A 111,611-nucleotide genomic window follows, 5' to 3' on the forward strand; every position below is an offset into this window, starting at 1 on the left:
GGATCTTGCGCCCAGGAGCCCTGTCGTGTGTATAGTAAGCGGTACTCGGCTTTGTGCCGAGGGTGCATCAGCCCGACCCCCCGGGGCTGATACACGACGACCCTCGCCTCCTCCCCCCCTGGCGGGGGTCGTCCCTTTTGCCGGGTTCCTCGCACCGAGCGGCAGTCTGTTTTCGAAATCCGCGGCCGTCGGTTTGCGCACAGATCCAACTTTGTCCACAGATCGCGGTTTGCCGCTGGCGCCCCGGGGACGCCGCCGGGCACCGTGAGCGGGTGACTGCGACAACTGGTGTCACCGGCGTTCTGACGCTGTTGGCCACCCCTACGTTGCGCGACGAAGTGGACCGCGTCGGCGCCGCAGTCGGCGTGCGGGTGGTCCATGCGCGCGACGGCGCGCCGATGAGCCGCAAAGCGTGGTCGGCCGCCGCGGCGGTCGTGCTTGACGCGGCGGCGGCGCGGCGTTGCGTGCAAAGTGCACTGCCGCGGCGCCTCCACGTCGTCATCCTGACCGACAGCGAACCGACCCCGGAGACCTGGGCGGCTGCGGTCCAGGTCGGCGCCCAGCACGTCCTGACGCTGCCCGGGCACGAGGACGAGCTGGTCTGCGAGCTCGCCGACGCCGGCGAATCGGTACGCGGCGGTCAGGCTCACGGCCGGGTTGTCGCGGTCATTGGTGGCTGCGGCGGTGCCGGTGCCTCGCTGTTCGCCGTCGCGTTGGCCTACACCGCCGCCGAGCCGCTGCTGCTCGATCTCGATCCGTGGAGCGGAGGCATCGATCTGCTGCTCGGCGGTGAGAACACCGCCGGGTTGCGCTGGCCGGACGTGACGTTGCAGGGCGGGCGGCTGAATTGGGCGGCGGTACGCGAAGCGCTGCCGCGACACCGGGGGATCAGCATGCTCTCGGGCACCCGGCGCGACCACGACGTGGAGGCCAGGGCGGTCAACGCCGTCATCGACGCCGGTCGGCGCGGTGGTGCGACCGTCGTGTGCGACCTGCCCCGGCGGCTGACCGACGCCGCCCAAACCGCACTGGATTCCGCCGATCTCGTCGTCGTCGTCAGCCCCTGCGACGTCCGGGCGTGTGCGGCGACCGCGACGATCGCTCCGGTACTCGCCGGCATCAATCCCAACATCGGACTGGTGGTGCGGGGTCCGTCGCCGGGCGGGCTGCGGGCCGGCGAGATCGCCGACATCGCCGGCGTGCCCCTGCTGGCGTCGATGCGCGCCCAGCCGCGGCTTGCCGCGGAACTCGAGCACGGCGGCCTGCCGCTGCGTGCGCGATCTGCGCTGGCGACGGCGTCGCGTCGAGTTCTTGCGGTGCTACCGGCGGCCGACGGCGAAGCCCGGGCGGCATGACCGGTTCGCTGATCGACCGGGTGCGCGAGCGGCTGGCCGCAGAATCGGCTCCGCTGCGGCCCACTGCGGTGGCCGACGCGATCCGCGCCGAGTCCGGCGGCGTGCTCGGCGACACCGAGGTGCTGAGCAACCTTCGGATGTTGCAGACGGAGTTGACCGGTGCCGGAATCCTCGAGCCGCTGTTGTGCGCCGACGGCACTACCGACGTGTTGGTCACCGCGCCGGACGCGGTCTGGGTGGACGACGGCAACGGATTGCGGCGCAGTGCGGTCCGGTTCGCCGACGACGCGGAGGTGCGACGTCTGGCGCAACGGCTGGCGTTGGCCGCCGGCCGCCGGCTCGATGACGCGCAACCGTGGGTGGACGGCCAACTGACCGGAGTGGGCGCCGCGAGCATTGCGGTGCGGCTGCACGCCGTGTTGCCGCCGATCGCTGACGGAGGCACCTGCCTGTCGTTGCGAGTGTTGCGCCCCGCCACGCAGGATCTGGCGGCGCTGACCGCCGCGGGCGCCATCGCGCCGCAAGCCGCTGCACTGCTCGGTGAAGTCATTGCCGCCCGGCTGGCGTTTCTGGTGACCGGCGGCACCGGAGCCGGTAAGACCACGCTGTTGGCGGCGATGCTCGGCGCGGTGTCGGACCGTGAGCGCATCGTGTGCGTCGAAGATGCCGCCGAGCTGGCGCCCGCGCACCCGCACCTGGTCAAGCTGGTCGCGCGGTGCGCCAACATCGAAGGCGTCGGCGAGGTGACGCTGCGTCAGCTGGTCCGGCAGGCGCTGCGCATGCGTCCAGACCGCATCGTGGTCGGAGAGGTCAGAGGCGCCGAGGTGGTCGATCTGCTGGCTGCGCTCAACACCGGCCATGACGGCGGCGCCGGCACCGTGCATGCCAACAGCCCGGGCGAGGTGCCGGCCCGCTTGGAAGCATTGGGCGCGCTCGGTGGCCTGGACCGCGGAGCGCTGCACAGCCAACTCGCCGCGGCAGTCCAGGTACTGGTCCATGTGGCTCGCGGTGGTGCCGCAGGCCGCCGGCTCAGCGAAATCGCGGTGCTGCGCCGAACCGATGGGCAGGTTCGCGCGGTCACCGTCTGGCACGTGGATCGCGGGTTCACCGACGCGGCCACCGACCTGCGTCGGCTGCTGCAGAGCAGGACAGCGAGGTGACCGGCCCCGTACTCGCCGCGCTGGGATTGTCGCTGGCGGTCTCAGTAACGCCGTCGTCGCCGCGGCGGCGGCTCGCGCCGGGGCGTGCACGCTCACGCAAGTCGCAGACGGTGGTCGCATGGTCGGGGGTGTGTGCCGCGGCTGCCGTCGCCTTGGTGCTGGCGCCGACTACGGTTCTCGCCGCCGCGGTGTTGGCCGCGACGCTGGGCCTGCGCTACCGGCGTCGCCGCCGCAGCCGCGTCGGCCTGCGGGAGAGTCGGGCATTGGACACCGCGATCGATGTGTTGGTCGGCGAGCTGCGGGTCGGTGCCCACCCGGTTCGCGCGTTCGCCGTCGCGGCCGACGAAACCGGCGGGGCGGTCGCGGCGTGCTGCCGCTCGGTAGCGGCGCGCGCCCGGCTGGGCGCCGACGTGGTGGCCGGCCTGCGCAGCGTGGCGGCGGACTCGGCACTCCCTGCGCAGTGGGAGCGGATAGCGGCCTGTTGGCAGCTGGCCACTGATCACGGCCTGGCCATGTCCACCCTGATGCGCGCCGCTCAACGTGACATCGCCGAGCGGCAGCGGTTCTCGGCGCAAGTCACCGCGGCGATGGCCGGTGCTCGCGCCACCTCGACCATCCTGGCCGGCTTGCCGCTGCTTTCGGTGCTGCTCGGCCAGCTGATCGGAGCGCAGCCGGTGAAGTTCTTGTTGGGCGGCCATGCGGGTGGCTGGCTGCTGGTGGTCGGAGTGACGCTGGCGTGTGCCGGCCTGCTGTGGTCAGACCACATCACCGATCGGGTGACGCGATGATGACGGCGACGATCCTGTTGGCGGCGGCGTTGCTGTGTGGTGTCGCGCCGTCGACGGTCCGGGCCCGGGCCGGGACGACGGGCTGCACCCGCCGCGGTGCGCGGCTGTCGCCGCGCCGAACCGACCCGTTGGCGGTCGCATCGAGTTTGGATGTGCTGGCGGTGTGTCTGGTCTCGGGCATGGCGGTCTCCACCGCCGCGGCGATCACCGCGCCGTCCGCGCCGCCGGCGCTGGGCCGGGTGTTGCGGCGCGCCGCCGATCTGCTCACGCTGGGCGCCGACCCGGCCGTTGCATGGTCGGCGCCGCCAGACATGCCGGCCGCATCGATCGGCACACAGACCGACGCGCTGTTGCGATTGGCGCGGCGGTCGGCATCCTCTGGTGCGGCGCTCGCCGAGAGCGTGTCGGACCTGGCCGCCCAGTGCCGCCAGGAGGCTGCGCACACCGCGACCGCCGCCGCCGAGCGCGCAGCGGTGCTGATCGCCGGCCCGCTCGGAATGTGCTTCCTGCCGGCATTCGTATGTCTGGGCATCGTCCCGGTGGTAGCCGGACTGGCCGGTGACGTCCTGCAGTCGGGCCTGCTGTGAGCTCCAACAGCCGCATCGCGGGCGAACGAGAAGGGGAAGATGAGGGGAGTCAACATGTTTCGGCGACTACAAGTGCGGTTGACCCTATTGGCGACCGACGACTCAGGTATGTCCACCGTGGAGTACGCCATCGGGACGATCGCAGCGGCGGCGTTCGGTGCGATCCTGTACACCGTCGTCACCGGCGATTCCATCGTCGCGGCGCTCACCAACATCATCGGGCGGGCCTTGAATACCAAGGTGTAGTCAGTCGTGTCCGCTCAACTGCCGGCGCCAGCACCGTCGAGGCGGCGCTGGCGCTCGCCACGCTGGTCGCGGTGCTGGTGCTTTGCGTCGCCGGTATCACCGCGGCGTCGATGCAGGTGCGCTGCGTGGACGCGGCTCGGGAGGCTGCCCGGCTCGCCGCGCGCGGCGACGAGCGCTCGGCCGTCGATGTCGCGCGGCATCTCGCGCCCGGCGGAGCGGTGGTGCAGGTGCGTCGCGACGGCGAGTTCATCGTCGCGACGGTCTCCGCCCGCTCACGCCTGCTACCGGCGCTGGGCATCGGCGCCACCGGCGTCTCGGCAGTGGAGCAGCGATGAGCGCGGCTCGGCCACCGTCGCCGCCGCCGCGATGGTCGCGGTGCTGCTGAGTATTGCGTGCGGGGGCGCCTACCTGGGTTCGGCCGTGGTGGCGCGGCATCGTGCCCAGGCCGCGGCGGATCTGGCCGCCCTGGCCGGCGCCGCGCGGCTACCCGCCGGCGCGGACACCGCGTGCGGGCGGGCGAGGGCGGTGGCCCACGAGTTGCGGATCAGCGACATCGACTGCACAGTGCACGGCCTGGACGTCGTCGTCACGGTCGAGCTTGCCGTCCCGCTCGGCGGATGGAGCAGGGCCCGGGCCGCCGCCCGCGCCGGCCCGGACTAGCCGGTGTCGGTCGTGGACAGGCCTGCTTCGGCGAGCTCCGCATCGGTGGGTAGCCGCAGCAAGATGAGCCCGGCGAAGGCCTTCTCATCGAGCTCGACCTGGGTGCAGGTGACGTGGACCGGCACCCATGTGTCGCCGTAGCCGGGCATCCGCAGCACCATGGTCGCGGCGCCGTCAGCGAATTCGGCGGTCATCGCCGCCAACTTTGGCTCGTCGGCGGGATGTACCCGCGGCGCATTTCGCGCACTGCGCCGCCAGTCGTAGAACGGGCACGGCTCGTCGAGCCATTTGAGTAGCGTCCAGTTGTTGAGATCGACCAGCGCCCGGTGTACTCCCGGCTGAGCCAGTCCACGCAGAATCCGTTGTGCCAGCCGGTCGGGCGGATCCACCGGGGCGGCCGGGTCGGCGCGCCAATTCATGCCGCGCCCGATCAAGTGGTCGCGGCCGTCCGGTCCGGGCTCTAGTGCGCTGCGCGCGACGAAACTCACCCTGATCGGGTTGCCCTGCCAGTCGGTGCCGTCCCAGGTGGACCAAAGCGTCTGGTTGGGTTCGGCTTTGATGGCGAGCGCGAGCACCTTGCTTTCGTTGTGTTTGATGCTGCGCGATGGCCAGTTCTCGGCAAACGCGCGGCCTTCCGTTTCCTCGACGTCGGGGTTTTTGCCGCTGTTGAGCAGCGACTCACGCGTGTCGACGGCCACGCCGGTGGTCAGGTCCCACTTCATCGGACCGGGCAGCGGCCGCTCGGGCGGCTCGACGGTGGCCGGTCCACTCCAGACATGCACGCCATGCATCCGGCCGTCCGACATCAACACCGGCTCGGTCCGGATTACCCTGTCGCTCTTGGGTGTAATGCTGACCAGGCTTTGGCCGGTCTTCATCGACTCGCCGATCGCCGACCGGATAGCGGCAAGATGGGGATTGCGTCGCAGAAACGCAGTGACCGGGACGAGATTGCGCTGCTGACGGCCGAGCGCCACCACGGCCGGCTCTTTGCCCAGCGTCTCCACCAGCAGCCAATCGTGGGCCATGACCACACTTTACCGACGAGTAACGACGCGTTAGCTCGTTTTGGCATCGCCGGCGTAGTCCTGACTTGACTTCTGTCAAAACGCATGTGCGCTCGCCGTGTTGGTCAATAACTTGCACGCGAGTGAGCAGCCGGGTTATTTTGCTGCTGCGCCCCTTGGGCATGAGAACGGCTCGCGTAGTCCGGCCGTTCGTTGCGCCGTTCGTCACGATTCGGCACGCCCGCCTTCTTCAGCAGCGAGGAAGTGCTTTCGCGCCACGATGTGTGGTGGTCGACCGTCGAGGGGTCGGTCGTCAGCCATGCCTCAGGATGAACCGTTAGCCACCTCAGCAAGCACCAAGCGCAACACCCGCACAGCTCCCGCCTTGTCCAGCGGTTGGTTACCGCTGCCGCATTTCGGCGACTGCACGCACGACGGGCATCCCCGCGTGCATTCGCACGCTTCGATAGCCGCGGCGGTGGCGCCCAGCCACGCGCTGGCCTGGCGGAATCCACGCTCGGCGAACCCGGCCCCGCCGGGGTAGCCGTCGTAGACGAATACGCTGGGCAGCCGGTCGGACTCGGGGCCCACCGCGGTCGACAGACCGCCGATGTCGCCGCGATCGCAGCTGGCCACCAGCGGCAGCAACCCGATCGCCGCGTGCTCAGCGGCATGCAGCGATCCGGGGAGCTGTAACGCGTCGATCCCGTTGCGATCCAACGCGTCCGGTGTGATCGTGTACATCGCGGCAGTAGTGCTCAAGGCTTGCGTCGGCATTTCCAGTTCGACGAAATCGATTACCTCCCCGGACAGTCGGCGCCGCAAATACCCGACGACCCGACTGGTGACCGTGACCGGGACCAGCCCCAGCGTGACCGGACCGAAGGCCGTCCGTTCGCCTGTCCCCGTGACGGCGATGTCGGTGAGTTCCCGTGCGAATGTGGTGTATCCGGGATCGGCGGCATGGACGAATGCCAGGCCCTCCTCGAAGTCGAGCGAATCGACCACATACGTCTCGCCTTGGTGGAGGTATACCGCTCCGGGGTGTACCGAGGCGGGGGCCTGGCCGACACCCGCGGTGCCCAGCAACCGCCCGGTTTCGGCCTCGACGATCACGATCTGGCCGCCCGTCGGCCCGCGGATGTCCACAGCCGGATGCGGGTCGACGCCGGGCGCCGGATAGTACTTGCCCGACCGCCGTCGCAGCAGCCCGTCATCGGCCAGCTTGCCGGCGAGCGCCTCGGCGCCCAACGCCCGGATCTCGGCATCTTCGAGTGGCAACTCGGTTGCCGCACAGAGTAGTTGAGGCCCAAGAAGGTAGGGGTTGGCCGGATCGATCACGACACGCTCGATCGGCTTGTCCAAGAGCGCCGCGGGGTGGTGGACCAGATAGGTGTCCAGTGGATCGTCGCGGGCGACCAGCACGATCAGCGCGCCCTGACCGCGTCGTCCGGACCTGCCGGCCTGCTGCCAAAACGAGGTGACCGTCCCGGGAAAGCCGGCCAGCACAACAGCGTCCAGCCCGGCGATATCCACGCCCAGCTCCAGTGCATTGGTGGTGGCCAGGCCGCGCAGTTGCCCGTCGGCCAGCGCGTGCTCCAGTGCGCTACGGTCCTCGGGCAGATAACCCGCGCGGTAGGATGCCACCTTCTCGGCCAGTTCGGGAGCGATGTCATCTAGCCGTACGCGGGCGGCCATCGCCGTCAATTCCGCGCCGCGACGTGACCGGACAAAGGTCAGGGTGCGAGCCCCTTCAGCGATCAGATCGGCCATCAATCGCGCCGCTTCCGCGCCGGCGGACCGCCGCACCGGGGCGCCGTTCTCGCCGACGAGATCGGCGCGCAGGGCCGGCTCCCACAACGCCACCGTGCGTGCGCCCTGCGGCGAGCCGTCTTCGGTGACTTCGGCCACCGGCCGGCCGATGAGCTCAGCGGCCGTCGTGCCGGGCGATGCCGTCGTCGCGCTGGCGAAAATCACGGTCGGTGCGCCCGAATAGCGGTCGCACAGCCGCAATAGCCGGCGCAGCACCATCGCCACATTCGAACCGAAAACGCCCCGGTAGTAATGACATTCATCGACCACCAAATAGCGAAGGCGACGCAGAAACACCGCCCACCGGGCATGGTTGCGCAGCATCGCCAGGTGCACCATATCCGGATTGGAGAACAACCATCGAGAACGCTCCCGCGCAAAGCGCCGCACCTCGACCGGGCTGTCGCCGTCATAGGCGGTGGGCGCGACGTCGTGCAGCTGCGGGATGGCCGCGGTGAGGGCATGCGCGGTGCGCAACTGGTCGTGGCCTAGCGCTTTGGTTGGCGACAGGTACAGCACCCGGGCACGTCGGTCGGTTGCCAGCGCATTGAGAATCGGAAGTTGATAGGCCAGTGATTTTCCCGACGCGGTGCCGGTGCTGACCACAACGTGGCGACCGGCGTGGGCCAACTCGGCGGCCTCGAATTGATGCGACCACGGCGCGCTGATGCCGCGGTCGGTGAACGCGCGCACCACTTCCGGTTCGGCCCATTGCGGCCAGGCATACGGCCGGCCTTCGCGCGGCGGCAGTTCGGCGACATGCCGCAGCGGGTTCTCGCCCGGCTCGGCGCCGGCCACCGCAACGGCAAGCAATTCACTGCCGAATGTCACCACTGCGCACCTCTTCAAGCCGGTTTCCCTCTGAATTGTTCACCGACTTGTTGCTCAATTGATCACCGGAGGCTGTCGCGGACGCGACGAACGTGATTGACTAATGCACGGTCGCAGCTTCTGTGTTCGTGTCAAACTTTCGCAGGATCGACGTTGCGGCCGCGGTTCCTGCGAGGTTTTAGCTCGGGTGAAGTTCCGGCAACTCCGCGAGGTATGGCGGTCACAGCGGGCCCGGGGCGCCGGAAGGCGGTGCACCGCACCCGAGTAGTAAAGGAAAGATCGAGAAATGCCACAGGGAACTGTGAAGTGGTTCAACGCGGAGAAGGGGTTTGGCTTCATCGCACCCGAGGACGGTTCGGCCGACGTGTTTGTCCACTACACGGAGATTCAGGGTTCGGGCTTCCGCACCCTTGAGGAGAACCAGCGAGTCGAGTTCGAGGTTGGCCAGAGCCCCAAGGGTCCCCAGGCCACCGGCGTCCGCTCCATCTGAGCAACTCCTGACCAAACCCCCCGCGCTCGCCCTCCAACGGGCCGGCCGGGGGGTTTCGGTTGTCTAGGGGGGCGGCGCCCGACCATGACGCGAGCGCCACGCTCGTCGTATGCAGGACGGACATTGCACGGCGTGACCTACTGTCGGTGACGTGAGCCAGCTGTCCTTCTTTTCCGCTGAGTCGGTGCCGCCCGCGGTCACCGATCTCACTGGGATGTTGGCAGCGCCTGGACAGATAGTGAGCGTCGGCGGCGGCGCCCGGCTGTCGGTGGTCGTCGATGACCTCTGGCGCGCCGAGGCGCTGGCCCAGATGATCGACGACGCCGGCTTGGCATCGCAGCTCACCCGGACCGAGGAGGACACCCCGCTGGTGCGCACGGCGGTGGACGCACGCCTGCGTGCGATCGCTGCGGAGTGGACCCGCGGCGCGGTCAAAACGGTGCCTCCGCTGTGGCTGCCCGGACCGCGGGAGCTGCGGGCCTGGACGCTGGCGGCGGGCAGCCCGGAGGCCGATCGTTATCTGCTGGGACTCGACCCGCATGCCCCGGACACACATTCGCCGCTGGCGTCGGCGTTGATGCGGGTCGGGATCGCGCCCACCTTGATCGGTACGCGAGGCAATCGCCCGGCTCTGCGGATCAGCGGCCGACGCCGGCTATCGCGCCTGGTAGAAAATGTGGGAGAACCCCCCGATGCTGTCGAGGCCAAGGGAAGCTGGCCGCGGGTTTAGCGGCGATCGGGAGGGCTATTTACGGGGGGTCAGTTTGCGTCGGCTCGTTCCGGGTGTCACATTGTCAGTTGTCCACAGGCTCGGGGGAGACCGGCGACGATGCCGGTACCGGCCGATTTATGGGGCGGAACCGGCTCGGGAGCGGAAAAGGCCCAGGGCCAAAAAGAGAGTGAGTGTAAGCGCAGTTGGCTAACGGCGACAGCGGCACCCCGTTAAACAGGGGAAATGGCAGCGCGCGGCGACTCGTTATCGTCGAGTCGCCGACCAAGGCGCGCAAATTGGCCGGCTACCTGGGCTCCAACTACGTCGTTGAATCGTCGCGAGGGCACATCCGCGACCTGCCGCGCAATGCCGCCGACGTCCCCGCGAAATACAAATCGGAGCCGTGGGCCCGGCTCGGGGTCAACGTCGACGCTGACTTCGAACCGCTCTACATCATCAGTCCCGAGAAGAAGAGCACGGTCAGCGAGCTCAAGGGCCTGCTCAAGGACGTCGACGAACTCTATCTGGCCACTGATGGTGACCGTGAAGGCGAAGCCATCGCCTGGCATCTGCTGGAGACTCTGAAACCCAACATCCCGGTCAAGCGGATGGTTTTCCACGAGATCACCGAACCGGCGATCCGTGCCGCCGCCGAACACCCCCGCGACCTGGACATCGATCTGGTCGACGCCCAGGAGACCCGGCGCATCCTGGACCGGCTGTACGGGTATGAAGTCAGCCCGGTGTTGTGGAAGAAGGTCGCGCCCAAACTGTCCGCGGGCCGGGTGCAGTCGGTGGCCACCCGCATCATCGTGGCGCGCGAACGCGAGCGGATGGCGTTTCGCAGCGCCGCCTACTGGGACGTGGTCGCCGAACTGGACGCCAGCGTCTCCGACCCCAAAGCCTCTCCGCCCACCTTCACCGCCCGGCTGACCAGTGTCGACGGCCTGCGGGTGGCCGCCGGCCGGGACTTCGACTCGCTGGGCGCCGTACGGAAGCCCGAAGAAGTCATAGTGCTCGACGAAGCCCGTGCCGGTGTGCTGGCCGACGGGTTGCGCGGCTCGCAGCTGTCCGTGGCGTCGGTGGAGGAAAAGCCCTACACCCGCAAGCCGTACCCACCGTTCATGACGTCGACGCTGCAGCAGGAGGCTGGGCGCAAGCTGCGGTTCTCCTCGGAACGCACGATGCGCATCGCGCAGCGACTCTACGAGAACGGCTACATCACCTATATGCGCACCGACTCCACGACGCTGTCGGAGTCGGCCATCAACGCCGCCCGCACTCAGGCGCGCCAGCTCTACGGCGAGGAGTACGTCTATCCCTCACCGCGCCAGTACACCCGCAAGGTGAAAAACGCCCAGGAAGCCCACGAGGCGATCCGGCCGGCCGGTGAGACGTTCGCGACGCCGGACGCGGTGCGTCGTGAACTCGACGGCGACGAATTCCGGCTCTACGAGCTGATCTGGCAGCGCACGGTCGCCTCGCAGATGGCCGACGCCCGCGGCACCACGCTGAGCCTGCGGATCGCGGGTGCGTCCGGTGAGCAGCAGGTGGTGTTCTCGGCCAGCGGACGCACGCTGACGTTCCCGGGCTTCCTCAAGGCCTATGTCGAAACCGTCGACGAGCTGGCCGGCGGTGAGGCCGACGACGCCGAGCGCCGGCTGCCGCAGCTGAGCGAGGGGCAACGGGTAGACGCCACCGAGCTGACCCCCGATGGCCACGCCACCAACCCGCCGGCCCGCTACACCGAGGCGTCACTGGTCAAGGCGCTCGAAGAGCTGGGTATCGGCCGTCCGTCGACGTACTCCTCGATCATCAAAACCATCCAGGACCGCGGCTACGTGTACAAGAAGGGCAGCGCCCTGGTGCCGTCGTGGGTGGCGTTCGCCGTGATCGGTTTGTTGGAACAGCATTTCGGCCGGCTGGTCGATTACGGTTTCACCGCGGCGATGGAAGACGAGCTCGACGCGATTGCATCCGGCAACGAGAGCCGCACCACCTGGCTCAGCCACTTCTACTTCGGTGGTGACCACGGTGTGCCCGACTCGGTGGCCCGCTCTGGCGGCCTGAAAAAGCTTGTCGGTGTCAACTTGGAGGGCATCGATGCCCGAGAAGTCAACTCCATCAAGGTGTTCGATGATGCACAGGGACGCCCCATCTATGTGCGCGTCGGCAAGAACGGGCCCTACCTCGAGCGCATGGTGGCCGGTGACGACGGCGAACTCGCTCCGCAGCGGGCCAACCTCAACGACACCCTCACGCCCGACGAGTTGACTCTCGACGTGGCCGAGGAGCTTTTCGCCACACCGCAAGAGGGCCGGCCACTTGGGATGGATCCGCAGACCGGTCACGAGATCGTCGCCAAAGACGGTCGCTACGGCCCCTACGTCACCGAGATTCTGCCCCCACCACCGGACGACGACGACGGCGCGCCGGCCAAGAAGGGCAAAAAGCCCACCGGTCCCAAGCCCCGCACCGGTTCGCTGCTGCGGAGCATGAGTTTGCAGACCGTCACGCTCGACGATGCGCTGAAGCTGCTGTCGCTGCCCCGGGTAGTCGGTGTGGATCCCCAATCCGGTGAGGAGATCACCGCGCAGAACGGACGCTATGGTCCATATCTGAAGCGCGGCACCGATTCTCGCTCGCTGGCTACCGAGGACCAGATCTTCGAGATCACGCTCGACGAAGCGCTGAAGATCTACGCCGAGCCCAAGCGCCGCGGCCGCCAAGGCGCTGCCGCGCCGCCGCTGCGTGAGCTGGGCACCGATCCGGCGTCCGGCAAGCCGATGGTCATCAAGGACGGCCGGTTCGGGCCGTACGTCACCGACGGCGAGACCAACGCGAGTCTGCGCAAAGGCGACGACGTGTTGTCGATCACCGACGACCGTGCCGCCGAACTGCTGGCCGACCGGCGAGCGCGCGGCCCGGTCAAGCGGACCACCAAGCGAGGTGCCCGCAAGGCGCCGGCAAAGAAAACCGCCAAGCGCGGCTAGCTGCCGACCTCGGTCAATCGCCGAGTGGCCAGTTAGCACACATGATTTCGAAAAACACGTATATTAAGTGGCCACTCGGCGACCGTTACAGGGAAACCTCTTCGGGCGCAGCCAGATTCAACGGCCGGGCCAGCTGAGTAGGCGCGGAGCGGCCGCGCAGCGAGACAACTTCGCCAACGTCCCAGCACAGCGCTTCCGCGTCGAGGGCGCCGCTGACCGCGATTGCCGAGGCCAGCACGTGGCCTTCCTCGAGCTTGGCCAACTCGGTCAACCGCGCGGCCTCGTTGACCGGGTCGCCGATCACCGTGTATTCGAACCTCGCCTGCGCGCCGATATGGCCGGCGATGGCACGGCCGGCAGAGACGCCGATGCCGAACTCCAAAGTGCCCAGCACCGGCAGGAGTTCGTCGTGCAGCTCACGCGCGGCCGCCAGCGCGCCACCCGACGCGTCCGGGTGTTCGATGGGCGCGCCGAAGATCGCCAGTGCGGCGTCGCCCTGGAACTTGTTGACGAAACCGCCGTGCCGGCCCACGGTGTCGACTACCACCCGGAAGAACTCGTTGAGCAGGCTGACCACCTCGGCGGGCGGTCGCGTTGCCGCAAGCTGAGTCGAGCCAACCATGTCCACGAACAACACTGCGACATCGCGCTCCTGGCCGCCTAGTTCGGTGCCGCGCTCCAGCGCGCGCCGTGCCACGTCTTCGCCCACATAGCGGCCGAACAGGTCACGCAGTCGTTGCCGTTCAGCCAGGTCGCGCACCATGTCGTTGAAGCCGGCCTGCAGCAGGCCCAGCTCGCTGGCGTCGTAGATCTGCATGTGCGCGTTGTAGTTACCGCGCTGCACCTCGCCGAGCGCCCAGCGCAGCTGACGTAGCGGATCGGCGATCGACATGGCGACCAGCAGCGTGCCGAATAACCCGATCCCGAGCGCCGCCAACGCCAGCAACAGGATCGGGTTGAACAACTTCTCCGGCGGCGCGTGCAGGAACGACGCCTTGTCGGCCACCACCGCCAGCACGATCGCCAGTAGCGGCACCGCGGTGGATAGTGTCCAGGCCAGCATCTGTCGCCCGATGACACCCGATGCCCGGATGTTTTCCGGCAGCCCGCCGCGCAGTGCGGCGACCGCCACCGGTCGCAGTACCCGCTCGGACTGCAGGTAGCCGATGATCGCGGTGGCCGCGGCGCCCAGAGCCACGGCGACCCCCACCACCGGTGCCAGGTGACTGGTTTCGCGCCAGCTGGCGATGATGAAGACCGTGCCGCCGATCGACCAGTAGCCCAGGGTGATCAGCGTGCGGTAGAACGGCATCCGCAGCGCCCGGCTGCGGGCTACCTCGGTGGCAGCGGGGTCGGTGTCGGCGAGCAGGCCGTCGCGGCGCTGCCAACGAAACACCGGCACCAGCAGCCGGAAGCTCAGCATTGACCCGCACCCGAACAACACCACCAGCGCCGCCGCGAACGACGCGAGGTTGACGCCCGGCAGGTCCTGCAGTTGGATGCGGTCTTCGGGCGGCAATCCGTAGCGCAGGAAGCCGAACACGAGCAAGGCGCCAATGATGTCGGCCTGCAGAACGCTCAACAAGAACACCGGCCACGGGGTGCGCACCACCCACTGGAGGAATCCACTGATCCGCCCAGGCAGTGCGGTCGCGGTGCTCACCAGCCCACCGTATCGGTCGGTGGGGACCAAAAAATAGCGAAAAACGCCGGTCTGCGGCCGCCGGCAGGATCACTGTGTCAGCACTGACCACTACTGTTGCCCCTGATGTCCGGTGTGTTTGCGCGGCTGGTGGGCCAAGAGTCGGTGGAAGCGGAACTGGTCGCCGCTGCGCTGGCCGCCCGCGGTGATTCGGCTCACAGCGCCACTTTTGAAGGAGCGATGACACACGCCTGGCTGATCACTGGTCCACCCGGTTCTGGTCGCTCGGTCGCCGCGTTGTGTTTCGCGGCGGCGTTGCAGTGCACCGCTGCGGAGTTGCCTGGCTGCGGGCAGTGCCGTGCGTGCACGACGACGATGGCAGGGACCCACGCCGACGTGCGCCGGGTCATCCCCGAAGGGTTGTCCATCGGTGTGGACGACATGCGGGCCATCGTGCAGGTTGCCTCGCGGCGGCCCAGCACCGGGCGCTGGCAGATCGTGTTGATCGAGGACGCCGACCGGCTCACCGAAGGCGCAGCCAACGCCCTGCTCAAGGTTGTCGAGGAACCACCGCCGTCGACGGTGTTCGTGTTGTGCGCACCCTCGGTGGACCCCGAGGACATCGCGGTCACGCTGCGGTCGCGCTGCCGGCATATTGCGCTGGTGACTCCGTCGGCGGCCGCGATCGCCCAGGTGCTCGTCGACAGCGACGGGCTGGCGGCCGACACGGCGGACTGGGCGGCGTCGGTCAGCGGCGGACACGTCGGCCGGGCGCGGCGATTGGCCATCGACCCCGACGCGCGTGAGCGCCGGCAGCGGGCGCTGAGTTTGGCCCGCGACGCGGCCACGCCGTCGCGGGCTTACGCCGCCGCGGAGGAACTGGTGGCCGCGGCCGAGGCCGAAGCAAAGGTGCTGACCGCCGAACGCGACGAGGCTGAAACTGAAGAACTTCGAACCGCGCTGGGCGCCGGCGGCACCGGCAAAGGGACCGCTGGTGCGCTGCGTGGAGCGACTGGCGCGATCAAAGACCTTGAGCGACGGCAGAAGTCGCGGCAGACGCGGGCGTCGCGGGATGCGCTGGACCGGGCGCTGATCGACCTGGCGACCTACTTCCGCGATGCGCTGTTGGTGGCCGCCGGGGCCGGCGAGGTGCGGGCCAACCATCCGGACATGGCCGAGCGGGTAAGCGCGATGGCCGCCCACGCCCCGCCCCAGCAGCTGCTGCGCTGCATCGAAGCGGTGCTGGAGTGTCGCGAAGCGCTCGCGATCAACGTCAAGCCCAAATTCGCCGTCGACGCCATGGTCGCGACCATCGGCCAGGCCCTGCGCTGACTTGGGCAGGCCAGCCGGCCTGCCGTAGACTCGTGCCGCCCGGCAGGGCACGCCACCTTAGCTCAGTCGGCAGAGCGGCTCACTCGTAATGAGCAGGTCAGGAGTTCGATTCTCCTAGGTGGCTCCGCTTTTTCGATGGCGAGCGTGCGTGTCCCCGGCCGACACGCCGCGGTAATCCGCGGGATCGCGCACGCTCGTCAGACCGGCACCACATACCCCACCGGCCCGGCCGCGATGCACACCGCAAGGGCGGCGGTGTCGGCCCGCACCGCGATCGCATTGCCGGCGCCGGGCAGCCGTACGTAGACGCGGTTGAGCCCGGGACGCACCGGAACCTTGACGTGCGACCCCTCCGAGAGCGACATCGTCATCGAGCCGTCGCTGTTGGCCAGGTAGTTGATCTCGGCGGTCCAGTCCGCCGGCAGCAGCGGGCCGTCGAGCGGAAGCGTCACCGGGTGGTCGGGCTGCACGAAGTACCCGCACTGCGGCGCCGGGCCCGGCGCGATCGTGCGGATCCAGGCCACCCGCGCGTCGACCATTCGCCCTGAGCTATCCAATGCTCGCAGTTGTCTTGTGGCCGTGGCGAATTCCGGTCGATCCAACAGCAGCGCGAACATGTGGCTGGCCAGGTTTTCCGGCCAGGCCACCCGTTGCAGCACCAGCGGGTCGACTTCCTGGTCCAGTAGCGGCGCAGCCGACGAAGCATGGGCGGCGGCCAAACCCCGGCGCGCGTTTTGCAGGTAGGGCTGTGCGGGGTTTTCCCGCCACGAGGTCAGAAACGTCGCGGTCGAATACCAGCTGCTGGCAACGAACAGCACGGCCAACCCCGTCGTCACCAGGGCGCGGGGTGCCGAGGCGTCCAGCCACCGCGATGACGTGCGGTTGGGCGCGCAGAACCCGACCGCGGCCAGCAGCGCCAGCACGACGACCAGGTCGGGGAAATACCGCAACGTCTGAGCCAGCTCCAACGCCGTGAACCGCGACGAGCGCATGAGATAGATCGGCACCTGGCAGGCCACGACGTATCCGGCCGCGGTCAGCCACACCGGTGCGATGTGGCGTTTGCGGAGCAGCGTGATCGCCAGCACCGCGGCCAGCACCAACCAGCCCAGTATCCGCACAGTCGGCGGCGGAACGGCCCACGGCGAGGCCGGCGCCCAGCGGTCCCAGGCCCACGGCCCGCCGGCCAGCCCCGGCACGATGCCGTGCGACACCGAGCGACGTAACAAGTCCCACGTCATCGCCAGGTCGGTGCTCCACCGCTGCTGGTCCACCACGATCAGGTAAACCACGATCCAGGCGGCGGTCAGCGCGAACGACGCGGACCACAACCGAAGGCCGGCGCGCCACACCGTGCTCAGCGCGCCTCGATCACCCTGCACGTGGCCCAGCAGCGCAGTGACCGCGAACGCGACGAACGGGATCACCGCGGCCTTCTCGAAAAACAACAGGCCGCCGAGGTAAACCAGCGCACCGGTCACCGTGTAGCGCTGGTTGCCGGTGCGGACCAGCAAGATCGCGTCGCCGCACACCCAGGCCAGCGCGGCCAGCATCGGCAGCGAATTCAGCGCCGCGGCCCACCAGGCGAAACCCGGCACGCCCAGCGGTGTGAACAGCGCGAACGTCAGCGGGATCAGCAGCACCGGCCGCCACCCCAGAATCACGCGCAGGGCCCGCAACAACGCCAGCGACGCCAGCAGTTGCAACACCACCAGGCTGATCGCAGGGCCGGTCCAGTTCAGCGGCGCCAGCCTGGTGATGGCCCCGGCCACCAGATAGGCGGCGGGCATGACGTGGCCGTCGTGGTCGTCGAACAGGTACACCACCGACAGCAGGTTGTGGGTGCCGGCCCGGCCGACCAGGATCAGGTCGTCCCAATAGAAGTAGCCGCGAAACGCCAGCACACTCCGTATCACCAGTTGCACCGCGACCAGCGCGACGGCGACCGCGGCGACCCCGGAAGCCCGTCGGTATGGTGGGCCGGTGCACGCACTGGTCACCGGGGCAGCCGGTTTCATCGGGTCGACGCTAGTCGACCGTTTGATCGCCGATCAGCACACAGTGGTGGGCCTGGACAACTTCGCCAGCGGTCGCGCGACCAACCTCGAGCATCTGGCCGATACGCCCGAGTTCGTCTTCGTCGAGGCGGATATCGTCACCGCGGACCTGCACGCGATTCTCGAGGAGCACCGGCCGGAGGTGGTGTTTCACCTGGCCGCCCAGATCGATGTGCGGCACTCGGTGGCCGACCCGCAGTTCGACACCGAAGTCAATGTCGTCGGCACGGTCCGGCTGGCCGAGGCGGCACGCTGTGCAGGGGTGCGCAAGGTTGTGCATACCTCGTCGGGCGGCTCCATTTACGGCATTCCACCGACGTATCCGACCGCTGAGACGGTACCGACCGATCCGGCGTCACCGTATGCCGCGGGCAAGGTGGCCGGAGAGATCTACCTCAACACGTTCCGGCACCTCTACGGCCTGGAGTGTTCGCATATCGCGCCGGCCAATGTCTATGGCCCGCGCCAGGATCCGCACGGCGAGGCCGGTGTGGTGGCGATCTTCGCGCAGGCGCTGCTGGCGGGTAAGCCCACCAAGGTATTCGGTGACGGCAGCAACACCCGTGACTACGTGTACGTCGACGACGTTGTGGAGGCGTTCGTCAGGGCCGCCGGCCCCGCAGGCGGTGGACAGCGGTTCAACATCGGCACCGGCGTGGAAACCTCCGACCGCCAACTACATTCAGCGGTGGCGGCCGCCGTCGGCGCACCCGACGATCCAGAGTTTCATCCACCTCGGCTGGGTGACCTTAAGCGGTCGTGTCTCGATATCGGTTTGGCGAAGCGCGTTTTCGACTGGCACCCGCAGGTTCAGTTGAACGACGGTGTGCGCCGCACCGTGGAGTACTTTCGGCGGATGCACACCGGCTAGCGCTGGTCGGGTAGCTGTGCGCTCTCCAGTGCGATGGCGCGAGCCAGTCGGGTGTAGCGCAGTTCGAGATCCTTGAACCGCAGGTATGCGCTCAGCGTCGTGAAAACGAACGCGATGATCAACCCGTACAGCATCAGGTCGGCACCGCGGGCCACCCCCAGCCAGTGCGCCACCACCGTGGTGTCGTTCGGCCGCAAAATCGCGTAGCCGGCGGCGAAGACGAACAGTACGTAGCCCACCTTGACCCAGGCCCGCGACTGCGCGCTGCGCCGGGAGCGCAACAGATAGAGCAGCAAGGCAATGATCGAAAAGATCAGCAGCATCTGGATCCAGTTCACCGCGGCGTCCTTCCTCGCAGAAATCCGTCGAAGATGATGTTCACGCCGTTCAGCAGCGGCTGCCCCTTGGACTTGGAGTAGTCGGTGTAGAGCACCTCGACCGGCTCTTCGGTTACCCGCCAATGGTTTTCGCTGATCAACATGACGAACTCGGTGGCGTGACTCATTCCGCTCATCGTGATGTCCAGGCCGTCGGCAACGGTCTTGTTGAACACTCGAAGACCGTTGTTCGTGTCGGTCAGGCCCAGACGCCGGCCGCGTGGACTCAGCCACACGGCGGTGCGCAGCACAATGCGCTTGAGCAACGGTGGCCGGCTGACCCCTGTCCCGAACCGGGTTCCGATCACAATGTCGACGTCGCCGCGGCCCAGTCTCTCGACCATCGTCACCACGTCTTTGATGCGATGCTGACCGTCGCCGTCGAATGTCACGAAGACCTGCGCGCCGGCTTGGCCGCGGGCGTACTCGACACCGGTCTGGATGGCTGCGCCCTGGCCCAGGTTCACCGGGTGGCGTACCAGGTGAGCGCCGGCCCGCAACGCCTTTTCACCCGTGCCGTCGTGGCTGCCGTCGTCCACGCAGACGACGTGATCGAAGACCGAGCGGACATCGGCGACGACCTCGCCGATGACGGTGGCTTCGTTGAAGGCGGGAACGACGATCCACACATCGGGATAACCCATTTCGAGTCCACAAGTTACCGCAGATCACCCGGCGGGACGCGCTAGCGCGGCCAGATGCACCCCGATGCCCACCAGCGGCCCGCACATCAGGCCCACGATGGTGCGGGTCTCCAGCGGCAGCGGCAACAACAGCAACAACGTCGCCGCCAGCGTCGCGCCCACCCAACCCAGCGCATACGCGCGATGCAGCGCCGCCGCGACGGCGGCCGCGCCGGTCAGCGTCAGCAGGGCGATCGCCACCGCCGCGGCCGTCAACCACGCCAGCAGCGCACTGCCGGCGTCGTAATCGGGTCCGAACGCCGCCCGCAGGATCCACGGGCCGACCAGACCCGCGGCCAGCACGCCGATTGCGCCGATTCCACCGATCAGCAGCGCCGGCGCGATCAGCGCCCGCAGCCGCTGGGCGCGCTCATCGACGAAATGCGCGATCAGGTTGCCCTGCATCGCGTTGAGCGGCACCAGCAGCGGCGCCCGGGTCAGCGTGACCGCCAGGATCACCACGCCACCCGCTGCACCCAGCTCGGTGGAGGTGGCCTTGAGTAACACCGGAAAACCCATCACCAGAATCGCGCTGGCGCCGGCCGCGGTGATCGAGTGGGCGGCACCGCGCAGAAATGTCGCAGCGCCCCCGCGGGTCAGCAGCCGGGCCGCGGCCCGCGTCGTCGGCGAGACAATCAGCATGATCAGCCACGCCCCCGCGCCCGCGACCGTGGCCCACAAATATCCCACCAGACCCCAGCTGACCACGAAGGTCGCCACTGCGACCGCCACCCGAATCACCGCATCGGTCACCATCAGCGCCCCGTATTGGGTCCAGCGGTCAGCGCCGGCGAGCGTGCCCAGCAGCGTGGCATGCAGGCAGAACCCGGCCAGCCCGACACTGAGCAGCCCCACCGAAAGCCAGCGGGCGTCGACGAACACCTGTGAGCTCCACAGCGGTGAACTGCCGGCGATCGCCGCCGCCGCGACCACCCCGACCAGCGCCGCCACCCGAAGTGGATGGGTGTCGGTGCCCCGCGGCATGGCGATGGGACCGGCATAGCGGGCGGAGCGCACCTCGCGGGTAGCTTCCTGGAGCAGACCATTGGCGGCCCCGCTGACCAGCCCGAACGCACCCCAGAACACGGCGAACACCGAGAAGCCGGCCGGAGCCAGGTCGCGGGCGGCCAGGTAGATCACCGCGTAACCGCACAGGGCGGTCAGTGCAGTCGCGGCGCCGACCCGGGCGACGCTGCTGCGTGCGATCGGCCCGGTGGCCGCTGCGGTGCCGCCGACCTCGGTCACAACGACGACAGTCGTCGGGGGCGGACCTCCGGTGAGAGCACGGTTCGAAAATACCTACGGCCGATCACGCGCTGGTCATCAGTTCGCAACCCTGAGCTGACAGACTGAAGACAAAAGGAGTGTTCCTTTGCCGCGGTGTCACCATCACGTCGTTCGCCAACCGACGACCTGAGCCGCGGACCACTGCTGCTGACCGGAGTTCTCATTGCACGTCTCCGCGCTCGAATGGATCGTCACCCTCGGCGTGACGATGGCCGTGCTGTTGTTCGACGTCGTGGTGATCGCCCGCCGACCCCATGAACCGACGACGCGCGAATGCGCGATCGCGTTATCGATCTATATCGGGCTGGCGGCAATCTTTGGGGCCTGGGTGTGGTGGGCTCACGGCGGAGAGCGCGGGCTGGAGTTTTTTGCCGGATGGCTCACCGAGTACAGCCTCTCGATCGACAATCTGTTCATTTTCATGGTCATCATGGCGAGCTTCAACGTGCCCAAGATGTACCAGCAAGAAGCCCTGTTCGTCGGAATCGTGATTGCGCTGCTCTTTCGTGGCGTCTTCATTGCGCTTGGCGCAGTTGCCATTCAGCAATTCTCATGGGTGTTTTATCTGTTCGGCGCTTTCCTGGTGTACACCGGCTTCAAGCTGGCTCGCGGCCTCGACAACGACGGCGATGCGGACAATGCCGTTGTTCGCTTTGCCCGCAGTCACTTGCAGACCACCGACAGCTGGGATGGCCTCAAGCTCTATGTCAAGGACGGCTCGACGCGTTTGATGACCCCGATGTTTCTGGTGATCCTGGCGCTGGGTACCACCGACCTGATCTTCGCCGTCGACTCCATCCCCGCCATCTACGGGCTGACCCGCCAGCCTTATTTAGTGTTGGCCGCCAACATTTTTGCGTTGATGGGCCTGCGACAGTTGTACTTCCTGCTCGGTGGTCTGTTGGAACGGCTGGTCTACCTGTCGCGGGGACTTTCCGCCATTTTGCTGTTCATCGGGGTGAAGCTGGTGTGGCATGCGTTGCGGAAAAACGAGGTGCCGTTCATCAACGGTGGTGAACATGTCAATCTGCCGGCGATCCCGGCCTTACTCAGCCTGGCGGTCATCGTCTTCACGCTCGTCATCACCGCGGTGGCCAGCCTCTACAAGACCCGTGTCGTCGGTGTAGCTAGTAATCCCAGCGGGTAGTCCAACCTTCGCCGCTATTCAGCTCGCCGTCGAGCGGCTCGACTGACGCTCAGTACTGTTTGACGACGGCGCGCGGCGCGGTTCGCCACATCCGATCCCCGTTCGACTGTTGGCGCGGCGGCTCCAGCAGTAGCACGGCCCGGCCGTCGAGCAGCACTGGGCGTACCCAGTCACCCAACTCGATGACCTCACCTGATTCGGGTTGGCGGTGCATGCCGTCGCGGGCGAGATCGATGGGGGCAAGCGATTGCACCGCTTCGATGGTGGCTTGGTGTGGTAACTCTTCGATTCCGGGCAAGGTGATGAACAACCCGTCGTTGCCGGACAGGTGCAGACCAACCGCCGCCAGCGCGCCGAGCACTCCGTCCCGGGTCCCGCCGTGGCCAGATAAGTGCACGCCGGTGGCGGCGGCGAGATCGCGAGCTTGGCTGGGGCGCAACACCTCTCGTTTGGCTCGTTGTCCGAATTCCACCAGCTGCGATGCCGTGTCGGTGAGCTCGCCAGGAATGGCCACTGCCAGCCCTGGGTCGGCGTCGGGTGGGCAGACCCGTTCCAGGAACTGTGCGGCGAGTTCGATGATTTCGGTTCGCACCGCGTCCGGATCGCCGTCGGGGCTGCGCCACGCCAGACAGGCGCTGGAATTGTGCGAGGTGTAGGGGATCCGGTCATCCACAAGCAGCTGGTGCCGGGTCGCGCCCGCCGGAGTGCCGAGCCCCGCCGATGCCAGGTCGCGCAGCAGCGCCCGGGCCCGGCGACCTGTGCCCGGACTCCAGTCGTTGTCGGTGTCGTCGATGCCGACGAGTAGATCCACACCGGCCAGCGCGGCAGCGGTCGTCACGGGTTGACCACCAAGCTGGTGACGTCGCGAACCCACCGGGCGCGATCGAGCTGGCCGCCGGTGAGCTTCAGGGTGCCGCGTTTGGTGACGTTCAAGATGACTTCTCCGGTGAGCTCGGCGGCGGTCAGTGTCTGGGCCGGGTCGCGCCCTTCGACGCGCACGATGGTGACGTCGGCGGCGCGAGCCGCCTGCAGAATTGACCGCACGGCGGGGCCTGTCTGGGTCTGCGCGCCGCGTGACTGCGGCGTGGTGATCTCGACCTGCGGGAGGCCGTTCAACTGCGGCAGCGTGAAGCGGGCGAGAATTCGGCTTTGTTCTTGTACGACGAGCGCATCGTCGTTTGCGGACCTGCCGCATGCACCGAGCCCGGTACCTAAGACCACCGCCGTCAGGGCCGCCGCGGACAGCCGCGCGGTGAAGGACCGCATGTCCCCACCCTATGAGGGGCGATATGGCGTATTCAAGGACTGTATTCCAGGTAGTATCCGCACGTGCGGTTGTATGCGGGTGCCGGTTCGGCCTCTCGTGCGCTGATCGGTGTGGTAGGGCAATCCGCTCACAGCCTGGTACTGGCCCGAGAGGTCGCTTTTCCTCTGCTTGCCGTCGCTCTGATCGTTGCCTACCGCGACGTCCGGGTTCCGCTCGGACTGCCCGGGCACCGCGGACTGGTCTGGCTGACCCTGCTGGTCATGGTCGCCTTGGTGACCAGCAGCCGTGAGACGGTCATCGCGGTCGGGGCGGCTTCGACGTTGGCGACGTCGGTCATGGATGCACCGGGGGGCCCCTGGCATGGCGGACGGTATGTCGCCGCCGCGGTCCTGTTGTACGTCGTGGCCACTGTGCCCGCAGTGCGTCGACAGCGGTGGTTACTGGCGCTAAGCGCAGCCCCGATCCACCTGGTTGCGCTGGCGGGTTCGGTCTTCGCACTGCTTGGTCGCGGGCAAGTATTCGCCTTCGGCACGGTCGGGATGGCCGAGCGAGTGGCGTTTCATCTGATTTTCGGGCTGATTGCCGGGGTGCTGGCGTTGGCCATGGTGTTTGGCATGGAGATGGCGGGCGGGATCCGTCGGAAGGAGTAAGTGTCGTGACGTTGCGAGTTGTTCCCGAGGGGCTGGCCGCGACAAGTGCTGCGGTTGAGGCGATCACCGCACAGCTGGCGGCTGCGCACGCGGGCGCGGGCCCGGTGGTCTCGATGGTGGTACCCCCGGCAGCTGATCCGGTGTCGCTGCAGGCCGCGGCGGTTTTCAGTGCGCAGGGCAGCCAACATACCGCGGCAGCGGCCAAAGGTGTCGAGGTGTTGGGCCGTGCCGGGACGGGTGTGGGCCTGGCCGGTACCAACTACACGGTCGGTGACGCCGCGGCGGCCTCGACGTATCTCGGTGCGGGCAGCTGAGGATGACCGCGCCGGTGTGGATGGCATTACCGCCCGAGGTGCATTCGACGCTGCTGAGTAGCGGTCCCGGGCCGGGGCCGCTACTGGCGGCGGCGGGCACCTGGACGGCGTTGAGCACCGAATATCAGACCGCGGCAACGGAGTTGACGGCGGTACTGACCGGTGCGCAGGCGGTGTGGGAAGGTCCGACTGCCGAGCAGTACGTGGCCGCGCATATGCCGTATCTGGCGTGGTTGGGCTTGGCGAGCACGCTGAGTGCCGAGGCTGCCGCCCAGCACGAGACGGTTGCGGGCGCCTACACGGCGGCGTTGGCGGCGATGCCGACGCTGCCGGAACTGGCCGCCAACCATGCCATTCACGGGGTGTTGGTGGCGACGAATTTCTTTGGGATCAACACGATTCCGATTGCGCTCAACGAGGCCGACTACGCGCGCATGTGGACTCAGGCGGCCACTACGATGAGCACCTATCAGGCCACCACCCAAGCGGCCCAAGGCTCCAAGGGCGCTGGTAGCGGTGCCGGGGCGGGAAGCGGTGCTGGCGCTGGCGCGGGCAGCGGTGCCGGCGCGGGTAGTGGTGCTGGCGCCGGTAGTGGTGCCGGGGCGGGTAGTGGTGCTGGCGCCGGTAGTGGTGCCGGGGCGGGTAGTGGTGCTGGCGCGGGTAGTGGTGCTGGCGCGGGCAGCGGTGCCGGGAGCGGCGCAGGAGCCGGCGGCGGGGGAGGCGGCGGTGGCGGCGGTGGCGGCGGCGGTGGCGGCGGCACCGGGTCGTTTCAACTGCCCACGCCTGGCGAGATTTGGCAGATGCTCTTCGGCCCGGACGGGGAGCAAATCCCCGGCCAGGGGCAGCCCAACTGGACCCCGATGCAGTATTTGCAGAACATCGGCAACTTTTTCAACGGCAACCTGAAAGCTATTCAGTACCTTCTGGATCCGACGAATTGGGCCAGACCGGATTTCATTAGCTACTTCATCGCGTGGCAGGTCTACCGGATCGTCAACTGGACACTGCGCACGTTGCGGTTCCTGATCCAGGAACTGCCGCTGTTGGTGTCGGTGGGTATGAGCATGGCGATCACTAACCTGGGCTCGGTGGGAAGTCTGGTCGGGCTCGGGGCCCTGGCCGGCCTGGCGCAGGCCCCGGTATCCGCCGCCGCGCCGCTGCCGCAACCGGCAGCGTTGGCTCTGCCCTCGCCGGCGGCGGTGCCCATGACCGGGGCGCCGTCCGCAGCGGTTCCGACGAGCTCGGTGGCGCCGGCGACTCCGACGGCAACGGCGCCGGCCGCGGCTACCGTCGCGGCGTCGCCCGCGGCTCCGCCCGTCCCCCCCATCCCGGTGACGGGTGCGGAGGGTTTCGGTTACATGGTGGGTCTGGCCGGTCTCAAGCGTGAAGCCACGCTGTCCAGTCAGTCCAAGGCCAAGGAGCCGGCAGCCCAGGGCGCCGCGGCTGTGGCAGCCGCGACAGCGGTCCGCGGGCAGCAGGAGCGGGCGCGCCGACGGCGCGGGTCGGTCATCGACCGCGGGCACCGCTACGAATACCTCGACGCGGACGACAGTGCCGCTGAGCCTGGCACACCGCTGACGGATCGGCCAGTGCCTTCCGATCGAAGTAGCGGACCACTCGGGTTCACCGGAACCCTGCCGAAGTCGGGCGCGCAGGCAGCGGGGCTGGCCACGTTGACCGGTGACGAATTCGGTGGTGGTCCCAGTGTGCCGATGCTGCCGGAAAGCTGGGGCGAGGACCTCGGAGGGGAGACACCCTGGAACAACTAAGCGATGTGTCGGTCATCGATAGTCGAAGAAAGGAAAGACGATGAGTTTGTTGGATGCCCATATTCCGCAGTTGGTGGCGTCGCAGTCGGCGTTTGGGGCTAAGGCGGGGTTGATGCGGTCCACGATTGGGCAGGCTGAGCAGGAGGCTTTGTCGGCGCAGGCGTTTCATGTCGGGGAGTCTTCGGCGGCGTTTCAGGCTTCGCATGCCCGGTTTGTGGAGGTGGCGGCCAAGGTGAATGCGTTGTTGGATATCGCCCAGGCCAATTTGGGTGATGCCGCGGGCACGTATGTGGCGGCTGATGCGGCTGCGGCCAGTGGTTATAGCGGGTTCTGAGGCGAAGGGGTAACGCAATGTCGCAGATTATGTACAACTACCCGGCGATGTTGGCGCATGCCGGGGATATGGCTTCCTATGCGGCGACCATGCAGGGGTTGGGTGCCGATATCTCCAGTGAGCAGGCCGCGTTGTCGGGTGCTTGGCAAGGTGATACCGGGATGACCTATCAGGCGTGGCAGGCGCAGTGGAATCAGGCGATGGAAGAGTTGGTGCGGGCCTATCACGCAATGGCGGGCACCCATGAGACCAACACCATGGCCATGCTGGCCCGCGACCAAGCCGAAGCCGCCAAATGGGGCGGCTAGATATCGAGACTGAGGCCAGGTAATCGAGCCTGCGCCCAGCGCGGGTTCGACGCGCCTGGACTCACCCTGCGCGCAGTCTCGGCGCCACCAGCGCAGTCTCGAAGCCGCCAAATGGGGCCACTAGTGCCCGCTGGCCTTGAACCGCTCGATCGAGCGCTGCACCTCAGCTTCAGCCTCGCCGCGCCCAACCCAGTCGGCCGTCTTGACGAACTTGCCCGGCTCTAGCGCCTTGTACTGCGAGAAGAAGTGCTTGATGGCGTCTAACTCGAAGGCGGGGACGTCGTCGATGTCGTTGATCTGATCCCACCGATGGTCCTTCGCGGGGACACACAGCACTTTGTCGTCGCCGCCGGCTTCGTCGGTCATCCGGAACATCCCCACCGGCCGGGCCTCCACCAATACACCGGGAAACAGCGGCTCGGGTAGCAAGACCATCGCGTCGAGCGGGTCGCCGTCCTCGCCGAGGGTGTCGTCGATGAAGCCGTAGTCAGTCGGGTACGCCATCGAGGTGTAGAGGTAGCGGTCCAGCCGAATCCGACCCGTCTCGTGATCGACCTCGTACTTGTTTCGCTGGCCCTTCGGGATCTCGATAATCACGTCGAATTGCACCGGCTTGGCTCCTTCGTGGGGTCAACTGGTCGTCGGCTGACGTCGGAGTAACCCTAATGCAGCGCGCCCAGACCCGATCGGGCCCGGTCGGTCTGTGAGCGGTTGGGCAGAATAGGACCGGAAGAGTCAGGAGAGTCATGCGTCCCACACAGTGGCGGCGATCCACCCACCTGATCGTGGGGGCGGCCGTGTTGGCGGTAGTTGCCCTCGTGGTGGCGGCAGCCGCGTTGTTCACCGCGAGCGGTCGCGGCGCCAGTGGTGCCCGCATCCCGCCGCCGCCACCCGCGGTGACCGCGCAACCCGGTGTGGTGCCGGTGGCCGATACCGCCGCGATGCCCACCGCCGGGGGGCTGTCCGCTGCGCTGGCGGCCGCATTGGCCGACCCGAATCTGGGGCGGCTGGGCGGCCGGGTCACCGACGCGATCACGGCCAAGGAACTTTGGCAGCAGCAGGACAGTTTGCCGTTGCAACCGGCGTCGACCAACAAAACGCTTACCGCCGCGGCCGCGCTGCTCTCGCTGGACCGTGCGGCCCGGGTCACCACCCGGGTGGTCACGGCCGGCCAGCCGGGGGTCGTGATACTGGTCGGCGGCGGCGATCCGACACTCTCGGCGGTGCAGCCCGGCCAGGAGACGTGGTATCACGGCGCGGCCCGCATCAGTGATCTGGCCGATCAGGTCCGTCGCAGCGGCGTGACACCGACAGCAGTGAAGGTCGACACCTCGATGTTCAGCGGCCCGAAAGTGGCACCGGGCTGGGATCCCGGCGACATCGAAGGCGGTGATGTCGCCCCGATCGAGTCGGTGATGCTCGACGCCGGACGCGTGCAACCGGCGACCACCGACTCGAGCCGGTCTCACAGCCCGGCGCTGGACGCGGGCCATGCGCTGGCCGTCGCGCTCGGGGTCGACCCGGCCAAGGTGACGATCGCCGCCCACCCGGCACCGGCCGGCGCACAGCAGCTGGCCGCCGTGCAGTCGGCGCCGCTGATCCCACGGCTGTACGAGATGATGAACGCTTCCGACAACGTGATGGCCGAATGCATCGGCCGCGAAGTCGCGGCAGCCCTGCACCGGCCACTCAGCTTCGCCGGCGCGGTGGACGCGGTGACCAATCGACTGAGAACCGCGCATATCGACATCGCCGGGGCGTCGTTGCAGGATTCCAGCGGGTTATCGGTCGACGACCGGCTGACGGCCAAAGCCCTTGACGCCGTCGTACAGGCCGCTGCCGGCCCCGACCAACCCGGGCTGCGGCCGCTGCTGGATGTGTTGCCGATCGCCGGTGGCAGCGGCACGCTGGCCGACCGTTTTCTGGATCCCACCTTCAGACCCGGCCCGGCGGCCGGCTGGCTGCGCGCCAAAACGGGCTCACTGACCGCCACCAATGCCCTGGCCGGAGTGATCACCGACAGGAGCGGACGCGTGCTGACGTTCGCCCTGATCTCCAACGAGGCCGGCCCGACCGGCCGCATTGCGATCGACACCCTGGCCGCCGCCCTATGGTCATGTGGATGCGCGGCGTGACTACCTCACCGGAGCTGACCGTCGGGCGCGCCGTGGACTGGCAGTTCGCGGCCACCGTCGGCGAATGGCTGGCGCGCCCCGGCCCGCCCGCCACCGACTACACCCGTCGCCAGGTCATCGACGATCTGACCGGTGCTGCCAAGGCGGCCGAACCTCCGGTGCGCGACGTGACCGGTCTGCAGACCAGCGACGTGGTGCCCGAGGCCCGGATTGTGGACCGCCCTGCGTGGGTCCGGGCGGCGGCCGAGTCGATGCGGATCATGACGGGGGGAACCGACAAGCCGCGAGGGTTCGTCACCGGCCGGGTCGCCGGCGCGCAGACCGGTGCCGTGTTGGCGTTCGCAGCATCCGCCATCCTCGGCCAGTTCGACCCATTCGTCGGTGACACCGGTTGCCTACTGTTGGTGTACCCCAACGTGCTCGCGGTCGAGCGCCAATTGCGCGTGGAACCGGCCGATTTCCGGCTTTGGGTATGCCTGCACGAGGTCACCCATCGAGTGCAGTTCACTGCCAACCCGTGGCTATCGGGCTACATGGCCCAGGCGCTTGGCGTGCTCACCCAAGAAAGCAGCGACGACGTCGGCCAAGTTGTGGCCCGGCTCGCCGATTTCGTTCGCGGCCGCGGCGAATCGTCGGACGGCGGTTCTGATGCCCACGCTTCGGGTGTGCTGGGACTGATGCGGGCGGTGCAATCTGAGCCGCAGCGCCAGGCCCTGGATCAACTATTGATGCTCGTCACCGTGCTGGAGGGCCACGCCGATCACGTAATGGACGCGGTCGGACCGGTGGTGGTGCCGTCCGTGGCGACGATCCGGAGCCGGTTCGACGACCGCCGACACCGCAAACAGCCCCCGCTGCAACGGCTTTTGCGTGCGTTACTGGGCATCGACGCCAAGATCAGTCAGTACACCCGGGGCAAGGCCTTTGTCGATCATGTGGTGGGCCGGGTGGGGATGGAGCGGTTCAACACGATCTGGACCGGCCCCGAGACGATGCCGCTGCCGACCGAGATCGAAGACCCTGGGCGATGGATCGATCGGGTGCTGTAGGCGCGCTGTACGCGGCAGTCGCGGCGTTCGCCAAGACCTACCTCGCAGATACGGAGCGCTGGTGTGTGGCGCTTTCCGGTGGCCCGGATTCCTTGGCGCTCACCGCTGTTGCCGCTGACGTGCTACCGACCACCGCGCTCATCGTCGACCACGGCCTGCAGACCGGCTCCGCTGAAGTGGCCGCTGCTGCCCGCGCTCAAGCGCTCGAGGCGGGATGCGTTGAGGCCAAAGTGCTTTCCGTACAGGTCACGGGCGACGGTGGGCCGGAAGCCGCAGCGCGCAGCGCACGCTACCGTGCGCTGGATGCTGCCCGCGGTGATTGTGCGGTGCTGCTGGGCCACACCCTCGACGATCAAGCCGAAACCGTGCTGCTGGGGTTCGGCCGCGGTTCGGGTGCTCGTTCGATCGCTGGAATGCGGGCGCACGACCCGCCCTGGTGTCGGCCCCTACTGGGGGTGCGGCGGCGCCTGACACACGCCGCATGCGGTCAACTGGGGCTGTCGGCGTGGCAGGACCCGCACAATTCCGACCGTCGATTCACCCGGACACGTCTGCGGCACGAGGTGCTGCCGCTGCTGGAGGAGGTGCTTGGCGGGGGGGTGGCCGAAGCGCTGGCGCGCACTGCGACGGCGTTGCGTGAAGACACCGAGCTGATCGACGCGTTGATCGTGCAAGCGCTGGCCACGTCGACGGAAGGCGAGGGTCTGGACGCGAAGGCGTTGACGGCGTTGCCCGACCCGATTCGCCGCGGAGTCATTCGCAGTTGGCTATTGGCCGGCGGAGCAATCGGATTGACCGACAAGCAGATCCGCGGGGTGGACGCACTGGTCACCGCTTGGCGAGGGCAGGGCGGGGTGGCGGTCGGTTCGACGCTGCGCGGTCAACGGCTGGTCGCCGGCCGCTGCGGTGGGGTGTTGACCATGCAACAGGAGCCGGTCTAGCGGGTCGCCACCCGACTCCCATTAGGCTGTGGTGGTGGTGACAGGCGACTCGGCCGAGCTGTACTCGGGCGACATCAAGTCGGTGCTGCTCACCGGGGAACAGATCCAGACCCGCACCGCCGAGCTCGGGGCGCAGATCGGCGACGACTACCGCGACGTGACCACCGGCGAGCGCCAGGACCTGCTGCTGATCACGGTGCTCAAGGGTGCCGTCATGTTCGTCACCGACCTGGCGCGTGCGATTCCGCTGCCGACCCAGTTCGAATTCATGGCGGTCAGCTCTTACGGCTCGTCGACGTCGTCGTCGGGAGTGGTGCGCATCCTCAAAGACCTCGACCGTGACATCAACGATCGTGACGTGCTGATCGTCGAGGATGTTGTCGACTCCGGCCTGACGTTGTCGTGGCTGCGGCGCAACCTGGCCACCCGGCGGCCACGGTCGCTGCGGGTGTGCACGCTGCTGCGCAAGCCGGACGCCGTGCGCGCAAACGTCGAAATCGCGTACGTGGGCTTCGACATTCCCAACGAGTTCGTCGTGGGATACGGGCTGGACTACGACGAGCGCTACCGCGACCTGTCCTACATTGGAACACTCGATCCGCGGATCTACCAGGACTAGCGCAGCTCCCAGACTGCGGTCACCGAGAAGCTGACCGTCTGCTGGCCGGGCTGCAGTGGCACTTCGGCCGCCATCGGCGCTCGCGGCATCGGCGTCGGCGTGGGCGGCGCGCCCGATGCCTCCGAGATCGAGATCACCTTGCCCAGGCTGAGTCCGGAGAGCTGCGCGTATTGGCCGGCGCGGTCCTTGGCATCCTGGAATGCCCGCGCCCGTGCGTCCTTGACGAGCTGTGAGTCGTCCTCGATGGAGTAGCTCACCGAGTTGATCCGGGTCGCGTCGCCGCCGGTGTCGACGATGACGGCCAGCACGTGCGATGCGGTGTCCAGCTTGCGGATCTTGACCCGGATCGAGTTGCCGGCGCGGTAGCCGGTGATGTTGTCGGTGCTGCCGCCGTACTGGGGCTGCACGCTGACGTTGGTGGTGCTGATGTCCTTGGCATCGACCCCCGCGTCGGTGACCGCATTGATGACTGCCTGTTGACGGTCGTTGGTCTGGTCCATCGCCGCGGTGACGTCCGGCGCGATGAACTCGATGCCGACATCGGCCGTGAGCGTGTCCGGGACGCCTTGGATGTGGCCGGCGCCGACGACCGTCACCTGACGCGGATTGTCCCCGACCGGGCCGGGGCTGCGATCGCATGCCGACAGCGCGACCGCGACGATCCCCAATGCGAATACGAGACGCAGCATGACTGGCACCCTATGCGAGGATTGCCACACATGACCGTCACCCCGGCGAGAGCGCTCGCCATCGCGATCGAACCCTTCTCGGGTCAGGTGTATTTCTCCCCGGAATGCCACGGCAACTATGAGGTACTTGGGTTCGGGCCCAGTCCGGCGAAGTCGGGCGAGGTCGCGATGCCCGACGGCCCGGCCTACTTGTGCAGTCGCGGCTCGGTGCTGGGACAGGTGCCCGGTGAGGTGATCGCCGCAGCCTTCGCGGTTTTCAATCCAGCGATCGTGGTGCCGGCGGTCGCCCACGGGTGGACACTGACGGACGCCCCCACGATCTGCGCGGCACGAACCGATGGCGCGATACGCCAGCTGCACCGTGTGCTCGGCGCCCACCCGGACGGCCTCGACCGTGCGTTGGAGCTACTCCGACGGGCGACCGAACAGTTGCCATTGGCGGGCAAGCCGCTCTTTGCAGGTCTCGTCGCGCGGGGTCTGCCCGGTGAAGCGCTCGGTGATGCCTGGCGCCTCGCCGACGAGCTGCGTGAGTTCCGCGGCGATGTCCACGTGAACGCTTGGACCACCGCCGGTTTCGATGCGGTAGAGATCGGCTTGATCACCGAGCTCTACTGGGGGTTGCCATTGCGCAGCTATATACGGACGAGGGCTTGGACCGACGAAGACCTCGCTGCGGCCGAGGATCGGCTGCAATCACGCGGGCTGATCCGCGATGGCGCGCTCACCGACGCCGGGCGGACGGCCCGGGAGGCGATCGAGGTGGCCACCGACGAGGGGTGCGCGCCGATCAGCACTGCGTTGGGCGACGGCCTCGACGAGTTGGTCAACCTCGTCGGCGCGTGGTCACGACAGCTGCAAACGGCGGGCGGATACCCGCCTGCTGGTCCGCAAGACCTTGCTGCGCAGATCAACCGGTGATCAAGCGGCTCAGAACGGTGGGTCGTCGGGCAAGGGTTCCAGTTCAGGTTCATCAGGCGTCCAATCCGGCGGCTCCGGTTTGCGCCAGACGAGGGAGTAGCGCCACTGCAGGCGCCGACGGTAGGTGGCACCGGGCAGGATCGTCGCGGCGATCCGACGCATATCGGTGTAGGTCTGCGGTGGCGGCCACACCGTCGGCGATGGATGCTCCCAGCGCTTCCTGACAAGCCGGTAATAGGTGAACACCGCAGCGGAAAGCACGTCGAAGGGCAGGTCATGGGGAAACCGACTGCGGGCCAGGCCGACGATAGCGAGCGTTCCTCCCGGGCGCAGTAGCTGTTTCATCTTGCTCAGCGCCGCACCCGGATCCATGTGGTGGAGGGCTGCCACAGACAACACCGCGTCGAATGACGACGGTGAAAAGGCGTTGGTGAGGAAGTCGCCGCACACATAGGTCACGTCATCGGATGGCGCAGGTGATTGCGAACGCGCCAGTTCGATGCTGGCTGGATCCGAATCGATGCCGGTTACGCGGCGCCCCGTCGCGTGTAACCGACGGCATAGCATGCCCTCGCCGCAACCGACGTCGAGAACGTCCCGGGCGCTGCTGTCCAACGAGTCGACCAGTAGATCGTGGTAATGAATGTTCGAGTTCCACCGGTCGCCGTCAGGGATGGCAGTGTCCACTGCCGTTACGCTACGGCGTGACGAGAATCTTGCAGTGCCGCTCGGGATCGGCCAGGTCATCGAACGCCGCCCCGACTCCGTCCAGGCCGACCTCGCCGGTGATCAGTGGGCTCACGTCGATGTCACCTTCGGAAATCGCTCGCAGCGACTCGGCGAATTCTGTCGGATCGTAAGCGAGAACGAACTGCACGTTGATCTCTTTGGCAATCCCGAAGACCGGATGCACCGCGTCGGTTTCCATGCAGACGCCGGCGACGACCAGACGGGTACCCGGCTGGGCCCGCCGCATGACATCGTCGATGATTCCGGGCACCCCGACCGCCTCGAACACCACTTTCGGCTTGACTGAATCGAACGGTGAACCCGCCGCAGGGTCGATCGTCTGATGTGCGCCCATCGTGGTGGCGAGCTCTCGCCGTCGTGGCGAGAAGTCAGATGCCACAATGGTTTCGACGCTCCGCATGTGCAGTGCCGCAATGATGGCGATGCCTATCGGGCCGCAGCCGAGCACCAGTACCGGCTCGTCGAGCTGGACGCCCGACTTGTTGACCGCGTGCAGCCCGACGGCCATCGGCTCCGTCAGGGCGGCATGTCGCGGATCCAACCCGTTGCCAATCGGCAGCAGCAGCGGCGCGGACAGCAGCATGCGTTCCGCATAGCCACCGATCGTGTTGTTGGACTGGAAGATCGGTTCGACTCCGCTAGTGGATAGCAGTACCGGTAGCGACGTAACGAGCGTTCCGGGCGGATGCGTGTCGGTGTCGGGCCCGGCTTCGAGCACCTCCGCGCTGAACTCGTGGCCCATAAAGACGTCGCGGTCCAAGTCGATCTGCATGCCGCCGGTACCCGCGCCCATTTGCTCGGTCAGCGCCAACATCTCGGCGCCGTGCGCAGCGAAATGCAAGTCGGAGCCGCAGATCCCGCATGTTCGCACGGCGACCAGCACCTGGCCCGGTCCGGGCACCGGTTCCGGAACATCGTCGCGGTACACCATGCGGCCGTCGCGCAGCACCGCGGCCCGCACTAGTTCTGCTCGCTTTCCAACTTGAGTTCATCGGTGTGCTGGCTGATCGCCTTCACCACCGCCTCCCCGGCGCGGCCTAACAGCTGTTCCCGCATACCTCGAGCCCATTCGTGAGAAGCTCGTGGCGCTTCCAGTTGTCCCTTGAAGTGCGGAATGACCTTGCGCGCGAACAGTTCATAGGAGTGATACGTCGCCTGGGGCGACGCCCAGTCATGTCCGAGCATCAGGAAGGTGCCGAAGCCGCCGGACCGGTCCATCAGATCCTCGATATAGCCGATGCAATCTTCTGGGGTGCCGATACAGCAATTGCCTTTGGCGGCATAGTCTTCGACGAACTCGCGCGGGGACTGCGCGCCATCGACCAGGTTCGCCAGCGGCACAAACCCGGCAGCACCGAAGTACTTGGCGAAATCTTGGAGTCCGTACGTACAGTCATCGATCGCCTGGTCGCGGCTGTCGGCCAGATGCACGATGCCCAGTACCCGCCAGCCGGTGCGGTCGGGCTCGTCGCGCCCGGCTTTGTCCGCCTGCTCGCGGACCACCTCCCAGGTGTTTTCCAGCGCCGCATAGCCTCCCGGCACCGACATCGACAGCGACAGCAACGACGTACCCAACGCACCTGCCAGCCGTGGCCCGGACGGTGAAATCATTGCAGCGGTGGAGATTTCCGGATATGGCCAGCTGTAGGGGCGGATGTGCAACTGTGCATCGCGCAGGGTGAACCAGTCGGAGTGCCGGTCGATCCGCTCCCCGGGTGCGGCGCGGAACAGCGCCAAGATCGCCTCCAGGGATTCCTGCATCATCCGGCGCTGCTCGACCGGGTCGATGCCCATCATGTAGGCGTCCGACGGCAGCGCGCCCGGACCGGTACCGAACATCACCCGGCCGCGGGTCAGATGATCCAGCAGCACCCAGCGGTCGGCGACCATCAGCGGATGGTGGTAGGGCAGCGACACCACTCCGGTGCCCAGTCGAAGGTGCTTGGTCCGCTCGGCTGCCGCGGCGATAAACACCTCGGGGCAGGCGATCAACTCGTAGCCGCCGGAGTGATGCTCACCGAACCAGGCCTCGTCGAATCCCAGCCGATCCAGCGCGACGACCCGCTCCATGTCGTATTCGAGTGCGGTCGTGGGCGATTGGCCGGTCGGGTGAAACGGCGTGATGAAGACACCGAAGTTCAGTGGACGGTTCATGACAGCTCCAATCCGGTGAGAAAGTCCAGCAGCACCTCGTTGACCTCGTCAGGGCGTTCCTGTTGCAGCCAGTGCCCGGCGCCCTCGATCAGCACCTCGCGGTAGGGCCCGGTCACAACCTCGGCGGCGCGGTCGCGGCGGGTGAACCCCAACACCGGGTCGTCGGCGCCCGCGACGAACATCGCCGGCACCGCGATGGTGGCGGCCACCGGGTTGGCCAGAATCTCCCAGTTGCGGTCCAGGTTGCGGTACCAGTTCAGGCCGCCGGTGAACCCGGTGCGGGTGAACTCGGAGATGTAATGGTCGAGTTCGGTGGCGCTGATCCAACTCGGCAGGCCATCGGGATCGGGCAGCCGCTCGACGAAGCCTTCCGGACCCGGCCGGATCATCCGTGCCGCGGCCGCCTGGTCGCCCCGGGGCTGCAAACCACCCATCATCCGGCGCAAGAACTTTGCCGGGTCGGCCCCAAGGTCGGCGTCGGCTACCCCGGGCTCCTGAAAATAGAGCATGTAAAAGAAGTTGTCGCCGAAGAGCTTGCGGAACGCCTGGGTCGGCGGAACCTGGGCCCGGGGCACCGCCGGGACGCTCAACCCGACGACGGCAGCCACCCGGTCGGGGTGTAGCTGTGCGGAACCCCAGGCCACCGGGGCACCCCAGTCGTGACCGATGAACACGGCCCGCTCGGCCCCGACGTCGTCGAGCAGACCGATCAGGTCGGCGGACAGCTCGGCGACGTTGTAGTCGGCGACGTTCGGGGGCTGACTGGAACGGCCGTAGCCGCGCTGATCAGGGGCCAGTACGTGGTAACCGGCGGCGGCCAGCGCCGGGATTTGGTGCCGCCAGGAGTAGGCCAGTTCGGGAAATCCGTGGGCCAGCAGCACGACGGGCGCGCCGCGCTCGCCCGCTTCGATGGTGTGCAATCGCACACCATTGGTTTCGATGAGCCGTTCAGTCGAGTGGGCGGTATCAGGCACGTGTCTCACCAAAGCACACGCCCGGCCTGCCCGGAAGGGTCGGAGAAGCGGCCGCGACGGCAGCCGGGAACTGCCATTCGTTGAATTTGGACAGGACGGTGACGACCTGCCACGTCCGGCGCCGCCGCGCTGGCGTAGGGCCGGGGCGGTAGCCTGGACTATTCGAGCTGCGTGTATCGGGGAAGGACCTGGCCGGCACGGCCGATGATTGATGAACCGGAAAAACGTGATCCGCACCCTCACGGCGATCGCTGTCGTGCTGCTGCTGGGCTGGTCATTCTTCTATTTCAGTGACGACACCCGCGGCTACCAGCCCGTCGACACCTCGGTGGCGGTGGCCCAGATCAAGGCCGACAACGTCAAGAGCGCCCAGATCGACGACCGCGAGCAGCAACTGCGGTTGACCTTGAAAAAGGCCGACAGTGACACCGAGGGCTCCGACAAGGTCATCACCAAGTACCCCACCGGCTACGCCGTCCCGCTGTTCGATTCACTGAGCAGCAAAAACACCAAAGTCAGCACCGTGGTCAACCAGGGCAACATCCTGGGCTCACTACTGATATATGTGCTGCCGCTGCTACTGCTGGTCGGCCTGTTCGTGATGTTTTCCCGCATGCAGGGCGGGGCGCGGATGGGCTTCGGCTTCGGCAAGTCGCGGGCCAAGCAGCTCTCCAAGGACATGCCCAAGACCACCTTCGCCGACGTGGCCGGTGTCGACGAGGCGGTCGAGGAGCTCTACGAGATCAAGGACTTCCTTCAGAACCCGGCGCGCTACCAGGCGCTGGGCGCCAAGATCCCCAAGGGCGTGCTGCTCTACGGACCGCCGGGGACTGGTAAGACGCTGCTGGCGCGCGCCGTCGCGGGCGAGGCCGGCGTCCCGTTTTTCACCATCTCCGGGTCGGACTTCGTCGAGATGTTCGTCGGGGTGGGTGCCTCCCGGGTCCGTGATCTGTTCGAGCAGGCCAAGCAGAACAACCCGTGCATCATTTTCGTCGACGAGATCGACGCGGTGGGCCGCCAGCGCGGCGCCGGACTCGGCGGCGGCCACGACGAACGTGAGCAGACGCTGAACCAGCTGCTGGTCGAGATGGACGGTTTCGGTGAACGCGCCGGCGTCATCCTGATCGCGGCCACCAACCGGCCCGACATCCTCGACCCGGCGTTGCTGCGCCCCGGCCGCTTCGACCGCCAGATCCCGGTTTCCAACCCCGACCTGGCCGGCCGGCGCGCGGTGCTGCGCGTGCATTCCAAGGGCAAGCCGATCGGGCCCGATGCCGACCTCGACGGGCTGGCCAAGCGGACCGTGGGTATGACCGGCGCCGATCTGGCCAACGTCATCAACGAGGCCGCGTTGCTGACCGCCCGGGAGAACGGCACCGTGATCACCGCCGCCGCTCTGGAGGAGGCGGTCGACCGGGTGATCGGTGGGCCGCGCCGTAAGGGCCGGATCATCAGCGAGCAGGAGAAGAAGATCACCGCCTACCACGAGGGCGGGCACACGCTGGCGGCCTGGGCGATGCCGGACATCGACCCGGTCTACAAGGTGACGATCCTGGCCCGCGGGCGCACCGGCGGGCATGCGGTGGCAGTACCCGAGGACGACAAGGGGCTGCGGACCCGCTCGGAGATGATCGCGCAGTTGGTGTTCGCGATGGGTGGTCGCGCCGCCGAGGAGCTGGTGTTCCGCGAGCCGACGACGGGCGCGGTGTCCGACATCGAGAAGGCCACCCAGGTCGCCCGCGCGATGGTCACCGAGTTCGGGATGAGCTCGCGGCTGGGCGCGGTCAAGTACGGCACCGAACACGGCGACCCGTTCCTGGGCCGGACCATGGGTACCCAGCCGGACTACTCGCATGAGGTGGCCCGCGAAATCGACGAGGAGATCCGCAAACTCATCGAGGCCGCGCACACCGAGGCGTGGGAGATCCTCACCGAATACCGGGACGTGCTCGACACCTTGGCCGGCGAGCTGCTGGAGAAGGAGACCCTGCACCGCGCCGAACTCGAGGCGATCTTCGCCGACGTCGAAAAGCGCCCGCGACTGACCATGTTCGACGACTTCGGCGGCCGTATTCCGTCGGACAAACCGCCGATCAAAACACCGGGTGAGTTGGCCATCGAGCGTGGCGAGCCGTGGCCCCAGCCCGCACCCGAGCCGGCATTCAAAGCCGCGATCGCGCAAGCGACCCGGGAAGCCGCGCAGGCCGAGACCGATCGAGGCACCAACGGAACCAATGGTTCGCACGGCCCGGACGACGCCGTTGCTGCGCGCCCGACCCAACCCGATTACGGCGCGCCGGCGGGTTGGCACGCGCCCGGCTGGCCGCCCCCGCAGCAGCCGCCGGGCTATCGATACCCGTCACCGCCGTCGCCGCCGCCGCATTGGTCGCCACCGCAGCACTACGCGGGCCACCCGGGTCAACCGTATCCGCCCTACCCTCCGTATCCGCCGCCTGGTAAACCAACTCCGGAGACCGGGCCGCCCCCCGAGCAGCAGGGCGGGGACCCGAGTCGGTCCAACCCGCCGGCGCGCGGCTGACAAAACGGAGGCTTCGATGGCGCAGCCGAATTCCCGTATCGCCAACCTGCACACACCGAAGTTCGACCAGGCGCGTGCCGAGGCCGCGGTCCGCGAATTGCTCTGTGCGATCGGCGAGGATCCGGATCGCCACGGCTTGGAGGACACCCCTGCCCGGGTGGCCCGCAGCTACCAAGAGATGTTCGCCGGGCTCTACACCGACCCCGATTCGGTGCTGGACACCACCTTCGACGAACAGCACGACGAGTTGGTGATGGTCAAGGAGATTCCGCTGTACTCGACCTGCGAGCACCACCTGGTGGCATTTCACGGGGTGGCGCACGTGGGCTACATCCCCGGATCCGACGGGCGGGTGACCGGGCTGTCCAAGATCGCCCGACTGGTGGACCTGTACGCCAAGCGGCCGCAGGTGCAGGAGCGGCTCACCGCCCAAATCGCAGACGCGCTAATGCGAAAGCTCGATCCGCGCGGCGCGATCGTGGTGATCGAGGCTGAGCACCTGTGTATGTCGATGCGCGGGGTGCGCAAGCCCGGCGCGATCACCACCACGTCGGCCGTGCGTGGTCTGTTCAAGACCAACCAGGCATCTCGAGCCGAAGCGCTCGAGCTCATCTTGCGCAAGTGAGCACAACACGCGTCCAAGTCATGGGAGTGGTGAACGTCACCGACGACTCGTTCTCCGATGGCGGCCGCTATCTCGATGCTGACCGCGCCGTCGAACACGGCCTGGCCATGGCCGCCCAAGGCGCATCGATCATCGATGTCGGCGGAGAGTCGACCCGTCCCGGCTCGATCAGGCTGGACGCCCGAGTCGAGGCGGCCAGGGTGGTGCCGGTAGTGAAAGCACTTGCAGCAGAAGGAGTTACAGTCAGCATTGACACCATGCACGCCGGTGTGGCGCAGGCGGCGCTGGACAATGGCGCGCGGATCGTCAACGACGTGTCCGGTGGGCGCGCCGATCCCGCGATGGCGCCGCTGTTGGTGGAAGCCGGCGTGCCGTGGGTCTTGATGCACTGGCGATCGGTCTCGCATCAGGTGCCGCGCTACGACGACGTGGTGGCCGACGTGCGCGCTGAACTACTTGCCAGTGTCGACAACGCGGTGACCGCCGGCGTCGACCCGGCGAAACTGATCATCGACCCAGGGCTGGGATTCGCCAAGACCGGGCAACACAATTGGGCGCTGCTTCACGCGCTGCCGCAGTTGGTGGCGACCGGGGTGCCGGTTTTGGTGGGAGCTTCGCGCAAACGATTTCTCGGCACTTTGTTGGCCGACCCGGACGGTGCGGTGCGGCCACCCGACGGGCGTGAGACTGCGACCGCGGTGGTGTCGGCGCTTGCCGCGCTGCACGGCGCGTGGGGGGTGCGGGTGCACAACGTGCAAGCGTCGGTCGACGCGCTCAACGTGCTGGCCGCCTGGGAACAGGCTGGGACCAATGGCTGATCGGATCGAGTTGCGCGGCTTGACCGTTCGCGGCCACCACGGTGTCTTCGAACACGAACGAACCGACGGGCAGGACTTCGTCGTCGATATCATCGTGTGGATCGACCTGGTCGACGCGGCGGCCAGCGACGACTTGACCGACACCTATGACTATGGCGCACTGGCCCGGCGCGCGGCCGACATCGTCGGCGGGCCGGCCCGCAACTTGATCGAAACCGTCGCCGCCGAGATCGCCGAGGACGTGATGAACGACAAGCGAGTGCACGCTGTCGAGGTGACCATGCACAAGCCGCAGGCCCCGATCCCGCAGACCTTCGACGATGTGGCGGTGGTGGCTCGGCGCTCACGACGCAACAGCCGCGGCGCCGTGATTCCGGCTGGAGGGCGACGCCCGTGACGCGCGTCGTCTTGTCGATCGGTTCCAATCTCGGTGACCGGCTGGCCCGGTTGCAGTCGGTGCTCGACCGACTCGGCGAGAACGTGCACGCCATTTCACCGGTGTACGAGACCGCGGCCTGGGGTGGTGTCGAACAGGGACCTTTCCTCAACGCGGTGCTGATCGCCGACGACCCGATGCTCGACGGCCAGGGCTGGTTGCGCTGTGCTCAGGAAATGGAGCAGGCCGCTGAGCGGGTACGCGGCCAGCGGTGGGGACCACGCACCCTCGACGTCGATCTGATCGCCTGCTACGACGACGGCACCGAGCTGTTCTCCCGGGACAACGGCCTGACGCTGCCGCATCCGTTGGCGCATCTGCGCGCATTCGTGATGGTGCCCTGGCTGGCGGTCGAACCGGACGCGGAACTGACCGTGGCCGGCGATAAGCGGCCGATCGCCAAGTTGCTCGCTGAGCTGGATCCTGCCGACCGCGCCGGTGTGCGACTGACCGATTTCGCGCTGACGCCTCCGGGACCCTGATGGGACCTACCCGCAAACGTGACCTGACGGCCGCGGTGATCGGCGCGGCGGTAGCCGGATACCTGGTGGTGGTGCTGCTATACCGATGGTTTCCGCCGATCACGGTGTGGACCGGGCTGTCGCTGCTGGCCGTCGCCGTCGCCGAAGCGCTGTGGGGACGTTATGTGCGGGCCAAGATCAGCGACGGCGAGATCGGCGACGGGTCGGGTCGGCTGCATCCGCTGGCGGTGGCCCGCAGCCTGGTGATCGCCAAGGCCTCGGCGTGGGTCGGCGCCTTGATGCTGGGTTGGTGGGTCGGGGTCCTGGTGTACCTGGTGCCGAAGCGATCGTGGCTTCGAGTGGCCGGCGACGACACTGCGGGCACTGCGGTGGCGGCCCTCAGCGCGCTGGCGCTGATGGTTGCCGCGCTGTGGCTACAACATTGCTGCAAGTCACCTCACGACCCGACCGAACACGGCGAGGGCGCGCAAAATTAACGGGCCCGGCGACCATGGGGCCCGCGGAGCGGGGTGAGCAGGAGCCGGGCAATTAGTCCAGGTGAGAATCGCCGGAGTGCGGCGACACGCGGAGTGACCTCGGCCCGGTACAGTCGGGGCCATGACCGTTCTGTCCCGCGGCGCCCGGGTCCGGCGCGGCGGCCGCAGGCCGGGTTGGCCGTTGTTGACGGCGTTGCTGGTTCTCGCGATCGGGGCCAGTTCCGCACTGGTTTTCACCAATCGGGTCGAGCTTCTCAAACTCGCGGTGATCCTGGCGCTGTGGGCTGCCGTGGTCGCCGCGTTCGTGTCGGTGATCTACCGGCGGCAAAGCGATGTGGATCAGGCGCGGGCGCGAGACTTGAAACTCGTTTACGACCTGCAGTTGGATCGGGAGATTTCGGCGCGCCGCGAGTACGAGCTGACAGTGGAGTCCCAGCTGCGTCGCGAGCTGGCCTCTGAATTGCGTGCCCAGGCAGCCGATGAGGTCGCTGCGCTGCGGGCCGAGCTGTCGGCGTTGCGCACCAACCTCGAGATCCTCTTCGATGCGGAGCTCGACAACCGGCCGGCGTTGGAGACCGAACGCAAAACCGTGCGCGGCTACAGCGACTGGGAGCGAGAAGACGAGAGCCCACGGGATCGGATCAACCGAGTGACCTCGGTCCGCGCCGAACAGGCCGCGCAACGGGCCGAGGACAATTCGATTATCGACGTTCCCGAGGAGCCGTTGGCGCCCCCGCCGCGACAGAGTGCCTACGCCTACCAGACGCCCGACGCGTACCGAGACGCCGAACATTTCGAGCCGCCGGGTTACCGCGGTTCGCACTGGCAACAGGGCGAGTCTCGGGGCCAGCCGCCACCCGGCCAGCAGCCGTCGGGCGCCGGCTGGGCACCGTCAGAACCACAGTCGCGAGGCGGCTGGTCAGACGCCGAGGAACACGACGAACCGCAACCGCGGCAGCGTGCCCGCCGGCGATACGCGTTCCAGCCGCCGCCCGGCGAGCCGCGGTTCGAACCTCCGCCGATGCCGCAACCGCCGCAACCGCCGCAACCGGAAGAGCCGCGGCCGGCCTGGTCGCCTCCGGTCGAGGAGCCTGCGCCGCCCGCTGCGGCCAGCGACTGGCAGCCCGTCGGTGCGGAGGGTCAGTGGCTGCCGCCGGGGGCGCCCGGCAGCAATTGGGCATCCGGTTCCGCGCCTGGCAGTAGCGCGGTGACCGAGGACAGCACGGTCCGCGAGCCCACACTGGCAGCACCACCGCCGGCTGAGCGTCACGGCCGGCATTCCAGCCCGGGCCAGCCGGTGACGACCCAACCCGGCGAGGCCGACAGCGGTTGGGAATTCGGTGAATCGGATCGTCGAGCCAGAGCGCGCCATGCTGTGGAAGCCGCCGGAGATATCGGCCCGACGCCACCGCATGGCCAACCGGCGCCGGCCATGTCGCCGCCACCGCAGCCCGCCGCTCGGCACCGCGGCGCCGACTCGTCGTCGGATACCGACGGCTTGCACACCGGCGGCCAATCGGTCGCCGAACTACTCGCGCGGCTGCAGGCCAGCCCCAGTGGAGGTGGCCGGCGACGTCGCCGCGAAGACTGAGCGTGGCGCACGCCACGTCGCGTCACCGGTCCGCATCACGGTAGAGTTTTGCTGACCGTCCGGTACCCGCATCGCGGGACTGGAACGAACTAACGAACTTGTGAGGGTCGTCTGCGATGGTGCAGTTCGACGGATTGCGCCCGGCCCGGCTCAAAGTGGGAATCATCTCCGCGGGCCGGGTTGGCACTGCGTTAGGAGTCGCGCTGGAGCGCGTCGACCATGTCGTGGTGGCATGCAGCGCAGTCTCCCGGGCATCCCGGCAGCGAGCCGAGCGCTGGTTGGCGGACACCACGGTATCCCCAGTGCCCGAAGTCGCCGGCTCCGCTGAGCTGCTGCTGTTGGCCGTTCCGGACACCGAGTTGCCCGGGTTGGCGGCCGGCCTGGCCGCTACCTCGGCGGTCCGACCCGGCACCATCGTGGCGCACACTTCCGGCGCGAACGGCATCAGCGTGCTGACACCGCTGGCCGAGCAGGACTGCATTCCGCTGGCCATTCACCCGGCGATGACGTTCACCGGATCCGACGAGGACATCGGCCGGCTGGCGGACACCTGTTTCGGGATCACCGCCGCAGACGACATCGGCTATGCGATCGCGCAGTCGCTGGTCCTGGAAATCGGCGGTGAGCCGTTCCGGGTTCGCGAGGACGCGCGGACGCTCTATCACGCCGCGCTGGCCCACGCCGGCAACCACATCGTGACGGTGCTCGGCGATGCCCTGGACGCTTTGCGGTCCTCGTTGTCCGGGCAGGAACTCCTCGGGCAACAGCTGATCGACGACCAGCCCGGTGGACTTGCCGAACGTGTCCTTGGCCCGCTGGCCCGGGCAGCGCTGGAGAGCACTTTGCAACGCGGTCAGGCCGCGCTGACCGGGCCGGTCGCCCGGGGTGACGCCAACGCACTTGCCGGCCATCTGTCCGCTCTGAGTGCGCTTGATCCGCGACTGGCGCAGGCCTACCGGGTGAACGCACTGCGCACCGCCGAACGGGCGCGTGCGCCCGAGCACGTATTCGAGGCGCTGGCTCAATGATCAACCGCAAGATGCCGGCGTTTCGGCCCGACGAACTCAACGTGTATTCCACGCCCGGTGATGTCAGCGACGTCACCCGCGCGCTGCGCCACACCGGGCGGCGGGTGATGCTGGTGCCGACCATGGGGGCGCTGCACGAGGGGCACCTGGCCCTGGTCCGTGCCGCCAAGCGGGTGCCCGGGGCGGTGGTCGTGGTGTCGATCTTCGTCAACCCGTTGCAGTTCGGCGCCGGCGAAGATCTCGAGGCCTACCCGCGCAACCTTGAGGACGATCTGGCACTGCTGCGCGGCGAAGGTGTCGAAGTCGCGTTCACGCCCAGTGTCGCGGCGATGTATCCCGACGGCCCCCGCACTTCCGTACACCCGGGGCCGTTGGCGGCGGAACTCGAAGGCGCTTCCCGGCCAACGCATTTCGCTGGCATGCTGACCGTCGTGCTGAAACTGCTGCAGATCGTGCGGCCCGATCGGGTGTTTTTCGGCGAGAAGGACTATCAGCAGCTGGTGCTGGTACGGCAAATGGTCGCCGATCTCAACGTCGGGGTAGCGGTGGTGGGCGTACCGATCGTGCGTGAAACCGACGGGCTGGCAATGTCATCGCGTAACCGCTACCTCGATCCGGACCAGCGCGAGCTGGCCGTCGCACTGTCGGCGGCGCTGGTGGCCGGTATGCACGCGGCGCCCGGCGGAGCGGACGCCGCACTGGCGGCGGCAGGCGCCGTGCTCTCGGAGCTACCGGCGATCGAGGTCGACTACCTACAGGTCCGCGACCCCGCACTCGGAGCGGCGCCGGCCCACGGCCCCGGTCGACTGCTGGTCGCCGCCAGACTCGGTACGACCCGACTCTTGGACAACATCGCTATCGAAATCGGAACCACCGTCGGCATCGACGGGCGAGGGCCCGCTATGCATCACCAAACATCTTGGAGGAACTGATGTTACGGACAATGCTCAAGTCAAAGATCCACCGGGCCACCGTCACCCAGGCGGATCTGCATTACGTCGGCTCGGTGACCATCGACGCCGATCTGATGGACGCGGCCGACTTGCTCGAAGGCGAACAGGTGACGATCGTCGACATCGACAACGGCGCCCGACTCGTCACCTACGCGATCACCGGCGAACGCGGCAGCGGTGTGATCGGAATCAACGGCGCCGCCGCGCACCTGGTTCATCCCGGTGACCTGGTGATCCTGATCGCCTACGCGACCATGGATGACGCGGAGGCCCGCGCCTACCGGCCGCGGATCGTTTTCGTCGACGCCGACAACCGTCCGATCGATCTTGGGCACGACCCGGCATTCGTGCCCGACGATGCCTCCGACCTGCTTTCCCCGCGATAGCCGTGCTGCTCGCGATCGACGTTCGTAACACGCACACCGTCGTAGGACTGCTCTCCGGGTCCAAAGAGCACACGAAGGTGGTGCAGCAGTGGCGGATACGCACAGAATCGGAAGTCACCGCCGACGAGTTGGCGCTGACCATCGACGGGCTGATCGGTGACGATTCTGAACGGCTCACCGGCGCGTCGGCGCTGTCCACCGTTCCGTCGGTGCTGCACGAGGTGCGGATCATGCTCGAGCAGTACTGGCCGTCGGTGCCGCATGTACTGATCGAGCCCGGTGTACGCACGGGCATCCCGCTGCTGGTCGACAACCCCAAAGAAGTGGGAGCCGACCGGATCGTCAACTGCCTGGCGGCTTTTCACAAGTACAAGTCCGCGGCCATCGTCCTCGATTTCGGTTCGTCGATCTGTGTGGATGTGGTGTCGGCCAAGGGCGAATTCCTCGGTGGCGCGATCGCGCCCGGGGTGCAGGTGTCCTCGGATGCCGCGGCCGCGCGGTCGGCGGCGTTGCGACGCGTCGAACTGGCCCGGCCCCGCTCGGTGGTCGGCAAGAACACCGTCGAATGCATGCAGTCCGGCGCGGTGTTCGGCTTCGCCGGGCTGGTCGACGGCCTCGTGCAGCGCATCCGCGACGATGTGGACGGGTTCGACGGTGACGACGTCACCGTGGTGGCCACCGGGCACACCGCGCCGCTGTTGTTAGCCGAACTGGACTCCGTCGACCATTACGACCAGCACCTGACCTTGCAGGGCCTGCACCTGGTGTTCGAACGCAACCGCGACAGCCAGCGCGGCCGGCTCAAGACCGCGCGCTGATTTTTCGCGAAACAGAAGCCAGGGCTGCGATCGGGCAAAGATTACGACCGCGGCTTCTGTTTCGCGGCCTCAGCACGCTTCGACGGCCCAGTCACACGCTCCTCTAAGCTGGCTGGTCGTGAGCTCCGCCGAGGACATCCCCGAGCAGTATCGGATCCGCCGGGACAAGCGTGCTCGGCTGTTGGCGGAAGGCCGCGATCCCTACCCGGTCGTTCTCGATCGGACCCACACCCTGGCCCAGGTCCGTGCCGCATATCCCGATCTTCCGACGGATTCGGCGACCGGTGACTTCGTGGGTGTCGCAGGCCGAGTGATATTCATTCGCAATTCCGGAAAATTGTGCTTTGCGACGCTGCAGGAGGGCGACGGCACCCAATTGCAGGTGATGATCAGCCTCGCCGGCGTCGGGCAGGACGCGCTCGACGCGTGGAAGGCCGACGTCGACATCGGCGACATCGTCTACGTGCACGGCGAGGTGATCAGCTCACGTCGCGGCGAGCTGTCGGTGCTTGGCGACTCCTGGCAGATCGCGTCGAAGGCGCTGCGGCCGCTGCCGGTCGCGCACAAAGAGATGAACGAAGAGTCGCGGGTACGTCAGCGCTACGTCGACTTGATCGTTCGCCCGCAGGCCCGCGACGTTGCCCGTCAGCGAATCGCCGTCATCCGCGCGATAAGGACGGCGCTGGAACAGCGCGGGTTTTTTGAGGTCGAGACGCCGATGTTGCAAACTTTGGCCGGCGGTGCGGCGGCCCGGCCGTTTGTCACACACTCCAATGCACTTGACATGGATCTGTACCTTCGGATCGCGCCGGAACTGTTCCTGAAGCGCTGTGTGGTGGGCGGGTTTGACAAGGTCTTTGAACTTAATCGGGTGTTCCGAAACGAAGGGGCTGATTCCACGCATTCCCCTGAGTTTTCCATGCTGGAGACCTATCAAGCCTATGGAACCTACGATGATTCGGCGGTTGTCACTCGCGAACTCATTCAGCAGGTGGCCGACGAGGCGATAGGCACTCGTCAACTGCCACTGCCCGACGGCAGTGTCTATGATATCGACGGAGAATGGACCTCGATACAAATGTATCCGTCCCTATCCGCCGCGGTCGGTGAAGAGATCACGCCGGATACTAGCGTCGATCGCTTACTGCGCCTCGCCGAGGCGCTCGGCGTCGAAATTCCCGCCGACCGCGGTTACGGACACGGCAAACTGGTCGAGGAACTGTGGGAGCATACCGTCGGCGCCGGCTTGACCGCACCGACCTTCGTGCGGGACTTCCCGGTTGAGACAACACCATTGACGCGCCAGCACCGCAGCATCGCGGGTGTCACCGAGAAGTGGGATCTCTACGTGCGCGGTGTCGAACTGGCCACCGGCTATTCCGAATTGATCGACCCAGTGATACAGCGGGAAAGATTCGCGGCCCAAGCGCGTGCGGCGGCTGCCGGCGACGACGAGGCGATGGCGCTCGACGAAGATTTTCTTACTGCACTCGAGTATGGTATGCCGCCGTGCACCGGAACCGGAATGGGTATCGATCGGTTGTTGATGGCTTTGACCGGCCTGTCAATTAGGGAGACTGTTTTGTTCCCGATTGTTCGTCCACACGGCAACTGAACTATCTCGCCGCGGCGCCGGTATTGAATACCGTACCTTTGTATGGCAGATTGATGCCAAGGGGTGTTCAACGAAAACTTGCACACCAAGTGCACAGGAAAGTCGAGGGTGGGAGCTAATGGCGAAGAAAGTTACCGTCACCTTGGTCGATGATTTCGACGGTGAGGGTGCCGCCGATGAAACAGTCGAATTCGGCCTCGACGGCGTGACCTATGAGATTGATCTTTCAACCAAAAATGCAACAAAACTGCGCAACGACCTGAAGCAATGGGTGGAAGCCGGCCGTCGCGTCGGTGGCCGGCGCCGTGGACGTTCCGGGTCGGGTCGTGGCCGTGGCGCCATCGACCGCGAGCAGAGCGCGGCCATCCGGGAATGGGCTCGTCGGAACGGACACAACGTGTCGACGCGGGGCCGTATCCCGGCCGACGTCATCGACGCATTCCACGCCGCCACCTGATATTAGGAGCACTTTCGCTGGTGGCGAACTGATCACCCGTTAATACGGGAAACGTTTCGGGCATTCTCGGCGTTGCCTTGTTGTGCTGACCGTGAGGTAGGAACCCCGGCCAGTCGACCACTACAGTGGATGCCAGGTACGCAGGGACCGACCTAATGCCCGTCGTTGTACCGATGGTGAGGGAGAGCAGGTAACCACCAATGTTCGAGAGATTTACCGACCGTGCCCGCAGGGTCGTCGTCCTGGCGCAAGAAGAGGCCCGGATGCTCAACCACAACTACATCGGCACCGAGCACATCCTGCTGGGACTGATTCACGAGGGCGAAGGTGTCGCCGCTAAGTCGTTGGAGTCGTTGGGGATCTCGCTGGAAGGCGTTCGCAGCCAGGTCGAGGAGATCATCGGCCAGGGCCAGCAGGCGCCATCGGGGCACATCCCGTTCACCCCGCGCGCCAAGAAGGTGCTGGAGCTTTCCTTGCGGGAAGCCCTGCAGCTGGGCCACAACTACATCGGCACCGAGCACATTCTGCTCGGGCTGATCCGTGAGGGCGAGGGTGTGGCCGCCCAGGTGCTGGTGAAGCTCGGCGCCGAATTGACGCGGGTGCGTCAGCAGGTCATTCAGCTGCTGTCGGGCTACCAGGGCAAGGAGACCGCCGAGGCCGGCACCGGCGGCCGGGGCGGAGAGTCCGGCTCCCCTTCGACGTCGTTGGTGCTCGACCAGTTCGGTCGCAACCTGACCGCCGCAGCGATGGAAGGCAAGCTCGACCCCGTCATCGGTCGCGAGAAGGAAATCGAGCGGGTGATGCAGGTGCTCTCCCGTCGTACCAAGAACAACCCGGTACTGATCGGCGAGCCCGGCGTCGGCAAGACCGCCGTCGTCGAGGGCCTGGCCCAGAACATCGTGCACGGCGACGTCCCCGAGACACTGAAGGACAAGCAGCTCTACACCCTGGATCTGGGTTCGCTGGTCGCCGGCAGCCGCTACCGCGGTGACTTCGAAGAGCGCCTGAAGAAGGTGCTCAAGGAAATCAACACCCGCGGCGACATCATCCTGTTCATCGACGAGCTGCACACGTTGGTCGGCGCCGGGGCCGCAGAGGGCGCGATCGACGCCGCGTCGATCCTGAAACCCAAGCTGGCCCGCGGCGAGCTACAGACCATCGGCGCCACCACGCTCGACGAGTACCGCAAGTACATCGAGAAGGATGCCGCCCTGGAACGCCGCTTCCAGCCGGTGCAGGTCGGGGAGCCGACGGTGGAGCACACCATCGAGATCCTCAAGGGTCTGCGGGACCGCTACGAAGCGCACCACCGGGTGTCGATTTCCGACTCCGCGATCGTGGCCGCCGCCACCCTGGCCGACCGTTACATCAACGACCGGTTCCTGCCGGACAAGGCCATCGACCTGATCGACGAGGCGGGTGCCCGGATGCGGATCCGCCGGATGACCGCGCCGCCGGACCTGCGTGAGTTCGACGAGAAGATCGCCGACGCGCGCCGCGAAAAGGAGTCGGCGATCGATGCGCAGGACTTCGAGAAGGCGGCCAGCCTGCGCGACCGGGAGAAGCAACTGGTTGCCCAGCGGGCCGAGCGCGAAAAGCAGTGGCGTTCAGGTGATCTCGACGTAGTTGCCGAGGTCGACGACGAGCAGATCGCCGAGGTGCTGGGCAACTGGACCGGTATCCCGGTGTTCAAGCTCACCGAGGCCGAGACCACTCGCCTGCTGCGCATGGAGGATGAGATCCACAAGCGCATCATCGGCCAGGAGGACGCGGTCAAGGCGGTTTCGAAGGCGATCCGCCGTACCCGCGCGGGCCTGAAGGACCCCAAGCGTCCGTCCGGTTCGTTCATCTTCGCCGGCCCGTCCGGTGTGGGTAAGACCGAGCTGTCCAAGGCGCTGGCCAACTTCCTGTTCGGTGACGACGACGCGCTCATCCAGATCGACATGGGTGAGTTCCACGACCGGTTCACCGCGTCGCGGTTGTTCGGCGCACCGCCTGGATACGTCGGCTACGAGGAGGGCGGTCAGCTCACCGAGAAGGTCCGGCGCAAGCCGTTTTCCGTGGTGCTGTTCGACGAGATCGAGAAGGCGCACCAGGAGATCTACAACAGCCTGTTGCAGGTCCTCGAGGATGGCCGGCTCACCGACGGGCAGGGCCGCACGGTCGACTTCAAGAACACCGTGCTGATCTTCACGTCCAACCTCGGCACCGCCGACATTTCCAAAGCGGTCGGCCTGGGCTTCACCCAGGGCGGCGGCGAGAACGACTACGAGCGGATGAAGCAGAAGGTCAACGACGAGCTGAAGAAGCACTTCCGGCCGGAGTTCCTCAACCGCATCGACGACATCATCGTCTTCCACCAGTTGACTCGCGACGAGATCATCCGGATGGTCGATCTGATGGTCACCCGGGTCGAGAAGCAGCTCAAGACCAAGGACATGGCGCTGGAGCTGACCGAGAAGGCCAAGTCGCTGCTGGCCAAGCGGGGCTTCGATCCGGTGCTGGGTGCGCGTCCGCTGCGGCGAACCATTCAGCGCGAGATCGAAGACCAACTCTCGGAGAAGATTCTGTTCGAGGAGATCGGTCCGGGTCAGGTCGTCACCGTCGACGTGGACAACTGGGACGGCGAAGGCGCCGGCGAGGATGCGGTGTTCACGTTCACCGGAACCCGCAAGCCGGCCGAGCCGGCTGAAGAAGATCTGGCCAAGGCCGGAGCCCACAGCGCCGGTGGTGCGCACAGCGCCGAGTAGCGAAAGCGCAAGGCAGCCGGTCTCAGTCCGGCTTGACCGGCTGCCAGCGCGCTTCGACGTTGGCCAGCTTCCAATAGCCGATCGCGCCGATCCACGTCACCGCGAAGAGCACGACAATCGCCAGACCGGCATTGTTCAGGTTGATGCCGGCGATCCAACTGGTGACCGGGTCGACCCAGCCGAGGTCGTCGTGCAGGATCGACACGAGCTCGATCGACCCGATCAGTAGCGCGACCGCGATCGACAGTCCGGTGACCGTCAGGTTGTAGTAGATCTTGCGGGCCGGCTGCATGAACGCCCAGTCGTAGGCCGCGGTCATCAGCAGGCCGTCCAACGTGTCCATCAGGCTCATGCCGGCGGCGAACAGTAAGGGCAGGACCAAGACCGCGTACCACGGCAGGCCGGCCGCCGCACCGGTGCCCGCCAACGCCAGCAGCGCGACTTCAGTTGCGGTGTCGAAGCCAAGCCCGAACAGCACGCCGACGGGATAAAGCTGCACCGGCCGTTTGATGCGGTTCATGATCGGACGCAACAGCCGCGCCAGGAAACCGCGGTCGTTGAGGGCTACTTCGAGTTCCTCGTCGGAGTATGTCCCGCCCCGAAGTTTGGTGAAAGCGCGGACTATTCCGCTCAGCGCGATGATGTTCATGATGGCGATGAGATACAGGAACAGCCCGGAGGCCAGCGTGCCGGCGAAGCCGAGTGCATGCCGGGCCGGCGAGCCGTCGTCTACCAGAGCGCCCACCGCGTGGGCGCCGAGCACGACCAGGACCGCCATTGCCAGCACGATCGTGGAATGGCCCATCGCGAACCAGAATCCGACCGACTTCGGTTTCTGCCCGTCGCTCATCAGCTTGCGCGTGGTGTTGTCGATGGCCGCGATATGGTCGGCGTCGAACGCATGCCGGAGCCCGAACAAATAGGCGGTGACACCGAGCCCGACACCGAAGATTTGGGTTCCGGCCTGATACCGGTGTGGCGCGATGAACAGAATCAGCGTCGCGAATCCGAGGACGTGCATCAGCACGATCACGCCCAGCAGGGCACCGATTTCGATGCGATCGCGGCGATCCCACGTCGATGTCAGCCTGCGGATGCTCGCGCCGAGACCGGCTGATCGAGCAGCGGATGCCGGAACTGACATAAGACCGCCTCCCGGGAATTTTCGCGTTCCCATCCGAGATGTGCGGGAAGGTCTGGCTCCCAGCGTCGAAACGCTGGTCACAGTGGCGCGACCGCACCGGAATATGCACCGGTTTCCTCGCCGTCACATGACTATCGCGAAAGACGCTATACCGCCTGCATCGGCCTGGCAACTGACCGTGCCGGTGTGAGCACAGCGCAGTGACAACGCTTTTCAAACCCGCCGTGACCGGGCTTTGGGGTGACCGCGATAATGATCATGATGTTGGGTCGGGTCGACGGTCGGAGCGCCAGGGGCGAAATCATCCGGCTGACGCTGGTATCGCATGCAATGACCGAGGCGCTGGCGGCCGGACGTTTCCCCACCGATGAGCCGCTCAACGGCGCCGGGCACCGGCAAGTCGACGCGTCGATCGATCTGGGCGTCGCCGACGTCGCACTCGCCGGGCCCGAGAAGCGAACCAGGCAAACGGCGGAATTGCTCGGCTTGGCGCCCAGGATCGAACCGCAACTGGCCGACTTGGACTGTGGCCGGTGGCGCGGCCACGTGCTCGGCGGAGTGCGGCCGGCTGAACTGGCGGTCTGGCTCACCGATCCCACCCGTGCTCCGCACGGCGGCGAGTCGGTGGTCGACCTGGTGGAGCGGGTGCGCGCGTGGCTGAACTCGTTGACCAGCACCCGGTCGCGGCTGATCGCCGTCACACATCCGTCGGTGATCCGCGCCGCGATCCTGGTGACGTTGGATGCACCGGCAAAGTCGTTCTGGCGCATGGATATTGCACCGGCAAGCGTGACCGTGATGCGTTTCCGCGGACATGCGTGGACGCTGCTGACGAACTAGCGCTGCGAGGGCAGCAGCGCGAATACCTGCTTGGCGATTTGAAGCATCCAGCCGGTGATGCTGGGCCCGTGATCGCGTGTCCAGTTCAACTGGAAGCTGACCACCCACGGCTGACCCATGTTGTCGACGGCATACCAGCTGAACGTGAGGTCACCCGGCAGCCCACCGGCTTTGGCCCCGATGTAGGGCCACTCGCGTCGGTTCAGGTCGACGCCGGGGACGGCGGACAAAATCTGTTTCACTGGTGCCGCCTTGCCGACGGCACCTTCCTGTAGCGCGGCGTGTATCCGGCAGATGTCCTCGGCGCTGCCATACCATTCCGCACCGTATTCAGATGCTGGGGTGTGGGCCCGGGTCGGATCCGGTTCGTATGGGCGGGAATTGGCCTGCTGCAATAGCTGTGCGCGGATTTGCGGATCGGCCTGCTTCCATTGTGTTCGCAGGTCCGGCTCACCCCACGCGACCGAGAACAGCTCGTACATGGTCGGGAACGGTGTCATGCTGGCCGGGTCGTGGTGGTCGGCCGCGATGAGCGCATTCACGACGGCCTGCGGCCCCACCCGCCCGATCAACAGGTCGGTCGCCATGTTGTCGCTGGTGGCAATCATCTTCTCGGCGGCGGTACGGACTGAAACATGAGCTCCGACAGGCAGTTCCAAACCTGAACCGACCGCCTTGCCCTTGTCGGTGATGGTCAGCTGGTCACTCCAGGACACGGTGCCGTTCTTGACCCCTGCCGCGACGGCATACAGCACGTAGAGCTTGAAAATGGAGGCCAATGGCAGGGATAGCGCGGTGTTGGTGCCTGCCACTGGATCACAGTGGCCGTTATCGACTTTGGCGACCTGCCAGGAATACCGCGCGCCGGTCCTGGTCAACGTGTCATCGACGTCACGCCACGAGGAGATGGTTGGTGGCTGCGTGGTGAGGTCGAAGCTGTCCACCAGGGTGTCGTCATTGGTGTGAATGCGGATGGACTGTCGTGCGCCGTAGGACGTGATGAGTTTGAGGGTGGCCGCGCCCGCGCTGATGTCGATCGCGTCGAGGCGGAACGGGCGGTCCCACCACAGCGCTTCCATGGTGTTCTCGACCTGCTTGGCCGCCTCGGGCGACGCCAGGGTGCCGACACCGATCGGACCGATCGGCCAATCCGAGTTGAGCATGTCCAGGGTCTGCTGAGCCCGCAGCCCCGGCGGCGTCCTGATGTCGATCCGCACACCGGTATCGGCCGCGTGCGCAGCCGGTGTGGGTGGTGAAGCACAGCCGGGCGCCGACGCGGCCACCAAGGCGGCGACCACAGCCACTGCCAGCGCGCGGTGCCGCGCCCGGTGTGGGCTACGCCGTCGAGCCGCTACCGGCAACGTCTAACACAACCTCGAATTCCAGCAGCGACGCGCCGGTCGCCACGGGGTTGGCCCGGTGGCCGGCGTGGGCTTCGATGGCCGGGCCGGTCGCCCATGCCTGGAAGGCTTCCTCGGACTCCCACTGCGTCACCACGAAGTAGCGGTCCTCGCCCTTGACCGGGCGAAGCAGCTGAAAGCCCAAAAAGCCGGGCGAATTCTCGACCGCATGCGCGCGATGGGCGAACCGCTTCTCCAGCTCGGGGCCGGCATCCGCAGGCACCTCGATTGCGTTGATCTTCACCACTGGCATGGGCCTAGGCTACCGTGCCCGACGTGACTGCCGAGCTGCTGACTCCCCGTGGGGGACGCGGGCAGCCGGTGGTACTGGTGCACGGCCTGATGGGGCGGGGAAGCACGTGGTCGCGCCAGTTGCCGTGGCTGACCCGACTGGGCGCCGTGTACACCTACGATGCACCGTGGCACCGCGGTCGCGACGTCGCTGACCCATACCCGATCAGCACCGAACGCTTCGTGGCCGACCTGGGCGACGCGGTGGGCGCCCTGGGCGAACCGGCGCGGCTGGTCGGGCATTCGATGGGTGGTCTGCACTCGTGGTGCCTGGCCGCAGAGCGCCCAGACTTGGTGTCGGCGTTGGTGATCGAGGATATGGCGCCAGACTTTCGTGGCCGTACAACCGGCCCCTGGGAACCGTGGCTGCATAACCTGCCGGTCGAATTCTCTTCTGAGAAGCAGATATTCGATGAATTCGGACAGGTTGCCGGGCAGTACTTCCTGGATGCATTTGATCGCACGGCGACCGGTTGGCGGCTGCATGGTCACACCGCGCGGTGGATCGAGATTGCTGCCGAATGGGGGACCCGTGATTACTGGGAGCAGTGGCGGGCGGTGCGGTCACCGGCGTTGCTCATCGAAGCCGGCAACTCGGTCACGCCAGCCGGCCAAATGCAGGTGATGAATGAAACCGGCTGCCAAACAAGTTACTTGCGTGTTGCTGACGCCGGCCATCTGATTCACGACGACGCGCCGCAGACGTACCGCAATGCGGTGGAGTCATTCTTGGGTGCACGTTAAAATTCTTCACCCGCCAGGGCGTACATTCCGTCGATCGTCTGTTCCACCAAGCCGTCGGCAAGCAGAGAATTCAGCGCCCGGTCCCGCTGCTCTGTATCGGTCAGCCAGGCCACGTCGAGCTCGGCGCGGCTGACCGGGAAGTCGCTGAGGCGCAACACATCCAATAGCAATCCGCGGACCTGGCGGTCGGTTCCGGCGTAGCGCTGCGGACGCCGAGCGGGCGCCTCCGCCGCCGGGTATCCGGCCTGCCGCCAGCTACACCGACTGAGCGGACACAGGCCGCATTGTGGACTGCGGGCGGTGCACACCGTCGCGCCCAATTCCATCAGCGCAGCTGAAAACCGGTGCGCGCTATCGTCGCTCGGCAGCAGCGCGGACACGTCGGCGTGGTCGCGGACAGCCGAGGGCGCGCCCGCTTCGGCGCGTCCGTGGACGACCCGGGCAACCACCCGGCGCACGTTGGTGTCCACCACCGGAACCGGCTGACGGTAAGCGAAGCAGGCGACTGCGCGTGCGGTGTAGCTGCCGACCCCCGGCAGTGTGACCAGCGTGTCGACGTCGCAGGGGACCACGTCGGCATACTCACGCGCGATCACCGTGGCGCATTCGTGCAGGCGCTTGGCTCGCCGCGGATAACCTAACTTGCCCCATGCCCGCAGCACATCGGCCACACTCGCCGCTGCGGTAGCCGACGCCGACGGCCACCGGGTGACCCACTCCTGCCAAATCGGCAGCACCCGCGCCACCGGAGTCTGCTGCAGCATGAATTCGCTGACCAGGATCTGCCACGGCGGGACACCGGGCTTGCGCCACGGCAGATCGCGCCGCGAACGGTCATACCAGTCGAGAAGCTCCTCCGCCGACAGGCTCATCGGCGGGTGCGGCAGAATGTCGGCCATGCCCAATACCAATCCGATCTCCGCATGGAAGGCACTCAAAGAGGGTAACGAGCGCTTCGTCGCCGGCAAGCCCCAACATCCCAGCCAGAGCATCGATCACCGAGCGAGTCTCACCGAGGGACAAAAACCCACCGCTGTGCTGTTCGGGTGCGGCGACAGTCGGGTGGCCGCCGAGATCATCTTCGATCAGGGTTTGGGCGACATGTTCGTGGTCCGCACCGCCGGCCACGTGATCGACTCGGCGGTGCTGGGCTCGATCGAATTCGGGGTGTCGGTCCTCGATGTGCCGCTGATCGTGATCTTGGGCCATGACAGCTGCGGCGCGGTGAAGGCCACACTGTCCGCACTGGACGACGGCGTGCTACCCGGAGGGTATGTGCGGGACCTGGTCGAGCGGGTTACGCCGTCGATCCTGCTCGGTCGCCGCGAGGGCTTGACTCGGGTCGACGAGTTCGAAGCGCGACATGTGGCCGAGACCGGCGCGCAGCTGATGGCCCGTTCGACAGCCATCGCTGAGCGGGTCGGTTCGGGTGACCTGGCGATCGTGGGCGTCACCTACCACCTCGCCGACGGACGGGCGGTCCTGCGCAACCACATCGGCAACGTCGGCGACGAGCCCTAACGCGAGCAGCGCGGCGGATGACCGCGCGGGACCAGCATCGCGACACGCCGAGAGCGGTCGGACAGGTTGCAGTGACCTGGGCTTACCGTGTGAATGTGCTGGATCTGGAACCGCATGGCCCGTTACCGCCGGAGATTTACTGGCGACGCAGGGGACTGGCGATCGGTATCGCGGTTGTCGTGGTCGGAATCGTGGTCGCGACCGTTGTCGCTCTGCTGAGCGGAAACGCCGACGCCAAACCTGCCGCGGCCGATAAGCCGTCGAGTCCCCCGGCCGCGGCCTCCGGCGCGCAGCCCGAAGTCAAGACGCCGGTAGTGCCGCCCGCCGGGGAGAACCAACTCCCGACCGAGACCCCGACCGCGGCTGTGCAGCCGCCACCGGTGCTCAAGGAGGGCGACGACTGTCCGGATTCGACACTGGCCGTCAAAGGCCTGACCAACGCACCCCAGTACGTGATCGGTGACCAGCCGAAATTCACCATGGTCGTCACCAATATCGGGCTGGTGGCCTGCAAACGCAATGTCGGAGCAGCGGTGCTGGCGGCCTACGTCTACTCACTGGACAACAAGCGGTTGTGGTCCAACCTGGATTGCGCGCCGTCCAACGAAACCCTGGTCAAGACGTTCACGCCCGGCGAGCAGGTGACCACGGCCGTGACGTGGACCGGTATGGGATCGGCGCCGCAGTGCCCACTGCCGCGACAGCCGATTGGCGCCGGCACCTACAACCTCGTCGTGCAACTGGGCAACCTGCGCTCGGCGCCGGTGCCGTTCATCTTGGCTGATGCCGCACCGCCGGGTGCCCCACCGGCGGCAGGGCCGGGTGCGCCCCAGCCCGGGCTGCCGGCACCCGGCGAACTCGGACCACCGCCCGGTCCAGCGCAGGCTCCCGGCGGTAACTGAGCAGGATCGCCCGGCGCCTCAGCTGACTGAGTCGGCGATCGTCGACTCGGCCAGCTGCGACAGTCCTTCGCGCACGTGCCGAGCCCACATCTCGCCGATACCCTCCACCGACTGCAGGTCGCCGGCGCTGGCGGCCAGTAGACCCTGCAGTGAGCCGAATTCGCGAACCAGCCGGTCGACATGAGCGAACTGCAGTCGCGGGATACCCGACATCGCGCGGTAGCCGCGCGAGCTCATCGCACTGTCCTGGGCTTCGGTCGTCGACGGGTATCCGAAAACCTTTGCCAGCACGGTGAAATCGAGCAACTCGGCGTCCGACAGGGCATCCAGCTCGTCGAGCGTGGCGGTGACTTCGGTTTTGGTCAGCGGCTCGGGGTTGGCGTGGTAGTCGCGCACGATCAGTTCCCGGGCGAGGTCGTTGCCACCGAGCAACTCCTCCAGCTGCAGTCGCAGTTGGCGCCCGTCGGTGCCCAATTCGACAGCGTCGTAGTCGATCACCAGACCGATCCGGCGAACCAATTCCAGCCGCTGCACCACTGTCAAGACGTCGCGCAGTATGACGAAGTCTTCGATCTCGGCCCGCGAGAGTTGTCTGCTGACCTCGTCGAGCCTGATCTTGTAGCGCTCCAACGTGGCGATGGCCTGGTTGGCCCGCGACAAGATGGTCGCCGAGTCGGCGAGCACGTGGCGGTCCCCCGCCACATAGACGGTCACGATGTTCATCGAGTGGCTGACCGAGATCACCGGGTAACCGGTCTGGATGGCGGCCCGCTCGGCCGAGCGGTGCCGAGTGCCGGATTCATCAGTGGGGATCGACGGGTCGGGAACCAGCTGGACGTTGGCGCGCAGGATGCGGCTCCCGTCGGTGGACAGCACTACTGCCCCGTCCATCTTGCACAGCTCACGTAACCTCGTCGGCGCGTACCGCACGTCCAGAGAGAAGCCGCCGTCGCAGATGGTTTCCACGCTGTCGTCGTAGCCCAGCACGATCAGCGCACCGGTACGGCCGCGCAGGATGCGCTCCAGACCGTCGCGCAGCGCAGTTCCCGGCGCCAGTCGCCCGACGGACTCACGCAGGGTGGGCCGCGGCGTCGGTACCGGGCCGATTCTCCTGGCTTTGCTCGCAGTCATTACCCGCCATTCTGCTCCGCCGGAGGCGGGTCGAGCCGGTGCGGTGGCGCTGGCGTGTTGCTGCAGTGCTCCGCAATGTCGAGCATGTGCTGCAACGCCGCGACGATGGTGGCCGCCTGGCGGACCCGCAAGCCCGTCGGCGACGCGTCGCATCCGGCTGGAACCAGCGCGGTGGTGAAGCCCTGCCGGGCGGCTTCGGCCAGCCGGCGCTCCATTCCGCTGACCCGCCGCAGATCGCCGGCCAATCCGACTTCACCGATCATCACGGCGGTAGTGGGCAGCGGAAGATTCGCGTAGGCGGACGCCAAAGCAATCGCCACCGTCAGATCCGACGACGGATCGGCCAACCGCATGCCTCCGACGGTGGATAGGAAGATGTCGACGGGCGAAAGTGCCAGCCCGGCATGCTTTTCCAGTACGGCGGTGATCATCGCGGCGCGGGCGTGGTCGATGCCGCTGACGGCGCGGCGCGGGCGCCCGTCCGACGGGCTGGCCAGCAGCGCCTGAACCTCGCCGACCAGGGGTCGCTTACCGTCCAGCGTCACCGTGATCGCGGTTCCGGGGACCGGCCGCGGCCGCTGGTCCAGGAACAGCCCGGACGGGTCAGCGACACCTTCGATGCCGCCCTCGTGGAGCTGGAAACAGCCGACCTCGTCGGCGGCCCCGAATCGGTTCTTGACGCCACGGACCATGCGCAAGGTGCAGCTGCGGTCCCCCTCGAAATGCAGCACCACGTCCACGAGATGCTCAAGGGAACGCGGTCCGGCGATGGCGCCGTCCTTGGTGACATGGCCAACGAGGATCATCGCCACGTCGTCCGCTTTCGCTGCGGCCGTCAGCGCGGTGGTCACCGCCCGCACCTGGGTGACCCCGCCGGTGACACCGTCGGCCTCGGTGGTGGACATCGTCTGTACGGAATCGACCACGACCAGCGTGGGCCGCACGGCCTCGATATGACCGAGCACCGCGCCCAGGTCGGATTCGGCAGCCAGGAACACCTCGTCGTGGCTGCAGTCGGTCCGGTCGGCGCGCAGCCGGATCTGGCCGAGGGACTCCTCACCGGAGACGTACAACGCGCGTCGACCGGACCGGGCCCACTGATGGGCGACCCGGAGGAGCAATGTCGACTTACCGACCCCCGGCTCGCCGGCGAGCAGTGTCACCGAGCCGGGCACCACACCGCCGCCCAGCACTCGGTCGAGTTCGTCGACACCAGTGGGACAGTGACGCGCGCTATGCGGCTCGATAGAACTGATGGGCACCGCCGGCGACGTCGGGGCCGCCGAGGCTATTGAGCGTGGGGTCCGGCCGTTGACGGCGGATAGCACCGCCACTTCCTCGACCGTTCCCCAGGTGGCGCACTCGAGGCAGCGTCCTACCCATTTAGCGGTGACGTGCCGGCACTCCGAACAGCGGTATTGCGAGCGTGTCTTGGCCACACCGGAACGGTATCGGGCCGGTATGACAGCTCAGGGCTATTCGGCCGGGGCGGGCGTTTCTTCCTGGCGGGGAGCCAGCCCCGCGGAAATCGGCACGGTCAAGCTGGTGCGCCCGGCCTTTTCGAAGTCGAAGGTGAAGTTGTAGAGGAGGCCGTTGGTGATCGGCTTGTTCAACGCCACGATCGCCTTCGCGGTCCCTGCGGGCTCGATGGCCTCGACGGCTTTCTTGCTCTGGCCGTCGGCGGTGCCGACGAACAACGTTCCACCCGGCGCCAGTGCGGTATCGCCGGACACCGTCACCGGGCCGATGTCCGAGGTGATGCCGAGAAGTTTGTCGGCGACATCCACGGAGTCGTTGACCGCCACCAGGACCAGGTCCACGGTTTTGCCCGGCTCCAGGAAGTCGCCGGTCTGCGTGGCCTGAATGTGAACGTTGCGCAGCGCCACGTTGTTGATCACCGTCCCGGTGCCGTTGACGGCAGGTACCTGGGCGGCGGTCTGCGAGAGCTGACCGCTGCCGCAGCCGGTGAGTGTGAGAGCGCCGAGAACGCTCCCGGCGGCCAGTGCGGCGAGGGTGGTCGAGCGGCGATTGTCCAAGCGTTTCACTCAAAGCCTCCTGCTCGCCCGTGACGGTTCGACTATGCACAGTAGTAGGTCAGATCCGACGGCTGGTAGTCGAGGGCGCCGGCAGCGTACACAGGGCAGCGCAGTACGATCTTCAATGCCCTTGTTCAGGGGTCCGGCGCAAGTTGTCGGCGGGGCCCCGAGGGTCCCCAGCCGGGTTATCAAAAGGTCGGTGCCATGCACGAATTCACCAGTCTGTCAACCCCTACGCTTCCTGTGCGATGCCCCTGACCTGCACCGTTGGACCACGCCTGTCGACGCACCGTGCTAGAATTGCAGTAACGAAAGGGGCTCGAACCAGATGATCTTCAAGGTCGGAGACACCGTTGTCTATCCACACCACGGTGCTGCGTTAATCGAGGCGATCGAAACCCGGACCATCAAAGGGGAACAAAAAGAGTATCTCGTCTTGAAGGTGGCGCAGGGGGACCTGACAGTTCGAGTGCCTGCCGACAACGCTGAGTATGTGGGCGTGCGTGATGTGGTCGGGCAAGAAGGTCTGGACAAAGTCTTTCAGGTGCTGCGTGCCCCGCACACCGAGGAACCGACCAACTGGTCGCGCCGCTACAAGGCCAACCTCGAGAAACTTGCCTCCGGTGATGTGAACAAGGTTGCCGAGGTGGTGCGTGACCTGTGGCGTCGCGACCAGGAACGCGGCCTGTCGGCCGGGGAGAAGCGGATGCTGGCCAAGGCACGCCAGATCCTGGTGGGTGAGTTGGCGCTGGCTGAAAGCACCGACGACGCCAAGGCCGAGACAATCCTCGACGAGGTTTTGGCCGCCGCGTCCTGACTGTGGCGGGCACGGTCGCGGTCGTCCCGGCCGCGGGGTCGGGTGAACGGCTGGCGGCCGGTGTTCCCAAAGCGTTTTTTCATCTCGACGGACGCACGCTGGTCGAACGCGTCGTAACCGCTCTGCTGGAGTCCGGAGTCGTCGATCGCGTGGTCGTGGCGGTGCCTGCCGACCGCACCGACCAAGCCAAGCTGATACTCGGACGCGACGCCGCGGTTGTGGCCGGCGGCGCCAATCGCACAGAGTCGGTCGCTCGAGCGTTGACCGCCGCCGGAGAACCGGACTTCGTACTGGTGCACGATGCAGCGCGGCCCCTGACGCCGCCGGGTTTGGTGGTCCGCGTCGTCGAGGCGCTGCAGGCGGGACATCCGGCCGTCGTGCCTGCGCTGCCGGTACCGGACACCATCAAGGCCGTCGACGCCAACGGAGTCGTGCTGGGGACACCCGAGCGCTCCGGCCTGCGCGCGGTGCAAACCCCGCAGGGCTTTGCGACCGAACTACTGCATCGCGCCTACCAGCGCGCCTCGAACGTCGAATTCACCGACGACGCGTCGATGGTCGAGCACATCGGCGGCCAGGTCCAGGTGGTCGAGGGCGATCCGCTGGCCTTCAAGATCACCACCCCGTTGGACTTATTGCTGGCCCAGGCCATCGTTAAGCAATGAACGTTCGGGTCGGTCTGGGCACCGATGTGCATGCCATTGAGCCGGGGCGGCCGTGCTGGCTGCTGGGCCTGCTGTTTCCGGACGCCGACGGCTGCGCCGGCCACTCCGACGGTGACGTCGCCGCGCACGCATTGTGCGACGCCCTGCTGTCGGCTACCGGGCTTGGCGATGTCGGCAGCGTGTTCGGCGTCGACGATCCCCGCTGGGCAGATGCCAGCGGAGCCGACATGCTGCGCGTCGTCGTCGAACTGATTTCAGAACATGGCTACCGCGTCGGCAATGCGGCCGTGCAGGTCGTCGGTAACCGACCCAAGATCGGACCGCGACGCGCCGAGGCGCAAGAATTGCTGTCCGCGCTACTCGACGCGCCGGTGGCGGTGTCGGCCACTACGACTGACGGTCTGGGCTTGACCGGTCGCGGCGAAGGTATTGCGGCGATAGCCACTGCGCTGGTGGTCGCTTTATAGCGTGAGAGTGCGTGTCCCCGGCCGACACGCGCGCAAATTCCCGGATCTGCGCACGCTCGCGGTGAGACGGGACGAGTCGCCCCGGTAAGCTGGCACGTCGTGACCGATCGCGCCCAACTGCGGCTACACGACACGGCGAGCGGTGCCGTGCGTGATTTCGTCCCGCTGCGGCCTGGGCACGTCTCCATCTATCTGTGCGGCGCCACCGTGCAGGGCCTGCCGCACATCGGGCACGTGCGCAGCGGCGTGGCCTTCGACATCCTGCGGCGCTGGCTGATGGCGCGCGGCTATGACGTCGCGTTTGTCCGCAACGTCACCGACATCGACGACAAGATCCTCAACAAGGCCGCGGCGGCCCACCGGCCCTGGTGGGAATGGGCGGCCACCTACGAGCGCGCGTTCACCGCCGCCTACGACGCGCTGGGTGTGTTGCCGCCGTCGGCCGAGCCGCGCGCCACTGGGCACATCACCCAGATGATCGAGTTGATCGAGCGGCTGATCTGCACCGACCACGCCTACGCCGGCAACGGCGATGTGTACTTCGACGTCCTGAGTTACCCGGAGTACGGGCAGCTGTCCGGACACCGAATCGACGATGTGCACCAGGGCGAGGGAGTGGCCACCGGTAAGCGCGATCAGCGTGACTTCACGTTGTGGAAGGGCGCCAAGCCCGGCGAACCGTCGTGGCCGACCCCGTGGGGTCGCGGGCGTCCAGGCTGGCATCTGGAATGCTCGGCGATGGCCCGCACCTACCTAGGGCCCGAGTTCGATATCCATTGCGGCGGCATGGATTTGGTGTTCCCGCACCATGAGAACGAGATCGCTCAGAGCCGCGCGGCGGGAGACGGCTTCGCCCGTTATTGGTTGCACAACGGCTGGGTGACCATGGGTGGCGAAAAGATGAGCAAGTCGCTGGGCAACGTGCTGGCGATTCCCGCTGTGCTGCAACGGGTCCGGCCTGCCGAATTGCGCTATTACCTGGGCAGCGCCCATTACCGCTCGATGCTGGAGTTCTCCGAGAGCGCGCTGCAAGACGCAGTCAACGCCTATCTCGGCATCGAGGACTTCTTGCATCGGGTGCGCAATCGGGTCGGCGCCGTCGTTCCCGGAGAATGGACGCCGCGGTTCGCCGAGGCGCTCGACGACGACCTGGCGGTGCCGATCGCGCTCGCCGAGGTGCACCACACCCGCGCGGAAGGCAACCGGGCGCTGGATGCCGGCGACCACGACGGCGCATTGGCCAGCGCCGGCGCGATCCGGGCAATGATGGGCATCCTCGGCTGCGATCCGCTCGACGAGCGCTGGGAATCCCACGACGAGACCTCGGCCGCATTGGCCGCTGTCGATGTGCTGGTACGCGCCGAATTGGAGCGACGTGAGCAGGCCCGCGAACAGCGCGACTGGGCGCTGGCCGACCAGATCCGCGACCGCCTCAAGGACGCCGGCATCGAGGTCACCGATACCGCCGACGGACCCCAGTGGTCGCTGGAAGCCAAGTAGATGGCCGGCAACTCGCGCCGGCGCGGGGCGATACGCAAGCCCGGCACCAAGAAAGGTCCCACCGTCGGGTCGGGCGGTGTCCGTCGCCGGGGTCTGGAGGGCCGCGGCGCCACGCCGCCCGCCCATATGCGGCCCAACCATCCCGCGTCCAAGCGGCTGCGGTCGCAGCCGCGTCGGCCGGTTAAGCGCACCGAGGATGAGACCGAGACCGTGCTGGGCCGCAATCCGGTGCTGGAATGCCTGCGTGCCGGTGTTCCGGCCACCGCGCTATATGTTGCCCTCGGTGGTCAGGCCGACGAGCGGCTCACCGAATCCGTTACCCGGGCGGCCGATTCCGGTATCGCGATTCTGGAGGTTCCGCGTAGCGATCTGGACCGGATGACCACCAACGGCCTGCACCAGGGCATCGCGCTGCAGGTTCCCCCGTACGACTACGCCCATCCCGACGATCTACTTTCGGCCGCTCTGGACACCCCGCCGGCGCTGCTGGTCGCCTTGGACAACGTCTCCGACCCGCGCAACCTGGGTGCGATCGTGCGATCGGTGGCAGCCTTCGGCGGCCACGGGGTGTTGATCCCGCAGCGGCGCTCGGCCTCGGTGACTGCTGTGGCCTGGCGGACCAGCGCCGGCGCGGCGGCCCGGGTGCCGATCGCCCGGGCCACGAATCTGACCCGCGCCCTGAAAGATTGGGCCGCCCGCGGTGTCCAGTTGGTCGGGTTGGATGCCGAGGGTGACACCACGCTCGACGACTTGGACGCATCCGGGCCGGTGGTGGTGGTGGTCGGATCCGAGGGCAAGGGACTCTCGCGGCTGGTGCGGCAGAGCTGCGACGCGGTGGTGTCGATCCCGATGGCCGGTTCCGCTGAATCGTTGAACGCCTCGGTGGCTGCCGGGGTGGTGCTCGCCGACATCGCGCGTCAACGCAGGCGTTAACCAGGCATGCGTTTTCGCCTGGCCGCACTGGTTCTGGCGGTTCTCGTCGTTCCCGGTCCGCCGCCGGCCAGCGCACAACCATCCAGCTTCGACCTGGTGGCGCACCGTGGCGGCGCAGCTGCACTCGAAATAGGCGTCAGCACACTGGAGTTCGACATCGGCATAACCAAGGACCGCCAGCCCGTGGTATGGCACGACCAGGACATCCAGCTGGAAAAATGCGCTGACACCGCGCCCGCGTCGGCCACGGACCCGCAGTATCCCTACGTTGGGAAGCTCGTACACGAGCTCACGCTGGCGCAGCTCCGCACGCTCGACTGCGGCGACCGGATCGCGACGCTACCGGAGATCTTTGCGCTCACCGACTCCTATCGGGCCGACGTGCGCTACGACATCGAGACCAAGGTGGATCCCGACGCGCCGTCCGCGACAGCCACTCCGCACGAGTTCGTCGAGGTGATCCTCGCCGCCGTTCGGGCGGCGGGCAAGACCGACCGCGTCGAGATTCAGAGCTTCGATTGGCGAATACTGCCGATGGTGCGGCAAGTCGAGCCGTCGATTCCCGTGGTGGCGTTGTGGAACCAGATGACATGGCGACCCGGGTCTTCGTGGCTGGCGGGGATCGACCCGACCGTCGTCGGTGATCCGGTCGTTGCTGCCGCGATGGTCGGCGCCAGCATCGTCTCGCCAGCCTATTCGTTGGTCGACAGCGCTTTGGTCGACAGGGCACATGCGTTGGGGATCAAGGTCCTTCCGTGGACTGTCAACGACACCGAGGCCATGCGCGCCCTGATTGCCGACGGCGTCGACGGCATCATCACCGACCAGCCCGCCCAATTGCGGGCGGTGATGGCTGATCTCGGCATGCCGTTGCCTGCTCGCTGTATCAAACCCCCAGCAGCCGCACGCTGACCCACAATGCCAGCACCGCCGCCACCAACGCGGTGGGCACGGTGCACAGCCCCAGCCGGGTGTATTCGCCGATACTCGCCGGCACGTTGTGCCGACGCAGGACCCGCCGCCACAGCAGGTTGGAGAGCGACCCGACGTAGGTCAAGTTGGGTCCGATGTTCACTCCGATCAACACCGCCAAAATCGCCGCCGGCCCACTGCTTGCGGCCAGCGGCAGCAGTACCAGCGTCGCGGGCAGGTTGTTGACGAGATTGGCCAGCACGGCGGCAACCGTGGCAATACCCAGCAGCGCAGGCAAGCTCGAGCCCGATGGCAACACCGCCCGCATGCCGTCGGCCACGCCGTTGAGCATCACGGCCTCTACCACAATGCCCAACGCCAACACGAACACCAAGAACGGCACGTTGACCGCGCGCACCAGCTCCACCACTGTGGTGTGGCGGTGCCGAAGACTGCGGATACCCAGCACCGATGCGCCGGCAATTGCAGCCCAGGCCGGTGCCACACCCAGTGCCTCGGTGATGGCGAACCCAGCCAGTGTCAAACCCACTACCGCCAGCACGAATAGCGGCGGGCGCGGTGGGGGCCCGATTTCCTGTCGTTCCGGCGACACATCCAGATCGCGTGCGAAGAACCAGCGGAAGACCAGGTATACGGTGCCGACCGCGGCTAGCCATGGCAACGCCATCACCGCAGTGAATTTGATGAACGACAGATCGGCGATGTGGAAGGCGAGCAGATTGGTCAGATTCGACACCGGCAGCAACAGTGAGGCGGCGTTGGCCAAGTGCGCGCTGGCATAAGCATGCGGCCGGACCGGCGCCCGCAGCCAGCGGACCGTGGCCAGTACGACTGGGGTCAACAGCACCACCGTCGCGTCCAAACTCAGCACGGCGGTGATGACGGCGGCGATGACGAACACCTGCCGCAGCAGCCGTTGCGAACCGAATCGGGCCCGGGCCATCGCCGCTCCGGCCGCCTCGAACAGGCCTTCGTCGTCACACAGTTTGGCCAGCACCAGTACCGCGCCCAGAAACGCGACTACCCGGGCCAGGCTGGCCGCTTCGGCGGCGGCCTGGTGCACCGATATCGTGCCGGCCCCGATCAGCACCGCGACGGCTGGTATCGCCGCGAACGCCTCGGGCCAGCCCCGCGGGCGTGCGACGGCAAAGCCGAGCACGACGGCAAGCAGCAGCAGCGCGAGGAATAGCGACAACGGATTTCAGGCCCAGGGATCTTCGCGCTGCCAGGCGGTCGGCATATCCAGCGGGACGCCGTCCGCCGCGGCCAGCCCGTCGAGGATGCGGATGGAAGCATCCAAGTCGTCAACCGCATATGGAAACGCCCGCAATGGCTTTGAGAGCGGGCGGAAGAAATCATCCCAATGGATCAGCACCACCCGGCGTGCGCCGACCGCGCGCACCGTTTCCGTCCAATAGTCGACGAGGTAGGTCTTTGGCTGCAAGCCGAGCTGACCGACGCCGAGGTAGACCACGTCGGCGCGCTGCCCGGCCAGGGCGCCTTTCACGAATCCGGCACTGCCTTGGACCAATGCTCGCCGACCCGAGGGGCGGTGTTCGATAAAAGTCGACCACGCCTCCCCGCAGCGGTAGGCCGACGCCTTCACCGGGGGAACCACCGGCGCGGTGACCGCGCCGGGAAACCGGTCCGGCGGGCAGTGGTGCGACTCGATCAGCGTGATCTCGAAGGGATCCAGCGCAATTGGCTTACCCGGTGTGGCCACCATCAAGCGGTCCTCGGCAAGGCCGTAGCCGAGGCCGATATTGGCCGCTGATTCGCCTCCGACCAGTTGCGCGCCGGTGCGATCAGCCACCAGCGGCGAGTCCAATGCATGGTCGATGTGCGTATGCACCGGTACCACGGCCGCCAGTCGGGCCACTTTGGCCCGGGCCAGGCACCCGTCCACCCGGGCCGGCGACGGCGAAACCTTGCGCAGCGCCACCCGCGACAGACTGGGCCGGGAGAAGTAGCCGTCGGTCATCAGCGCTGCAGAGCCGTCGTCGAACAGCAGCGTCGATACTCCCATCCACGTCACCGTCAGCGGCGCATCGGTTTTGGCGGGCGGGACGGTGAACCGGTGCGAATACCGTGCGATGTCGGGCCGGCCGGGGCGTAGCCGCATCAGCTGAACGCTTTCACGTCGATACCGTCCGCTGTCAACCGTTCCCGCACCGCGGTGGCGATTTGCACCGCGTTCGGTGAATCGCCATGGACACAGACCGATTCGGCCTGCAGCGTGACCACTGTCCCGTCGACCGCGGTGACTTGTCCGGTTGTCACCATCGTCACCACCCGCTCGGCGATGGCCGTCGGGTCGTGCAACACGGCGCCGGGTTCGCGTCGGGACACCAACTGGCCGTCCGGCCGGTAAGCGCGATCGGCGAAAGCCTCCGGGACGGTACGCACCCCTCGCCGGCCGGCCTCGTCGAAAAACATCGACTCCGCCAGGCCTAGCACCGGCAGGTCGGCGTCCACAATGCGCACCGCCTCGGCGACGGCGGCCGCCTGTACCCGGTTCGACATGATCGTGTTGTACAGCGCGCCATGGGGTTTGACGTACGACACCGACGAGCCGGCGGCTCCTGCAAGCCCCTGTAGCGCGCCGATCTGATAGACGACGTCGGCGAGCAGGTCCTCGGGCGTCTCGTCGATGTAACGGCGGCCGAATCCGGCCAGGTCGCGGTAGCCGACCTGGGCGCCGATGCGCACGCCCCGTGCGGCAGCCGCCCGGCAGACCCGTAACAGCCCGGCCGGGTCGCCGGCATGGAAACCGCAGGCCACGTTGGCGCTGGTGACGATACCGAGCATGGCGTCGTCGTCGCCGAGTCGCCAAACACCGAACCCCTCGCCCAAGTCGGCGTTGAGATCCACACAGGCCACGGTCGCTAGCTTAAGGCCGGGATCGTTGTACCGTCAGTGAGCATGTCCAGGAGTCCCACGCCGCGCCGGCGGGCGACCCTGGCCTCGGTGGCCGCGGAACTCAAGGTGTCGCGGACCACCGTTTCGAATGCCTATAACCGGCCCGACCAACTCTCTGCCGAGTTGCGTGAGCGGGTGCTCGCCGCGGCGAAGCGGTTGGGGTACCCCGGACCGGACCCGGTGGCAAGGTCGTTGCGTACCCGCAAGGCCGGGGCGGTCGGTCTGGTGAGCACCGAACCGCTGACCTATTCCTTTCGTGATCCCGCAGCGCTGGATTTCGTTGCAGGACTGGCACAGTCGTGCGAAGAGCTGGGGCAGGGGCTGATGTTGGTGGCGGTCGGTCCGAGCCGGACGGTTGCCGAGGGGACGGCGTCGGTGCTCGCCGCCGGAGTCGACGGCTTCGTGGTGTACTCGGTGGCGGTGGACGACCCCTATCTGCAGGTCGCGCTGCAGCGACGGCTGCCTGTCGTCGTGGTCGACCAGCCCAAGAACGTCGCCGGCGCGTCCCAGGTGGGCATCGACGACCGGGCGGCGATGCGTCAGCTTGCCGACCACGTGCTGAATCTGGGCCACCGCGAAATCGGTGTGCTGACGATGCGGCTGCACCGTGAGCGTCGCCAGGGCCTGGTCGGCGCCGAGCGCCTGCAGTCAGCGATGTTTCAGGTGCAGGGCGAACGCGTAACTGGTATCCGCGAGGCAATGGCCGCGGCCGGATTGAACCCAGACGCGCTGACGGTGGTGGAAAGCTACGACCACACGCCGACCGCGGGCGGTATCGCCGCCGAGGTCGCATTGGCGGCCAACCCGCGGATCACCGCACTGATGTGTACTGCTGATGTACTGGCGTTGTCGGCCATGGATTACTTGCGCGGGCGCGGCATCTACGTCCCGGGCCAGATGACCGTCACCGGCTTCGACGGGGTGCCGGAGGCGCGGCGGCGCGGACTGACCACGGTAGCCCAGCCGAGCCTGCAGAAAGGCCGTCGCGCCGGCGAACTGTTGCACCGCAACGATATTCAGCCGTCCGTGGAAATATTGGACACCGAGCTGATCCGCGGCCGCACAGCCGGGCCGCCGAGCTAGCTCGCCGGCCCCTCCTGATCGCCGATCAGCAGTCGCACCGCCAGGTCCAGTCGTTTGCTCACATCCGTCGCCGAGGCCCGCCGGGTGAGCCAGGCCAGCAGGTTGGACAGCCACACATCCGAGATCACCCGGGCAATGTGGTACTGATCTTCGGTCGGTTCGCCGTCGCTCATCGCGCGGGCGAACATGGAATCGATGAGCTTCTCGACATGGTCGACTTCGCCGGCCGCCGAGGCGTCGGCGAACACGTAGGCCCGGGTCATGGCCTCGGTCAGCAGCGGGTTGCGCTGCATTGCCCGGTTGAGTTTGCTGACCATGAAGTTCAGCCGCTGGAAAGGTGTCCCGCCGGTCAACGTGGACCGGTCGGTCTTGGCATCGATGCGTTCGAATTCCCGGCCCAACGCCGACACCAGCAGATGCACCTTGGACGGGAAATACCGGTACAGCGTGCCCACCGCCACGTCGGCGCGGTCAGCCACCGCCCGCATCTGAACTGCCTCGTAACCGCCCTTGGAGGCGATCGCCATCGTCGCGTCCAGGATGCGTTTGCGGCGCTCCCGCTGCGCTTCGGACCCGAGTTCGGACTCGGCCAGTACCGCCACGTTCATGACCTCACGAGGCTGCGCATCCGACGCGCGGCCCGAGCCGCTGTTCGCTGGCGACGACATCTGACGGGCAGCTCCTTCTTCGTGCGTTTCGCTGTCAAACGATACGCATGCCGAACGCGAATTTCCCACCTCCGTGCGGCCGGGACACCGGGGTGTCCTGCTGCGATGGCGTTCGACTTGACGGTCGATCGCTGGCACTATTAGAACACGTTCTAGTGTTGCTTAGCGCCCTTGTTACACCGAATTAGGAGCCGATCGTGCCAGCGACCACCACTGACGAACAGTTCGCGGCGCGTCAGTTGGTGCGCGATTGGGCAGCCGGGTCTAGTTCCAAGGCCGCGATCCGCGACAGCGAGCAGGGCAAGCCCGAGGCCTGGCGGCCGGTTTTCGACGGTCTGGCCGGTCTGGGGCTGTTCGGGGTCGCGATTTCCGAGGACTGCGGTGGCGCCGGTGGCAGCACCGATGACCTCTGCGCCATGGTCGACGAGGCCGCGAAAGCCCTGGTCCCGGGTCCGGTGGCAACTACCGCGCTGGCCACCCTGCTCGTCACCGATGGCGCGCTGCTCGAGTCGTTGGCGTCGGGGGAGCGCACCGCGGGTGTCGCGTTGTCGGCCGATGTCCGGTTGGACAACGACCGGGCGTCGGGCAGCGCCGACTACGTGCTGGGGGCCGACCCGGCCGGTGTGCTGCTGGTGCCGGCCGCCGATGGCTGGCTGGTCATCGACGCTGCGGCCGACGGCGTCACGGTCGAGCCGCTGGGTGCCACGGACTTCTCCCGGCCCTTAGCGCGCGTGACGCTGGACTCCGCGGCCGCGGCGATGCTTCCGGTAGCGGCACAGCGCGCGGAAGACCTCGCCGCCACCGTGCTGGCAGCCGAGGCCGCCGGCGTCGCGCGGTGGGCGCTGGACACTGCCACCGAGTACGCAAAGGTGCGCGAGCAATTCGGCAAGCCGATCGGCAGCTTTCAGGCGATCAAGCACCTGTGCGCGGAAATGTTGTTGCGGGCCGAGCAGGCATCGATCGCCGCCAGTGATGCAGCGACGGCAGCCGCCACCGACGCCAGTGATCAGCAGCTGTCCATTGCCGCCGCGGTCGCCGCCGCGACGGGCATCGAGGCCGCCAGGGCCAACGTCAAAGACTGCATCCAGGTGCTCGGCGGCATCGGCATCACTTGGGAGCACGACGCGCATCTGTACCTGCGCCGTGCCTACGGCATCGGCCAGTTCCTCGGCGGCCGGGCACGCTGGCTGCGTCGGGTTGCAACGTTGACGCAGCAGGGCATTCGGCGCGAGCTGCACATCGACTTGGATTCGGTGGCGCATCTGCGCCCCGACATCAGCGCTGCGGTCACGGAGGTCGCCGCGCTGCCTGTCGAGAAGCGCCGGCGGGCGCTGGCGGAGGCCGGACTGCAGGCACCGCACTGGCCGACGCCCTACGGGCGCAACGCTTCACCGGCCGAGCAGCTGCTGATCGACCAGGAGATGGCGGCGGCTGGCGTGGAGCGGCCAGATCTGGTGATCGGCTGGTGGGCTGCGCCGACGATTCTCGAACACGGCACACCGCAGCAGATCGAGCGCTTCATTCCGGCCACCCTGAACGGTGAAATCCTCTGGTGCCAACTGTTTTCCGAGCCGGGCGCCGGCTCGGACCTGGCGTCGCTGCGAACCAAAGCCGTCCGCGTAGACGGCGGCTGGCGGCTGACCGGGCAGAAGGTGTGGACGTCGGCGGCGCACAAGGCGCAGTGGGGAGTGTGCCTGGCACGCACCGACCCCGACGCGCCGAAACACAAAGGCATCACCTATTTCCTGGTCGAGATGTCCTCGCCCGGGGTCGACATCCGGCCGCTGCGCGAGATCACCGGCGACGACTTGTTCAACGAGGTTTTTCTGGAGGACGTGTTCGTTCCCGACGACATGGTGGTCGGCGCGGTCAATGACGGCTGGCGGCTGGCCCGCACCACGCTGGCCAACGAACGAGTGGCGATGGCGGCGGGCACCGCGCTGGACAATCCCATGGAAGAGGTACTGCGCACCGTCGCCGCGCTTGATCTTGACGTCAGCGAGCAGGACCGGCTTGGTGCGCTGATTCTCTCGGCCCAGGTGGGTTCGCTGCTGGATCAGCGTATTGCGCAGTTGGCCGTGGGCGGTCAGGATCCCGGCGCGGAGTCCAGCGCCCGCAAGCTGATCGGAGTCCGCTACCGTCAGGCGCTGTCCGAATTCCGGATGGAGTTATCCGACGGCCGGGGCGTGGTGGAGAACAAGACGGTGCACGACTTCCTCAACACCCGCTGTTTGACCATCGCCGGCGGCACCGAACAAATTTTGCTGACCTTGGCCGCCGAGCGGCTGTTGGGCCTGCCGCGCTGACCCGCCGACATCGGCCCAACGTCGACTTGTTGGGCTCAATTGCCAGATTTCGCCCAACAACTCGACGCTCGGCGCTTAGGAAAAGCCAGTTTGTGCGCAGGTGCTCGGCGACGTGAGATTCACTCCGCTGTAGACCACTTGAATGTGTGTACACATGATGACGTTTACGTCGGTCTTCGGTTGCCCGGTACGCCAATCCGTTGCGTCGATCCGGCCGGTGCTTTGGTATTTCTCCGGCGGGCCCTCACCCATGTAGATGTCGGTCATCACGTCGGTCCCGCCCTGCTTCTGGATCCGCTCGTTCTGACCGTCGGCATGGACGTCGAGGTAGACCAGCCGGTTCAACGTGCGGAATTCGGTGCTCTGCCGGGCCCACAGGCCCGACGGAAATCCGGCCGCTCCCTCCGGAGTGCGAAGGTTGGCGCCGACGGTGAAGTCGCAGCTGCCCGTAGCGCCATGGCAGTCGAGCAGAGCGCGGGTTTCCAGCTGGGTGCCCTCGTCGACCGGCATGAGGGTGGTGGCCGTGTTGCTTGCCGCCGACGACGGCGGCGCCATCACCAAAGCCAGTGCAACGCCCGTCACTGCCGCCACCAGATGTTTGCTCATGAGCAGAACCTAACGCCCGCGATCACTCGTCGTAGGTGACTTCGACCGAATCGGTCTCCGGACGGGACTGACAGGCCAGGATCAGCCCCTCGTCGAGGTCCTGCTGCTCCAGGACATCGTTGACCTCCATGTTCACCTTGCCCTTGCGCAGACTGCAGGCACACGCCCCGCAGTGGCCCTCCCGGCAGGAGAACGGCGCGTCGAGGCCGGCGTCCAACAACACGTCGAGCAGCTTGGCGCCGCGCGGCCACGACACGGTGTGCGTTTCACCGTCGAGCTCGACGACGGCGGTGGCCGGCGGCTCGTCGCCGTCATCCTCGACTGTCACCGCCGCGAACGGATCGGAGTCCAGGGACTTGAACACCTCGAGATGCACCTGGCCGCCGGGCACGTCCAGAGACTGCAGCGCCTCGCGGGCGGCCTGCATGAACGGCCCGGGCCCGCAAATGAACGCTTGCCGGTCGGTGTAGGGCGCAGCCAACTGCGCCAGCGCCGTCGTGCTGGGCAGCCCCTGCAGCGACTCCAGCCAGTGCACGACGGTCAGCCGGTCGGGGTATTTCGCGGCGAGCTCTCGCAGCGCATCGCCGAAGATCACCGAGCGGTCGTCGCGGTTGGCGTAGAACAGCACTACCTGCCCGCTGCCTTCGGACAGCGCCGACTTGCAGATCGACATGATCGGGGTGATCCCGCTGCCGGCGGCCAGCAGCAGGAAGTCGGCGTCGAGCGTCTTGGGCACGAAGTTGCCCGACGGAGCCAGCACATGGATCCGCATCCCGGCGTGGGCGTGGTCGCACAGCCAATTCGACGCGTAGCCGTCCTTGTCGCGCTTGACGGTCACGGTGAGCGCTTCGTCGGTGAACGGAGAGCTACACAGCGAGTAGCAGCGTGCCACCGAGCCGGTGCGCTCGCTGGGAATCCGCAGGGTCAGGAACTGGCCGGGCGCATAGCGCAGCCGGTCAGCCGGGATGTCGTCGGGTGCCGCGAACACCAGCGATCGCGCATCGTCGGTCTCGGCGACGACGTCAGCGATCTGCAGTTCGAGGACGTGGCTGCCGAGCGGCTCGTCGGGAACGGTGTCCGTCGTCGTCACCCGGCCCTCCTTCTGTCGTAACTAGAACAGGTTACAGAAACCTGGCCACCTATCGCTACCAGCCGCAGGAATACCCTGCTCGACACAAATCGGAACGTGTTCTAGTCTCTGTGGTAAGTCAGCACTCCCAGGAGGCATCAGCAGTGACGTCCATTCAACAGCGTGACGCGCAGTCGGTCCTAGCCGGCATCGACGACCTGCTTCCGCAGCTGCGGGAGCGGGCCCAGGCGACCGAGGATCTGCGCCGGTTGCCCGAGGAGACCGTCAAGGCGCTCGACGACGTGGGCTTCTTCACGCTGCTGCAACCCGAGCAGTGGGGCGGCCTGCAGTGCGACCCGGCCTTGTTCTACGAGGCGGCGCGACGGCTGGCCAGCGCGTGCGGCTCGACCGGCTGGGTGGGCTCGATCATCGGCGTGCACAACTGGCATCTGGCGCTGTTCGACCAGAAAGCCCAGGAGGAGGTTTGGGGCGACGACCCGACGGTGCGGATTTCGTCGTCCTACGCTCCGATGGGGGCGGGCACCGTGGTCGACGGCGGCTATCTGGTCAACGGCTCGTGGAACTGGTCGTCGGGCTGCGACCACGCCACCTGGGCCTTTTTGGGCGGTCCGGTCATCAAAGACGGCCGGCCGGTCGACTTCGGCAGCTTTTTGATCCCCCGCAGCGAATACGAGATCAACGACGTGTGGCATGTGGTCGGGCTGCGCGGCACCGGCAGTAACACCGTCGTCGCCAAGGACGTCTTCGTGCCGCGGCACCGGTTTTTGTCCTACAAGGCGATGAACGACGGTAGTGCGGGCGGGTATGAGACCAACACCGCGCCGGTCTACAAGATGCCTTGGGGCACGGTGCATCCCACAACTATTTCGGCGCCGATCGTCGGGATGGCCTACGGCGCTTACGATGCGCACGTCGAGCATCAGGGAAAGCGGGTGCGGGCGGCGTTCGCCGGCGAGAAGGCCAAAGACGATCCGTTCGCCAAGGTCCGCATCGCCGAGGCCGCCAGCGACATCGACGCGGCGTGGCGCCAGCTGATCGGCAACGTCAGCGACGAGTACGCGTGTTTGACCGCCGGCAAGGAGATCCCGTTCGAGCTGCGGGCGCGGGCGCGGCGAGACCAGGTCCGCGCCACCGGCCGGGCGATCTCGTCGATCGACCGGCTGTTCGAGGCCTCGGGCGCTACGGCGCTGGCCAATGACGCTCCGGTGCAGCGGTTCTGGCGCGACGCGCACGCCGGCCGGGTGCATGCGGCCAACGACCCCGAGCGCGCCTACGTCATCTTCGGAAACCACGAGTTCGGGCTGCCCCCCGGCGACACGATGGTCTGATGACCGCAACCGACGAGCTGACGTTCGAATCCACGTCGCGTTACGTCGACGTCGACGTCGACGGACCGCTGAAACTGCACTACCACGAGGCCGGCGTGGGCAATCCGCAAACTGTGGTGCTGCTGCACGGCGGCGGCCCGGGTGCGTCGAGCTGGACCAACTGGTCCCGCAACATCGCGGTACTCGCCGAACGGTTTCACGTCCTGGCCGTCGATCAGCCCGGCTACGGCCACTCCGACAAACGGCCAGAGCATGGGCAGTTCAACCGGTATGCGGCCAGGGCGCTCAAGGGCCTCTTCGACCAGCTGGGACTGGAACGTGTTCCGCTGGTGGGTAATTCGCTCGGCGGCGGCACCGCGGTCCGGTTCGCACTGGACTACCCGGACCGGGCCGGGCGACTGGTGCTGATGGGCCCCGGTGGATTGAGCGTCAACCTGTTCGCACCGGATCCCACCGAGGGCGTGAAACGGCTGTCGAAGTTCTCGATGACGCCGACCCGGGAGAACCTCGAGTCCTTCCTGCGGGTGATGGTCTACAACCAGAAGCTGATCACCGACGAACTGATCGACCAGCGGTTCGAGCTGGCGAGCACGCCGGAGTCGCTGGCGGCCACCCAGGCGATGGGTAAATCGTTCTCGTCGGGTGACTTCGAGCTGGGCATGATGTGGCGCGAGGCCTACCGGTTGCGCCAGCCGGTGCTGCTGATCTGGGGGCGCGAAGACCGGGTCAACCCGCTGGACGGGGCGCTGGTCGCGGTGAAGACGATTCCACGTGTGCAACTGCACGTCTTCGGGCAGTGTGGACACTGGGCACAGGTGGAGAAGTTCGACGAGTTCAACAAACTGACGATTGATTTCCTGGGAGGTGCGTGATGAGCATCCGCTCACTGGGTTATCTGCGCATCGAGGCCACTGACATGGCCGCCTGGCGCGAGTACGGGCTCAAGGTTCTGGGCATGGTCGAGGGCAAAGGCAATGTCGAGGGCGCACTGTATCTGCGGATGGACGATTTCCCGGCGCGGCTGGTGATTGTGCCCGGTGAACACGACCGGCTCTCGGTGGCGGGCTGGGAATGCGCGAATGCCGAAGGTCTGCAAGAAATCCGGGGCCGCCTCGACGTGGAGGGTACCCCGTACAAGGAAGCCACCGCCGCCGAGCTGGCGGACCGGCGCGTCGACGAGATGATCCAGTTCCAGGATCCCTCGGGCAACTGCCTGGAGGTCTTCCACGGCGCCGCGCTGGAGCACCGCCGAGTCGTCAGCCCGTACGGACACAAGTTCGTCACCGGGGAGCAGGGACTGGGCCATGTGGTGCTCTCCACCCGCGACGACGCCGAGGCGCTGCACTTCTACCGCGACGTGCTCGGCTTCAAACTGCGCGACTCGATGCGGATGCCGCCGCAACTGGTCGGCCGGCCCGCCGACGGGGCGCCGGCCTGGCTGCGGTTCTTCGGCTGCAATCCACGCCACCACAGCCTGGCGTTTCTGCCACTGCCCACGCCGAGCGGCATCGTGCACCTGATGGTGGAAGTGGAGAACGCCGACGACGTGGGGCTGTGCCTGGACCGCGCGCTGCGCCGCAAGGTGCCGATGTCGGCCACGCTGGGGCGGCACGTCAACGACCTGATGCTGTCGTTCTACATGAAGACTCCGGGCGGATTCGACGTCGAATTCGGTTGCGAGGGCAGACAAGTCGACGACCAGGATTGGATCGCCCGGGAGAGCACCGCCGTGAGCCTGTGGGGGCATGACTTCACGGTCGGCGCGCGCGAACAGTAATGACTCGCGCCGGCGACGATGCAGAGCGTAGCGATGAGGAGGAGCGGCGCTTGAATATCGCGCCGATTGACCCGCGCGCCTTCCGGCAGGCGCTGGGCCAGTTCTGCACGGGGATCACCATCATCACCACCGTGCACGACGACGTTCCGGTCGGGTTCGCCTGTCAGTCATTCGCGGCGCTGTCGTTGGAGCCGCCGTTGGTGTTGTTCTGCCCGACCAAGGTGTCACGCTCGTGGCAGGCCATCGAGGCCAGCGGGAAGTTCTGCGTCAACGTCCTGACCGAATCCCAAAAGGACGTCTGCGCGAGGTTCGGGTCCAAGGAGCCGGACAAGTTCACCGGGATCGATTGGACGCCATCGCAACTGGGTTCGCCCGTCATCGACGGCTCGCTGGCTTATATCGATTGCACGGTCTCGTCGGTGCATGACGGCGGTGACCATTTCGTGGTGTTCGGCGCGGTGCAGTCGCTTTCCGAAGTGCCGACGATCAAACCCAGGCCGCTGCTGTTCTACCGCGGCGACTACACCGGCATCGAACCGGACAAGACCACCCCGGCCCAGTGGCGCGACGACCTCGAGGCGTTCCTGACGACCACCACCCAGGACACCTGGCTGTAGGCGCGGTTCGTGCAGTCAGGCGCACAGGCTGTCGACACTCGTCGTGGTATCAGTGCTCGTAAGTGGTTTCGGTGTTGGCGTCCTGAAACATCTCCGACACGATGAGCCAAGATCCATCATCTTGACGCTGCAGGGCTCGCAACGAGAAGTTGTCCCGGTCCAAGGTCCCGCCGCCCACCAGACCCTGTCCTCGGATTTTGAGATGCGCAGACACCAGAACGACTTCTGCTGTCAACACGCGGAACGTCGTCTCCGGTGCATCGACAAGTTCGCCCCGGTTGAAGTTCTCATCCTGAAACAGGCCGCTCAGGTAGTCGACGATTTCATCGCGTCCCCGTTTGACTGTGCCGAAGGCGTTGACCCAGTCGGCGTCGTCGGAATACACCGCGCCCAGCGCGTCGGCGTCGCGATCATCGAACCCGCGCAGCAATGCCAGCAGCGTCTTGCCGATCGCCTGTTGATCCTGCTGTGCCAGGTCTGAGAAGTCCATCATGCTTCGGATCGTAAGCCGACTAGTGCCCGTGCCAGCGATCCTGGTGGTCGGCATGGGTCTGCAGGTAGGCGCCCGGCAGAAAGAACTCGTCGTAGAAGTCGGTGTCGAGATGTTGCGCCTGCAGATACATCAACACGTGCACGGTCGGCACGGTGCCGGGTAGCTTGCCGAAGGTGTCGTAGATGTGGGACGCCTCTACGGTGACGATTTCTTGAATGCGCGCCGGCGGTAACGCGGACCCGCGCACCTTCGGAGAATCCGACCACGGCCCTGGCGTATCGGCGTCGAAAGGACCGCCCGGGCCGAACTTTCGCGCAACGAGCTTCTCGACGCCCGCTGCTACCGAGGAGACATGCGGTGGGCTGAGGGTCTCGAAATATCCGGATAGCCCGGTGACATTCGGGAATGGCCACCGCTGATCATCGTCGGCAGCAAAGCCCAACCCGTCGAGCACCGACAACCGATTCAGTCCGTCGTAGATCCAGCCGCCGAGGCCCATCGCCTGCAGCGCCAGCATCCCGTTGTTGGCGGCGATGGCGAGTTCCGCGCTGGCCTCGGTGAGCGTGTATTGCTCGACGAATGACAGCGGAACCGGGTCGTCGGCATGCCCGAGCGACGAAAACTGTTCGATGCCGGGGATTGTGCGCCCGGTGATGTCGTCGACGATCGGGTAGCCGTTGGCAGCGAAGAACCACAGGTTTTCCATCAAGTGTTCGGCGAGGTCGGCCACCGGGAACGCCAGCAGACTGCCCCGATGGTTGCCGATCCAAATGTTGTGGCCCTCCATATGTGGCTCCACGCGCGGCAGTTCGAGGCGGGTGGCTGAAATCCGAACGTAGGACGCCGCGGTGTGACTGATCCATTCCTCGATGCTGTGGGACTCGCGTGGTTGCTCGTCGCGGGTCGGCAACAGGTAGCAGCCGGTGTCGTCGGTGAAGAACAGCTGGCTGGTGTGGAAGCCGGCCGCCGACGGGAAAGTGCGACCGGTCGCGCTGCCCGAGTAATTCGGTAGTGATGGCGCATAGCCGGGATGGTGTGTGATGCCGCTGTGCCAGCCGGTGACACCGGCTGCCATCGAAACCACCAGCGCCCGTTCAACTTCGGATAGCGGTTGGACCGGTCGGCTACTGGTGAAAGCCAAAGCGCCGGCAGGGATCGCGCCGCCGACCGGGAACCGACGTGACCGCCGCCCGGTGATTGCGGCGAACAGCGAGAACTGCGACGCCTCGGCCAGCGCAGCCCGCTCGTGCTCGGAAATGACGAGGCTCACCGCCGCAGCCACGGCTCGATGCGGCCCAGCGCCTCCTCGATATCCGACGCGGGCCCGGCGAACGACAGCCGGACGAAGGAGCCGCCCGCGGCAGTGTCGAAGTCGATGCCAGGTGCGATCGCTACACCGGTGTCCGCCAAGAGCTTCGAGCAGAACTTCATCGAGTCGGTGGTGAAGTCCGAGACGTCGGCATAAACGTAGAACGCACCGTCGGTGGGTGCCAATCGATCGATCCCGATGTCGCGCAGGCCGTCAAGTAATCGCCTGCGGTTGATCGCGTACTGATGCAGATGCCCGTCGGCTTCGGCGGCGGATGCCGGGGTGAACGCGGCGACGGCGGCGTACTGCGAGAGCACCGGCGGGCAGATGGTGAAGTTGCCGGTCAGGCGGTCCACTGCCCGGCGCAACTCGGTCGGTACCAGCAGCCAGCCCAGCCGCCAGCCCGTCATCGCGAAATACTTGGAAAAGCTGTTGACCACCACCGCATTCCGTGATGTCCGCCAAGCGCAGCTGGTCTGCGGTGCGCCGTCGTAGACCAGTCCGTGGTAGACCTCATCGCTGATCAGTCGCACTCCGGCGGCGTCGCACCAGGACGCGATCGCCGCCAACTCGGCCGGCGGGATGACGGTCCCGGTCGGGTTGGCCGGGCTTGCCACGATCACGCCGGCCAGCGGCGGGTCGATCTCGGCGAGCATCTGCGCGGTGGGCTGAAATCGGGTATCCGGTCCGCATGGGATCTCGACGACCTCGCAACCGAGCGCCGCGAGAATGTTGCGGTAGCACGGGTAGCCGGGGCTGCTGACCGCCACCCGATCGCCGACGTCGAAGCAGGCCAGAAAGGTGAGCAGAAACCCGCCCGACGACCCGGTCGTCACCACCACGTCATCGGCGTCGACTTCCAGTCCGTGCCGGCTCAAGTACGCGGCGGCGATCGCCGCGCGCAGCTCCGGAATACCGAGTGCCACCGTGTAGCCCAACTGGTTGCGGTGTAGCGCCTCGGCCGCGGCGGCGCGCACCGGCTCGGGGGCTCCGGCACTGGGCTGCCCCGCCGACAGGTTGACCAAATCGCCATGGGTGCGTTGCCGCTCGGCGGCCGCCAGCCACACGTCCATCACGTAGAACGGCGGGACGCCGGCACGCAGCGCGACGCGATCGGTCATGCGCCCAGGTTAGAGCACCTGTGACTCGAGCCGCCGCAAGTGCTCGCGAGGCGGACCGAGCAACTGTGAACTGCCATGCGCGCGTTTGAAGTACAGCTGCATGTCGTGTTCCCAAGTGATCGCGATACCGCCATGCAGCTGAATGCCGTCGGCGGCCACCGCGCTGAACGCCTCGCTTGCCGCGATGCGGGCCAGCGCGGCCGTTGTCGGCGACGGCTCGGCCACCGCGTCGTTGACGACCGCACGGGCCGATTGCACTGCGACGTACAGGTCGGCCATCCGGTGCTTGAGCGCCTGGAAGCTGCCGATCGGCCGACCGAACTGCACCCGCTCCTTGGTGTAGTCGACAGTCAGGTCCAGGCAGCGTGCTGCTGCACCGATCTGCTCGACGGCCAGCAGGATGGCCGCGGTGTCGGCCATGCCGGGGTCGGCGCCCAGTGGCGTGCTGCTCTGCGCCTCGACGCGGGCAAGCCGGCGCGTGGGATCCATCGGGGCGACGGGCTCGGCGGTGAACTCGGTCCACCGGTTGAGCTTGCCGTCCGCGGCGCTGACCACGACGTCGGCGATATCACCGTTGACCACATAATCGGGGTCGAACACCACCGCCCCGATTGTCGCGCCCTCGGCCAGTTGCTCCAAAGTGTCGGCGTCCGGCTCGTCGGCAGCGAGCAGCGCCAGCTCAGCCAGTGTGGTTCCCAGCAGCGGAGTGGGCACCAAACCCTTGCCGAGCTCCTCCAGGACGACGGCAGCGTCACCCAAACTGCCGCCGGCACCGCCGTATTCCTCGGGCACCAGCAGCGCCGCCGCGCCGACTTGCTCGCACAGCAGCCGCCACAGCGATTCGTCGTAACCGCGGTCCGATTCCATCGCCACGCGCACCGCCTCGGGCGAGGCGTGCTTGTTCACCAGCGCGGCGACGGTCTCGCGCAGCAGTTCCCGTTCATCAGTCACGACAGTGCCTCCAGTACCCGTCGGCGATGCGCAGCGGCGCCACCCCAGGCGGGCCGCAGCGCCTGCACCCGCAGTAGCCACAACGACAGGTCGTGTTCGGCGGTGAAGCCGATGGCGCCGTGCGTCTGCAGCGCGGCGCGGGCCGCCAGCAGGGCGGCGTCGGATGACCCGGCCTTGGCGGCGCTGACATCGCGGACGGTGTCAGGGGAGTCGGTGGCCAGCGACAGCGCGGCGCCGTAAACCAACGGCCGGGCCAGCTCGACGGCGATATGCGCGTCGGCCAGCTTGTGTTTGATCGCCTGGTAAGAGCCGATCACCCGGCCGAACTGGGCGCGTTGCTTGGCGTAGTCGACCGCCGCGTCCAGTAGGGCCTGCCCGGCGCCGACCAGTTGCGCAGCGGTGGCCAGTGCGCCGAATTCGTAGGCGCGCGCGACGTCAGCATCCCACGCCGTGCCGGTGGCGGTGACGTCGAACAGGCGACGGCTGGGGTCGACGCACTCGTGGCACTGCCCGACTTCGGCCGCGCTCACCCGGTTGTCTGCCAGCAATACCAGCCCGGCCGTATCGGCGTCCACGGCGCGCGGCACCTGTGGCGGCAGGGCGACCGTGGCGATCAGCTCTCCGGCCGCCAGCGCCGCGCAGCGCTCGTCGTCACCCAGCAGAAGCGGCGCTACCGCAATGGATTCGGTAACCGGCCCGGGTACGCACCAGCGTCCGAGCCGTTCCAGCGCGACGACCAGGTCGACCGGATGTGCGTCGAGGCCGTCGAACCGTTCGGGCACCAGCAACGCGGTGACACCCAGGTCGGCTAACTGCGTCCACACTTTGCGGCCCGGCGTGGTGTCGCCGGCGGCCCAGGCGCGGACCGTACCCGGCACGTCGGCCGCCGCAAGCGCGGCATCGATGCTGGCCGCAAAGTCGCGCTGCTGCGCGTCGAGGTCAAATCTCATTTGGCTTTCTCCCGGGGCAGGCCCAGCAGCCGCTCGGCGATAATGTTGCGCTGAATCTCGTTGGTACCGGCGTAGATCGGGCCGCCCAACGCGAACAATAACCCGTCGGTCCAGGGGTCGGCGAGCTCGCCGTCGGCGCCGCGGATGTCCAGCGCGGTCTGGTGGATTGCGACATCCAAATCGGACCAGAACACTTTGGTCACCGACGATTCGGCGCCGAGTTCGCCGCCGTCGGTCAATCGGGTCACGGTGCCGAGGGTGTGCAGTCGATACGCTTGCGCCTTGATCCATGCGTCGGCCACCTGATCGCCGAAAGTGCTGTCGCCATGGTCTTTCCACAGCTGCGCCAGCCGCTCGGCGGCGGCCAGAAAGCGAGCCGGGCTGCGCAGCGACATGCCGCGTTCGTTGCTCGACGTGCTCATCGCGGCCCGCCAGCCGTCGTGCACGGTGCCGATCACGTCGACGTCCGGCACGAAGACGTCGTCCAGGAAGATCTCGCCGAAGCCGGTGTCGCCGCCGAGTTGGGCGATCGGGCGCACGGTGATCCCGTCAGCCTTCAGGTCGAACATGAAATAGGTCAGGCCGCGGTGGCGCTCGGCTTGGGGATCAGAACGGAAAAGTCCGAACCCCTTCTCGCCGAACGGTGCCCGAGAACTCCAGATCTTCTGACCGTTGAGCAGCCAGCCGCCGTCCGTCTTGGTAGCGGTTGATCTCAACGACGCCAGGTCGCTGCCGGATTCAGGCTCCGACCAGGCTTGCGCCCAAATCTCCTCGCCGCTGGCCATCTTGGGCAGTATGCGGTCCAGCTGCTCCTCGGTGCCGTGTGCGAACAATGTGGGTGCGAGCATCGAGGTGCCGTTGGCGCTGGCGCGCCCGGGAGCACCGGCCCGGAAATACTCTTCTTCGAAGATCACCCACTGCAACAGCGTCGCGTCCCGCCCGCCGTAGCGCTGCGGCCAGCTGATCACCGAAAAGCCGGCATCGAAAAGTACCTTGTCCCACCGTCGATGCTGCTCAAAGCCCTCGGCCGTATCGTAAGACTTGGTCGGGAATGACGCTTTGTTCGCGGCGAGGAACTCGCGCACCTCACGCTGGAATTCCAGCGTCGCATCGTCGAAATCAAGGTCCATCTACGACATCTCTCGCAATAGCGGTTTGACCACCTTGCCGCCCGGATTGCGGGGCAGCGTGTCGACAAACCTCACCGAACGGGGGGTTTTGAAATTCGCCAGATGTTCACGGGTATGGGCGATCACCGCCTGCTCGTCGAGACCGCATCCCGGTCGCGTCACCAGGAACGCGCGACCCACCTCGCCGAGTCGCTCATCGGGGACGCCGATCACCGAGGCGTCGAGCACGCCGTCCAGCCGGGCCAGCACCTGCTCGACCTCCGCGGGATAGACGTTGAACCCGCCGCAGATGTACATGTCCTTGAGCCGGTCGGTGATCTGCAAATTTCCTGCGGCATCGAGCTTTCCGATGTCACCGGTGTGCAGCCAGCCCTCAGCGTCCACCGTCGCCGCAGTGGCCTCCGGGTCGTCGAGGTAGCCGAGCATCACGTTGGGCCCGCGCAGCAGCACCTCACCTTGCTCACCGATCCGGAGCTCGAAGCCGGCGATCGGGCGCCCACAGGTCGTGGCCACGGTGGCGGCGCCATCGTCGGCGCGGCACATGGTGCCAAACCCATTGGATTCGGTCAGGCCGTAGGCGGTCAGCACGATGTCGATGTCCAACTCGGTCTGCATCCGCTCGATCAGCACCACCGGCACGGTCGCGGCGCCGGTGACCGCGAACCGCAACGAGCTCAGGTCATAGCTGCCGCGGCGCGGATGGTCCAGCAGCGTCTGGTAGATGGTTGGCGGGCCGGGCAGCACGGTGATGCGGTGCTCGGCCACCGCCCGCATCGCCCGCTCCGGGTCGAAAGTCAGCTGCGGATACAGCGTGGCGCCGGTCTGTAGGCACGCCAAAATGCCGGCCTTGTAGCCGAAGTTGTGGAAGAACGGGTTGATGCACAGGTAGCGGTCGTCGGTGGTGATCTTGCCGCAGGCCGCCCACGCCGCCGACCCCGCCAGCGATTGGCGATGGGCGCACAACACGCCTTTGCTGCGACCCGTGGTGCCGGACGTGAACAGCACGTCGGAAACATCATCGGGGCGCACCGCGGCGGCCCGTTCGTCGGCGGCGGCGACGTCGCTGCCGCGCGCGACGAATTCGTCCCAGGTGCCGTCGTCCGCCTCGATCGGCACCCGCACGATATGACGCAACGCAGGCAGCGCCTCGCGGCGCAGCTCGGCCACTTTGTCCGCGCCGAGGAACTCCCCCATCGCCACCAGCAGTGGGGCGTCGGTCCGGGCCAGAATGTCGGTGGCCTCGGCCGCGGTGTAGCGGGTATTCAGCGGTACCACGGTGCCGCCGGCATAGTGGGTAGCCAGGCAGGCGACCACCCAGTGCCAGGTGTTCGGCGACCAGATCGCCACCCGATCCCCGGCGCCGAGGCCAAGGCCGATCATCGCCGCCGCGGCTTTGCGCACCTCGTCGCGCAACTCACCGAAGGTGAGGTTGCGGTCCGGGGTGACCAGCGCAGCACGGTCGGGTAGGTCGCGAGCGATGCGATCCAACACCGCAGGAATGGTCTGCGGATCGCTCGACATCGACGCTCCTCTAACTTCGCCCCACGCCGACCGAAATGACCCAGGGGCTAACAAAGCAAGTGCTTGGTAGGTTAGCCTACAGGGGTGCAGGACGTCGAGGAGTTCCGGGCCGAGGTCCGCGACTGGCTGGCCGCGAACCTGACTGGGGAGTTCGCCGCGCTCAAGGGGCTCGGCGGCCCCGGCCGTGAGCATGAGGCCTTCGAGGAGCGACGGGCCTGGAACCAGCATTTGGCGGCAGCGGGGCTGACCTGCCTGGGGTGGCCGGTCGAACACGGCGGGCGAGGTCTGTCCGTCGCTCACCGGGTGGCGTTCTACGAGGAGTACGCGATCGCCAACGCGCCCGCCAAGGTCAACCACTTCGGTGAGGAACTGCTCGGGCCGACGTTGATCGAGTTCGGCACCCCCGAGCAACAGCAGCGGTTTTTACCCACGATCCTCGACGTCACCGAACTGTGGTCCCAGGGCTATTCCGAGCCCGGCGCCGGAAGCGACCTGGCCAACGTGTCCACGACCGCGGTGCTCGACGGCGACCAGTGGGTGATCAACGGCCAGAAGGTGTGGACGTCGCTGGCACATTGGGCGCAGTGGTGCTTCGTCATCGCGCGCACCGAAAAGGGCTCCAAGCGGCACGCCGGATTGTCCTATCTGCTGGTGCCTCTCGACCAGGCCGGGGTGCAGATCCGCCCGATCGTCCAGCTCACCGGTGACTCGGAATTCAACGAGGTCTTCTTCGACGACGCCCGTACCGACGCCGATCTGATTGTCGGCGCCCCCGGTGACGGCTGGCGGGTCGCGATGGGAACGCTGACATTCGAGCGAGGTGTGTCGACGCTCGGGCAGCAGATCGTCTACGCACGCGAACTCGACGGCGTCGTCGAGCTCGCCAAGCGCACCGGTGCCGCAGACGATCCGTTGATCCGGGAACGACTGACCAGGTCCTGGGCCGGCCTGCGGGCGATGCGCAGCTATGCCCTGGCCACCATGGACGCCGAGGGGGGCGGCCGGGCCGCCGGAAAAGATAACGTGTCGAAGCTGTTGTGGGCCAACTGGCATCGCGAGTTGGGCGAGATCGCGATGGACGTGCGGGGCAAGGCGGGTATGGCGCTGACCGACGGTGACTTCGACGAATGGCAGCGCCTGTACTTGTTCACCCGGGCCGACACCATCTACGGCGGCTCCAATGAAATCCAGCGCAACATCATCGCCGAGCGGGTGCTCGGCCTGCCCCGGGAGATCAAGGGATGACGCTTGCCAGCGCACCGAAAGAGATTGACGGACACGGCCTTTTGACCGGCAAAGTCGTGGTCGTCACCGCCGCCGCAGGCACCGGCATCGGATCGGCGACTGCGCGGCGTGCGCTGCTGGAGGGGGCCGACGTCGTCGTCTCCGACCACCATGAACGACGACTGGGCGAGACCGCCGGCGAACTGTCGGCACTGGGGCTGGGCCGCGTCGAGCACGTGCTCTGCGATGTCACCTCCACCGCACAAATCGACGCGCTGATCGCTTCTGCCACCGCACGGTTAGGCCGAGTCGACGTCCTGATCAACAACGCCGGCTTGGGTGGGCAAACCCCGGTGGCCGACATGACCGATGACGAATGGGACCGCGTGCTCGACGTCACCCTGACATCGGTGTTCCGCGCCACCCGGGCGGCGCTGCGCTACTTCCGCGATGCCGGCCACGGCGGTGCGATTGTCAACAACGCCAGCGTCCTGGGCTGGCGCGCCCAGCACTCCCAATCGCACTATGCCGCAGCGAAAGCCGGGGTGATGGCGCTGACCCGCTGTGCCGCTGTCGAGGCCGTCGAATACGGCGTGCGGATCAACGCGGTGTCGCCCAGTATCGCCCGGCACAAATTCCTCGACAAGACCACCTCGGCCGAACTACTCGACCGGTTGTCGGCCGACGAAGCATTCGGCCGCGCCGCCGAGCCGTGGGAGGTGGCCGCCACGATCGCGTTCTTGGCCAGCGATTACTCCAGTTACCTGACCGGAGAAGTGATTTCGGTATCGAGCCAGCATCCATGACCCGGCGTGAAGAACTCCTGGAGCTCGCCGCGACGATGATGGCCGAGCGCGGCCTGCGCGCGACGACTGTCCGCGATATCGCCGACGGCGCAGGCATTCTGTCCGGCAGCCTGTATCACCACTTTTCCTCCAAGGAGGAGATGGTCGATGAAGTGCTGCGTGGCTTTCTGGACTGGCTGTTTGACCGCTACCAGGAAATCATCGACAGCGAACCCAATCCGTTGGAGCGACTCAAGGGCCTGTTCATGGCGTCATTCGACGCGATCGAACATCGTCACGCGCAAGTCGTCATCTATCAGGACGAGGTCAAGCGGCTCTCGTCGCAGCCTCGGTTCTCCTACGTCGCAGACCTCAACAAACGGCAGCGCAAGATGTGGGTCGACGTGCTACACCAGGGGATGGAGGAGGGCTACTTGCGGCCCGATCTCGACGTCGACCTGGTCTACCGATTCATCCGCGACACCACCTGGGTGTCGGTGCGCTGGTATCAGCCCGGCGGACCGCTCACCGCTCAACAAGTGGGTCAGCAATACCTCGCGATAGTCCTGGGCGGAATCACCGCAAATAGAGAAGGAGTCTGAAATGACTGACGCGTACATCATCGACGCTGTGCGGACGGCGGTCGGCAAGCGCAACGGATCGCTGGCTGGTGTGCACCCAATCGACTTGGGGGTAGCCGTATTTCACGGGTTGTTCGACCGCGTCGACGTGGACCCCGCGGCCGTCGACGATGTCGTCGTGGGCTGTGTGGACGCGCTGGGCGGGCAGGCCGGAAACATCGGCCGCAACGCCTGGCTGGCGGCCGGCTACCCCGAAGAGGTCCCAGGCGTCACCGTCGACCGGCAGTGCGGATCCAGCCAGCAGGCGATTTCTTTTGGCGCGCAAGCGATCATGTCGGGCACCGCGGATGTGATTCTGGCCGGTGGCATGCAGAACATGAGCCAGATCCCGATCGCGTCAGCAATGGTGGTCGGCAAGGAGTTCGGATTCACCTCTCCCACAAGTGAGTCTAAGAACTGGCTGCACCGCTACGGTGACCAGGAAATCTCGCAGTTCCGCGGCGCGGAATTGATCGCCGAGAAGTGGAACCTCTCCCGTGAGGAAATGGAGCAGTTCGCGCTGAGCAGCCACCAGCGGGCGCTGGCAGCGATTCATGGCGGGCACTTCGACAACGAGATCGTCGAGGTCGACGGGTTCCGGATCGACGAGGGCCCGCGTGAGACGTCGCTGGAGAAGATGGCGTCACTGAAGACCCTGTCCGAGGGAGGCCGGTTGACCGCAGCGGTGGCCAGCCAGATCTCCGACGGCGCCAGCGCGGTGCTGTTGGCGTCCGAGCAGGCCGTCAAGGATCACAAGCTCACGCCGCGGGCCCGCATCCACCACATCAGCGCCCGCGGCGCCGACCCGGTGTTCATGCTGACCGGCCCCATTCCGGCGACCCGCTATGCGCTGGAGAAGACGGGGCTGTCGATCGAGGACATCGACGTGGTCGAGATCAACGAGGCGTTCGCACCCGTCGTATTGGCCTGGCTCAAGGAGATCAAGGCCGACCCGGAGAAGGTGAATCCCAACGGCGGCGCGATCGCGCTGGGTCATCCGCTCGGCGCTACCGGGGCCAAGCTGTTCGCCACCATGCTCAACGAGTTGGAGCGCACCGGCGGCCGGTACGGCTTGCAGACGATGTGTGAGGGCGGTGGTACCGCCAACGTCACAATCATCGAACGCCTCTAACCCCCTCTTTTGCGCGAGCGTGCGTGTCCCCGGCCGACACGCCGGGGCGTGTCGCGGGAACACGCACCCTCGCGGCATGAACGCGAGCCGTCATCGTGACAAGCCGGCAATGATGTCGTCGACTGTGCGCCTCGCCAGCGCGTTGACCTCACGGCGATTCGCCCGCCTTAGCGGTCCACGGAGGACCAGTTCGGCGAATCCGTGCACCGCCGACCAGCAGGGCCATTCGGCGTCGGCGCGTCGTTGGGCGGTCAGCACGCCCGCCTTTACCATGGCGTCAAGTGCGTCGACCAGCGCGAGATACGGTGGGGCAATATCAGTTTCGTTCCAATTGTCGGTTAGATCGGCGCCGAAGAAAGCCGTCGAAAACCACCCTGGCTCGTCAAGCGCAAACCTGATGTAGCCCAGCCCGACCGCTCGCAGCCGGTCACCTGCCTGCAGTTCGTAAGAACCGCGGCGGTGCATCGAGGTGTGCATCTGCGTCGCCATCCGGTGCTGGATGGCGGTGGCAACCGCCCGTAGCAATGCTTCACGGTCGGCAAAGTGACGGTATGCGGCGTTAGGCGAAACACCAACCCGCCGAGTCGCTTCCCGGATGGTCAGTGCGTCCGGCCCGCTGGAACGAGTGAGTTCGAGGCCCGCGTCGATCAATGCGTCCTGCAGATCCCCATGGTGATAAGCGGTCTTCAAGTCGGCCAACTCTTGACCCTCCTCAGGCTCAAGTGTACGGTGTGAACATTACACCAAATGTGGACGGCGTGAACATCTAGTCCGATACCAGTAGCACCAGGAGCCACCATGACCGACGATGTAGTCAGTGAGGTCGCCACCATCGATGCGTCGGCCGCGTCCGTGTTTCGTATCCTCGCCGACCCGACAGCGCATGCAGCCATCGACGGAACCGGTTGGGTCCGCGAATCGCTCGACGGGCTGCAGTTGAATGACGTGGGCCAGATCTTCCGGATGGCGATGTATCACGACAATCACCCGGTGCGAACCTACGAGATGGCAAATCAGGTGGTCGCCTACGAGCCTCCGCGCGCCATCGCGTGGAAACCAGGACAAGACCTCGCCGGCGACGGCAATATCGAATTCGGTGGATGGATCTGGCGATACGACGTGACACCATTGGGTCCGTCGGAGACGCAGGTCGTGTTGACCTACGACTGGTCGGCGGTGCCGGCCACGCTACGTGAGCACATCCAATTTCCGCCGTTCCCCCTCGATCACCTGAAGAACTCGTTACACAATCTCGGCGAGCTTGCCGCCGATGCTGCCGCGGCTTCCGCGGCGCCCCTTGGCATTGATGATGAAGGGAGATCGTCGTGATGACCGCAGCTTTACCCCCCGTGGTCGACCAAGAAACCTGGCAGCGTGAACTGGATGCGTTGCGCGCTCGGGAGAAGGCAGCCACCCGGGAGCTCGACGCAATCGCCGCGCAGAGACGACGTCTGCCGATGATCGAGATGCCAGACTACGTGCTGGCAGGGGAGAACGGACCGGCTCGGCTAGTCGACATATTCGAAGACAAGCAGCAGCTGATCGTGTACAACCACATGTGGTTCCCGGGTGAGGAATGGCAGTGCCCCGGCTGCACCGGGTTCACCTCGCAGTTCACCCGCCTGGAGTTCCTGGATAGCTACGACGCACGGTTTGTCATTGTCACGCAGGGGCCTATCGACGAAGCGCTTGCGTACAAGCGGCGGGTGGGTAACCGGATGACGTGGTACTCGACTGCCAATAGCTCGTTCGGGGCCGATGTCGGAGCTCCGCCGAGCGGCGGGTTCGCGGTGAATGTCTTTCTGCGCGACGGGGTTCGGGTGTATCGCACCTGGCATACCAACGGGCGCGGGACTGAGCAGCTTAGTCACTCGTTCGCATTGATCGACATATTGCCGTACGGGCGCCAGGAAGAGTGGCAGGATTCACCGGACGGCTGGCCCCAACGTCCCACTTACAGCGGGTGGGCAAGCTCAGAGGAGATCGCGCGCGCCTACGGCGCCTAACGAATCTGACCCGTCGTCCGCGAGCGTGCGCAATCCCGCGACAATCAGCGGCGTGTTGTCCGGGGACACGCACGGTCGCGGCATAAGGGCGAGGGCCGTAAACTCATGCGATGCTGGCGAAGTCCGAGATTCGGTTCCTCCCCCGCGGCGCCGGCCGCGTGGCGTACGAGATACGTGGGGACGGTCCACCGCTCGTGGCTCCCGCGTGGTGGCTGAGTCACCTCGAACTCGACTGGCAGAGCGCGGGTTTTCGGCGATTCTGGGAAGAAGTCGCGGCTGGCTACGCACTAATCCGTTACGACCGGCTCGGCGTCGGCATGTCGGACCGCACGGTGCAAGAGTCGGATCTGAATCTCGACGGGGAAGTCGCGACGCTGTGCGCGCTTCTCGACGAGCTTGAGCTCGACCGAGTGTCGCTGTTCGGCGGCTCATCCGGAAGCTGCACCGCGATTGCGTTTGCCGCAGCGTTCCCCGAGCGCGTCGAGCACCTGGTGCTCTACGGGTCCTATCCCGATGGCGCGGCGATTACGGCCCCAGGCGTCGGGACCGCGATCCTCGCGGCGGTACGCGCGCATTGGGGACTAGGGTCGCGCCTGCTGAGTGACTTATTCCTCGGAGGTGCCGACTCTGCGGAGCAGGAACGTTTCGCGCGGTTCCAGCGGGAGGCGGCGAGTGCCGAGACCGCTGCAGCTTTGCTGGATCTCGTCTATCGCCTCGATGTCCGCGCGCAGCTTCCGCTCGTCCATCCGCCGGTATGGGTCGTGCATCGCCGCGACGACCGCGCCGTCCCTTACCGGCTCGGGCGTGAGGTCGCCGCCGCGATCCCAGGTGCGACGTTTATCCCGCTGCAGGGCAGCGCGCACTTTCCCTGGCTCGGTGACGTCGACTCCGTTGTGCGCGCCTGCCGCGAAGCGCTGGCACCGGTGCAGTCGCCGGCGCATCACGCGAGCGAGCAAGAGTCTGTCCTGCTGTCCAGTCGTGAGCGTGAGATCCTCGCCTGCGTCGCACGCGGCCTCAGCGATCGCGAGATCGCAGAGCAGCTCGTCTTGAGCCCGCATACCGTTCACCGCCATGTCGCAAACATCCGTCGCAAGATGGGTCGCACCTCACGGACGGCCGCGGTCGCGGAGGCGGCGCATCTCGGACTGCTGTGAGATAGCCGAAAAGGGCCATCTGCGGAAGATGGCCGCGTTGAGCGATGCGCCCACGATGCGACCACTCGTACGTTCGCTGGATGACGGATATCGCGAGCACCGAATCAAACACCGAGCTCCCGGCGGGAACGCAATCTGCAACGTGGCTGCGGATATTCGCGCTGATCTACGACCCGCTCCTCTCGCTGGGCGAGATAGCGGGCATGCGCCGCCGGCGCAGGACGCTGCTGGGCGGCGCCCGCGGACGCGTCGTCGAAATCGGCGCCGGCACTGGGCTGAACATCGCGCACTATCCCGACGGCCTCACCGAGCTCGTGCTCGCCGAGCCCGAGCCGGGGATGCGCCAACGGCTTGCGCGTCGTCTGCAGCGCCACGCGCGCATCGGGCGGATCGTCGACGCATCTGCCGAGCGGCTGCCGCTGGCCGACGCTTCCGTGGACACCGTCGTCTCGACGCTCGTCCTTTGCACCGTCGACGATCCCGCACGCGCGCTTCGTGAGATCGCACGCGTGCTCCGGCCGGACGGGCAGTTGCTGTTCATCGAACACGTGCGGGCGAGCTCTCGCTTCCTCGCGGCGTGCCAAGACAGCCTGCTCCAACCATGGCGTCGCTTCGCAGGCGGCTGCTGCTGCAACCGGCAGACCATCGAGCTGATGCGGGCCTGCGGCTTTAGGGTCGCAGCCGACGACGCCGTGTGGCGCGGCGTGCCGCGGGTCGTCCGCCCGCTCGTGGTGGGACGGGCGACACCGTGAGCGGTGCTGCCGGTGTCCGGTAAGGAGAGCTGGACCACAGCGTGCGACTACGACTACCTCATCCCTGGCCGCGGGGTGGGCGTGCTGCTCGACGACGGATCGCAGGTGGCGCTCTTCCGGCTCGACGACGGTTCGCTGCATGCCATCGGCAACATTGACCCGTTCTCGCGCGCCGCGGTGCTGTCACGCGGCCTTACCGGCGATCGCGCCGGATGCGCAGTTATTCAATCACCCATCGGTAAACAGGCTTTCGCCCTCGATGATGGCCGCTGCCTCGACGATCCCGCTGTCGCGGTGCCGGTCTATCCGACCCGACTGATCGACGACGTGGTGCAGGTGGCTCCAAGGCCGGGCCCGACGCACACAGCTACTCAACCAGCGCGGATGCCGCCTGCAGGTGTTTGACGGCGTCGGCCACGATCGTCTGGATCAGCTCTGCGCACGACGGCAGATCTTCGAGGATGCCGGCCACCTGACCGGAGGCCAATACGCCGGCATCGGTGTTGCCCTCCACCAGACCGGCTTTCAGCAACATCGGTGTATTGGCAGCCATCACCACCTGCGACCACGTCAGATCCTTGCCGTGGCGCATCGCCAGGCCGTCGCGGATCATCGATGGCCATGTCATCTGCGACATCTTCTTGAATTTCCCCGCGTTGCGGATCGCGGCGGTAAAACCCCTTGCCCGCGAACCGCTTTCCAGCTTCTCGACCAGTCCCGTCCGCAGCACCCGGTGGGGCATGCCGTCGACACGGGTGGTGACCACCGTCCCGTTCAACGCGGACTTCAGATAGCGCTGTTTGACCGCGTCGGGAACGGTGGAATCCGAGGTGAGCAGAAACCGGGTGCCCATCGCCACCCCGGCCGCACCGTAACTCAGCGCCGCGGCCAGCCCACGGCCGTCGAAAAAGCCGCCGGCTGCGATCACCGGGATGTCCACGGCGTCCAGCACCGACGGCAGCAGCAGCGTCGTCGCAACCGGGCCGGTGTGCCCGCCGCCTTCGCCGCCCTGCACGATCACCGCGTCGGCACCCCAGGAGGCCACCTTGCGTGCGTGTTTGGCGGCGCCAACCGACGGAATCACCACCGAGCCGGCGTCTTTGAGCCGGTTGATCAGTTCCTGCTTGGGCGCCAACGCGAACGACGCCACTTTCACACCTTCGCGGATCATCAAATCCACCCGGTCGCCGGCGTCGGCGGCATCGGCGCGGATGTTGACACCGAACGGTTTATCGGTGGCGGCCTTGACTTTCCCGATCGCAGTCGCCAACTCGTCGACGGTCATCGTCGCCGATGCCAGGATCCCCAGACCGCCGGCGTTCGCGGTGGCCGAGACCAGTCGCGCCCCGGCCACCCAACCCATCCCGGTTTGCACGACCGGGTGCTGGACGCCGACTAACTCGGTCAGCGGCGTCCGCAATCTCATGCCCGCACCTCTTTGTCGCGCAACGACTTCGGATCGATGACCTCGCGGATCAACCGTAGCTCGTCCTCGCCCGGTGGCGGGGTCTCTTGCGCATCAGACAAGCCGTGTACCTCGAACGAGGTGGCCTCCTGCACGTCCTCAGCGGATACGCCCGGGTGCAGGGTCAGTACCCGCATGGTGCGGTCGGGACCGCCGAAGTCGAACACGCCGAGGTTGGAGATCACCCGGTGCACGTCGACGAGCCGGAACGCCGGGTTGTCCGGGTCGACTTTGTCGTAGCCGATCCCCGACACTACGTCGACGGTGTCGCAGAACACCCGCTTGGAGTGGTTGCCGACCCAGTAGCTGGTGGCGTGGTTGATCGTGTTGCCGGGTGCGCCCCGGACGCCGAACATCTGCCGGGTCGGGTGCTGCAGCGGGCCGAACGCGGACAGGTTTTGATTGCCATAGCGGTCAACCTGATTGGCACCCATCACCACGTGCCGTCGGCCCCAGGCCAGCGTCTCGAACACGCGCCCGAACGGCATCCACCCCTCGACGGCGCCGGTGGCGCCCAGCGTTGGGGTATCCGCCAGGAGTTGTGCCTCCCCGTCGGTAATCAGGATGTCGGGGGAAAACGTCAACCGGGCCAGCCTCGCGCCGACCGAGGCCACTGTGGTCATCGGGCTGATCATGATCTCGCCGGCGTCGCGGAACAGCTCGGCGCAGGCCATCACGCAAACTTCGGCTCGGGTGATCATGCGGACTCCTCGAACTTGCGCACGGCCGTTTGATAGTCGGCTTCGCTGCCGGACAGATAGGTGTCGACGAACTGTTGCCAGGTCTCTTCCGACGCAGCAGCCTCGGCGTAGTGGCGTTGAAATTTCTCGTCGCGCCCGTAGTCAGGTGCAGCGGTGGTGAAGTGGGCGCCGCGCGGGGCTTCCACAACAGCGTCGACCATCATCCGGTTCACCAGCAGGGCCTGCGGCGGCACCGACTTGACGAGCTCCTCGGTCGAGACCAGGTGCTCTACGGACAGGTAACGCTTCTCGGCGGCCATCAGATACAAGTCGTCGAAGTACGGATCGATGCCGGTGTATGCGGCATTGCCCTGGGCATCGCCGAGATTGAGGTGTACAAATGCGGCGTCCAAGCGCAGTGCCGGCATTGCGATCAGCGTCTCGTGCCGCCCGTCCGGCGCCGGATACGGCGAGCGGACCGTGGCCAACTCGCCCTCGAAGAAGTCGAGCACGGAACTGCCCAGCCCGGCGCGGATCGGCAGGAACGGTAGCCGCTGCGCCGCGGCCTGCAGCCCACAGCGCAGCATGCCCTCGTCCATTTCCCGGGCTTCGATCGCGCCGCTGGTGCGCGCTTTGGCGAACCACGGGTCGTAGAACGGCGGCGAGTCCAGTGAGACGAAGCCGTAGTAGACGCGGCGCACTTTGCCTGCCGAGCACAGAAGTCCGATATCCGGGCCGCCGTAGGTGACGACAGTCAAATCCTTGACATCCGAACGCAGGATCGCACGAACGAACGCCATCGGCTTGCGCCGCGACCCCCAGCCACCGATCCCGATGGTCATCCCGCTGCGCAACTGCGCGACGACGTCGTCGAAGGTGGTCCGCTTATCGCTCATGATTTCTTCTCCGAAGACTTGGCGGTGCCGGCAAATGCATCGCGATGCTCGTCGGAAACGCCGGCCAGGTTGAGTTCGAAGGTAAAGCCTTGCTCCATGCGGTAACTGGAATTGACTCGCTGCACGTCGATGAGGTTCAGCGCTTCCTTGGCTGCCCGGATCACCCGGGTGTCCTTGGCCGCGATGTCACGGGCAACCCGTAACGCGGCCTCGTCCAACTGATCTCGCGGCACCACTTCGTGCACCGAGCCGAAGTGGTGCAGGGTGGCGGCATCGACGGTGGCCGCGGTGAAGAAGAGCCGCCGCATCATGTGCTGCGGCACCAACCGGGACAGGTGGGTGGCCGCGCCCAGCGCCCCGCGCTCCACCTCGGGTAGACCGAACGTGGCATCGTCCGACGCGACGATGACGTCGGCGTTGCCGACCAGCCCGATCCCGCCGCCGACACAGAATCCGTTGACCGCCGCGATCACGGGGACCGCGCATTCGTAGACCGCCCGGAATGCGGCGAAGCAACCGCGGTTGGCGTCAATCAGCGCGGTGAATCCCTCGGTGCGCTGCATTTCCTTGATATCGACGCCGGCGTTGAAGCCGCGGCCCTCGGCGCGCAGGATCACCGCGTGGGTCTCCGCGTCTTGGCCGGCGGCGGTCAACGCGTCGGCCAGTTCGAACCAACCGCCCGACGGAATGGCGTTAACCGGCGGAAAGTCGACGGTGACCGCGACGATGCCCGGTTCTTTGACGGCAGATGTGATCGTCAATTGGCACTCCCTGGGGTCGGCTACCTAAGCAAGCACTTGCTTGGTACGCTAGCACAGTGACCCGCACCGAAGGAGACCCTGCGATCAATCTGGGTCTGGCCGGGCGGGTGGTGCTGGTGACCGGCGGCGTTCGGGGGGTCGGCGCTGGCATCAGTGCAGTTTTCGCCGGACAGGGCGCCACGGTAATCACCTGTGCGCGCCGAGCCGTCGAGGGCCTGCCCTATGAGTTTCACTCGTGCGATATCCGCGACGACGACGCCGTCAAGGCGATGATCGACGCTGTCGTCGACCGACACGGCAGACTGGACGTTGTCGTCAACAATGCCGGCGGTTCGCCGTACGTGCTCACCGCGGATTCCAGCGCCAAGTTCAACCGTAAGATCATCGAACTCAATCTCCTCGGTGCGCTGTCGGTTTCACAACATGCAAACGACAAGATGCAACATCAGCCGGGCGGCGGTTCGATCGTCAACATCACCAGTGTCAGCGGGCGACGGCCGACTCCGGGCACTGCCGCCTACGGCGCGGCCAAGGCGGGTGTGGAGAGTCTCACGCAGACGTTGGCGGTGGAGTGGGCGCCGAAGGTCAGGGTGAACGCGTTGGTGGTCGGCATGGTGGAAACCGAGCAGGCCGACTTGTTCTACGGCGACGCCGAGTCGATCGCGGCGATTTCGAAGAACGTCCCGCTCGGCCGCCTTGCCAAGCCGGACGATATCGGTTGGGCGGCAGCATTTCTGGCGTCGGATGCGGCCTCCTATATCAGTGGCGCCGCGTTGGAAGTGCACGGTGGCGGAGAGCCGCCGCACTATCTGGCCACAACGAATGCGATCAAGTAGAGGAGTCAACGATATGGGCATAGCCGACGGCCGGGTGGTCATCGTCACCGGAGCGGGCGGCGGCATCGGACGCGCGCACGCGCTGGCCTTCGCGGCCGAGGGTGCGCGTGTCGTGGTCAACGACATCGGGGTTGGGCTGGATGGCTCGCCGGCGGGCGGCGGCAGCGCCGCGCAAAGCGTGGTCGACGAGATCACCGCAGCCGGCGGCGAAGCCGTCGCCAACGGATCCAACGTTGCCGACTGGGACCAGGCGGCCGCCCTGGTTCAGACTGCGGTCGAGACATTCGGTGGCCTGGACGTTCTGGTCAACAACGCCGGCATCGTGCGGGACCGGATGATGGCCAACACCAGCGAGGAGGAGTTCGACGCCGTCATCGCCGTGCACCTCAAAGGACACTTCGCCACGATGCGCCACGCCGCCTCGTATTGGCGCGGACTGTCGAAAGAGGGCAAAACCGTTGATGCGCGGATCATCAACACCAGTTCTGGTGCGGGCCTGCAAGGCAGCGTCGGCCAGGGGAACTACAGTGCCGCCAAGGCCGGCATCGCGGCCATGACGCTCATCGGTGCCGCCGAGATGGGTCGGTACGGCGTCACCGTCAACGCGATCGCACCGTCGGCCCGCACCCGGATGACCGAGACCGTCTTCGCGGAGATGATGGCAACCCAGGACGACGATTTCGACGCGATGGCGCCGGAGAACATCTCGCCGTTAGTGGTCTGGCTGGGTAGCAGCGAATCAAAGGATGTGACGGGCAAGGTTTTTGAAGTCGAGGGTGGCAAGATCCGCGTCGCTGAGGGTTGGGCGCATGGGCCGCAGGTCGACAAGGGCGCGAAGTGGGATCCGGCTGAGCTCGGGCCGGTAGTCACCGACCTGTTGGCAAAGTCGCGGCCACCGGTGCCGGTCTACGGAGCCTGAGAGCAGCCAGCGGTGAAAGTTCTGGTGACCGGTGGAACCGGTTTCGTCGGCGCCTGGACGGCGAAGGCCGTGGCTGATGCCGGTCATCAGGTGCGGTTTCTTGTCCGCGACCCGGCGCGGCTGGCGACCAGCGTCGCGCTGCTCGGGGTCGACACCGCAGACTATGTCGTCGGCGACATTGCCGACGCCGAGGCGACCGGTTTTGCTCTGGATGGCTGCGATGCGGTGATCCACTGCGCTGCCATGGTTTCCACTGACCCACACCAGGCTGATGCGATGCTGCGAACGAACCTCGACGGCGGTCGGCATGTGCTCGGCGCGGCGGTGGAGCGCGGCCTGGACCCGGTGGTGCATGTGTCGAGTTTTACTGCGCTGTTTCGGCCAGGGCTCAAAATGCTCCGCGCCCAGCTCCCGGTCGTCGGCGGAACCGACGGCTATGGCCGGTCCAAGGCAGCGGTGGAGACTTATGCGCGGTCGCTGCAGGAGTCGGGAGCGCCGGTGGCCATTACCTATCCGGGAATGGTGCTCGGCCCACCTGCCGGAAGCCAGTTCGGCGAGGCGGCCGACGGCGTGCAGGCGGCGATCCAGATGCGCGGCCTGCCCGGGCGCGGCGCCGCTTGGACCATCGTCGACGTTCGTGATCTCGCGGCGCTGCACGCGGCGCTGCTCACGCCCGGCAAGGGCCCGCGGCGATATATGGCGGGAGGCCAACGCGTTCCGATCGTCGACTTGGCATCGATGATCGGTTCGGCGGCAGGCCGCCCGCTTCGGGTGTACCCGCTGCCGGACATTCTGTTGCGGGGCATCGGCCGGGCATTCGACGCGGTCGGCGGGTATCTGCCCTTCGATACGCCGATCAGCGAGGCGGCAATGCAGTACTACACGCAGATGCCGCCGTCAGATGACACACCGAGCGAGCAAGACCTCGGCATCACTTACCGCGACCCGCGCGAGACGTTGGCCGACACTTTTTTCGGGCTGCGCCAAATCGGTAGGCTGCGCGGCTGATCCGCGGTCAACGGTGGGCTATGCGGGTTCGCAGACCACCAACGGGATCACCCGATCGGTGGCGTCGCGGTACCCGCGGTAGGGCGGATAAATCCTGGTGAGCGGCGGCCAGTAGCGGTCCCGCTCCTCGTCGGTGGCGTCGCGGGCGGCAAGTTGTAACCGCTCGGCGCGGATCTGCACCTCGACGATCGGATTGGTTTGGAGATTGAGGTACCAGGTGGGGTTCTCGGCGCGGCCACCGAAAGAAGCCGGCACGATCACCCGATTGCCGTCGCGCAGATACAGCGTCGGCGTGGTCCGTGGCTCACCCGATTTGCGGCCGGTCGTGGTCAGCAGCGCCGCCGGAAACCACAACAATTTCGCACCGAGTCGGCCATTGGTGCGGCGATACACCCAAATGTGGGCGCGGGCGAAGTATTTGAGCAACAGGGCCAGGAACCGTGAGTTGCGAATCCAGCGTTGCTGCGTCACACAACCCAGAATAGAAGTTACGGGTCGCAGATGACGACCGGTATAACCCGGTCGGTCCAGGACTGGTAGTCGTCAAACGAGGAGTACATCTCGACAAGCCGGGGCCAGTACTGTGCACGCTCGTCGTCGGTGGCGTCGCGCGCCGTCAAATGCAGCATTTCCTTTTTGATCTGCACCTGCACTCGCGGGTTGGCTTTGAGATTCAGGTACCACATCGGGTTGTTGGTGCGGCCGCCCTGCGACGCCACCAGCACCACGCGGTCACCGTCGCGCAGGAACAGCAGGGGGCTGACCCGCGGCTGCCCGGTCTTGCGACCGGTGGTGGTCAACAGCGCCACCGGCGCGCCCTGCAGGAACTTGCCGCCGACCCTGCCGCCGGTCGCCTTATACAACTGCGAGTTGATGCGCGACATCCATTTGATGAAAGTGCCGGTGCCGGCAGAGTTGAGCGCGCGCGGTGGATTTGCCATCGGCGGTGTTACCTAACGTCGAATGAACGGGCGAAGGTGAGCCCGGATGTGATGGATCGTGCCATCCGGGATGAGAAACGTCTCGTCGACGTGCGCGCACACCCGGCGCCCCGCGAACGACGGCTTGGTGATCACGTCGAACCGCGCCCGCACCTGATCGCCGTCGACGCTGAACTCCGGAGTGGTGGTCGCCGCGATCACCCGGTACTGCAGTCCACGATTAAGGCTGCGCCGCAGGTGGTTTCCGGAAAAGCCGGTCTTGAGCCCGGCCTCGATCCGGACACAGTTCGGCGCGAACGGAACAGCATCTGCGCGGTGGGTGGCCAGCGCGTCGATATACGACTGCGCGGCCGCGATCCGCTCGGCGTCGGAAACCTGACTCACCTAGATCCGCTCGATGATGGTGCCGGTCGACAGGGCGCCGCCGGCACACATCGTGATCAGCGCGGTGCTCTGGTCGGTGCGCTCCAGTTCGTGCAGCGCGGTGGTGATCAACCGGCTGCCGGTGCAACCCACCGGATGCCCCAGCGCGATCGCGCCGCCGTTGACGTTGACCCGGGCCATGTCAGGGTTGTGTACCCGCGCCCAGGACAGCACCACCGACGCGAATGCCTCGTTGATCTCGACGAGGTCGATATCACCCATCTTCATGCCGGCCTTCTCCAGCACCTTCGCGGTGGACTGCACCGGGCCGTCCAGGTGGTAGTAGGGCTCCGCGCCGACGAGTGCTTGGCTGACGATTCGGGCCCGCGGCCGCAAACCGATAGCTTTAGCTTTGTCTTCATCCATCCACAGCACCGCCGCGGCACCGTCGGAGATCTGCGACGACGTGCCCGCGGTGTGGATACCGCCGTCGAGCACCGGCTTCAACTGGGCCAGGCCTTCCAGCGTGGTGTCGCGCAGACCCTGGTCACGACCGACCATGTGCCGCTCGGCGGTTGGCTGCTTCTGCTCGTCGAGTACTGGTGCTTCGATGGGTGAGATCTCGCGGTCGAAGCGACCCTCGTCCCAGGCCTGCTTGGCATGGCGCTGCGATGCCAAGCCGAACTCGTCGATGTCCTCTCGGGTGATGCCGCGGCGCTTGGCAATGCGCTCGGCGGCCTCGAACTGGTTGGGCATGTCGATGTCCCACGATTCGGCGCGGATGGCGCCACGGTCCGGGCCGGCGTTGGCGCCCAGCCCGACCCTGCTCATCGCCTCGATGCCGCAGGCGATCCCGATGTCGATGGCGCCGGCGGCGATCAATCCCGCCACCAGGTGGTTAGCCTGCTGTCCACTGCCGCACTGGCAGTCCACGGTGGTGGCGCCCACGTGCTCCGGCAGGCCCGCCGTCAACCAGCCCACCCGGGTGATGTTGTTCGACTGCTCGCCGTACTGGGTTACGCACCCGCCGATGACCTGTTCGACATCGCCCGCGTCGATGCCGGCCTTGTCGACCAGCGCCTTTTGCACGGCGCCGAGCAGCTCGGTGGCATGTAGCCCCGACAACCATCCGTTGCGTTTGCCGATCGGGCTGCGGGTGGCTTCAACAATGACAGGATTACCCATGCGGCCAGGCTAGAACACGTTTCATTACTCTGACAAGCGAGGATGCGTTCCCGCCTTTTGTCTGCGGTGAAGCCGTGTTTTACTGGCACTAGAACACGTTGCATTGAGGAGCGCACAACATGCCAACCCCCAATCTGCCCGCAGGGTTCGATTTCCTCAACCCTGACATCAATGTCGAGGGTCTTCCGGTCGAGGAGTTCGCCGAGTTGCGTCGCCTCGCGCCGATCCACTGGATCGAGCAGGCCCCGGGCAAGGGTGGTGGCTTCAACGACGGCGGCTATTGGGCGATCACCAAGCACAAGGACGTCAAGGAAGTGTCGCTGCGCAGCGAGGTCTTCTCCAGTTACGAGAACTGCGTGATTCCGCGGTTCGAAGACGACATGGCACGGGAGAACATCGAGGTTCAGCGGTTCGTCATGCTCAACATGGACGCACCGCACCACACCCGGCTGCGCCGCATCATCTCCCGCGGCTTCACTCCGCGGAACATCGAACGGCTGCGTGACGAGCTCAACGAACGTGCGCAAAACATCGTCAAAGCGGCCGCGTCGGCCGGGACCGGCGATTTCGTCGAACAGGTGTCGTGCGAGCTGCCGCTACAGGCCATCGCCGGCCTACTCGGCGTTCCGTTGGAAGATCGCGACAAGCTGTTCCGCTGGTCCAACGAGATGACCGGCAGCGAAGACCCCGAATACGCAGACATCGACCCGCAGATGTCGTCGGTCGAGCTGATCCAGTACGCCATGCAACTGGCCGCCGCCAAGACGGAAAATCCTGGTGAAGACATCGTCACCACGCTGATCAACGCCGACATCGAGGGCGAGAAACTCTCCGACGACGAGTTCGGGTTTTTCGTGGTGATGCTGGCTGTAGCCGGCAACGAGACCACTCGCAACTCGATCACCCACGGCATGATCGCGTTCTCCGAGCACCCCGACCAGTGGGAGCTGTTCAAAAAAGAGCGCCCAGCAACCACCGCTGACGAAATCGTCCGCTGGGCAACGCCCGTCACCTGTTTCCAGCGCACTGCGCTGGAGGACTATGAGTTGTCCGGTGTGCAAATTAAGAAGGGGCAGCGGGTGGTGATGTTCTACCGCTCGGCCAACTTCGACGAGGAAGTCTTCGACGACCCGTTCACCTTCAACATTCTGCGCGACCCTAATCCGCATGTGGGTTTCGGCGGCACCGGCGCGCACTACTGCATCGGCACCCACCTGGCCCGGTTGACGATCGACCTGATCTTCAACGCGGTAGCCGACCATGCGCCGGACATGCTGCCGCTGGCGCAGCCCGAGCGGCTACGGTCGGGGTGGCTCAACGGCATCAAGCACTGGCAGGTCGACTACAGCGGAAAGTGCCCCGTCGCGCACTGATCGCAGACTGCGGGTAAGTGAATCAAGGAGGATTCGGGTGGATTTCAGTCCGGACCCGGCACAACAGGCTGTCGCCGATGTGGTCACCTCGGTGCTGGACCGGGACAATAGTTTTGACGCGTTAGTCGCGGGCGGAGTGACCGCGCTGCCGGTGCCGGAACGTCTTGGCGGCGACGGTGTCGGTCTGCCTGAGGTGGCGACGGCACTGACCGAGATCGGTCGCCACGGCCTCGTCGGGCCGGCGCTCGCCGTCCTCGGACTTGCCGCGGTGCCGCTGCTGGACCTGGCCTCCGACGATCAGCAGGACCGCTATCTCGGCGGGCTGGCCAAGGGCTCGCTGATCACCGCCGCGCTGAACGAGCCCGGCGCGGCGCTGCCTGAGCGGCCGGCCACCACTATTGCCAACAATCGGCTCTCCGGCGCCAAAGTCGCTGTCGGATATGCCGAACAAGCCGAGTGGATGCTGGTCACCGCTGACAGCGGGGTCGTCGTGGTGTCGCCGAAGGCCGATGGCGTGCAGGTGGTGAAAACCCCGACGTCCAATGGCTCTGACGAGTACGTGGTGACATTTTCCGACGCCGAGGTGGACGGGGTGCTGGACGGAGCGAGCGCTCATCGCGTCAACCAACTCGCGCTGGCGATGATCGGCGCCTACGCCGCTGGGTTGGTCGCCGGTGCACTTCGGCTGACCGCCGACTACGTGGGCAGTCGCGAGCAATTCGGTAAACCGCTGTCGACCTTTCAGACGGTGGCCGCACAGCTTGCCGAGGTCTACATCGCTTCGCGGACCATCGATTTGGCGTCGACGTCGGTGGTGTGGCGATTAACCGAAGGCCGGGACGCCGACGACGACCTCGACGTGCTCGGCTACTGGATCACCTCGCAGGCGCCGCCGGTGATGCAGATATGCCACCATTTGCACGGCGGGATGGGGATGGACATCGACTACCCGATGCACCGCTACTACTCCACGATCAAAGACCTGACCCGACTGCTGGGCGGGCCGTCGCATCGTCTCGACCTGGTGGGAGCGCAATGTTCATCGACCTGACGCCGGAGCAGCGACAGCTGCAAGCCGAACTGCGGCAGTACTTTACGAATCTGATCAGCTCAGATGAAGCCAAGGCGATGGAATCCGACCGGCACAATGAGGCTTATCGTGCGGTGATCCGGCGAATGGGTCAGGACCGCAAGCTCGGCGTCGGGTGGCCAAAAGAGTTCGGCGGCCTGGGTTTCGGCCCGATCGAACAGCAGATCTTCGTCAACGAAGCTCATCGAGCCGACGTGCCGTTGCCTGCCGTGACACTGCAGACGGTGGGCCCCACCCTGCAGGTGTATGGCAGCGAGATGCAGAAGAAGAAGTTCCTGCCGGCGATCCTGGCCGGTGAGGTGCACTTCGCGATCGGCTACACGGAGCCGGAAGCCGGCACCGACCTCGCGTCGTTGCGGACCACCGCCGTGCGCCATGGCGACGAGTACATCGTCAATGGGCAGAAAGTGTTCACCACCGGTGCCCATGATGCCGACTACATCTGGCTGGCCTGCCGCACCGACCCCGACGCCGTGAAGCACAAGGGGATTTCAATCCTGATCGTCGACACCAAAGATCCCGGCTACTCGTGGACGCCGATGATCCTGGCTGACGGTGCTCACCACACCAATGCCACCTACTACAACGACGTTCGGGTGCCCGCGGACATGCTGGTCGGTGAGGAAAACGGCGGCTGGCGGCTGATCACCACCCAGCTCAACAATGAGCGGGTGATGCTCGGCCCCGCCGGCCGCTTTGCCAGCATCTACGATCGGGTGCACGCATGGGCCTCCAAGCCTGGTAGCGACGGTGTCACTCCGATCGATCATGACGACGTCAAACGCGCGCTCGGTGAAATCCATTCGATCTGGCGGATCAACGAGTTACTCAACTGGCAGGTCGCCGCCGCGGGTGAGGACATCAACGTGGCGGATGCTGCGGCCACGAAAGTGCTTGGCACCGAGCGTGTCCAGTACGTGGGCCGGCTTGCCGAGGAGATCGTCGGCAAGTACGGCAACCCCGCCGAGTCGGAGACCGCCGAGCTGCTGGAGTGGCTGGATTCCCAGACCAAGCGCAATCTGGTGATCACCTTCGGCGGCGGGGTCAACGAGGTCATGCGTGAGATGATCGCGGCCGCTGGGCTCAAGGTGCCGAGGGTACCGCGATGAGCGATCTGCAAACTGCCATCGAGCAAGTCAAGGCGGCGGGCAAGAGCAAGCCGCGGCTCGGCCGCGATCCGGTGAACCAGTCCATGATTCACCACTGGGTCGACGCCATCGGCGACCAGAACCCGATCTACGTCGAGGAGGCGGCGGCCAAAGCGGCCGGCCACCCCGGGATTGTCGCGCCGCCGGCAATGATCCAGGTCTGGACCATGATGGGGCTCGGCGGATCTCGCCCGGACGACGATCCGCTCGGCAAGATCATCGAGCTCTTCGACAACGCCGGCTACGTCGGGGTGGTCGCCACCAATTGCGAGCAGACCTACCACCGCTACCTCCGCCCGGGCGAGGAGGTCAGCGTGACCGCTGAGTTGACCGATGTCGTCGGCCCCAAGCAGACCGCGCTGGGCGAGGGCTATTTCATCAACCAGCACATCACCTGGCAGGTGGGCGACGAGGACGTCGCCGAAATGAACTGGCGGATCTTGAAGTTCATTCCGCGCGACCAGCAGTCGGCCGCTGCGCCGGTACCCGAGGACCTCGAGGCCGACAAGATGATGCGGCCGGCGTCCTCGCGCGATACCAAGTTCTTCTGGGACGGCGTCAACGCCCATGAGTTACGCATCCAGAAGCGGGGCGATGGCAGCCTGCAGCATCCGCCGGTACCGGCGATCTGGCAGGACAAACAAGCGTCGATCGACTACGTCGTCGCCAGCGGCAAGGGCGCGGTGTTCAGCTTCGTTGTGCACCACGCCCCGAAGGTGCCCGGCCGCACGTTGCCATTCGTCATTGCGCTCGTCGAACTCGAAGAAGGCGTGCGGATGCTCGGCGAGCTCCGCAACGTAGACCCCGCATCGGTGGAGATCGGAATGCCTGTACGCGCAACGTATATCGACTTTCCCGCCAACGAGGTGGGTCCGGCGTGGACGCTGTATGCGTGGGAGCCCGACGCATGAGCGCGCCAGTTGTTGAGGTCGGCACGATGCTGCCAGAGCTCAAACTGTACGGCGATCCAACCTTCATCGTCTCGACGGCGATCGCCACCCGCGACTACCAGGACGTGCACCACGACCGGGACAAGGCGCAAGCCAAGGGATCCAAGGACATCTTCGTCAACATCCTGACCGACACCGGTTTGGTGCAGCGCTACATCACCGACTGGGCCGGACCGACCGCGATCATCAAGTCGATCGGGCTGCGGCTGGGTGTGCCGTGGTACGCCTACGACACGGTGACATTCTCCGGTGAGGTGACCGCGATCGACGATGGCTTGATCACGTTGAAGGTCGTGGGCAGCAACAGTCTTGGCGACCACGTCATCGCGAATGCGACGTTGACGATCGGAGATGCCTGATGCTCTCGGGTAAAGCCGCGATTGCCGGCATCGGTGCCACCGACTTCTCGAAGGACTCGGGCCGCAGCGAGTTGCGGTTGGCCGCTGAGGCCGTCCTCGACGCGCTTGACGACGCGGGCCTGACACCGGCCGACGTCGACGGCATGGTCACCTTCACGATGGACTCCAACACCGAGGTCGCGATTGCCCGGGCCACCGGAATCGGGGACCTGAAGTTCTTCTCCAAGATCCATCATGGTGGGGGAGCAGCGTGCGCCACCATCCAGCAGGCAGCCATCGCCGTGGCAACCGGCGTCGCGGATTGCGTTGTGGCGTATCGGGCTTTCAACGAACGATCGGGCATGCGGTTCGGGCAGGTGCAGACCCGACTGGTGGAAAACGCGGACTCGACGGGGGTCGACAACTCGTTTTCGTATCCGCACGGTCTTTCCACGCCGGCCGCGCAGGTGGCAATGATCGCCAAGCGCTACATGCACCTGTCCGGCGCGACCAGCCGCGACTTCGGCGCGATCTCGGTAGCCGATCGCAAGCACGCTGCCAAAAACCCCAAGGCGTACTTCTACGAGAAGCCGATCACGATCGAGGATCACCAGAGTTCACGGTGGATCGCCGAACCGCTACGGCTGCTGGACTGCTGCCAGGAGACCGACGGTGCGGTGGCGCTCGTCGTCACCTCGGTGGAGCGGGCCAAGGATCTGAAGAACCGGCCCGCCGTCGTCGAGGCCGCGGCCCAGGGCTCGAGTCCGGACCAGTATTCGATGGTCAGCTATTACCGGCCCGAGCTCGACGGCCTGCCGGAGATGGGGCTGGTCGGCAAGCAACTCTGGCAACAGTCCGGCCTAAAGCCCACCGACATCCAAACCGCGGTGTTGTATGACCACTTCACCCCGTTCACGCTGATCCAATTGGAGGAGTTGGGATTCTGCGGTTGGGGCGAGGCTAAGGACTTCATCGCCGATGGAGCGATCGAGATCGGCGGGCGGCTGCCGATCAACACGCACGGTGGACAGCTCGGCGAGGCCTACATCCACGGCATGAACGGGATCGCCGAAGGCGTACGGCAACTGCGGGGAACGTCGGTGAACCCGGTGCCGAATGTGGAACACGTCCTGGTCACCGCCGGCACCGGCGTGCCGACATCCGGCCTGATCCTGGGCTAGCAAGGCCAGCGCGAGCAGACGCAAAAGTCCCCGACACGCCCAGAAATTGGAGGCTTTTGCGTCTGCTCGCGGGGAAGCCGCTACGCCGGCACCAACTCCACGCCAGACAGCACGACGGCGTTCTCCCGCGACGGCGCGACCACGCTGGCCAGCATGCGCCCGTCTTCCTTCCAGACGTCGGCTCGTAACGTCTCGCCGGGAAACGCCACACCGGCGAAGCGGGCGCCATAGGAGCCGACGGCCGCGACGTCGGCGTCCAGCAGCGCATCGACGATGGCCTTGCACGTCATGCCATAGGTGCAGAGGCCGTGCAGGATAGGACGGTCAAAGCCTGCGGCAGCGGCGAATTCAGGATCAGAATGCAGCGGATTGCGGTCTCCGCACAGCCGGTAGAGCAGCGCCTGCTGCGGCAGGATCGGTATCTCCAGCTCGACGTCGGGCGCCCGATCCGGTGCGGCCGTCGACGTCGACGGGCCCCGCTCACCGCCGAACCCGCCTTCACCGCGGGCGAAGATCGACCGCCGCTGCGTCCACAGCAGGGTGCCGTCCGGTGCGGTCACCGTGGTTTCGGACCAGATCACCGCGGCCTTGCCCTTGTCCCAGATATCGGTGAACCGGGTGACGGCGCGCGCCGAGCCGGACGGCGGCAACGGCGCCGGCGCCGAAACTTGTTCGCTGGCGTGCAGCACCTTGCTCAGCTCGATGTCGATGCCGGGAAACTGCACGGTCGGCGGTTTGGTGGCGTGGAAGGTGGCGGCCACGTTGCCGAACGTCGGCAGTACCTGCGGCGTCTCGTCGATCAGATAGCGCAGCTCGCGGGGATCCATCGGATCGGCGCCGGCGCCCAAACCCAAGTGGTAGAGCTGTACATCGCTGCTGCTCCAGGAGAATTCGATCGGATCCAGCTCGGCAGCAAGCGCGACTTCCGGGTTGATTGGCATCTCTACTTCTCCCCTGCGATGTGCAGCGCCGCCAGGTAGCCGAATGTCATCGCGGGCCCGATGGTGCCACCCGGCCCGGGATAGGTGTGGCCCATCACCGGGGCGCTGACGTTGCCCGCCGCATACAGTCCATCGATGACGCTGCCGTCGTCGCGCAGCGCGCGGCCGTGAACGTCGGTACGGATACCGCCCTTGGTGCCCAGATCGCCGGGGACCATCTTGGCCGCATAGAAGGGCGGGTGGCTGATCTCGCCGAGGTTTGGATTGGGCTTGTTGGTCGGGTCGCCGTAGTAGCGGTCGTAGGCGCTCTCCCCGCGGCCGTAGTCCTCGTCGACGCCGGAGCGCGCAAAGCCGTTGAAATGCCGTACGGTCGCGGTGAACTCGTCGACGGGCAGGCCCGCCTTCTCGGCGAGCCGCTCGAGCGTGTCGGCCTGGATGATCACGCCGGATTCCATCCACTTGCGTGGAATACGTTGTCCAGGCTGCAATCCCGCGAAAATATAACGGTCGCGGTATTGCTGGTCGAACACTAGCCACGCCGGAATGTTCTCGCCCGGCCCGGGTCCCTGGCCGTGCTCTCCGCCGTACATGTGATGGCATGCCTCGACGTAGGGCATCGATTCGTTCATGAACCGCTTGCCCGACATGTTGACGATGATCGAACCGGGGGAGTTGCGCTCCGACAGCGCAAACCATGGTGCGCCGACCAGTGGCACCGTCGGCCCCCACCAGGCGTCTTCCATCAGTTCCAATGTGGCGCCCAGCTTTTCGGCGGCGAGGATACCGTC

117 protein-coding genes and 1 tRNA gene (1 of these 118 running past the window's edge) are annotated in these 111,611 nt (G+C 66.6%); 72 read left to right on the forward strand and 46 right to left on the reverse strand.

Features of this window, described 5'->3' with window-relative positions:
• Window positions 1-308: 308 nt before the first annotated feature.
• From ssd to AC5Y49_RS16490, 7 genes are read left to right on the forward strand one after another with little or no spacing between them, the layout of a single operon-like run.
• On the forward strand, window positions 309-1,355 hold the full coding sequence (gene ssd / locus AC5Y49_RS16460) for a septum site-determining protein Ssd (protein ID WP_499889273.1): 1,047 nt from the start codon (window positions 309-311) through the stop codon (window positions 1,353-1,355).
• Window positions 1,352-2,515 (forward strand): TadA family conjugal transfer-associated ATPase, encoded by a 1,164-nt coding sequence (locus tag AC5Y49_RS16465; protein ID WP_499888856.1) that lies wholly within the window; start codon window positions 1,352-1,354, stop codon window positions 2,513-2,515. The genes ssd and AC5Y49_RS16465 overlap by 4 nt, the downstream gene beginning before the upstream one ends.
• On the forward strand, window positions 2,512-3,303 hold the full coding sequence (locus tag AC5Y49_RS16470) for a type II secretion system F family protein (protein WP_499888858.1): 792 nt from the start codon (window positions 2,512-2,514) through the stop codon (window positions 3,301-3,303). Before AC5Y49_RS16465 ends, AC5Y49_RS16470 begins: the two co-directional genes overlap by 4 nt.
• The gene (locus AC5Y49_RS16475) at window positions 3,300-3,890 is read left to right on the forward strand and encodes a type II secretion system F family protein (RefSeq protein WP_499888860.1); all 591 of its coding nucleotides are present in this window, start codon (window positions 3,300-3,302) and stop codon (window positions 3,888-3,890) included. Before AC5Y49_RS16470 ends, AC5Y49_RS16475 begins: the two co-directional genes overlap by 4 nt.
• 39 nt (window positions 3,891-3,929) lie before the next feature.
• A complete protein-coding gene (locus AC5Y49_RS16480; protein WP_499888861.1) occupies window positions 3,930-4,136 on the forward strand; it encodes a DUF4244 domain-containing protein in 207 nt (68 codons plus the stop codon).
• Window positions 4,137-4,183: 47 nt separating this feature from the next.
• Complete coding sequence (locus tag AC5Y49_RS16485; protein ID WP_499889275.1) at window positions 4,184-4,471, forward strand: TadE family type IV pilus minor pilin; 288 nt, start codon at window positions 4,184-4,186, stop codon at window positions 4,469-4,471.
• A gap of 31 nt (window positions 4,472-4,502) precedes the next feature.
• Window positions 4,503-4,796, forward strand: coding sequence for an Rv3654c family TadE-like protein (locus AC5Y49_RS16490; RefSeq protein ID WP_499889277.1), 294 nt, complete (start codon window positions 4,503-4,505; stop codon window positions 4,794-4,796).
• Here AC5Y49_RS16490 and AC5Y49_RS16495 read toward each other — a convergent pair.
• Both AC5Y49_RS16495 and AC5Y49_RS16500 read right to left on the reverse strand, forming a co-directional pair.
• On the reverse strand, window positions 4,793-5,824 hold the full coding sequence (locus AC5Y49_RS16495; protein WP_499888863.1) for a PAS domain-containing protein: 1,032 nt from the start codon (window positions 5,822-5,824) through the stop codon (window positions 4,793-4,795). The genes AC5Y49_RS16490 and AC5Y49_RS16495 overlap by 4 nt on opposite strands.
• A 303-nt stretch (window positions 5,825-6,127) precedes the next feature.
• Window positions 6,128-8,449 carry a DEAD/DEAH box helicase gene (locus AC5Y49_RS16500; protein ID WP_499888865.1) on the reverse strand — a complete coding sequence of 774 codons (2,322 nt, stop codon included), beginning with the start codon at window positions 8,447-8,449 and terminating at the stop codon, window positions 6,128-6,130.
• 283 nt (window positions 8,450-8,732) lie between these two features.
• On the opposite strand from AC5Y49_RS16500, the gene AC5Y49_RS16505 reads away from it, so the two are divergent.
• From AC5Y49_RS16505 to topA, 3 genes are all read left to right on the forward strand, one after another.
• A complete protein-coding gene (locus tag AC5Y49_RS16505) occupies window positions 8,733-8,936 on the forward strand; it encodes a cold-shock protein (protein WP_003925183.1) in 204 nt (67 codons plus the stop codon).
• A 151-nt stretch (window positions 8,937-9,087) separates the two neighbouring features.
• On the forward strand, window positions 9,088-9,666 hold the full coding sequence (locus tag AC5Y49_RS16510; protein ID WP_499888868.1) for a hypothetical protein: 579 nt from the start codon (window positions 9,088-9,090) through the stop codon (window positions 9,664-9,666).
• Between the two features lie 185 nt (window positions 9,667-9,851).
• Entirely contained in the window at window positions 9,852-12,641 is a 2,790-nt protein-coding gene (gene topA, locus AC5Y49_RS16515; RefSeq protein WP_499888876.1) for a type I DNA topoisomerase, read from the forward strand.
• An 85-nt stretch (window positions 12,642-12,726) separates the two neighbouring features.
• Here topA and AC5Y49_RS16520 read toward each other — a convergent pair whose 3' ends face one another.
• A complete protein-coding gene (locus AC5Y49_RS16520) occupies window positions 12,727-14,334 on the reverse strand; it encodes an adenylate/guanylate cyclase domain-containing protein (protein WP_499888882.1) in 1,608 nt (535 codons plus the stop codon).
• A 75-nt stretch (window positions 14,335-14,409) separates the two neighbouring features.
• On the opposite strand from AC5Y49_RS16520, the gene AC5Y49_RS16525 reads away from it, so the two are divergent.
• Together AC5Y49_RS16525 and AC5Y49_RS16530 are read left to right on the forward strand one after the other, a co-directional pair.
• Entirely contained in the window at window positions 14,410-15,615 is a 1,206-nt protein-coding gene (locus AC5Y49_RS16525) for a DNA polymerase III subunit delta' (RefSeq protein WP_499888884.1), read from the forward strand.
• A 51-nt stretch (window positions 15,616-15,666) separates the two neighbouring features.
• Window positions 15,667-15,739 (forward strand) — tRNA-Thr (locus tag AC5Y49_RS16530).
• 73 nt (window positions 15,740-15,812) lie between these two features.
• On the opposite strand, the gene AC5Y49_RS16535 is transcribed toward AC5Y49_RS16530, so the two are convergent.
• Window positions 15,813-17,633 (reverse strand): hypothetical protein, encoded by a 1,821-nt coding sequence (locus tag AC5Y49_RS16535; RefSeq protein WP_499888887.1) that lies wholly within the window; start codon window positions 17,631-17,633, stop codon window positions 15,813-15,815.
• On the opposite strand from AC5Y49_RS16535, the gene AC5Y49_RS16540 reads away from it, so the two are divergent.
• Window positions 17,599-18,543: an NAD-dependent epimerase/dehydratase family protein gene (locus AC5Y49_RS16540; RefSeq protein WP_499888889.1), complete on the forward strand. Its 945-nt coding sequence runs from the start codon at window positions 17,599-17,601 to the stop codon at window positions 18,541-18,543. The two genes, AC5Y49_RS16535 and AC5Y49_RS16540, sit on opposite strands and share 35 nt — an antisense overlap.
• Here AC5Y49_RS16540 and AC5Y49_RS16545 read toward each other — a convergent pair.
• Genes AC5Y49_RS16545 through AC5Y49_RS16555 form a run of 3 tightly spaced genes read right to left on the reverse strand, consistent with a single transcriptional unit; the run spans window position 18,540 to window position 20,848 of the window.
• Window positions 18,540-18,881, reverse strand: coding sequence for a DUF2304 domain-containing protein (locus AC5Y49_RS16545; protein ID WP_499888892.1), 342 nt, complete (start codon window positions 18,879-18,881; stop codon window positions 18,540-18,542). The two genes, AC5Y49_RS16540 and AC5Y49_RS16545, sit on opposite strands and share 4 nt — an antisense overlap.
• Window positions 18,878-19,564, reverse strand: a complete 687-nt coding sequence (ppgS, locus tag AC5Y49_RS16550; protein WP_499888893.1) for a polyprenyl-phospho-N-acetylgalactosaminyl synthase PpgS — start codon at window positions 19,562-19,564, stop codon at window positions 18,878-18,880. The genes AC5Y49_RS16545 and ppgS overlap by 4 nt, the downstream gene beginning before the upstream one ends.
• A gap of 24 nt (window positions 19,565-19,588) precedes the next feature.
• Window positions 19,589-20,848: a hypothetical protein gene (locus tag AC5Y49_RS16555; protein WP_499888895.1), complete on the reverse strand. Its 1,260-nt coding sequence runs from the start codon at window positions 20,846-20,848 to the stop codon at window positions 19,589-19,591.
• 205 nt (window positions 20,849-21,053) lie between these two features.
• On the opposite strand from AC5Y49_RS16555, the gene AC5Y49_RS16560 reads away from it, so the two are divergent.
• Entirely contained in the window at window positions 21,054-22,037 is a 984-nt protein-coding gene (locus AC5Y49_RS16560; RefSeq protein WP_499888897.1) for a TerC family protein, read from the forward strand.
• A gap of 49 nt (window positions 22,038-22,086) precedes the next feature.
• Here AC5Y49_RS16560 and AC5Y49_RS16565 read toward each other — a convergent pair whose 3' ends face one another.
• On the reverse strand, window positions 22,087-22,875 hold the full coding sequence (locus AC5Y49_RS16565) for a hypothetical protein (protein ID WP_499888899.1): 789 nt from the start codon (window positions 22,873-22,875) through the stop codon (window positions 22,087-22,089).
• On the reverse strand, window positions 22,872-23,303 hold the full coding sequence (locus AC5Y49_RS16570) for a hypothetical protein (RefSeq protein ID WP_499888901.1): 432 nt from the start codon (window positions 23,301-23,303) through the stop codon (window positions 22,872-22,874). Before AC5Y49_RS16570 ends, AC5Y49_RS16565 begins: the two co-directional genes overlap by 4 nt.
• Window positions 23,304-23,366: 63 nt before the next feature.
• Between AC5Y49_RS16570 and AC5Y49_RS16575 the strand changes: the two genes are divergently transcribed.
• Genes AC5Y49_RS16575 through AC5Y49_RS16595 form a run of 5 tightly spaced genes read left to right on the forward strand, consistent with a single transcriptional unit; the run spans window position 23,367 to window position 26,679 of the window.
• Entirely contained in the window at window positions 23,367-23,954 is a 588-nt protein-coding gene (locus AC5Y49_RS16575; RefSeq protein ID WP_499888903.1) for a hypothetical protein, read from the forward strand.
• A 5-nt stretch (window positions 23,955-23,959) separates the two neighbouring features.
• Window positions 23,960-24,268, forward strand: coding sequence for a PE family protein (locus tag AC5Y49_RS16580; RefSeq protein ID WP_499888905.1), 309 nt, complete (start codon window positions 23,960-23,962; stop codon window positions 24,266-24,268).
• Between the two features lie 2 nt (window positions 24,269-24,270).
• Window positions 24,271-26,037: a PPE family protein gene (locus AC5Y49_RS16585; protein ID WP_499888907.1), complete on the forward strand. Its 1,767-nt coding sequence runs from the start codon at window positions 24,271-24,273 to the stop codon at window positions 26,035-26,037.
• A 40-nt stretch (window positions 26,038-26,077) separates the two neighbouring features.
• Complete coding sequence (gene esxG / locus AC5Y49_RS16590) at window positions 26,078-26,371, forward strand: type VII secretion system protein EsxG (RefSeq protein WP_499884702.1); 294 nt, start codon at window positions 26,078-26,080, stop codon at window positions 26,369-26,371.
• A 17-nt stretch (window positions 26,372-26,388) separates the two neighbouring features.
• Entirely contained in the window at window positions 26,389-26,679 is a 291-nt protein-coding gene (locus AC5Y49_RS16595; protein WP_499884703.1) for a WXG100 family type VII secretion target, read from the forward strand.
• Window positions 26,680-26,799: 120 nt separating this feature from the next.
• On the opposite strand, the gene AC5Y49_RS16600 is transcribed toward AC5Y49_RS16595, so the two are convergent.
• Entirely contained in the window at window positions 26,800-27,288 is a 489-nt protein-coding gene (locus tag AC5Y49_RS16600; RefSeq protein WP_499888910.1) for an inorganic diphosphatase, read from the reverse strand.
• A gap of 137 nt (window positions 27,289-27,425) precedes the next feature.
• Here AC5Y49_RS16600 and dacB point away from each other — a divergent pair, with 137 nt between their 5' ends.
• From dacB to hpt, 4 genes are read left to right on the forward strand one after another with little or no spacing between them, the layout of a single operon-like run.
• Window positions 27,426-28,814: a D-alanyl-D-alanine carboxypeptidase/D-alanyl-D-alanine endopeptidase gene (gene dacB / locus AC5Y49_RS16605; protein WP_499888912.1), complete on the forward strand. Its 1,389-nt coding sequence runs from the start codon at window positions 27,426-27,428 to the stop codon at window positions 28,812-28,814.
• A complete protein-coding gene (locus AC5Y49_RS16610) occupies window positions 28,811-29,863 on the forward strand; it encodes a zinc-dependent metalloprotease (RefSeq protein WP_499889279.1) in 1,053 nt (350 codons plus the stop codon). Before dacB ends, AC5Y49_RS16610 begins: the two co-directional genes overlap by 4 nt.
• Window positions 29,842-30,804, forward strand: coding sequence for a tRNA lysidine(34) synthetase TilS (gene tilS, locus AC5Y49_RS16615; protein ID WP_499888914.1), 963 nt, complete (start codon window positions 29,842-29,844; stop codon window positions 30,802-30,804). Before AC5Y49_RS16610 ends, tilS begins: the two co-directional genes overlap by 22 nt.
• 28 nt (window positions 30,805-30,832) lie before the next feature.
• A complete protein-coding gene (gene hpt / locus AC5Y49_RS16620) occupies window positions 30,833-31,423 on the forward strand; it encodes a hypoxanthine phosphoribosyltransferase (protein WP_499888915.1) in 591 nt (196 codons plus the stop codon).
• Here the strand turns inward: hpt and AC5Y49_RS16625 are convergent.
• The gene (locus AC5Y49_RS16625; RefSeq protein WP_499888916.1) at window positions 31,420-32,112 is read right to left on the reverse strand and encodes an SIMPL domain-containing protein; all 693 of its coding nucleotides are present in this window, start codon (window positions 32,110-32,112) and stop codon (window positions 31,420-31,422) included. The two genes, hpt and AC5Y49_RS16625, sit on opposite strands and share 4 nt — an antisense overlap.
• A 30-nt stretch (window positions 32,113-32,142) precedes the next feature.
• On the opposite strand from AC5Y49_RS16625, the gene AC5Y49_RS16630 reads away from it, so the two are divergent.
• On the forward strand, window positions 32,143-33,030 hold the full coding sequence (locus tag AC5Y49_RS16630; RefSeq protein WP_499888918.1) for an SCO6745 family protein: 888 nt from the start codon (window positions 32,143-32,145) through the stop codon (window positions 33,028-33,030).
• A gap of 9 nt (window positions 33,031-33,039) precedes the next feature.
• On the opposite strand, the gene AC5Y49_RS16635 is transcribed toward AC5Y49_RS16630, so the two are convergent.
• The 4 genes from AC5Y49_RS16635 to AC5Y49_RS16650 are packed head-to-tail and all read right to left on the reverse strand — an operon-like array spanning window position 33,040 to window position 36,908.
• Window positions 33,040-33,717 (reverse strand): class I SAM-dependent methyltransferase, encoded by a 678-nt coding sequence (locus AC5Y49_RS16635; RefSeq protein ID WP_499888920.1) that lies wholly within the window; start codon window positions 33,715-33,717, stop codon window positions 33,040-33,042.
• Window positions 33,718-33,727: 10 nt separating this feature from the next.
• The gene (locus AC5Y49_RS16640) at window positions 33,728-34,741 is read right to left on the reverse strand and encodes a zinc-binding dehydrogenase (RefSeq protein WP_499888922.1); all 1,014 of its coding nucleotides are present in this window, start codon (window positions 34,739-34,741) and stop codon (window positions 33,728-33,730) included.
• Window positions 34,741-35,934 carry an LLM class flavin-dependent oxidoreductase gene (locus AC5Y49_RS16645; RefSeq protein WP_499888924.1) on the reverse strand — a complete coding sequence of 398 codons (1,194 nt, stop codon included), beginning with the start codon at window positions 35,932-35,934 and terminating at the stop codon, window positions 34,741-34,743. Before AC5Y49_RS16645 ends, AC5Y49_RS16640 begins: the two co-directional genes overlap by 1 nt.
• The gene (locus AC5Y49_RS16650; RefSeq protein ID WP_499888926.1) at window positions 35,931-36,908 is read right to left on the reverse strand and encodes an alpha/beta fold hydrolase; all 978 of its coding nucleotides are present in this window, start codon (window positions 36,906-36,908) and stop codon (window positions 35,931-35,933) included. Before AC5Y49_RS16650 ends, AC5Y49_RS16645 begins: the two co-directional genes overlap by 4 nt.
• Before the next feature lie 211 nt (window positions 36,909-37,119).
• On the opposite strand from AC5Y49_RS16650, the gene ftsH reads away from it, so the two are divergent.
• The 14 genes from ftsH (at window position 37,120) to clpC1 (ending at window position 51,882) form a co-directional block, all read left to right on the forward strand.
• Entirely contained in the window at window positions 37,120-39,447 is a 2,328-nt protein-coding gene (ftsH, locus tag AC5Y49_RS16655) for an ATP-dependent zinc metalloprotease FtsH (RefSeq protein WP_499888928.1), read from the forward strand.
• Between the two features lie 16 nt (window positions 39,448-39,463).
• Window positions 39,464-40,072, forward strand: a complete 609-nt coding sequence (gene folE, locus AC5Y49_RS16660) for a GTP cyclohydrolase I FolE (protein ID WP_499888930.1) — start codon at window positions 39,464-39,466, stop codon at window positions 40,070-40,072.
• Window positions 40,069-40,890 (forward strand): dihydropteroate synthase, encoded by an 822-nt coding sequence (gene folP, locus AC5Y49_RS16665; protein ID WP_499888933.1) that lies wholly within the window; start codon window positions 40,069-40,071, stop codon window positions 40,888-40,890. Before folE ends, folP begins: the two co-directional genes overlap by 4 nt.
• On the forward strand, window positions 40,883-41,287 hold the full coding sequence (folB, locus tag AC5Y49_RS16670) for a dihydroneopterin aldolase (protein ID WP_499888935.1): 405 nt from the start codon (window positions 40,883-40,885) through the stop codon (window positions 41,285-41,287). Before folP ends, folB begins: the two co-directional genes overlap by 8 nt.
• On the forward strand, window positions 41,284-41,808 hold the full coding sequence (gene folK / locus AC5Y49_RS16675) for a 2-amino-4-hydroxy-6-hydroxymethyldihydropteridine diphosphokinase (RefSeq protein ID WP_499888937.1): 525 nt from the start codon (window positions 41,284-41,286) through the stop codon (window positions 41,806-41,808). The genes folB and folK overlap by 4 nt, the downstream gene beginning before the upstream one ends.
• The gene (locus AC5Y49_RS16680) at window positions 41,808-42,284 is read left to right on the forward strand and encodes a DUF3180 domain-containing protein (protein ID WP_499888939.1); all 477 of its coding nucleotides are present in this window, start codon (window positions 41,808-41,810) and stop codon (window positions 42,282-42,284) included. Before folK ends, AC5Y49_RS16680 begins: the two co-directional genes overlap by 1 nt.
• A 121-nt stretch (window positions 42,285-42,405) precedes the next feature.
• Window positions 42,406-43,875: a DUF6779 domain-containing protein gene (locus AC5Y49_RS16685; protein WP_499888941.1), complete on the forward strand. Its 1,470-nt coding sequence runs from the start codon at window positions 42,406-42,408 to the stop codon at window positions 43,873-43,875.
• Window positions 43,876-43,991: 116 nt separating this feature from the next.
• Window positions 43,992-44,903 carry a Rossmann-like and DUF2520 domain-containing protein gene (locus tag AC5Y49_RS16690; protein WP_499888943.1) on the forward strand — a complete coding sequence of 304 codons (912 nt, stop codon included), beginning with the start codon at window positions 43,992-43,994 and terminating at the stop codon, window positions 44,901-44,903.
• Window positions 44,900-45,835 (forward strand): pantoate--beta-alanine ligase, encoded by a 936-nt coding sequence (gene panC, locus AC5Y49_RS16695; protein WP_499888945.1) that lies wholly within the window; start codon window positions 44,900-44,902, stop codon window positions 45,833-45,835. The genes AC5Y49_RS16690 and panC overlap by 4 nt, the downstream gene beginning before the upstream one ends.
• Entirely contained in the window at window positions 45,835-46,242 is a 408-nt protein-coding gene (panD, locus tag AC5Y49_RS16700) for an aspartate 1-decarboxylase (RefSeq protein ID WP_499888948.1), read from the forward strand. The genes panC and panD overlap by 1 nt, the downstream gene beginning before the upstream one ends.
• Window positions 46,243-46,244: 2 nt before the next feature.
• A complete protein-coding gene (locus AC5Y49_RS16705; protein ID WP_499888949.1) occupies window positions 46,245-47,060 on the forward strand; it encodes a type III pantothenate kinase in 816 nt (271 codons plus the stop codon).
• Between the two features lie 112 nt (window positions 47,061-47,172).
• Window positions 47,173-48,675 carry a lysine--tRNA ligase gene (gene lysS / locus AC5Y49_RS16710; RefSeq protein WP_499889281.1) on the forward strand — a complete coding sequence of 501 codons (1,503 nt, stop codon included), beginning with the start codon at window positions 47,173-47,175 and terminating at the stop codon, window positions 48,673-48,675.
• Window positions 48,676-48,793: 118 nt separating this feature from the next.
• Window positions 48,794-49,132, forward strand: a complete 339-nt coding sequence (gene lsr2 / locus AC5Y49_RS16715) for a histone-like nucleoid-structuring protein Lsr2 (protein ID WP_499888951.1) — start codon at window positions 48,794-48,796, stop codon at window positions 49,130-49,132.
• A 200-nt stretch (window positions 49,133-49,332) separates the two neighbouring features.
• Window positions 49,333-51,882, forward strand: a complete 2,550-nt coding sequence (clpC1, locus tag AC5Y49_RS16720; RefSeq protein ID WP_499888953.1) for an ATP-dependent protease ATP-binding subunit ClpC — start codon at window positions 49,333-49,335, stop codon at window positions 51,880-51,882.
• 22 nt (window positions 51,883-51,904) lie between these two features.
• Here clpC1 and nicT read toward each other — a convergent pair whose 3' ends face one another.
• Window positions 51,905-53,026 (reverse strand): Nickel transporter NicT, encoded by a 1,122-nt coding sequence (gene nicT, locus AC5Y49_RS16725; RefSeq protein WP_499888955.1) that lies wholly within the window; start codon window positions 53,024-53,026, stop codon window positions 51,905-51,907.
• Window positions 53,027-53,287: 261 nt separating this feature from the next.
• On the opposite strand from nicT, the gene AC5Y49_RS16730 reads away from it, so the two are divergent.
• Complete coding sequence (locus AC5Y49_RS16730) at window positions 53,288-53,866, forward strand: histidine phosphatase family protein (protein WP_499888957.1); 579 nt, start codon at window positions 53,288-53,290, stop codon at window positions 53,864-53,866.
• Here the strand turns inward: AC5Y49_RS16730 and AC5Y49_RS16735 are convergent.
• The gene (locus AC5Y49_RS16735) at window positions 53,863-55,227 is read right to left on the reverse strand and encodes a serine hydrolase (protein WP_499888959.1); all 1,365 of its coding nucleotides are present in this window, start codon (window positions 55,225-55,227) and stop codon (window positions 53,863-53,865) included. The genes AC5Y49_RS16730 and AC5Y49_RS16735 overlap by 4 nt on opposite strands.
• A complete protein-coding gene (gene mhuD / locus AC5Y49_RS16740) occupies window positions 55,202-55,519 on the reverse strand; it encodes a mycobilin-forming heme oxygenase MhuD (RefSeq protein ID WP_065015132.1) in 318 nt (105 codons plus the stop codon). Before mhuD ends, AC5Y49_RS16735 begins: the two co-directional genes overlap by 26 nt.
• Window positions 55,520-55,542: 23 nt before the next feature.
• Between mhuD and AC5Y49_RS16745 the strand changes: the two genes are divergently transcribed.
• Window positions 55,543-56,301, forward strand: a complete 759-nt coding sequence (locus AC5Y49_RS16745; protein ID WP_499888961.1) for an alpha/beta fold hydrolase — start codon at window positions 55,543-55,545, stop codon at window positions 56,299-56,301.
• Here the strand turns inward: AC5Y49_RS16745 and AC5Y49_RS16750 are convergent.
• Window positions 56,298-57,200, reverse strand: a complete 903-nt coding sequence (locus AC5Y49_RS16750) for an iron-sulfur binding domain-containing protein (protein WP_499888963.1) — start codon at window positions 57,198-57,200, stop codon at window positions 56,298-56,300. The genes AC5Y49_RS16745 and AC5Y49_RS16750 overlap by 4 nt on opposite strands.
• Here AC5Y49_RS16750 and AC5Y49_RS16755 point away from each other — a divergent pair.
• Together AC5Y49_RS16755 and AC5Y49_RS16760 are read left to right on the forward strand one after the other, a co-directional pair.
• Entirely contained in the window at window positions 57,199-57,822 is a 624-nt protein-coding gene (locus AC5Y49_RS16755; protein WP_499888964.1) for a carbonic anhydrase, read from the forward strand. The genes AC5Y49_RS16750 and AC5Y49_RS16755 overlap by 2 nt on opposite strands.
• A gap of 95 nt (window positions 57,823-57,917) precedes the next feature.
• Window positions 57,918-58,724, forward strand: coding sequence for a hypothetical protein (locus AC5Y49_RS16760; RefSeq protein ID WP_499889283.1), 807 nt, complete (start codon window positions 57,918-57,920; stop codon window positions 58,722-58,724).
• Between the two features lie 18 nt (window positions 58,725-58,742).
• Here AC5Y49_RS16760 and disA read toward each other — a convergent pair whose 3' ends face one another.
• The 3 genes from disA to AC5Y49_RS16775 are packed head-to-tail and all read right to left on the reverse strand — an operon-like array spanning window position 58,743 to window position 61,891.
• Window positions 58,743-59,855: a DNA integrity scanning diadenylate cyclase DisA gene (gene disA, locus AC5Y49_RS16765; RefSeq protein WP_499888966.1), complete on the reverse strand. Its 1,113-nt coding sequence runs from the start codon at window positions 59,853-59,855 to the stop codon at window positions 58,743-58,745.
• The gene (gene radA, locus AC5Y49_RS16770; RefSeq protein ID WP_499888968.1) at window positions 59,855-61,294 is read right to left on the reverse strand and encodes a DNA repair protein RadA; all 1,440 of its coding nucleotides are present in this window, start codon (window positions 61,292-61,294) and stop codon (window positions 59,855-59,857) included. Before radA ends, disA begins: the two co-directional genes overlap by 1 nt.
• Before the next feature lie 36 nt (window positions 61,295-61,330).
• The gene (locus AC5Y49_RS16775; RefSeq protein WP_499889285.1) at window positions 61,331-61,891 is read right to left on the reverse strand and encodes a copper chaperone PCu(A)C domain-containing protein; all 561 of its coding nucleotides are present in this window, start codon (window positions 61,889-61,891) and stop codon (window positions 61,331-61,333) included.
• Between the two features lie 328 nt (window positions 61,892-62,219).
• Between AC5Y49_RS16775 and carD the strand changes: the two genes are divergently transcribed.
• The 6 genes from carD (at window position 62,220) to AC5Y49_RS16805 (ending at window position 67,185) form a co-directional block, all read left to right on the forward strand.
• Window positions 62,220-62,708 carry an RNA polymerase-binding transcription factor CarD gene (gene carD, locus AC5Y49_RS16780; protein ID WP_065015102.1) on the forward strand — a complete coding sequence of 163 codons (489 nt, stop codon included), beginning with the start codon at window positions 62,220-62,222 and terminating at the stop codon, window positions 62,706-62,708.
• A complete protein-coding gene (gene ispD, locus AC5Y49_RS16785; RefSeq protein ID WP_499889289.1) occupies window positions 62,705-63,373 on the forward strand; it encodes a 2-C-methyl-D-erythritol 4-phosphate cytidylyltransferase in 669 nt (222 codons plus the stop codon). Before carD ends, ispD begins: the two co-directional genes overlap by 4 nt.
• Window positions 63,370-63,840, forward strand: a complete 471-nt coding sequence (ispF, locus tag AC5Y49_RS16790) for a 2-C-methyl-D-erythritol 2,4-cyclodiphosphate synthase (protein ID WP_499888970.1) — start codon at window positions 63,370-63,372, stop codon at window positions 63,838-63,840. The genes ispD and ispF overlap by 4 nt, the downstream gene beginning before the upstream one ends.
• Before the next feature lie 99 nt (window positions 63,841-63,939).
• Window positions 63,940-65,340 (forward strand): cysteine--tRNA ligase, encoded by a 1,401-nt coding sequence (gene cysS, locus AC5Y49_RS16795; RefSeq protein ID WP_499888972.1) that lies wholly within the window; start codon window positions 63,940-63,942, stop codon window positions 65,338-65,340.
• On the forward strand, window positions 65,341-66,273 hold the full coding sequence (rlmB, locus tag AC5Y49_RS16800; RefSeq protein WP_499888974.1) for a 23S rRNA (guanosine(2251)-2'-O)-methyltransferase RlmB: 933 nt from the start codon (window positions 65,341-65,343) through the stop codon (window positions 66,271-66,273).
• Window positions 66,274-66,279: 6 nt separating this feature from the next.
• Window positions 66,280-67,185 carry a glycerophosphodiester phosphodiesterase family protein gene (locus tag AC5Y49_RS16805; protein WP_499888976.1) on the forward strand — a complete coding sequence of 302 codons (906 nt, stop codon included), beginning with the start codon at window positions 66,280-66,282 and terminating at the stop codon, window positions 67,183-67,185.
• Here AC5Y49_RS16805 and AC5Y49_RS16810 read toward each other — a convergent pair.
• Genes AC5Y49_RS16810 through AC5Y49_RS16820 form a run of 3 tightly spaced genes read right to left on the reverse strand, consistent with a single transcriptional unit; the run spans window position 67,160 to window position 70,086 of the window.
• Window positions 67,160-68,401: an SLC13 family permease gene (locus AC5Y49_RS16810; RefSeq protein ID WP_499888978.1), complete on the reverse strand. Its 1,242-nt coding sequence runs from the start codon at window positions 68,399-68,401 to the stop codon at window positions 67,160-67,162. The genes AC5Y49_RS16805 and AC5Y49_RS16810 overlap by 26 nt on opposite strands.
• A gap of 6 nt (window positions 68,402-68,407) precedes the next feature.
• Entirely contained in the window at window positions 68,408-69,328 is a 921-nt protein-coding gene (locus AC5Y49_RS16815; RefSeq protein ID WP_499888980.1) for an MBL fold metallo-hydrolase, read from the reverse strand.
• On the reverse strand, window positions 69,328-70,086 hold the full coding sequence (locus AC5Y49_RS16820) for a LamB/YcsF family protein (protein WP_499888983.1): 759 nt from the start codon (window positions 70,084-70,086) through the stop codon (window positions 69,328-69,330). The genes AC5Y49_RS16815 and AC5Y49_RS16820 overlap by 1 nt, the downstream gene beginning before the upstream one ends.
• Before the next feature lie 42 nt (window positions 70,087-70,128).
• Here AC5Y49_RS16820 and AC5Y49_RS16825 point away from each other — a divergent pair, with 42 nt between their 5' ends.
• Window positions 70,129-71,208 carry an Rv3575c family transcriptional regulator gene (locus AC5Y49_RS16825; RefSeq protein ID WP_499888987.1) on the forward strand — a complete coding sequence of 360 codons (1,080 nt, stop codon included), beginning with the start codon at window positions 70,129-70,131 and terminating at the stop codon, window positions 71,206-71,208.
• On the opposite strand, the gene kstR is transcribed toward AC5Y49_RS16825, so the two are convergent.
• Entirely contained in the window at window positions 71,205-71,810 is a 606-nt protein-coding gene (gene kstR / locus AC5Y49_RS16830; RefSeq protein ID WP_499889291.1) for a cholesterol catabolism transcriptional regulator KstR, read from the reverse strand. The two genes, AC5Y49_RS16825 and kstR, sit on opposite strands and share 4 nt — an antisense overlap.
• Before the next feature lie 263 nt (window positions 71,811-72,073).
• Here kstR and AC5Y49_RS16835 point away from each other — a divergent pair, with 263 nt between their 5' ends.
• Window positions 72,074-74,182: an acyl-CoA dehydrogenase family protein gene (locus AC5Y49_RS16835; protein ID WP_499888990.1), complete on the forward strand. Its 2,109-nt coding sequence runs from the start codon at window positions 72,074-72,076 to the stop codon at window positions 74,180-74,182.
• Between the two features lie 75 nt (window positions 74,183-74,257).
• Here the strand turns inward: AC5Y49_RS16835 and AC5Y49_RS16840 are convergent, their stop codons facing one another.
• Window positions 74,258-74,788, reverse strand: a complete 531-nt coding sequence (locus AC5Y49_RS16840) for a hypothetical protein (protein WP_499888993.1) — start codon at window positions 74,786-74,788, stop codon at window positions 74,258-74,260.
• Between the two features lie 22 nt (window positions 74,789-74,810).
• Window positions 74,811-75,878, reverse strand: coding sequence for a 2Fe-2S iron-sulfur cluster-binding protein (locus AC5Y49_RS16845; protein ID WP_499888995.1), 1,068 nt, complete (start codon window positions 75,876-75,878; stop codon window positions 74,811-74,813).
• Between the two features lie 143 nt (window positions 75,879-76,021).
• Here AC5Y49_RS16845 and hsaA point away from each other — a divergent pair, with 143 nt between their 5' ends.
• From hsaA to hsaB, 4 genes are read left to right on the forward strand one after another with little or no spacing between them, the layout of a single operon-like run.
• Window positions 76,022-77,206: a 3-hydroxy-9,10-secoandrosta-1,3,5(10)-triene-9,17-dione monooxygenase oxygenase subunit gene (gene hsaA / locus AC5Y49_RS16850; RefSeq protein ID WP_499888997.1), complete on the forward strand. Its 1,185-nt coding sequence runs from the start codon at window positions 76,022-76,024 to the stop codon at window positions 77,204-77,206.
• Entirely contained in the window at window positions 77,206-78,078 is an 873-nt protein-coding gene (gene hsaD, locus AC5Y49_RS16855) for a 4,5:9,10-diseco-3-hydroxy-5,9,17-trioxoandrosta-1(10),2-diene-4-oate hydrolase (RefSeq protein ID WP_499888999.1), read from the forward strand. The genes hsaA and hsaD overlap by 1 nt, the downstream gene beginning before the upstream one ends.
• Window positions 78,078-78,983: an iron-dependent extradiol dioxygenase HsaC gene (hsaC, locus tag AC5Y49_RS16860; RefSeq protein ID WP_499889001.1), complete on the forward strand. Its 906-nt coding sequence runs from the start codon at window positions 78,078-78,080 to the stop codon at window positions 78,981-78,983. Before hsaD ends, hsaC begins: the two co-directional genes overlap by 1 nt.
• On the forward strand, window positions 78,983-79,600 hold the full coding sequence (gene hsaB, locus AC5Y49_RS16865; protein ID WP_499889002.1) for a 3-hydroxy-9,10-secoandrosta-1,3,5(10)-triene-9,17-dione monooxygenase reductase subunit: 618 nt from the start codon (window positions 78,983-78,985) through the stop codon (window positions 79,598-79,600). The genes hsaC and hsaB overlap by 1 nt, the downstream gene beginning before the upstream one ends.
• Before the next feature lie 49 nt (window positions 79,601-79,649).
• Here hsaB and AC5Y49_RS16870 read toward each other — a convergent pair whose 3' ends face one another.
• Genes AC5Y49_RS16870 through fadD3 form a run of 7 tightly spaced genes read right to left on the reverse strand, consistent with a single transcriptional unit; the run spans window position 79,650 to window position 87,075 of the window.
• Complete coding sequence (locus tag AC5Y49_RS16870; protein WP_499889003.1) at window positions 79,650-80,093, reverse strand: YybH family protein; 444 nt, start codon at window positions 80,091-80,093, stop codon at window positions 79,650-79,652.
• Between the two features lie 19 nt (window positions 80,094-80,112).
• Window positions 80,113-81,363, reverse strand: coding sequence for a hypothetical protein (locus AC5Y49_RS16875; protein WP_499889005.1), 1,251 nt, complete (start codon window positions 81,361-81,363; stop codon window positions 80,113-80,115).
• Window positions 81,360-82,523, reverse strand: coding sequence for a pyridoxal phosphate-dependent aminotransferase (locus AC5Y49_RS16880; RefSeq protein WP_499889007.1), 1,164 nt, complete (start codon window positions 82,521-82,523; stop codon window positions 81,360-81,362). Before AC5Y49_RS16880 ends, AC5Y49_RS16875 begins: the two co-directional genes overlap by 4 nt.
• 9 nt (window positions 82,524-82,532) lie before the next feature.
• Complete coding sequence (gene ipdE2 / locus AC5Y49_RS16885; protein ID WP_499889009.1) at window positions 82,533-83,474, reverse strand: acyl-CoA dehydrogenase IpdE2; 942 nt, start codon at window positions 83,472-83,474, stop codon at window positions 82,533-82,535.
• Window positions 83,471-84,424, reverse strand: a complete 954-nt coding sequence (locus AC5Y49_RS16890; protein ID WP_499889011.1) for an acyl-CoA dehydrogenase family protein — start codon at window positions 84,422-84,424, stop codon at window positions 83,471-83,473. The genes ipdE2 and AC5Y49_RS16890 overlap by 4 nt, the downstream gene beginning before the upstream one ends.
• Window positions 84,421-85,554: an acyl-CoA dehydrogenase family protein gene (locus tag AC5Y49_RS16895; RefSeq protein ID WP_499889013.1), complete on the reverse strand. Its 1,134-nt coding sequence runs from the start codon at window positions 85,552-85,554 to the stop codon at window positions 84,421-84,423. The genes AC5Y49_RS16890 and AC5Y49_RS16895 overlap by 4 nt, the downstream gene beginning before the upstream one ends.
• Window positions 85,555-87,075 (reverse strand): 3-((3aS,4S,7aS)-7a-methyl-1,5-dioxo-octahydro-1H-inden-4-yl)propanoate--CoA ligase FadD3, encoded by a 1,521-nt coding sequence (gene fadD3 / locus AC5Y49_RS16900; protein WP_499889015.1) that lies wholly within the window; start codon window positions 87,073-87,075, stop codon window positions 85,555-85,557.
• Window positions 87,076-87,159: 84 nt separating this feature from the next.
• Between fadD3 and ipdE1 the strand changes: the two genes are divergently transcribed.
• Genes ipdE1 through fadA6 form a run of 4 tightly spaced genes read left to right on the forward strand, consistent with a single transcriptional unit; the run spans window position 87,160 to window position 90,836 of the window.
• On the forward strand, window positions 87,160-88,320 hold the full coding sequence (gene ipdE1, locus AC5Y49_RS16905) for an acyl-CoA dehydrogenase IpdE1 (RefSeq protein ID WP_499889017.1): 1,161 nt from the start codon (window positions 87,160-87,162) through the stop codon (window positions 88,318-88,320).
• Window positions 88,317-89,105: a (5R,7aS)-5-hydroxy-7a-methyl-1-oxo-2,3,5,6,7,7a-hexahydro-1H-indene-carboxyl-CoA reductase gene (gene ipdF / locus AC5Y49_RS16910; protein ID WP_499889019.1), complete on the forward strand. Its 789-nt coding sequence runs from the start codon at window positions 88,317-88,319 to the stop codon at window positions 89,103-89,105. Before ipdE1 ends, ipdF begins: the two co-directional genes overlap by 4 nt.
• Window positions 89,102-89,686 (forward strand): TetR family transcriptional regulator KstR2, encoded by a 585-nt coding sequence (kstR2, locus tag AC5Y49_RS16915; RefSeq protein WP_499889020.1) that lies wholly within the window; start codon window positions 89,102-89,104, stop codon window positions 89,684-89,686. The genes ipdF and kstR2 overlap by 4 nt, the downstream gene beginning before the upstream one ends.
• 1 nt (window position 89,687) lies before the next feature.
• Entirely contained in the window at window positions 89,688-90,836 is a 1,149-nt protein-coding gene (fadA6, locus tag AC5Y49_RS16920) for a steroid 3-ketoacyl-CoA thiolase FadA6 (protein ID WP_499889022.1), read from the forward strand.
• 90 nt (window positions 90,837-90,926) lie between these two features.
• On the opposite strand, the gene AC5Y49_RS16925 is transcribed toward fadA6, so the two are convergent.
• Window positions 90,927-91,535: a TetR/AcrR family transcriptional regulator gene (locus tag AC5Y49_RS16925; protein WP_499889024.1), complete on the reverse strand. Its 609-nt coding sequence runs from the start codon at window positions 91,533-91,535 to the stop codon at window positions 90,927-90,929.
• A 99-nt stretch (window positions 91,536-91,634) separates the two neighbouring features.
• Between AC5Y49_RS16925 and AC5Y49_RS16930 the strand changes: the two genes are divergently transcribed.
• From AC5Y49_RS16930 to nirD, 5 genes are all read left to right on the forward strand, one after another.
• Window positions 91,635-92,165, forward strand: coding sequence for an SRPBCC family protein (locus AC5Y49_RS16930; protein WP_499889026.1), 531 nt, complete (start codon window positions 91,635-91,637; stop codon window positions 92,163-92,165).
• The gene (locus AC5Y49_RS16935; RefSeq protein ID WP_499889028.1) at window positions 92,165-92,842 is read left to right on the forward strand and encodes a DUF899 domain-containing protein; all 678 of its coding nucleotides are present in this window, start codon (window positions 92,165-92,167) and stop codon (window positions 92,840-92,842) included. The genes AC5Y49_RS16930 and AC5Y49_RS16935 overlap by 1 nt, the downstream gene beginning before the upstream one ends.
• 110 nt (window positions 92,843-92,952) lie before the next feature.
• Window positions 92,953-93,996 (forward strand): alpha/beta fold hydrolase, encoded by a 1,044-nt coding sequence (locus AC5Y49_RS16940; RefSeq protein ID WP_499889030.1) that lies wholly within the window; start codon window positions 92,953-92,955, stop codon window positions 93,994-93,996.
• 80 nt (window positions 93,997-94,076) lie between these two features.
• Window positions 94,077-94,748 carry a class I SAM-dependent methyltransferase gene (locus AC5Y49_RS16945; protein WP_499889032.1) on the forward strand — a complete coding sequence of 224 codons (672 nt, stop codon included), beginning with the start codon at window positions 94,077-94,079 and terminating at the stop codon, window positions 94,746-94,748.
• Between the two features lie 3 nt (window positions 94,749-94,751).
• Window positions 94,752-95,153: a nitrite reductase small subunit NirD gene (gene nirD, locus AC5Y49_RS16950; protein ID WP_499889034.1), complete on the forward strand. Its 402-nt coding sequence runs from the start codon at window positions 94,752-94,754 to the stop codon at window positions 95,151-95,153.
• Here the strand turns inward: nirD and ipdC are convergent.
• From ipdC to echA20, 4 genes are read right to left on the reverse strand one after another with little or no spacing between them, the layout of a single operon-like run.
• A complete protein-coding gene (ipdC, locus tag AC5Y49_RS16955; protein ID WP_499889036.1) occupies window positions 95,116-96,174 on the reverse strand; it encodes a (3aS,4S,5R,7aS)-5-hydroxy-7a-methyl-1-oxo-octahydro-1H-indene-4-carboxyl-CoA dehydrogenase in 1,059 nt (352 codons plus the stop codon). The two genes, nirD and ipdC, sit on opposite strands and share 38 nt — an antisense overlap.
• Complete coding sequence (ipdB, locus tag AC5Y49_RS16960) at window positions 96,171-96,914, reverse strand: cholesterol ring-cleaving hydrolase subunit IpdB (RefSeq protein ID WP_499889038.1); 744 nt, start codon at window positions 96,912-96,914, stop codon at window positions 96,171-96,173. The genes ipdC and ipdB overlap by 4 nt, the downstream gene beginning before the upstream one ends.
• Window positions 96,911-97,789 carry a cholesterol ring-cleaving hydrolase subunit IpdA gene (ipdA, locus tag AC5Y49_RS16965; RefSeq protein ID WP_499889040.1) on the reverse strand — a complete coding sequence of 293 codons (879 nt, stop codon included), beginning with the start codon at window positions 97,787-97,789 and terminating at the stop codon, window positions 96,911-96,913. The genes ipdB and ipdA overlap by 4 nt, the downstream gene beginning before the upstream one ends.
• Window positions 97,786-98,550, reverse strand: a complete 765-nt coding sequence (gene echA20, locus AC5Y49_RS16970; protein WP_499889042.1) for a (7aS)-7a-methyl-1,5-dioxo-2,3,5,6,7,7a-hexahydro-1H-indene-carboxyl-CoA hydrolase — start codon at window positions 98,548-98,550, stop codon at window positions 97,786-97,788. The genes ipdA and echA20 overlap by 4 nt, the downstream gene beginning before the upstream one ends.
• Window positions 98,551-98,606: 56 nt before the next feature.
• Between echA20 and AC5Y49_RS16975 the strand changes: the two genes are divergently transcribed.
• The 3 genes from AC5Y49_RS16975 to AC5Y49_RS16985 are packed head-to-tail and all read left to right on the forward strand — an operon-like array spanning window position 98,607 to window position 101,313.
• The gene (locus AC5Y49_RS16975) at window positions 98,607-99,386 is read left to right on the forward strand and encodes an SDR family oxidoreductase (RefSeq protein ID WP_499889044.1); all 780 of its coding nucleotides are present in this window, start codon (window positions 98,607-98,609) and stop codon (window positions 99,384-99,386) included.
• A gap of 13 nt (window positions 99,387-99,399) precedes the next feature.
• Entirely contained in the window at window positions 99,400-100,305 is a 906-nt protein-coding gene (locus AC5Y49_RS16980) for an SDR family oxidoreductase (protein ID WP_499889046.1), read from the forward strand.
• Between the two features lie 12 nt (window positions 100,306-100,317).
• Window positions 100,318-101,313 (forward strand): NAD-dependent epimerase/dehydratase family protein, encoded by a 996-nt coding sequence (locus AC5Y49_RS16985; RefSeq protein WP_499889048.1) that lies wholly within the window; start codon window positions 100,318-100,320, stop codon window positions 101,311-101,313.
• 18 nt (window positions 101,314-101,331) lie between these two features.
• On the opposite strand, the gene AC5Y49_RS16990 is transcribed toward AC5Y49_RS16985, so the two are convergent.
• Genes AC5Y49_RS16990 through AC5Y49_RS17005 form a run of 4 tightly spaced genes read right to left on the reverse strand, consistent with a single transcriptional unit; the run spans window position 101,332 to window position 103,802 of the window.
• Complete coding sequence (locus AC5Y49_RS16990; RefSeq protein ID WP_499889050.1) at window positions 101,332-101,784, reverse strand: nitroreductase family deazaflavin-dependent oxidoreductase; 453 nt, start codon at window positions 101,782-101,784, stop codon at window positions 101,332-101,334.
• 17 nt (window positions 101,785-101,801) lie between these two features.
• Entirely contained in the window at window positions 101,802-102,254 is a 453-nt protein-coding gene (locus AC5Y49_RS16995) for a nitroreductase family deazaflavin-dependent oxidoreductase (protein ID WP_499889051.1), read from the reverse strand.
• Between the two features lie 12 nt (window positions 102,255-102,266).
• Window positions 102,267-102,638, reverse strand: a complete 372-nt coding sequence (locus AC5Y49_RS17000; protein WP_499889053.1) for a DUF8021 domain-containing protein — start codon at window positions 102,636-102,638, stop codon at window positions 102,267-102,269.
• The gene (locus AC5Y49_RS17005; RefSeq protein ID WP_499889054.1) at window positions 102,639-103,802 is read right to left on the reverse strand and encodes a steroid 3-ketoacyl-CoA thiolase; all 1,164 of its coding nucleotides are present in this window, start codon (window positions 103,800-103,802) and stop codon (window positions 102,639-102,641) included.
• A 119-nt stretch (window positions 103,803-103,921) separates the two neighbouring features.
• Here AC5Y49_RS17005 and AC5Y49_RS17010 point away from each other — a divergent pair, with 119 nt between their 5' ends.
• The 6 genes from AC5Y49_RS17010 to ltp2 are packed head-to-tail and all read left to right on the forward strand — an operon-like array spanning window position 103,922 to window position 109,882.
• Window positions 103,922-105,175: a cytochrome P450 gene (locus AC5Y49_RS17010; protein WP_499889056.1), complete on the forward strand. Its 1,254-nt coding sequence runs from the start codon at window positions 103,922-103,924 to the stop codon at window positions 105,173-105,175.
• A 37-nt stretch (window positions 105,176-105,212) separates the two neighbouring features.
• Complete coding sequence (locus tag AC5Y49_RS17015; RefSeq protein ID WP_499889058.1) at window positions 105,213-106,226, forward strand: acyl-CoA dehydrogenase family protein; 1,014 nt, start codon at window positions 105,213-105,215, stop codon at window positions 106,224-106,226.
• Window positions 106,211-107,374, forward strand: coding sequence for an acyl-CoA dehydrogenase FadE29 (gene fadE29, locus AC5Y49_RS17020; protein WP_499889061.1), 1,164 nt, complete (start codon window positions 106,211-106,213; stop codon window positions 107,372-107,374). Before AC5Y49_RS17015 ends, fadE29 begins: the two co-directional genes overlap by 16 nt.
• Complete coding sequence (locus AC5Y49_RS17025) at window positions 107,371-108,324, forward strand: bifunctional MaoC family dehydratase N-terminal/OB-fold nucleic acid binding domain-containing protein (RefSeq protein ID WP_499889063.1); 954 nt, start codon at window positions 107,371-107,373, stop codon at window positions 108,322-108,324. Before fadE29 ends, AC5Y49_RS17025 begins: the two co-directional genes overlap by 4 nt.
• Window positions 108,321-108,722: a MaoC family dehydratase gene (locus tag AC5Y49_RS17030; RefSeq protein WP_499889066.1), complete on the forward strand. Its 402-nt coding sequence runs from the start codon at window positions 108,321-108,323 to the stop codon at window positions 108,720-108,722. The genes AC5Y49_RS17025 and AC5Y49_RS17030 overlap by 4 nt, the downstream gene beginning before the upstream one ends.
• Window positions 108,722-109,882, forward strand: coding sequence for a 17-hydroxy-3-oxo-4-pregnene-20-carboxyl-CoA lyase (gene ltp2, locus AC5Y49_RS17035; RefSeq protein ID WP_499889068.1), 1,161 nt, complete (start codon window positions 108,722-108,724; stop codon window positions 109,880-109,882). The genes AC5Y49_RS17030 and ltp2 overlap by 1 nt, the downstream gene beginning before the upstream one ends.
• A gap of 80 nt (window positions 109,883-109,962) precedes the next feature.
• On the opposite strand, the gene chsH3 is transcribed toward ltp2, so the two are convergent.
• Together chsH3 and kstD are read right to left on the reverse strand one after the other, a co-directional pair.
• Window positions 109,963-110,823 (reverse strand): enoyl-CoA hydratase ChsH3, encoded by an 861-nt coding sequence (gene chsH3, locus AC5Y49_RS17040; RefSeq protein ID WP_499889070.1) that lies wholly within the window; start codon window positions 110,821-110,823, stop codon window positions 109,963-109,965.
• Window positions 110,824-110,825: 2 nt separating this feature from the next.
• Window positions 110,826-111,611, reverse strand: partial view of a 3-oxosteroid 1-dehydrogenase gene (gene kstD / locus AC5Y49_RS17045; protein WP_499889072.1) — the end only. It continues 894 nt past the right edge of the window; only the last 786 of its 1,680 coding nucleotides appear in the window; its start codon lies off the right edge, out of view; it ends in the stop codon at window positions 110,826-110,828.

The organism is Mycobacterium sp. NGS62 (genome assembly GCF_059812285.1).

Coding starts and splice junctions, on each gene's coding strand:
- ispF (WP_499888970.1), top strand. CDS start 63,370: ATGAACGTTCGGGTCGGTCTGGGCACCGATGTGCATGCCATTGAGCCG.
- AC5Y49_RS16465 (WP_499888856.1), top strand. CDS start 1,352: ATGACCGGTTCGCTGATCGACCGGGTGCGCGAGCGGCTGGCCGCAGAA.
- AC5Y49_RS16825 (WP_499888987.1), top strand. CDS start 70,129: ATGTCCAGGAGTCCCACGCCGCGCCGGCGGGCGACCCTGGCCTCGGTG.
- fadE29 (WP_499889061.1), top strand. CDS start 106,211: ATGTTCATCGACCTGACGCCGGAGCAGCGACAGCTGCAAGCCGAACTG.
- AC5Y49_RS16525 (WP_499888884.1), top strand. CDS start 14,410: ATGTCCGGTGTGTTTGCGCGGCTGGTGGGCCAAGAGTCGGTGGAAGCG.
- ftsH (WP_499888928.1), top strand. CDS start 37,120: ATGAACCGGAAAAACGTGATCCGCACCCTCACGGCGATCGCTGTCGTG.
- AC5Y49_RS16870 (WP_499889003.1), bottom strand. CDS start 80,093: ATGATGGACTTCTCAGACCTGGCACAGCAGGATCAACAGGCGATCGGC.
- panC (WP_499888945.1), top strand. CDS start 44,900: ATGATCAACCGCAAGATGCCGGCGTTTCGGCCCGACGAACTCAACGTG.
- AC5Y49_RS16535 (WP_499888887.1), bottom strand. CDS start 17,633: ATGAAACCGGCTGCCCCGGTGACCAGTGCGTGCACCGGCCCACCATAC.
- AC5Y49_RS16680 (WP_499888939.1), top strand. CDS start 41,808: ATGGGACCTACCCGCAAACGTGACCTGACGGCCGCGGTGATCGGCGCG.
- AC5Y49_RS16645 (WP_499888924.1), bottom strand. CDS start 35,934: ATGAACCGTCCACTGAACTTCGGTGTCTTCATCACGCCGTTTCACCCG.
- lsr2 (WP_499888951.1), top strand. CDS start 48,794: ATGGCGAAGAAAGTTACCGTCACCTTGGTCGATGATTTCGACGGTGAG.
- AC5Y49_RS16480 (WP_499888861.1), top strand. CDS start 3,930: ATGAGGGGAGTCAACATGTTTCGGCGACTACAAGTGCGGTTGACCCTA.
- AC5Y49_RS16685 (WP_499888941.1), top strand. CDS start 42,406: ATGACCGTTCTGTCCCGCGGCGCCCGGGTCCGGCGCGGCGGCCGCAGG.
- AC5Y49_RS16585 (WP_499888907.1), top strand. CDS start 24,271: ATGACCGCGCCGGTGTGGATGGCATTACCGCCCGAGGTGCATTCGACG.
- carD (WP_065015102.1), top strand. CDS start 62,220: ATGATCTTCAAGGTCGGAGACACCGTTGTCTATCCACACCACGGTGCT.
- AC5Y49_RS16495 (WP_499888863.1), bottom strand. CDS start 5,824: ATGGCCCACGATTGGCTGCTGGTGGAGACGCTGGGCAAAGAGCCGGCC.
- fadA6 (WP_499889022.1), top strand. CDS start 89,688: ATGACTGACGCGTACATCATCGACGCTGTGCGGACGGCGGTCGGCAAG.
- fadD3 (WP_499889015.1), bottom strand. CDS start 87,075: ATGTCGAGCGATCCGCAGACCATTCCTGCGGTGTTGGATCGCATCGCT.
- ipdC (WP_499889036.1), bottom strand. CDS start 96,174: ATGAGATTGCGGACGCCGCTGACCGAGTTAGTCGGCGTCCAGCACCCG.
- panD (WP_499888948.1), top strand. CDS start 45,835: ATGTTACGGACAATGCTCAAGTCAAAGATCCACCGGGCCACCGTCACC.
- tilS (WP_499888914.1), top strand. CDS start 29,842: ATGGATCGATCGGGTGCTGTAGGCGCGCTGTACGCGGCAGTCGCGGCG.
- AC5Y49_RS16980 (WP_499889046.1), top strand. CDS start 99,400: ATGGGCATAGCCGACGGCCGGGTGGTCATCGTCACCGGAGCGGGCGGC.
- AC5Y49_RS16625 (WP_499888916.1), bottom strand. CDS start 32,112: ATGCTGCGTCTCGTATTCGCATTGGGGATCGTCGCGGTCGCGCTGTCG.
- hsaB (WP_499889002.1), top strand. CDS start 78,983: ATGACTCGCGCCGGCGACGATGCAGAGCGTAGCGATGAGGAGGAGCGG.
- ltp2 (WP_499889068.1), top strand. CDS start 108,722: ATGCTCTCGGGTAAAGCCGCGATTGCCGGCATCGGTGCCACCGACTTC.
- AC5Y49_RS17010 (WP_499889056.1), top strand. CDS start 103,922: ATGCCAACCCCCAATCTGCCCGCAGGGTTCGATTTCCTCAACCCTGAC.
- AC5Y49_RS16935 (WP_499889028.1), top strand. CDS start 92,165: ATGACCGCAGCTTTACCCCCCGTGGTCGACCAAGAAACCTGGCAGCGT.
- AC5Y49_RS17030 (WP_499889066.1), top strand. CDS start 108,321: ATGAGCGCGCCAGTTGTTGAGGTCGGCACGATGCTGCCAGAGCTCAAA.
- AC5Y49_RS16880 (WP_499889007.1), bottom strand. CDS start 82,523: ATGACCGATCGCGTCGCGCTGCGTGCCGGCGTCCCGCCGTTCTACGTG.
- AC5Y49_RS16505 (WP_003925183.1), top strand. CDS start 8,733: ATGCCACAGGGAACTGTGAAGTGGTTCAACGCGGAGAAGGGGTTTGGC.
- AC5Y49_RS16730 (WP_499888957.1), top strand. CDS start 53,288: ATGTTGGGTCGGGTCGACGGTCGGAGCGCCAGGGGCGAAATCATCCGG.
- AC5Y49_RS16805 (WP_499888976.1), top strand. CDS start 66,280: ATGCGTTTTCGCCTGGCCGCACTGGTTCTGGCGGTTCTCGTCGTTCCC.
- AC5Y49_RS16490 (WP_499889277.1), top strand. CDS start 4,503: ATGGTCGCGGTGCTGCTGAGTATTGCGTGCGGGGGCGCCTACCTGGGT.
- ipdA (WP_499889040.1), bottom strand. CDS start 97,789: ATGAGCGATAAGCGGACCACCTTCGACGACGTCGTCGCGCAGTTGCGC.
- AC5Y49_RS16890 (WP_499889011.1), bottom strand. CDS start 84,424: ATGAGATTTGACCTCGACGCGCAGCAGCGCGACTTTGCGGCCAGCATC.
- rlmB (WP_499888974.1), top strand. CDS start 65,341: ATGGCCGGCAACTCGCGCCGGCGCGGGGCGATACGCAAGCCCGGCACC.
- AC5Y49_RS16930 (WP_499889026.1), top strand. CDS start 91,635: ATGACCGACGATGTAGTCAGTGAGGTCGCCACCATCGATGCGTCGGCC.
- kstR2 (WP_499889020.1), top strand. CDS start 89,102: ATGACCCGGCGTGAAGAACTCCTGGAGCTCGCCGCGACGATGATGGCC.
- mhuD (WP_065015132.1), bottom strand. CDS start 55,519: ATGCCAGTGGTGAAGATCAACGCAATCGAGGTGCCTGCGGATGCCGGC.
- AC5Y49_RS16750 (WP_499888963.1), bottom strand. CDS start 57,200: ATGGCCGACATTCTGCCGCACCCGCCGATGAGCCTGTCGGCGGAGGAG.
- folE (WP_499888930.1), top strand. CDS start 39,464: ATGGCGCAGCCGAATTCCCGTATCGCCAACCTGCACACACCGAAGTTC.
- nicT (WP_499888955.1), bottom strand. CDS start 53,026: ATGTCAGTTCCGGCATCCGCTGCTCGATCAGCCGGTCTCGGCGCGAGC.
- ipdF (WP_499889019.1), top strand. CDS start 88,317: ATGACGCTTGCCAGCGCACCGAAAGAGATTGACGGACACGGCCTTTTG.
- esxG (WP_499884702.1), top strand. CDS start 26,078: ATGAGTTTGTTGGATGCCCATATTCCGCAGTTGGTGGCGTCGCAGTCG.
- AC5Y49_RS16595 (WP_499884703.1), top strand. CDS start 26,389: ATGTCGCAGATTATGTACAACTACCCGGCGATGTTGGCGCATGCCGGG.
- chsH3 (WP_499889070.1), bottom strand. CDS start 110,823: ATGCCAATCAACCCGGAAGTCGCGCTTGCTGCCGAGCTGGATCCGATC.
- ipdB (WP_499889038.1), bottom strand. CDS start 96,914: ATGATCACCCGAGCCGAAGTTTGCGTGATGGCCTGCGCCGAGCTGTTC.
- folB (WP_499888935.1), top strand. CDS start 40,883: ATGGCTGATCGGATCGAGTTGCGCGGCTTGACCGTTCGCGGCCACCAC.
- AC5Y49_RS16840 (WP_499888993.1), bottom strand. CDS start 74,788: ATGAGCAAACATCTGGTGGCGGCAGTGACGGGCGTTGCACTGGCTTTG.
- AC5Y49_RS17005 (WP_499889054.1), bottom strand. CDS start 103,802: ATGGGTAATCCTGTCATTGTTGAAGCCACCCGCAGCCCGATCGGCAAA.
- hsaD (WP_499888999.1), top strand. CDS start 77,206: ATGACCGCAACCGACGAGCTGACGTTCGAATCCACGTCGCGTTACGTC.
- AC5Y49_RS16940 (WP_499889030.1), top strand. CDS start 92,953: ATGCTGGCGAAGTCCGAGATTCGGTTCCTCCCCCGCGGCGCCGGCCGC.
- AC5Y49_RS16945 (WP_499889032.1), top strand. CDS start 94,077: ATGACGGATATCGCGAGCACCGAATCAAACACCGAGCTCCCGGCGGGA.
- AC5Y49_RS16755 (WP_499888964.1), top strand. CDS start 57,199: ATGCCCAATACCAATCCGATCTCCGCATGGAAGGCACTCAAAGAGGGT.
- AC5Y49_RS16690 (WP_499888943.1), top strand. CDS start 43,992: ATGGTGCAGTTCGACGGATTGCGCCCGGCCCGGCTCAAAGTGGGAATC.
- AC5Y49_RS16895 (WP_499889013.1), bottom strand. CDS start 85,554: ATGGACCTTGATTTCGACGATGCGACGCTGGAATTCCAGCGTGAGGTG.
- AC5Y49_RS16630 (WP_499888918.1), top strand. CDS start 32,143: ATGACCGTCACCCCGGCGAGAGCGCTCGCCATCGCGATCGAACCCTTC.
- AC5Y49_RS16995 (WP_499889051.1), bottom strand. CDS start 102,254: ATGGCAAATCCACCGCGCGCGCTCAACTCTGCCGGCACCGGCACTTTC.
- AC5Y49_RS16570 (WP_499888901.1), bottom strand. CDS start 23,303: ATGCGGTCCTTCACCGCGCGGCTGTCCGCGGCGGCCCTGACGGCGGTG.
- AC5Y49_RS16475 (WP_499888860.1), top strand. CDS start 3,300: ATGATGACGGCGACGATCCTGTTGGCGGCGGCGTTGCTGTGTGGTGTC.
- hsaC (WP_499889001.1), top strand. CDS start 78,078: ATGAGCATCCGCTCACTGGGTTATCTGCGCATCGAGGCCACTGACATG.
- AC5Y49_RS16815 (WP_499888980.1), bottom strand. CDS start 69,328: ATGCGGCTACGCCCCGGCCGGCCCGACATCGCACGGTATTCGCACCGG.
- disA (WP_499888966.1), bottom strand. CDS start 59,855: ATGACTGCGAGCAAAGCCAGGAGAATCGGCCCGGTACCGACGCCGCGG.
- dacB (WP_499888912.1), top strand. CDS start 27,426: ATGCGTCCCACACAGTGGCGGCGATCCACCCACCTGATCGTGGGGGCG.
- ppgS (WP_499888893.1), bottom strand. CDS start 19,564: ATGGGTTATCCCGATGTGTGGATCGTCGTTCCCGCCTTCAACGAAGCC.
- AC5Y49_RS17025 (WP_499889063.1), top strand. CDS start 107,371: ATGAGCGATCTGCAAACTGCCATCGAGCAAGTCAAGGCGGCGGGCAAG.
- clpC1 (WP_499888953.1), top strand. CDS start 49,333: ATGTTCGAGAGATTTACCGACCGTGCCCGCAGGGTCGTCGTCCTGGCG.